Consider the following 95,212-nt stretch of genomic DNA (forward strand, 5'->3'; position numbering starts at 1 on the left):
CCGCCAGCGTTCGTCCTGAGCCAGGATCAAACTCTCCAATAAAGATCATCCGAAGGATGATCGCCCTGCATTCCATTCGGTCCATCTCGAATTGAGCGGATGAATCGATTGCAGCCTATCGAAAGAGCGATTAAGCTCATTTGAATCTGACGAGATTCATATCTCATTTTTGCTCCGCCATTTATTCTGTCAGAGACAGGAACCAAATGGCTTCGCGGGTCGGTTTTACGATGTAAAACCTACTCACTCGTTGTTCAGTTTTCAAAGATCAAACACTTGTTTTTTCTCATCACCGCATCTCAGCGGCGACTTTTATAATATATCATACCCTCGCGCGTTACGTCAACAACTTTTTTTAAAAATCATTTTTACAAAAACGTAAGTTGTTATATTCCATGATCCATAGTGCGCAAAAGCGAATTTTAATTTAACATGCATTTCACCGAAGAGTCAACCTTTTATTTTGCATCTTTCTTCAACCTGCAATCCCTTCTCAAATCAAAAGAGAGCAGTCCGAATCAACCGCTCTCTTTCTCATCATTTAATTAGCTGTATAACACAACTCTTTCCCGCATTCATTGGAGGAATTTCTCCGTACCGTGGTTTCTTTAACATAAGACCGGTAAACGAGCTTGCGCAGAACCAGAGGAAGCTCATATTGAACATGCTTCAACTCCGGATGATTGAGCAACTCATGGATGGACCATGGTTCGCTGCGGCTTCGGAGTATTTTGAACAACAGAGCGGAACAATCCGCCATCTTCGACATGACTGAGAATTCACAGGCCAACAAAACAAGCTCAACCCGCTGCTCTACCGTTTCCGTGCTTATGATCAGCTCTTCGTACAGCTTATAGACCGATTTGTCCATTAAGCGGACCTGACTCAGCACATTGGGGGATGGCATGGCGCCACGTTCAATTATCTCGATACTCGCCCAGTGTTGAAGAGCGTTAAGGACACTGTGATAAGCATCAAGCACAGAGCCTTCCTTAAGATACCTTTTGGCATCCACATAATCTTTAAGAAAAAGGGCAAACTCATGAAAAAGCTTCTGTTCACGCATTTGACCGTCAAACTCCCTAATTTCCTGACGCAGGAGCTGAATTTTATTGCCGGATTCCCAAATAATATCACCTTCCAGCAGGTAAAACACCAGATCGCACTGTTCTCCCGCGATCAGCCAGTGCCATAGACGTGATAACGCAACGTGGAGAATTTGACAACGCATTTCTCCAAGCTTAACGTGCTTAAGAGGCCTCTCAGGTGCTTCAGATTCACAAACAACTAATATAAATACTTCAAAATCATGAATGATGGACCCCATAAACTGATTTCCTGATTTATGATATACAATGGCACCAATGGTATCTTTCTCTAACAAATCAACGGACAGCAAATCTACACTAGTTAACTGCACGTCACCCTCCATACCAATGAAGCGGGCATACCGCTATATAAAAGTTTTATTATTATTTCTACATACTCACCCCAGTTCCTTCTTAACTTGTCAGACATAATTTCGAACCGGAACATGCAGTGCTGCGTATTTTTTTACTTTGTATTGAATGTTTTCAGTACGTCCCAGGCGTCATCACTGGCAAAACTTCGATTCCAAACCCCAATGCCCCCCAATTGAAGAGATTGAGCAAGCTCCACTCTGGACTTTAATGAGTTCTTATCTTCCAACCAGATCTTCTTGAGCACACCGTTCTCTTTGTATTCCACATAGTTCTGTTGCTCTTTCTCCAAAAATTCAGGCTTAAGCTTCTGTTCTTTTATAATTTCAGCAGCGCTTTCCATTCCGATGGCTTTGGAGCTGACTTTAGTCTCGCCGTCCTTCTTCTCCTCAGACCAAATCCGTGTATAAAGCGGAATACCAAGCACCAGTTTTTCAGGGGGAACGCCATCCTCATCAATGATCCGTCTAACCGAGTTCTCAGTCCATGGAAGGGAAGCAACCGATCCAGCTTCCGGGCTTGATGCCCAGTGCTCATCATACGCCATGACCATCATATAATCCGTGAGTTTCCCTAAAGAGGCACGGTCCAGGAATACTGACCACAGCTCGCTATCGGATTTTGGGGTTACATCTATCGACAAAATCAGATCATTTGCCCGTGCCAGCGGCTTTAGCTCTCTTATGAATTGAGTGACATTGGCTCCATCCTTGGTATACACATTTTCAAAATCGATATTGATGCCATCGAGATCATACTGCTTCGCTAAAGCGATGGTCTTTTTGATAATTCCCATACGCCGTTCATAAGTGGATAACGCACCGGACGTAAGATCCGGATCAAAGCCGTTGCTGAGCAGCCCCCATACCTCCTTTCCGCGATGATGTGCCCACAGCACATATCTCGGATCGGCTTTATCTTCTATATCTCCCTCTTCGCTTGCGATGCTGAACCAGGTCGGACTCACCACATTGACCCCCGGAAGCTGGCCGATGCCCGCCGGATCAGGATTTCGCGAATACACTGCTTCCCAAGCCAGATTTACAGCTTTACCCTTCCACTTCTTTTCCGAAACAGACAAGCTCTCTTCCTGAGCCTTCACCTTCCTTGTTCCATCAAGGGTGACATGATCCGACTGTACATATCCTGTGTAACCGTTATCCAATTGGGCGTAGTACCAGCCGTTCTCCTGACCCCACAACTGAACTGCTGCCCCTTGGGTCATATCCTCCACGATAGGAGCATAGTTGGAAGGCCTTGTCCGCAGAGCAACGCTAGAACTTCGTCCCCCCACTTTCACCTTGCCAAGGTCGACACTTTCCCCCGCCCTCATAAGCATGACTGCTCCGGTTGCGGTGTTCTCCTGTATTTCAGTGCCGTAAATCTTCTGGACCGAATCATATGGCACATAGATCTCATTATTGATTTCAGCGACTGCCCTGCTAGGCGTATATACCTCCCCGTTCAGCTCCCCCTTCTCCTTATCCTCCGACAGGTAAAGCACCTGCTGGCGGGTCGCCATAATGACCGATTCCGAGCTTTCTTCATAACGCGCTGAATCATCAATATATTCTTCTATGAACGAAAACGGCAGCATTAAGTCCTCTCCTGTGCCCTCCGCTGTGAAATCTGTTATTTTTCCTTCAACAAAAATGGGCTTGTGCGACCGCCGATCCGGTTTTTCGTGGAGCGGATTCCCCCACAATAACACCGCCGCTGTGCAGGCACCCGCTGCAATCAACAGTAAACCGACAATTCCTTTACGCCCCCGCCGTCGTCCATGTCTATCCTTCCGTTTCATTCTGGACAATTATAATCCCCCATCTGATCACAGTGTCGCATTTAAGCAGTGAAAACAAAAAAACGTGCGCAAATTCATTCAAACATGAATTTCCACACGTTTCATTTTAAGGGAAGCTGGTGTCTACCTGCAAGATTTGCACAGCCCATACAGTTCCAGCCTGTGCCCATGAACTTCAAAGCCCGTTTCCTCGGCCGCGAATTTCTCCACTTCCAGCAGGGAAGGATAGCTGAAATCCTCAATCTTGCCGCATTTCTCACAAACAATATGATAGTGGTCCGATATATTGGCATCATAACGGCTGGAGTTGTCTCCATACGTCAATTCATGCACCATGCCTGCTTCGAGGAAGACCTTCAGATTGTTATATACTGTTGCAACGCTCATGCTTGGAAATTGGGGCTCCAATGCGCGGTAGATTTCATCAGCCGTAGGGTGCCCCATGGATTCCATTAAATAATTCAATATCGCATGGCGCTGGGGCGTTATGCGTACACCTGTATTTTTCAATTGTTGCAACGCATGCTCGACACGTGTTGCCATCATGCCCACCGCCTTAATTGGTTCCTGATCCTAGTGCTAAAGACATTGTAAAGTGAACCCAAGATTTTTGTCAACGCAGCGTTCCTTCATCCTTCGGTGTCTCAAGCGAAGGAGTGAACTCCGGCTGTGCCATCTCTGAGGAGCGTACCGTAAGGTCGCTGTTGCCTTCCACGAGCAAACTGTACTGTCCATCGCCGACTTGTCCGGACACCTTTTTCCCATCTACCTCAAAGGGAGCATCGGCATAGATATCACCATAACTGCTTGAACCCTCCAGCCTGAAGCTTCCGAGAACAGGCAGACGAAGTGTGATATCCCCTACGGCGCTATACACATTCCAGTTGCCGCCAACTTTGTTGGACTGCACCACGATTCCACCGTTCAAAGAGCTGGCATCCACATTCCACGCGGCGCCGTTAATGCCGATATTGCCATTTTTGGTATCGGTCTTAATATCTCCTTCCGTTCTGGCAACCTGGATGTCGCCGACGAGCGTGTTCAGCGTGGTTGAGCCCGAAATATCTCCCGCAAACATATTGCCGCGGTTGGTACTCATTTCTATATTACCCGTAACCCCATGGACATTAACCGTCCCGTTTAACGTCGTTCCCCGTATATCCCCTATCATCTCGTTGACCGTAAGGTTGCCGTTGCCGCTCTGCAAGGATATGGAATGGATCGCATTTACTCCAGTTAGCGTAATGTCCCCATTGGATGTCCGAATATCCATATCGAAACGGCGATCCTCTGGCAGGACAATCTCTATATTCATTAGCGGCTGCCTTTTGCCGGATGATCCGTAACCTTGCGCCGCCGTCCAGATCCGAATCGTATTCCCGTTGGAGGCTTGCAGCGAGGAGGCTTTTGCAATCGCCTTGGCCTCCTCCGCGGTCACCTGGTCAACCCACATTGTCGCGTGAACTTCCACATCCTGAACCGCTGCTCTGCGTACAGTAATATCCCCGTTGACCCCTTCGACCTGCAAGTCCGACGTCTGCATTCCGACAGGCACAAGCACACTGCCTTTATCAATACGGTTGCCTTTCTCCTCACTGAAGTCCATAGACGCGGCAGTCAGATTAAGGCTGACCCTATTCCATAAATACATGTAATGCTCCTGCTGGGTTACTATAAAAACGGAAGCACACAGGAGCACCGACATCAGCAAACCTTTCAGATCGAGTCTGAAAAGCCGATTCCCTTTAAAAGCAGCCAATCTGCGTACAGTTCGCCAGCAAAAAAGAAGATATTCCAGCCCCAGGCTCACGAAGAGCAAAGGCCACCATGTCAGCAATTCCATCATATGGTCAGTGCTCTGTATCAGGTCTGCAAATAACAGAACCCCCACGGATAGAAGAAGGAGAGAGGCAGTGTACCGCCCAACTCTGATTTTACGCTGCATACTGCTATGTCCCTCCTTTCCGGGAGGATCTGCTTCTCCGAAGGGATACACCAAGCTCGCGAACAAACATAATCACACCAATGATAACCAGTAAAAAGGCCAACAGATAAAATCCGTAATCCGCCAAAAAATACTCCAGCCAGCGCGGCCTCATCCGGAAAAGAATCATCATGGCTCCGCCCGCCACCAGCAGCAAGGAAAACAAAATCCCCGTTTCCCACGTCTCGTAGCGGCTCCGCTCTTGTCCAGCCTGGCTATGAATCGTGATGCGTCGGGGCTTTCGTTTATGAAAAATAATATAATCTGCCGATTGCAGCGCATCATAGACGTTATAGAAATAAAGAACAGGAATGAACATGCCCAATAGAACAAGCAGCGGCACATTGATCCGCATGACTGCTGAGGATACGTACAGCATAGCTGAAAGATCCAGGAGCAGCAGCACAATAAAAGTCACGCCTCTCATAAACAGACCCATAAAAAGATGACCTGCGCCCGGAAGCAAGGCAGCCAGCACGACAGCAGCAAGCTTCCGCAAGCGCGGCCGCAGCTTCCCCGTCCGCCGTGTGTGATTCCGTGAAATCTCGGGATTCATAGCAACCCTCCTGGGCTTCTTACTTGTGATATTAGGAAGCCGTTTCTGCAAATTTTATACTTTCTGATACTTTAAAATAGTACCCTATTCTTTTCTGCGAGTAACTGGCAAAAATCTGGGACAAGCAAAAAAGACCCCGCTTCTGCGGGATCGAAAGGGATACAGCTCTTCTATTCTACGGTTACAGCGGAAATATCCTCCCATTGCCGCAGTGCGGCCGAAATGCGGAGAGGATCAAATCCCGGCCGGGCCAGTACTTCCAGTGAAACCTCCACATTCCGCCCCTCGGGATGAAATTCATGAAAGGGGACGTTGTCATGCTCTTTAATGGACACTTTTTTCACCTGGATCTGCTCCTGCTCGAGAAACGAGGATACCTGATCCAGCAGACCCGGCGATGACAAGCCGTACAGCGTGATGAGGTGAACCTTTTGTCCCTTCAAATAACGCTGCTCCAGCTTATTCAATGTCCATAAATTAATCAGCACCAATATCGTGGACATCACAGAGGCAAAATAAAAGCCCGCCCCGGTGCCCAGCCCTATGGCCGCCACCACCCAAATGGAAGCGGCGGTCGTCAAGCCTGTTATGCTCTTCCCCGTAAACAGGATCGTGCCTGCCCCAAGAAAACCCACGCCCGTAATCACAGCCGTGGCCAGACGGGCCGGATCAATCCGCACATTCGGTTCCTTCAAAAAATCAGCAAAGCCGTATATGGACAGCATCATGATCAAGGAAGATCCCAAACAGACCAAAATATGCGTCCGCAAGCCTGCCGCGTGATTGGACCGCTCCCGCTCGAAGCCGATCAGCCCTCCGAGCAGCATCGCAACCAGCAGCCGCAGCATAATATGCGTATTATCGATCAACCATGGATTCCCCAACTCCGGTTCCTCCTTCTACCTGTTGCGCAGTATTGTGACGGAATCGGATTTTCATAAAGCTTCCGTTCAGACATGTAAATTCATATTATTCAGATGGAACGTCTTTAATTCCACACCCGGGGCAATTTGCTGCACCGCTACAGGACGAAACCCGTATTTCTGATACAGGGAAACCGCAGGTGTGTTCAAGGTGCCCGTGGAGACAATGAACAGTGGAACATCCCGATGCTGCTCCAGTACATGCTCAATCAGCGACCCGGCAATTCCTTTCCGAAAATGCGCAGGATGAACCATCATCCTGGAGATGGTGAGCGAGCCGGGCTGCTCCGCCTCCGTTGCGATGGCGCCGATAATCTCTTCATCCTCGTTAACAGCTCCGTAAAATTGTTCGCCACAGACGCGCAGCGTGTCCATCGTGTCCAAGAGCGGCGGTATTTTATCGAATCCGATTTTCTCCGCTTCCAGACGATAAGCCACATGCTGAAGCCGCCACAGCTGCTCAAGCGTGTCATCGTCCTGCAGGGATAAAGCTCGAATCATGAATATCCCTCCTTGCCGGGGTTATGACAACAGTCTATATACAAAACGGGCTTGTCTCCATGACAAGCCCGTCCCTTTGATTGGATCAACGGTTTAGCACGTCCGCAAGCAGCTTATTGACAAGCCCGGGATTCGCTTTCCCTTTGCTTTCTTTCATGACCTGACCGACGAGGAAGCCGATTGCTTTTTGTTTGCCTGCCTTATAATCCTCCACGGATTGCGGGTTGTTGGCAACGACTTGCTCTACAATGGCCATAATGGCGCCCTCATCACTGATCTGAACCAGGCCTTTCTCCTCTACAATCTGCTGCGGAAGCTTGCCGGTCTCCAGCATTTCCTTGAAGACGGTTTTGGCAATTTTGCTGCTGATCGTCCCTTTTTCAAGCAGACCGATCATCTCGCCCAGCCCCTGTCCGGTCAGCTTTACATCAGACAGCTCCGCATTTATGCCGTTCAGATAGCCAAGCAGGTCCCCCATGATCCAGTTGGAGACTGCTTTGGCATCCTTTGTATATTGCAAGCTGTTCTCGAACAGATCCGCCAACGCCTTGGAGGAGGTGATGACGGCTGCATCGTATTCAGGCAGCCCGTATTCCGAAGTGTACCGGGTTTTGCGCTGATCCGGAAGCTCGGGAATGGAGGCACGAATGCGCTCCTTCCATTCCGAATCAATGTGCAGTGTCACAAGATCAGGATCCGGGAAGTAACGGTAATCATGCGATTCTTCCTTGCCACGCATGGCAATCGTCTTGCCCTGCGCCTCGTCCCAGCGACGGGTCTCCTGAACGACAGAACCGCCCTCTTCAAGGATCTGCTCCTGCCTGAACTGCTCATACTCCAGTCCGCGCTGAACGCCGCGGAAGGAATTCATGTTCTTGAGCTCCGCCCGTGTGCCCAGCTTCTCTTGTCCATATGGACGAAGGCTGATGTTGGCATCGCAGCGCAGGGAGCCTTCTTCCATTTTCACATCGGATACTTCACAGTACTGCATAATCGAACGCAGCTTCTCCAGATAGGCACGCGCCTCTTCCGGGGACGAAATATCCGGTTCAGACACAATTTCGACCAGCGGTGTGCCGACTCGGTTAAAGTCAACCAGCGATGCGAATCCACCGTCAACATGCGTCAGCTTGCCCGCATCCTCTTCCAGATGCAGACGGGTGATACCGATCCGCTTGGTTGTGCCGTTCACTTCAATATCGATCCAGCCATTCTCGCCAATCGGCTGATCATACTGGGATATCTGATAGGCTTTTGGTGAATCCGGATAGAAGTAGTTTTTACGGTCGAATTTACTCACGTCGCCAACTGTACAGTTCAAGGCCATAGCCGCTTTCATTGCGTATTCTACAGCCTGCCGGTTCAGCACCGGCAGCACTCCCGGATGGCCGAGACAGATGGGACAGGTATGCGAATTCGGCGGAGCTCCGAACTCCGTCGAGCATCCGCAGAAAATTTTCGATTGGGTATGAAGCTCCACATGGACCTCCAGTCCGATGACAGTTTCATACTTGGATGTTGTAGACATATCGGGATAACCTCCTTTTCTCCGGATTACAGCTGCGGCCGCTGCTTATGAAATTCCGTATTCTGCTCAAATGCATGCGCCACCCGCAGCACCTGCGCCTCGTCAAAAGGCTTGCCGATAATTTGCAGACCGACAGGCAGCCCTTCGGCAAAACCGCAAGGAATACTGATCGCAGGAACACCGGCAAGGCTCACCGGGATGGTCAAAATATCATTCAAATACATAGTTAATGGATCGTCTACCTGTGCACCCAGTTTAAAGGCCGTGGTCGGCGCGGTAGGTCCGATAATAACGTCATACTTCTCAAACACCTGGTCAAAATCACGTTTGATCAGCGTGCGCACCTTCTGTGCTTTCAAATAATACGCGTCATAATAACCGGAACTGAGCGCGTAGGTGCCAAGCATAATTCTCCGTTTCACTTCCGGCCCGAAGCCCTGCGTTCTGGATTGATGATACAGATCGAGCAGATTCTCGGGGTTGTCCGCTCGCACGCCATAACGAACCCCGTCGAAGCGGGCCAGATTGGAGGATGCCTCCGAGGAAGCAAGCAAATAGTAGGTTGCCACGGCATACTCCGTATGAGGCAGCGATACCTCTTCCCATACCGCTCCCATGCCCTCAAGCGTCTTCAACGCTTCAAGCACTCTTTCTTTCACCTGAGGATCCACGCCTTCGCCCAGATACTCCTTCGGCACGGCAATTCGCAGACCTTTCACATCACCCGTAAGGTTGGAGAGATAATCAGGCACTTCGACCTTGGCGGAGGTGGAGTCCATGGCGTCGTATCCTGCGATAGCCTGCAGCACATACGCCGAATCCTCGACATTTTTCGTAATCGGGCCGATCTGATCGAGGGAGGATGCAAAGGCGACTAGGCCAAACCGTGACACAAGCCCGTACGTAGGCTTAAGACCGACCACACCGCAATATGAGGCTGGCTGCCGGATGGAACCGCCTGTATCCGAGCCCAGCGTAAAATAAGCTTCGCCAGCGGCAACAGCAGCGGCGGAGCCTCCACTTGAACCGCCGGGAACCCGATCCAAATCCCATGGATTACGGGTTGGATAAAAGCTGGAGTTCTCGTTGGAGCCGCCCATGGCAAACTCGTCCATATTCATTTTACCCAGGGTTACGGCGTCCGCAGCATTAAGCTTCTTTACTACGGTGGCGTCATATACAGGATTAAAATTGCTCAAAAACTGGCTGGCACAGGTCGTACGCAGTCCTTCCGTCACAATATTGTCCTTAATGCCGACAGGAAGGCCAAACAGTAATCCGCGTTCCCCTCCTGAAGCGAGCCGGTCGTCCAGACGGCGGGCAGCAGCCCGTGCCCCTTCCTCATCAACGGTAAGGTAAGCCTTTACTTTCTCGTCGCGGGCTTCAATATTTTTCACAGCCTCGTCAACCAGATCCGTGACTGAAACGTCCTTGCTGTTCAGCCTGTTATGCAATTCCGGCAGCGTGTTATCAAACAAACTCAACTCAAACGTCCTCCTTTCGCCTTAGGGCTATTCCAGTATCGCAGGTACCTTAAACTGTCCGTCTTCCTCTTCGGGAGCGTTGCGCATCACCTGCTCCAGTGCCAGGCTCGGGCGTACCTCGTCTTCCCGCATGACATTGCTTACATGCAGCACATGAGTCGTCGGCTCCACATTGTCCGTATCAAGTTCATTCAGCTTTTCCGCATAATGCAGGATCGCATTTAATTGCTCGGTCATGAGCTCCTCTTCCGCAGAGGTCAGGTTCAATCGCGACAGCTTGGCCACGTGGCGTACGTTTTCCAAAGAAATGTTCATGCCGTGTTTGCCTCCTTTGTGTATGTAAAGCGCTAAATTCAGGAATTATGCTTACCCGCCGGGCAGCCCTGTCCGCTTAGTCATAAAATAGAGGGAGAAATCCTCCGTGCTTTAAAATAACGTTTTAATTATAGGTTAGAACGTTTTACAATTCAATGTCGCGGGGCAAAAGTGTTGATCCGGCATCAGCCTGTCCGTCCCGCAAAAATTAAAAGGGCTGCCGGGTCTGGCCCGGCAGCCACAGAACCGGCCTGAGCCGGCGGTTAAATCAAATCCATGCGCGTAAATTAACCTGCTTGATAAAATCCGATTGTGATAATGATTCCGCTGCGGTTTCTTCTTCCTTCTTGTCCATTCCACCGTTCATAACACTGCGGAACAATTGCTCATTGTGAGTAGCAAGGGCATAATCTATCAAAGCTTCGCGTTCGACCCTTTCAGCTTCTCGCTTCAGCATTTGTGTCTCGAGTTCCACGTCTCCGGCTGGAACAAAGAAATTCCGGTTGACCTTCGGCACACGGATAACATAATCAAAAGCGTTATCCGGGTTCCGGTCATAGGCGATAACATAACCGTGTTCCCCAACAGGAAGATTCTGCTCAAAGGCATCCGCGACGATCATTATTTTCTCCCCTAAACGATACATCGTCTACCTCCTGGCTGTCTTAGTTATCTGTTTAGTCTACTAAAAAACGATCAAAATGTCTATGAGCAAATTCAATTGATTCCAAGTGAATTTGTGACCCTTCCTTACGTTAACGTCTGAACCGGTGCCGCATCAGCCTGCGCTGCCAAGGCTGCCCGCTCAAGCCTCCACGCCGTTTAACATGCTTCCAGCCCGCCGGGGTTTCTGTATTACACTGCTCCGTTCTGCGCCCTGCAGAGACAATCTGCGGATACGGACATATTGCATTTCTTATTTCCTCCGCGATAGGCGAAACCTGCCGTTCCAATAGCTTCCCCTCCAGAAAATACAAAAAGAATGCTTTGCTACAAAACGTTACCCCGAAAAAAAGACAAAAAAAGAACGCAAACCGGGATTAATTCCTCAGTCTGCGTGCTTCGCGGATTGTTATGTAACTTCTAAACGTTATATTAGCAAACCGTGCAGCTCTTGTCCAGAAGGTTTTTGAAAAAAACGGCGGGTTTTGACGAATATTTTATCTTCCCTGTCAGCGGATATACGGATTGTTTACTTTTTCATAGCCAATCGTTGTTTTTGGTCCATGTCCCGGGTACACCGTCACTTCGTCATCCAGCTGATACAATCGGTGCACCGAATCAATAAGATCCCTTTCTCTGCCACCCGGCAGGTCAGTGCGCCCTACACCCATCCGGAACAGTACATCGCCGCCGAACAGGTCCTTGCCGCAGTGAAAGCTCACACTGCCCGGGGAGTGCCCGGGTGTATGGTATACCTTAAACTGATGGCCAATCAGCTCCAGAATCTGCCCCTCACCGAGATCATACTCGGCCGGTGCCGCTGTAACCGGCTGCGAGATTTGCGGCCACATGAGAGAACCGTTCAGCTTGGGCGAAGTCATCCACTCCTGCTCAAGCGGATGGAGATACACCGGACAGCCTGCGGCCCGGCGTACCTCATCGACTCCTGCCATATGATCGAAATGCGCATGCGTAAGCAAAATCGCTTCAATGGTCAAACCTTCAATTGCTCTGATCAGGGAGCCGGGATTCATCCCCGGATCGATAATAAGGCCGCGGCCCGTATCCTTGTCCTGCACAAGATAAGCGTTCGTCTGCAGGGGACCAAGATTGAATGAACGGATGGTTAATGCCATGGCTTACAACCCCGAGATGAGCTCGCGCAGCTCTTTCACAATGACACCGTGAATCTCGGTTCCTTCCCCGTATCTGGCACGAATCTCCGCGCGGGCAGCGTCCAGCTTATCCTGATAGTCCGGCGCTTCGCGGTCGGGATTTTCTTTTTTGAACTGAACCATAACCTCCTGAACATGCGCAGGGCGAGGTCCCCAATGGCCAAGCACATGCCCTCCGGTATCCGCAAAAATAACGATAGGGATGGAACGGCTGCCCATAGTCAGGAAATCGTTCATCAGCGCATCATGATTTTCCAGAATGAGCACCTCCGTCGGTATTCCTGCACTCTCCATGGCACGGAACACCACGGGCACACAGCGCACCACATCCCCGCACCAATCGGCAGCGAGAATCAGAACGCGCAGATCGTCGCGGTGGTTCAGACTTGCAAAATACTCGCGGTCGCTTTCATCCTTCCACGCAAACCGGTCATACCAGGAGCGGAATGCCTCCTTGTTCTTTTCCATGCTGTCCATGAATTGCTCGGGCGTGAGCCCTTTGCCGAAATATTGGGAAACATTGCTGCGAGCCATATTACACACTTCCTTTCTTGTTTTTGGAGATGATCCATTTGATAAGAAAATATGCAGCCAACAGAACTACCGCAGCCAACAGAATAGGGGTTACGTAAGGAGCAGCCTTTTCATCGATTTGTTCCCATTGGTTGCCGAGAAGCATTCCTAAATAAATAAACAATACGCTCCATGGAATAACAGCCAGCGTCGTTAAAATGATAAAACGCCATATATTCATGCGCGATATTCCCGCCGGAATGGAAATGGCATGTCTGACCACCGGAATGAAGCGGGCCGTGAAAATAACACCTGTGCCATATTTGTTAAACCAGGCTTCCGCATGATCGATATGTTTTTTGTTAATCAATATGTACTTCCCGTATTTCTCAAGCACAGGCCGGCCTCCATACCGTCCGATCCAATAAATAAACAGCTGCGCCAATACGCCGCCCACGGTTGCGAAAATTACGGCTGGTATAAATTTCACCTGCTCACTGTATACCAGAAACCCTCCGTAAGCCAGCACGATTTCACTGGGAATGACCTCCACCATTAAACCCAGCGCAATTCCTATGTATCCAAGATGTTGAATCCACTCGAACAATTGAGAAATGATATTTGAAATGATATCCATGGTTCCTCCGCTCCCTTTATGTTCTCGTCCACGGTTTATTCTATCACAGCGGCAGAACGGACTGCCACCAGCCCCGGACCTGCTTCCTGGAATATACGGCCGGGTAGCCGTCCCCGGCCTGCACGCATATCATACAATGTCCTGAAAGGAAGGAGGATGCCCATTGCCTGCCAACCATACACCAAAGCACGCGCAGGGACAATCCGCTCTGCCGACGGCACGCGGGATACGCCGGGCCTGCAGCAAGGAGCTGTATCGCACCTGCAAACGCCTCAAAACATACATTCCCCCTGATTTGGTGCGGAAGGGGGAGGAGCTGTACTGCCGCAAGGTCGCCGGGAATCTGATCTGGATCACGGAAAACGGCAGCAACCGGAAGCTGCTCTGTGATTGGTGGGACGAAGAGGTCGCACCCGAGCTTGCCGAGCTGTGGCAGGTGGAGAAGTCCGCATTATGCGCCGCCTTCCGCAGCTCCTTTGGCGGATAAGATCAGGGAAGACAAAGAGAGCGGAGCCATGTACCGGCCCCGCTCTTGCATTATTTGGATTGCGATGCTCCGGCTCCTTCCGGAAGCAAATCGGCGCACGCCCGCTCCAGATAAGGATCGGCATGCAGAAAATCACGGAACGCCGTATATTCGTTCCACAGCTTAGGGATATCTTCCTGCTGTCCTTTGACGGCCCGGATCAGGAGATTTTTGGGTGTATGCTCAAGATCAATAAACTCCAGCAGTTGTGTACGGTAACCGAGGATGTCCAGCAGCTTGGCCCGGATTCCGTCCGTAGCCAGGGCTGAGAAGCGTTCCTTTAATATTCCGTGCGACAGCATGGGCTCCATCACTTCATTGGAAATTTGATTGAAAAGCTCGTGCTGGCAGCATGGGACGGACAGAATAACTGAAGCTCCCCAGCGGACGGCCTTTTCCAGCGCCGCATCCGTTGCCGTGTCGCAGGCATGCAGTGTTACGACCATATCGACCTGGTTCAGCTCGTTATAGTCCGCAATATCCCCGACCAGAAATTTCAGATTGCGGTACTGCAGCTTGCCTGCCAGAAGATTGCAGGTTTCGATCACATCCGCTTTCAGATCGAGACCTACCACGTTCAGAGGCCTGCACTGCTGCACCGCCAAATAATGATACAGCGCAAACGTCAAGTACGATTTGCCGCAGCCGAAATCGACAATCGTCAGAGGGCGGCCTGTCGGCAAATTAGGCAGCACATCTTGAATCATTTCGAGGAAGCGGTTGATCTGCTTGAATTTATCGTATTTTCGGGCCAGCACCTTTCCTTCATCATTCATGATGCCCAGCTCGACCAGAAACGGGACAGGCTCCCCCTCCTCCAGCACATAGTGCTTTTTGCGGTTATGGGCCAGATTGACTGCAGACTTGGAGGGGGATTTGGTTAGAATCGAAACCTTGAATTTTTTGCTGATTAACACCTGGTAATCCGCCTCAGCCGTACACAGCAGGCCCTGACGGAACGTTTCTTCGAACAGGGCAGTCATGCGTTCGGTCGCTTCGGGCGGTGTCAAATTTTCGTGAGTTACCTTGTTGCTGTATACATAGGCGAACTGATAGAACAGCTTCTTCTTCAGTTCAACCGGTTTGATTTGCACCTTGGTGAAGGAGGCCTGCTCCTTCTTGCGAAGCTGGCTGAGCGTTGCCGTGATCAGCGAGCCCTCCTCCATCACCTGGTTAACAAGATTACGCAGAGATTCCAAAACAATAACCCGCTTTCTGCCTCATTAGGCCTATTCTAGCTGCAGCAGCTCTTCCTTTCCCTGCTCCGCTTCCGTGCGGGAAAGGCCGCCGCGTTCCAATTCATCATCCGGCCGCTGCAGAAGACGGTCATAGAAAGCCACCGCTTCATGAAGCAGCGGCTTCTGTTTGACGCCAAGATCAAACCATATTTCATCCGCCTGGGCGTACATGCCTTCACGCTCAAAATAAGCCGCAAGCAGCTGGTCCAGCTCCAGGGGTAAAAGATATTCCCTCACCTGCTCATGAACAGCCGCGATCCGTTCAGGCAGCCGCAGCGGCTCCATGGAGGCGCCATTCAAAGCGCTGTATACATACAAATGAAGAGCCTTCATCAGCAGCTGCAGCCCCTGATCCGGCTCTCCCATGTCCTGTCTGGTCCTTCCTGCTTCCTCTAGCAGCCGGGACGCCTGCTGCAGCTTGTCCACTTCCACTGCCCCGCCCATGCGGAACAAATCAATGATCTGTTCGGGGGGCAGCGACTCCAGCAGCGGGAGCGACAGCCTGAACCTTTTTTTCAGCAGCTCGTCCAGCCGGGCGAGCGCTTCTGTATGGCGGTTCTGCTGCCGCAAACCAAGGGCCGCGCCCACCGCTTCCGTCATTTCTTCCATCATGCGGAGTAAATAATCTCTTCTGAACACGACCAAATCCCGTCCTTTCACACCGGCAGCTTCATGCCCCATGCCGGAACTGCAAGCCCTCTTTTGTTGATTGTAGATCAATCCGCCGCAAAAGCCAAATAGCTCCCTGTCCCCCAGGGGAAAAAGAAAGCCGGAAAGAGTAGCTCTTCCCGGTTACGCCGTACATTCGTGTTCAGTTTTACCCGGCAAGTCCTTCCAGAAAACCCTTGATCACCTTAGCCAGTTCCTGCGGCGCCTCCATCATGCTCATATGCCCCGCCCCGCTGATGATGCTCTGCTGAATGTTCGACTTATCCGCGGTAAAGGTGCGCGCGGCAGGGACCACCTGATCATGCTCTCCGGCTACAAGCAACACCGGCAGAGGTGTGGCTGTCAGCACATCTCGCCGGTCGGGCCGTTCACGCATAGCCAGGGCCGCTCCGGCCGCTCCCTGCGGAGGAGTCGCATAACCGATCTCCTTGGCCTTGATCACCTTGTCCGCCATTGTCTCAAGATGCTGCGGGGCAAACAGCCCCGGCACCATGCCGTCAACAAAAGCCGTTATGCCTTCCGTTTCGATCGTGGATACGGCTTTGAGGCGCTTTTCTTTGCCCTCCTCCGTATCTTCATGCGCCGTGGAATGGATCAGCCCAAAGGCGTGAAACCGTTCCGGATGCCGCTGCACAGCGGACAGTGCAACATATCCGCCCATGGAGTGGCCAAACAGCGAAGCTTGGGGAATATCAAGCTCCATTAGAAGGTTAAGGACATCATCCGCCATTTCTTCCATGGAATAAGCCCCTTTAGGTGCATCCGACTGCCCATGCCCTCGTAAATCCGGCACGATGCAGCGGTAATGAGTGGACAGAAGCGGAATCACGTCGTCCCAATAAGCCGAGCTGCCGCAAAATCCGTGCAGCAGCACAATGACGCTGTCGCCTTTTCCCTCATCCGCGTAATATATGGTCGTTCCTTCACACACCTTTTTATTCATGACTATCGCCCTCTTTCCAGTTCATTTTCCTGGCAGTCAGCCTGTTGGGACAGCCCAAAACCGGCGGCTGCCGCATTCGCGACACAAGCGGCCATGTTCATCACCTGATGCAGAGATGTCGTTTGCAGGGTCCAGTAAGGCTTGGGCCCCATAATGTTAACCACGCCTGCAACGCTGTAATGACCAATTGGCGGAAGCTGAAGCCCCATGGATCGCGCTGGTGCAAGCGGAGCCTCCGCAACGAGAAACAGCCCGACCGAACCCGGCTGGCCCAGGCAGGCATCAATGGCTATTATCCGCTGCTTCTCCGGAATTTGGCGGATTTCGGCTTCCAGAGTTACCGCATCACATGGAGCAGCCAGTGTGCCGATCACGTGCGGAAAGCCCTTTTCCTTCAACAGCGTGCCGGTCAGCGGCCCGAGTGCATCCCCCGTAGACCTGTCTGTTCCGATGCAGACAAAGGTCACTTCAGCTGCAGCAAACCGCTCATGGATAACGCGAAAAAAAACCGCAAGCTCGCTGCCCGGCACCCGTTTCATAACGGACGGGCCCGTTCTTCCGCCATCCGTCATTTCCCTCAACACCTTTTATATCCACCTCATCCCGTTCCGGTATTTGTTTAGATTCTAACGCATACCCGGCGGTTGAGGCAAAATAATTGGTGGCCTCTCCGCAAAACATGATACAATACTTCCAACCACCCCTTGTGAAAGGATGAATGAATACCGATGGATTTATCGCAGAGATCCCAGGCCAATGTCGAATATATGATCGAAGCTATCAAGAATAAGCTGCGCATGGCAAGCGGCGCCGCTATGCAATCCTCCGCTTTCTCCGTGGAGCAGTATGAAGATCTTCATGACATTTATGAAATGGTGATGAACAAGCCCAATCTCAGTATTTCAGAGGTTGAAGCGGTTGTTTCCGAGCTTGGACGGTTGCGCAGCTCCTGAATCGTCAAACCTGAAGCTGCTAAATTAACCACAGATTAGGCCCTGGCCGATAATCTGTGGTTTTTTTGTGCAATCCTCCTTGTGTGTGACGTGCACCCGGCTGCGTCTTGCTTTTATCATTCAAGCCACCTCCTGATCCTCGCAGGGATTACTGTAGTTTGCGGCAGTTCTCTGGGTTTTACTATAATAAAAACGTCTATCAACGTATATTCACAGAATACAGACCGCGTTTAGCAGTAGTTTTGCTTACGATTACAGGAAAGTATTACGATTCTCTTACCCGGGCTTTTCAGCCTTTAATCAAAGATTGGATAACAGCGGACTTAATGACCGAAGTACAGGAGGCTGCCAGCAAAAATGAATTTTCAGTGCACCCATTTTTACCGCTATCTTCGCCGCATTGCCCTCGCAGCGCTCATCATCCCCTTTATCCTTTGGCTGCTTGTGCTCCTCGCCAGAATGATCGGAACAGAGCCGCTGCTCCGGCTGGATGTATGGCTGCAGTCCTTGATATTTCCCGTCCCCGGTGACGTCCTTCACCGTCTTCTCCCCGCAGCCCTTTTTATTACAACGCTCGGTTCGTTCCGGTTTACCCTGCTTGCAGCGCTTGCTTTTGCCTTATGGTTCTGGCTTGGAAGAAAAAATAGCATCACCGCGTTTTCCGTTCTGGTCAGCTTTACAGCCATGTGGGTCCTGAACACCCTGGTCAAGCTGATGCTTCATCGTGACCGACCAGGCCTGCAGCATTTGACCGAAGCAGGAGGCTACAGTTTTCCCAGCGGACATGCCATGGTTGCCATGGGTTTTTACGGGACGCTCTTTGCGGTCTGGGGCATGTACAACCGCGCTCACGACCGCTCCATCTCGTTTCCTCTCGTTGCAGGTGCTTTATTGATATTGCTGATCGGTCTGAGCCGTATCTATCTTGGCGTTCATTATCCGAGCGACGTGGCGGGAGGTTATATTGCAGGAGCCCTCTGGTTGTGGCTCACAATACCTTCCTTGTATGCATGGATTCGAAACAGCGGCCCTCCGGGAAAACGGTAGGCTTGGGCGCATCATGCCACCTCGGTTCCTGTTTCAGCCGTCAGCACTGCGTTTAATACGAAGGTAAGCAAAGCAAATGATATGAGCTCTCACAAGAAGGGAGGCGTTTACCATTTGGGGCATCATTATCAGTATCGTGATGGCCGTAATTATCGGATGGATCGGCAACGCCGTGGCAGGCAATGAAATGCCGGGCGGATGGATCGGTGCGATGGTCGCGGGGTTCATCGGAGCCTGGTTGGGTGCGCTGTTATTCGGTAATTGGGGTCCGGTGATCGGCGGCTTCGCAGTCGTCCCGGCCATTATCGGAACAGCTGTCTTCGTCTTCCTGCTCGGCATGCTGTCCAGATTGCTCAAACGGGCAAGTTAAACGGATTTACACTGCGGCCTGCAGACAAATCTTGAAAAGGAGTGATTGGGATGAATAAAGCGGAAACTCAGTATCCGGTACAAAGCGGTTCCACATTTGCCAAAGGAATGTTTATCGGCGGTCTTCTGGGAGCGGCTGCTGCGTTGCTGTTCGCACCGAAGCCCGGCCGTGAGCTGCGCAGCGATCTGTCCGACAAGATGACGTCGGTAACAGACAAAACCAAAGACTACGCTGCCGTGGTAGGCACCAAGACAAAGGACGTAGCTTCCGTGGTGGGTGCCAAGGCATCGGATTTGGCCAAAACCGTGACCGCAAAAACATCCGATGTAGCCAATACCGTCGCCGAGAGCAAAGACAATGTCGCATCAACGGCAAAACAGGCTTCCGAAGAAGTGATGGAAGAAGCCGCCAAAGCGGATAAAGACATAATGAAGACTGCGGCTAAGGCAGCACAGGAAGCAAACGACGAAATAAATACGGTTTCTCGTTCTTAAAACCCAGAAAGCGGGGATAGCATTCATGAGCAAAGTCAGCGGAGAACGTATGCCAGCCTATGAGGTGGACGAGCATCCCTTTGAACTGCGCCATGAGGTCAAAAAGCTCAACACCCGGCTCGATCAATTGGCCGATGCCCTGGAAAAATCCCAGTTCCGGGATCTAGTCGAGAACTACTCCAATCCCAAAAAGCGCATTATCAGTAACTTGACGGCAGGCATCGCGAGAGGGCTGGGCTTGTCCCTTGGCACCATTTTGATTATCGCTTTGTTGGGCTGGCTGCTGTCCTTTCTCGTGCAGCTCAATCTTCCCGGCATCGGCAGCTTCCTGGCCGAGCTGCTGAAGTATGTGGAAGCAGCCAGACACAGCTAAACGATATACAGTGGATCCTCATCAACTTCTTTGATGAGGGTCCCTTTTCTTTTTTTATTGGGGGTCAACAGCGATTGTAGGAATGCTTCGTTCTCGGAGCGTCTCACAACATCAAACGGAGCACCCAGGTTAACACATCTATATGTTCCTCTCTTTTTTGCCCGCCCGCAGCAGATCCCCTGTGAAGCCTTTTTTCCTCATCCATATGTACATGCCAACCATGCTGATCACCGTCGCTATCATCACCGCCGTGAAGCCCCAGGGTGTCTTGATCCAGGGCAGATTTTCAAAATTCATGCCCCATATTGCTCCCACCACCGTTGCAGGGGTAAAGACGGCCGTTACAATCGTCAATGTCTTCGTGATTTCATTGCCCCGGAAGCCCGAGATGGCGTTATCTATAGAGATGAGCGTGTCAATCTCCCGCTCATAGTGCTCGAATAAACGCTGCATGCGTTCAACACGGTAAAGCATCCGCTGAAAGAACGGATTATCGTCCAGTGCACTGAGATACGCTTCACGTGACGCCGAAATCAGCTCCTGAAACGGTACAAACATATTGCTCCAATAAAGCAGTTCAAAGCGGGAATCCAGTATTTTGTCCATCAGCGTTCTGGCGTTGTTCTTCTTCATGCTCTCTTCCAGGGGCCGCAGGTTAAGCTCAAAATGATCCATGCCATTCTGAAAATAATGCAGCAAAATTCGTACCAGGACAAATAGCCCGTCCGCTCCGCTCTCGCCCTCGTCCAGCATGCGAATTCTATCCTCCGAGCTCATGAACATTCTGGTCCTCTGATCCAGGTTGAGTGTCACCAGCCGTCTGTCATGGACAAAAAAGTGAAACATTCTGGCATTACGGTTGCTGGTGAGACTTTCTTTCACTGAATAATGCAGCGTTCCAAAGAGCAGCGGGTCCCGTCCGTCCAGATAGTGAACGGACAAGTAGTTGGACTCCACTTCTTTAATCACTTTCAGCCATGCCGCCGTCTCGGGCATCTCTTCTTCCAGCTCAGCCAGGATCGGGCTTGACCATCCATCGCTTTCAATGTCCCACCATTCCCATGCTCCTTGATTGAACTTATGTTTATGTTGTTCCAGAACACGCTTGCTCAAAAATTCCACTCCATCCTCTTTAATCATCTTTAAAAAGGACACCCACAATCCAATTACAGAGAATGGGTGTCCTTTTATGTGAACTTTACAGGGACATTGCAGTAAAAAAGGTTGCATTTCATAAGGATGAATTGGACATAATCTGCTTCAGCTTCTCGGTTGCCCTTTTTTGAATCCGCGAAACGCTCATCTGGGAAACCCCAAGCTTCTGGGCGATCGCCCGTTGGGATTGTCCCTCCTGAAAAGCCAGCAGCAGCACCTGCTGCTCCTGCTCCTTCAACTGGCTGAGTGCCTGCTGAAGATCCATGCGCTTCTCGACCGCATCAAAATCATTCGCATCCGAGCTGATCAATTCGCCGAGTGTTGCGGCACTTTCATCCTGTGATAACGGAGAATCAAGCGATACATAATGATAGCATTCACGTCCGGCCAGCACCTCAATCGTCTCTTCAACCGAGAGATCCAGATATTCGGCAATCTCCTTGACGTCCGGAGAACGCTCCAGCTTGACGGTCAGTTCGTCTATAGCGTGCTGTACGAGGGCCCCCTTCTCCTTGATCCGGCGCGGAACCTGGATATACCATGATTTATCGCGGAGAAAATTCTTCATATGCCCGATCATGCTCTTCATGGCGTAGGGCTCGAATGGAATTCCGAGATTGATATCGTACTGCTGCAGCAGACGCACCAGGGCCATTTGACCGGTTTGGTACAGATCCTCGTACAGGTCCGGCCGGTTCCGGGCAATTTTCCCCGCGGCCATTTTGACCATAGGCTCGTACTTTTTGATCAGCACGGTGGCAATCTCATTATCCTTGGTTTGTTGGTACTCCCAGATCAAACCAACGGCTTCATCCATGGACTCTGGGGGAGTTGCCTTTTCATTCATACTTTCTCCTCACTTTTTGTCATGCGTTTTACAAGGATGACTTCCGTACCCTGCCCTGCCTTGTTAATCACGTTGACGTCATCCATAAGCGCCTGCATAAGATAAAAGCCCAATCCGCCAACCTGGGCATCATCCAGCTCTTTATCATGAAGCGTTGCCCCGTCCGCGCCATTCATCCGCTCAAAGCTCTCCCCTTCATCTTTTACACGGATGCTTAGCTCGGTATCATTAAATTCGAAGGTTACCTCAACAATACCTCCTTCATGGCCATATGCGTACAATACGGAGTTATTGCAAGCTTCGGATACAGCCACTTTCATATCCTCGATTTCTTCATAGGAGAACCCCATTTTGGAGGCAATTCCATACAGATTCAATCGCACAATATCCACAAAATCAGCGGTCGCCGGCAAATGTAACACTACTTTCTGAACTTCACCATTCATCCTCTTTTCGATCCTTTCCTATTGGGAATTCTCCTGTGGAGCAAAGAACTTGGCGATACCCGTCATATCGAAGAGCTTTTGAATCCGAACCGGTACCTCTTCAACCATGAAGCGTGCTTTCATACCGTTCCTTGCCTTTAAAATCGACAGCAGAATGCCAATCCCCGTACTGTCAATATACTTCAGATCCTTCATATTAATAATCAAGTCCTGCCCGGATTCCTCTACCAGGGGTTCCATGACCAGACGAAAATCGGGTGCTACCGACAGATCCAGCTCACCGCTCAAATAAACGGTGCATGCTCCATTACGCAATTCGGTTTTGGCGTTAAACTTATCATTTTTATTTGTATTCATATAGGCCTCTCCCCCGAATAATAGTTTCTTTATTAATAACCCGTTATGTCAGCTGCTGAAACAAAAACAGCACGCTTTCCGGGTTCCATTTTCTGTCACTCAGCCTGATTAAGGCGCGATCCGGCTTCCTCCATCAGAAGCTGATCCTTGGCGTGACGCTGCAGCACCTGCTTGATGCTGTTAATTTTGACCGGCTTGCTGATATAATCATTCATTCCTGCTGCGAGGCACCTTGCATGAATTCCATCCATGACATTCGCCGTCATCGCGATGATTGCGGGCTGGTTGCTGTCCGGCAAGCTGCTGCGGATTAAAGCGGTACATTCAAGTCCGTCCATTACAGGCATCTGCAGATCCATAAAAATGTAATCATAATGCCGGCCGTCCCGGATCTTGTCCAAGGCCTGTTTCCCGTCGGAAACCGCTTCGGCCGCCAGCCCCAGCCGTTTCATCATGTTTACCATCAGCTTTTGATTAATAGGATGGTCATCTACGATCAATACGTCGCTGCGGCGCCGCATGCTTGTCTCCAGGGAATTCCATTCCTCCTGCAGCTCATCCTCGGGCATCAGTTCCTGAGGAAGACCCATTTGTACGGTAAACAAAAACGTCGCTCCCTGCCTGGAAGACGTATCCAGACGGATATCGCCGCCCATCATCTGAATGAGATTTCTGCAAATCGCCAGCCCTAATCCCGTTCCTCCATATTTGCGCGTCATGGAAGAATCCAGCTGCGAGAAAGGCTGAAACAATTTGTCCGCCTTATCCGGCGGAATGCCGATTCCCGTATCCTTTACCGTAAATTCCAGGGTAACTTTGCCCTTGCCCGACTCTTCGACAGACACCCGCAACTGAACGCCTCCCTGGTCGGTAAATTTAATAGCATTGGAGATCAGGTTGATCAGCACTTGGCGCAAACGCGCCATATCACCGAACACCACATTCGGAACACCAGATTCCACATGGAAGCCCAGCTCCAGATTCTTTTTTCCGGCATCCATGGAGAAGAGGCTGAACACCTCCTGGATACAGGAATTAAGCTCAAACGGATGCTCTTCAAGCTCCATTTTGCCGGATTCCAGCTTGGTAAAATCAAGAATATCATTGATGACAGCCACCAGCGCATCTGCGCTGCGGCGTATAATATCACCATATTCCCGCTGCTCATCCTTCAGCTCCGTTTCCATCAACAGGTCGATCATGCCGATGACTCCATTCATCGGGGTGCGGATTTCATGGCTCATCATGGCCAGAAACTCGGTTTTGGCTTTCGCGGCAACCTCCGCCACCTCCTTGGCAGCGATCAGCTCCTGGTTCATCTTTTCCAGCTCCAGCGTCTTTTGCTGCAGCAGCATGGACTGGGTTTTCAATCGTTTATTGGTTAGATACATTTGCACGAAGCCTTCAATTTTCGACTTCAGAATCTGTGGAATAAAAGGCTTCACCATATAGTCGATTCCGCCCGCAGAATATCCCGCAAACAAATGCTCCGCTTCCTTGCTGTTAGCAGAAATGAAGATGATCGGAATATCCTTTGTCTTCTCTCTGGCTTTGATCAGCTTGGCTGTTTCAATACCGTCCATCCCCGGCATTTGAACGTCAAGCACGATAACGGCAAAATCATCCTTCAGCAGACAGCGCAAGGCCTCTTCGCCGGAAGTTGCCTTGACGAGATTATACTGTTCACTCTCAAGAACCGCTTCCAGTGCAAGCAGGTTCTCCGGTCGGTCATCTACCAGCAAGATATGAATCGGTTCATGCAACCCCATAGGATCCTCCTAAGCATCTCTATTTAATCTTCCGGTATATTTTCTCTACCCGGTCAAGCGGCTCGTAACAGTCGCTGTAATCTGTGAAATGGATGGACTCCTTCGCCCCCAGCACCAGCACTCCAAAGCGGCTCAGGCTTTCGTGAAACAAACCGTGCACCTGATTCCGCAGCTCATCATTGAAGTAGATCATGACGTTGCGGCAGAAGATGACATTGAATTCATTGAAGGACCGGTCCGTAGCCAGGTTATGCTCCGCAAAAATCATATTTTTGCGCAGGAAAGGATGAAACATGACCGAGTTATATTTGGCTGTGTAATATTCCGAAAAGGACTGTACTCCGCCGGACGCCAAGTAGTTTTTAGTGTACAGCTTCATTTTATCGATTCCGTAAACCCCTTCTTTGGCCTGCTGCAGCGACCTGGCATTCATATCGGTAGCATAAATGCGCGCCTTGTCATAAAGCCCCTCTTCATACAGCATAATCGCCATCGAATACACCTCTTCGCCGGTCGAACAGCCCGCATGCCAGATTCTGATATACGGGTAAGTACGCAAAATCGGAATGATCTTCTGACGGAAGGCTCGGAAGAGCGGCGGGTCCCGGAACATCTCCGTGACGGGAATGGACAAGCTCTGCACAAGCCTGTCAAAGCAGGAGCGGTCGTGCAAAACCTTCTCCTGCAAACCCGATATGGACTTTACCCCTTCCGACTGGGCACAATGATGAATGCGGCGTTTCAGCGAGGGAAGGGCATAATTTCTGAAATCATAGCCGTACAACCGGTGTATTCCCTCAATCAGCAGCTCCAACTCAATCTGCTCCCGCTCATCCGCATTCACTCTGCATTCCTGTTCAGATTTTCCTTCCGCCAGATCTTTTGCTGTCATAAACTCGCTCCACTTCCTAAAGGTTTTGCATACTGCCGGTTCAATTCCGTTTCGTTATATATCTATTACCCCGAAAAGCCGGCTACGAATACAGCCACACTCTCATTAATGATAGGAGCTGATCTGTTTGAATCGGTTTTTTGACATAATCCGAAGCCCCTGCCTCGATGCACTTCGCCCGGTCATCCTTCATGGCCTTTGCCGTAAGCGCAATAATAGGCAGCTTCTCATATTCCGGCATGTTCCGGATATGCCTCATCGTCTCATAACCATCCATTTCAGGCATCATCATATCCATAAGAACCAGATCGTACTTCGTATCTCCTTGCAGCAGCTCCAGAGCTTCCTTGCCGTTCTCAGCAAAGGTAACATTCATGCGATAGCCCTCCAGCACACTCGATAAGGCGAATACGTTGCGGATATCATCATCGACAAGCAGGATGTTTTTCCCCTCGAACAATTCCTCTTTGTTGTACAGCTTTTGCAGAATACGGCGTTTGTCTTCCGGCAAATTGGCTTCCACACGATGCAGGAATAACGTTGTCTCATCCAGCAGCCGTTCCGGAGATTTGACATCTTTGATGATGATGGACTCAGCATATTTGCGCAGACGCATTTCCTCCTTGCTGTCCAGCTCCTTGCCCGTGTAAATAATGATCGGCAAATCGCTCAGACTCTCATCATCCCGGATACGGTCCAGCAGATCAAAACCGGTCATGTCCGTCAGCATCAGATCGAGCACCATGCAGTCATAGTGCTGGCTTTTCAGTTCATCCAGCGCTTCCTGACCGGTAGAAACGGCTGTAATAGCGACATCATCATGCTCGATAAGTTCAATGATGGATTGCCGCTGGGTGTCATTATCCTCCACGACCAGCAGCCGTTTAAGCTTGCTGTCCATGTAAGATGAGATTTGGGCAAAAGCTTTGTCCAGGCTTTCTTTGGTTGAAGGCTTCTTCAGATAAGCAATGGCCCCCATCATCAAGCCCTGCTTGACATCATCAATTACCGAAATGACATGCACCGGGATATGCCTTGTGGACGAGTTGCTTTTCAGCTCGCCCAGAATGGACCATCCATCCATCACAGGCAGCTGGATATCAAGAATAATGGCGTCAGGAAGATAGGTTTTTGCCATTTCAAGCCCCAAATCTCCCTGCAGGGCCGACAACGCTTTGTAACCGCGGTTTCTTGCCATCTCAATGAGAATATTCGCAAAATTCACGTCATCTTCGATGATCAGCAGTACTTTATCCTTGGGCCCAATCTGCTCCCGGTCATCTTCCAGATTGGGCGCCTCCGGTACAGACTGCTCCCTGTCAGACTTTATGCGCACATCGGAAGGGAAGCTTCCCTCCCTGATCCTCTCCATATCAGGATCAATCATCGGGGCCGCTTCGCGTCTCGCATACTCGCTTGCCGCAGGCCCGCTGCCGGCATCATCCGGCACCTCAGCTGCCGCCTTCGCAGGCAGATACAGCGTAAAGCAGCTTCCTTCCCCCTGCGCAGACTGTACCTCTATGCCTCCGCCCAGCAAGCGGGCCAGCTCGCGGCTGATGGACAATCCGAGGCCGGTGCCGCCGTATTTGCGGCTCGTCGTCCCGTCTACCTGCTGGAATGCCTCGAAGATCAGATCCGTTTTGTCCGGCGCAATGCCGATGCCGGTATCACGAACAGACAAAGCCAGATAGGGCTGGTTCTCATTCAGATAGGTTGGCAGCTCTTCCTTCTTCGCCTCGGCTATCGTAAATTCCACCGAACCGGACGCTGTGAACTTGAAAGCATTGGACAGCAGATTGCGTAAAATTTGCTTCACACGGTATCCGTCGCTGACGATGGCTTGCGGAAGTTCGCCTTCCATTTTGCTCACCAGCTCCAGCTCTTTTTTGGCCGCTATAGGCGCAAAATTTTGCTCAACAAATCTCTCAAGCCCCTCCAGGGCTACGGACTCATAATTGATGTCCATCTTTCCGGCGTCGACCTTGGACAGATCCAATATTTCGTCGATCATCTTAAGCAGATCGGCCCCAGACATATAGATGGTATGAGCGTACTCGACCTGCTTCGGACTCAAATTGCCGTCCCTGTTCTCGGACAGCAGCTGGGACAGAATAAGCAAGCTGTTCAGCGGTGTGCGCAGCTCATGCGACATGTTGGCCAGAAACTCCGATTTGTATTTACTGGTCACGGCCAGCTGCATCGCCTGCTGCTCCAGCTGCGCACGCGCCTTTTCGATCTCCAGGTTCTTCTCTTCCACTTCCTGAACCTGTTCCTCCAGAGCTCTTGTTTTGGCCATCAGCTCTGTATTGAAATGCTCCAGCTCTTCCTGCTGCCGCTGCAGCAGCTCTTCGGACCGCTTGAGCTCTTCGGTCTGATGCTCAAGGCTTTCATTGGAACGCTTCAGTTCCTCCTGCTGAGACTGCAGCTCTTCCGACTGACACTGCAGCTCCTCCGTGAGCGCCTGCGATTCACGCAGCAGCTGCTCCACGCGCAAACGACGCTGAACGTTGTTAAAAATAACTCCAAGATTCATCACCAGCTGCGAGAACAGCTTCTGCTCAAGCTCTCCGAACGGCTTGAATGCTGCCAGCTCGGCTACGCCCAGCAGCTCGTCCTCGAACACGATCGGATAGATCATAATGCCGGTCGGCTGCGCCGCCCCAAGCGAGGAATTGACGGATAAGTACCCCGGCGGCGCCTGGTCCAGAATCACCGGTTTCTGGTCCATGGCACTCTGGCCAATGAGCCCTTCACCGAGCCTGAACTCTTCCTTTCTTAATATCGCTTGACCCGCTCCGGCATAGGAGCCGAAAGCAAATAACGTATCACGCTGCTTCTCCTCATCCAGCAAATAAATAGAGCCGTAGCTGGCGCCAAGAATAGGCGTGAATTCGCTGATAAACATCTGGGCGATTTGCTCGCGTGAATTCACGCCTCGCAGCAGCTCCGTGACACGTGCCGTATTGTTGCTGAGCCAGGTCTGGTCCTTCTGCGACTGGATGATGGTCCCCTCCAGCTGCCGCTTCTCTTCCAGATCCTCGGACATTTCTTTGAACACCTGCGCAATTTGACCGATTTCGTCCTTGGAGGTTACCCGCATCCGCCTGATAGCTTTAAAGCGTCCTTTGCCGAAGCCGTTAATCATCAGCGCTACGGTGTTAAGACCGCGTGTAATGCTCGGAAGCACCCAGAGAATGATCAGCAGGGACAACAGCAGACCGGCAGCCATAATGATCGTTGACGTTTGGACCGCTTCGCGGAACAATCCTCTGGTATTCGCTATCTCGTTGTCCACCTCGGTATCCTGATAATTGGAAAGCGTATTAATTCCCTCCACCGCGGCTTCCTGAGCAGTCAGTCCTGTACTGTTCCTGTACGCATTGGCTTGATCATACTCTCCCTGGCCAAGGAGCTGTATAAGGCGGGCCTCATATTGTTTAAAGCTTTCCCAGGAGGTTTCCACATGGTCTACCAGCACCTGTTCAGAAGCGGATGAGGTGCTCCTTTTAATAGCTTCAAGAGTAATATTCCCTCTGGCCATCATCTGATCCAGCTGCTGCTTTCCCTCGGGCACGGAAGCACCGGGGTTGAGCAGCAGATTAACCATGATTTTAGCCATATCATTCACCTGGGCACGAAGCACGGCCGTCTGACGGACCTTCAGATAGCGGTCTTCATATACCTTGTCCAACTGACTGTTCATTTTGCCCAGCCGATCATAACCGATCAGGGTCAGCACGATTATGATCGCCATCAGCACCCCGAAGCCGATGAGCAGCTTATTTCTGATTTTCATGCCGAAGCCTCTCCTTCTTTCAGCGAAATCCACACCAGACATTTATCGTCATCGCGTTCCAGTGGCACTTCCACTTCAAAGAAAGCCTTCCGCATGACGTCCTCTTCCCATTCGCGGTAATCGCGCAGATGATAAATCAAATATTGCAGCTGCTGTTCATGATCCCCATCCACTGCTTCGAGCAGCCCGTCCGTATACAGCACAATCCGCTCGTTCCCCTCGTAGTGGATCGTTTCCGCCTGGACTTCGATCTTGTCGAACAGCCCCACCGGACAGCAGACGCTGTCCAGCGTGGTGACATTGCCATCCTTCCCGATCATCAGACCCGGAGGATGACCTGCATTGACATAGTCAATTCGCCGCATCCGGGTGTCGATCACCATATAAATGGCAGTAAAATAGTATTGAACAAGCTGCTTGCCGAGATCCAGCTGATTAAAGCGTCGGTTCAGCTCCTGTATCACCTTCTCAGGATCCACGTAAGTAGTGACAGTGTCCTTTAGGACCGATGCGATGAACATGCAGAACAGGGAGGAGGAAATGCCGTGCCCCATCATATCCAGCAGGATAACGGCATAGCGCCCGTCCCCCAGCGGATACCAGGAATATAAATCTCCGGCAAGCTCAAAAGACGGCTGATACAAAGCGTGAATATGCACAAGCGGATCCTGTATGGGCGGACTAAGTACAGCCTGCTGCACCATCGCGGCCAGCTTGAGCTCGTCCTGAATCCGCTGGTCCCTTTCCTTATGCCAGTCTTTCTCCTGCTTCAAACGCAGCGCCAGCCGGATTCTCGCCATCAGCTCCACTTTATTGATCGGCTTGGTTACATAGTCCATAGCCCCCGCATCCAGAGCTTCTGCCAGCTTTTTGGAATCGCCGACCGCCGTCACCATGATGATCGGGATATCCTTGAGATGCTCGTATTCCTGAACGATACTGCAGGCTTCAATGCCGTCCATTTCGGGCATCATCATATCAAGAAGTATTAAATCAATATCTGAAGGGCGGGGACGAATTTCAACCGAATGGTCCTCAAGCCCCAAAACCTTGAACATTTCCGCGGCAGACGTGGCGGAGACCACATCCCTGTAGTTTTCCTTTTTCAATATCTCCCGGACAATGATCACATTCGTCGGATTGTCGTCTACTATTAAAATTCTCATCCTTCTCTCCTTCTTCATCTGAGAATAATCTGCTTCATCAAACAATACGACAGGTGTCTTTTTCAGCCATAGATATTGGCAACCTACGTACTATACTATAACTTCTCTGCCGACAAACTTCTATGTCATGAATTTAGAAATGGATAATAATTTCAAATCAATGTACATTTAACAAGTTTTCATAAACACAGATAAGGAATGGGACAAGCGTGCCCCATTCCTTATCTGTGTTTACGGATGATACCGGGTCATGCCCGGCAGAGCAGCGGGTTTGAATCAGGATTTTTTCGCAATCACAAGCACCTTGCCCAGATCCAGCTCTTTTTCATAAAATGCCGCTTCGGCTTCGGTAAAGCCCATCGACACGATTTTGGCACGCAGCTCGTCGCCGCGTGAGCGGAACAGGTTGGCCAGAGAGTCAAACATGCCTTCTTCCTCCATGCCAATTTCTTTTGCATCAGCTGTCCCGGCAATCCGGTCCGTACGGTCCTGGCTGTGTGCCAATACAAACACGTCTTCATAACGGTAGCCTGTATTGCGCAGCTCCTTAACCGTTTCAACGGCCTGCACCCCGTTTTCCACCACTTTTGCATAAGCATGCGCATTCGTCGAATTCATCGTTCTCACTCTCCTTAACCATATTCATATTTCACTTTTCGGCGCCGACTCAGGTACGCTGTATCATTAACCTGCTGTGGCGGTTTTGAAACATTTACTGTGAGCTTTCGGCGAAAAGCTCTACGGCCAGCAGCTCTCCGCTCGTCGGATTAGTATAAACCTTAATGGCTTTATGTCCCCGGATGTAGACATCCCCGTCTTCTGCCGCAAACTGGACGCCCCCCAGCTCCTGGGCAAGCGTGCCCCGGTTCAGCGGCAGCCAGCGGTCATTGATTTTGACCTGCTTGGCTTCCGGGTCTACATGCACATAATCAACATACCCGTCCCGAATGCCTACCACGGCGTCAGTATAATGGTATTCGGTTGAGTGAAGCAGCCAGTCTTCCGTAACCTTCAGCGGCTTTCCTTTTTTGCGAAGAACATCTTCTTCCCTGTCATCAAGTGAGATGCCGTTTAAGGTCATAAAATCGGACATGGAGGAGGGCTGCCCCGGGTGCCTTGCCACCGCCTGCACTGCATTGTCCGCAGACGGCGGCGAAGCAGCAGCCGGAACCGCATCCGCTCCGGAAAAAGGAGAAAGCAAGGCTGAAAGTATCATCAGTTGGACCATCATCATTCTGCTCACCCTTTCAATGATTTTCATTGTTTCCGGTAGACGGATTCGGCGGCGGTTTATCTGCTTCGCATTCTGCTCCATGCCCCGGCCGCGATGTCCACATAGGCCAGCCAGTTTCTCGCTTTGCCGGATTTGCTGTATACCGCATCATAACTTTGGAACGTGCGGTCAGAGGGCTGGGACGGTTTCGCCGACACCGGTTGCTTCGCTGCGGCACGGGCTGTTTTCGCCTGCTGCAGCTTGGACATGAGCGTCGTGGACAGCTGCTTGCCTGCTGCCGTAATCTCCGCCAGGACATCCCCCAGATTTTTCACCGTCGTCACGACCGGATCGATTTGCTTCATCTTGTTCTCCACATCCACCGTGATGTCGTTCGCATGGCGCAGCATCTGTTTGACCTCATAGCTTAGTTCATTAATCGTCTTTTGCACCTCCAGCAGCGTATCTGTTACCTTCTCCAATGAGGCTGAGGCCGAGCGAAGAGTCCTGACCAGAAAAAATACAAGCACTGCAAACGCGACTGCGATAATAAAGATACTGATTTGTGTTAGCATAAACTAACCTCGCTTTCTGTCGCTGATGTCTGGGTATTGCTTTGTAATGCTTAGTTACCCCTTCCATTAGGGCACGAAACAAACGATATGCGAAACGATATGCGGGCCATAGCCCAGAAGTGCAAGTCCTCTGCACAAAAGATATACTGCGCAAAAAAGCCCCGACCACGGGAGGCCATTGGCCCGCCAAAGTCAGAGCTTTACTGTGATGATTTTATTTTAAAATGCGGTCAACCACACTGCCCCCAAACAGGAAATGATCCTGCCAGGTTTTGCTGAAATCGGTAACCTTAACACCTCCGGCAGTCGCCGAGAATGTATGCAAAAGCTGGTTGTTCCCCAGGTAAATCGCCACATGCGAAATAGTGGAATTCGGCAAACCGAGCCCTGCTTCGGCTTCCGCCCTTGAGCTTGCATAGTCGAAGAATACCAGGTCCCCGCGCTTCAGAAGGGAAATGTCGTATACAGGCTCGCTGTTCTGCTGAACCCAGCTGCCCTGCTGGCGGGAATCCGTTGGAAGCTGGTAGCCCAGCCCTTCCAGAAATATTTGCCGGATAAAGTCCGAGCAATCAAACGTATCTGTCGTGTTCCGGTCGGAACCGAATTCATACGGTGTGCCCAAATACTTCATCCCGGTAGCGATGACCTCGTCGATTGCCTCGGACACGTCCGTTCCCGTGTAAGCAGGCTCAATCTGCTGCACCGGCGGAGCGGAAAGAACAGGCTCACTCCAGGTGGAAGCAGCAAACGGAGATGATGCAGGAGATGTCGAAACCGGAGAGGACCCAAGGATGCCCCCCTTCTTCAGAAACTTTTCCGAAGAGCTGACATAACCGCTCAGGCCGCCGAAGGTCTGCACCTTATACCAGTAAGGGTCGGTTGTATCAAGAATGGAGACCACTTCACCTGTTCCAAGCACGCCCAGGACAGCGGACTGCGTGGATGGCAGTTCGCGCAGATTGACAGCGGTCTGAATCGTTCCCGTCTGGCCGGCTTGTCCGGAGATAGAGGTGGCCGTTGAATCCGCTGTCACTTTAACGGAAGCTGATGAACCGGCAGGCTTCTGCGGGACGGCCGCTGTAGCAGGGACGTTTAGTACCGGTGAAGACGCGCTCCCGCCGATCTTTATGTATTGAGAGGAGCTGCTTGTGTACCCCGTCAGACCGGCGGCTGTCTTTACTTTGTACCAATAATTGTCCGCCTGTCCGAGGATCGTGACCGTATCCCCCTGCTTCAGAAAAGCGGCAGTTTCACTGTCCATCGACGGTGCCGTTCGCAAGCGGACGGCGGTTTGAATTACGGCACTCTGTCCGGCAGCAGCAGCCGGTGCAGCCGAGGCAGAGCCAGAGAACGCTGCATCTGTTAAAATGCCTAATACCGAAGAAGCGAGCAACAGGGTTAAAGCGCTTTTTTTCATGCGTGACCTCCATGCTTTCTGCAGCATTATTTGCTAAATTCCAACATGATTTCTCTCAATTATAATAAAAACATTTATCGATGTACATTCATAGAAGACAGACCGCGTTTAGCGGAAGTTTTTCTTGCGGTTATAGAATTGTACAACTCCGCTGAAAACTTATAACTCTACTTTTGCAGCTTGAAATCGGCAACAGGCCTTGATGTAACTGGGCAAAACAGAGATCCACTGCTGGAGTTGACGCTGAATCAGCAGACAGCTTTTTTCTAGCTTTCTTGGAAGAGGGGATTCGCCCCGCTCAGAGTCTAGTATCCAGAGTGAGACGGGTGTCTTTGGGGTTTGGGGTCTGTTGCCTCTCCATACAGCTTTGCATGATATCCCCTTTGCTCAGACTCTCGGTCAGTTCACATCACCTAAACGCTCTGCCTTCTCTAAGATCGCCTCTTGATCTCGAATCGATCTGCTTCTCCATAAAGGCTCGATCAAAAAAATAATAGACCCATTCGATGGTCCTGAATAGCGTAACAACAGGCGTTTTTTTCGTGCCACACTTGATTCGTTATCTTCTTTAACGTGCCTAAAGTATATTTTCGGTTCCAGGCTTTCTGTTTTTCTTTACCTGATCCAATGGGATAATGGTGCAAAGCTCCAGGGCAGCAAGTTCACATGCCTTGCCACGGTCGACGGGCGGCTAGCCTGTCAAGCCTTAACTTTCGCAGCATGAAATCGGCAAACTTGCAAGGAGGGGATTCGAATTCCTCAGAACCCCGCAGCTACAAAGGTTTAATTGGGTTTGTGCTCTGCGAAAACCATAATAAAGCATGGAGAAGTTCGACAGAGTATGTATGTCCTTTTACCGTATGCCGTTTTATACGGCACAAATGCCTTTTCAAGCAGCCTGTTTCTCCCTCACGCTCAGCATAACCCCGGCAATGATCAATATGCCGCCGATCCAATCGTAAATATGCATGACCTCCCCGAGGAACACCGCCGAAAAGAACACACCAAATAGAGGAACCAGATTCATCAGTGTCATAGCGGTGCCGGAGCTAAGGCCACGCAGCCCGTAATTATAGAGCATAAATGCTGCCACCGAGCAGAATATCCCCAGATAAAGGAGCATCCAGAGCGATTCCGCACTCGGGGCCTGCCATCTGGACCTTTCGAGCAGGGCAAGCGGGATAAAAGCAATTGTCCCGGCGATGGTCTGGTAAAATGAAACGGTTACCATCGAATAACTGCTGACCACTTTGCGTGTTGTAAAGTTGTAGGCTGCGAATATAATGCCTGCGGCAATCAGAATCAGGTTGCCTGTCAGCTGCCCCGAACCGCCCCCCGGGCTGCCGCCTGAAATCTGGTACACTCCCGCTACAGCCATTACAATCCCCAGCCCCTTCAGCCAGGAAATTTTCACACGGTAAAATATAAATTCAAGCAGTGCGGTAATAGCCGGGTAAGAGGCGACGATCAGGGCGGCGCTTGAAGCCGTTGTCAGTTCAAGTCCGATATTTTCCAGCGCGAAATATAGCGTTGTTCCCAGTACTCCGCTCAATGCCATCCACCCCAGATCCTTCGGCGCGGGTAAGGCAAATTCTTTTCTGACCAGCATCACCACTCCCAAAATGACTGAAGCAATGAGAAAACGGGCAGCCCCCAGAGTAAGAGGAGGAAAGGAATGATAAGCGACCTTGGTCCCTACAAATGAGGTACTCCAAATCAATATGGCAGCAACAGCGGCGGTCAAGTAAAGGCTTCTGCTGCTTTGTGCTTGTTCCATACCCGGCTTTCGGGTATCAGTTGAAGTATCCATGCTCTACCTCCTGGCTATTATGACCATAATAATTAGTCGCTACTTATGTAGTCACTACATAAAAGGTATAGCATTGGCATGATAGGGTGTCAAGTGTAATAATGGAGTATAATCGGATAAACGAACGAAAACAGGCTTTTGCGCGAAGTGAGGATCAGGAGGTTCAAGGATGAAATCGGAAATCATCAAAATGCTGCAGAATTTGAATTTTACTGAATATGAAGCCAAAGCATATTTGGCGCTGCTTGATAAATCGCCTTTATCGGGGTATGCGATTTCTTTGAATTCAGGCGTGCCCCGCTCAAAAATTTATGAAGTGCTGAACGGCCTGGTGGAGCGCGGTGAGGTGATGGTCAGCCATGAAGATCCGTCATTGTATACCCCGCTGCCGCCGCAGGAGCTGATCCGGCTGAAAAAAAGCAAAATCGAATCCTCCTTCGAGGCTGCCGAAGCAGCGCTCACCCACTACTCCTACGTCTCCCTGAACCGGGAAAATATTTGGAATATCACCGGCTTTGAGGCCATCCTGAGCCGCACGAAGGAAGCGATTCATCGGGCGTCCGGGCGGATTTTGCTGGAGATCTGGACGGAGGAAGCGCTGCTGCTTGAACCGGAACTGCGTGAGGCAGCAGAGCGGGGTGTAGAGATTCTGATTGTCGTGTACGGAAAACTGGAATTCGATTTTGCGCAGGTGTACCCCCATGATTCGAGTGAAGAGATAACGGAGGAATATGGCGGCCGCTGGATTATCGCCAGCACGGACGACCGCGAAGTGGTAGCAGGCATCGTGTCCCTCGGTACCGACAGCCGCGCCGCCTGGACGATGCACCCCGGCCTCGTCATACCGATCACCGAGGTCATTATTCACGATCTGTACATCTATGAAATGCTGCAGGCGCACCGTGAAACGCTGGAACACACCTTCGGCCCCAATCTGATCGAACTGCGAAAAAAATATAATTTCGGGCCGTCCGGCTACAGCATGGCGGTAAGGCTGGGACTGAACTCTAAAAAATAAAGGCATTACCATCAGCCTCTCCCGTAAGGGAACGCTGATTGATAATGCCTCTATCGTGTTTTGCTTACATGATTACTCACTCATCCGCCGCAAAACGTATTCCTGCATCCTGCCGGGCCTGGCAGGCTATGTCGATCACCGATACCGAGTGGCGGAGATTCTGATAACACTCATCATAATTACCGGAACGGAACATTTCTGCAAAGGCCACAAACTCATTGACCATATGATTTTGTACTTTATTAAAATTGCTGGTCCTCTTGTCCTGCCCGATGCTCACAATAACCGAGTCGGCCAGATTAGGCGGACTGTCCAGCCGGATAAAGCCCCTTTCGCCCTGGATCGTAATAAAACTGTCGCTATCGGAATCCTTGGCGCCGCAGCATACAGCGGGACATTGGTCATAACGGAGAGTAACAACACCAGAGGTATCTATTCCGTTATGCCCTCTATTGGCAAGATAGCGCACCTCCTGCGGCATTCCCAATAACCCGGCAACAAAATGAAGGTTGTAAATATTAATATCATACAGCGCACCGCCCGAATAATAAGGATCGAACGCCGGAAGAACCGTTCCGGCCGCATAATCGGAGTATCTGCTGGACACCTTGGAGAAGTTGCATTGAATGAGCTTAATATCACCAATCAGATGCAGCTGCTCCTTGATAAATTGATAATTAGGGGAATAGAGCAGTGTTATGGCTTCGAAGAGAAACAGTTTTTTTTCCCGCGAAAGCTTCTCCAGCGATACTGCCTCTTGCAGTGTGGAAGTAAAAGGCTTTTCCACGATCACATGCTTGCCTGCCTCCAAAGCTTTTTTGGCATATTCATAATGAAGACTGTTAACGATCCCGATATAAATAAAATCAATTTCGGCATCCTTGAGCATGGCTCCGTAATCAGTGTAGATTTTTCCTATGCCGTAAGTTTTGGCGAGTTTTTCACCTTTTTCGATTGCATCTTTGCGGACGCAAATAGCTGTGCATTCTATGGCTTCAATTTCCTGCAGCGCATCCAGACAAAATCTCACGATCATTCCGTTCCCTGCAATTCCTATTTTCATGCCTTCAACTCCTCAGCCAGTACAATTGTACGATGTCGAGCTTTATTATAGTTCGTCACAGTCAATTGTGGATGCATCCGGCCAAGATTATAATTAAAGTACGGTGATTCTATATATATGCCGTTACAACAGCGTACCTTAGGTAACGAAAAGCCATTTCTGAAGTAAGGTTTGGCTTGGTCGGGAGGATACACACATGCTCCAAAAATTAATCAAAATGGATAATATGTCCGATTCTGAACGGGCCATTGCACAATACATTATCGACAATAAGGAAAAGGTTCTGCACATGACCATCCATCAGCTTGCCAGGGAGACCTATTCTTCCAATCCGACGATCATCCGTTTTTGCAGAAAGCTGGGAATGGACGGATTCCGGCAGTTTAAAATCGTACTCGCCTCCGAGTTGGAACGGCATTACGACGAGCTATACCCCGTAGACGTAAACATGCCTTTTCGAGAAAAAGAAAGCTCCATGGACATTGCCAGGAGGATCAGTGAGCTCAGTCAGCAGACACTGCTGGATTCCAGCTCCATGCTTACAGAAAAAAGCCTGAATGAGGCGGCATCCATCCTTGAAACATCCCGTATGATTTATCTCTTTGCCGTTGGCGATTCCATGATTCGCGCGGCAAGCTTTCAAAATAAAATGTTAAAAATCAACCGCCCGGTGCAATTGAGCAATTTCCTCAATGAGCAGGGTTACCATGCCTTCAATGCCGGCAAGGAAGACTGCGCTATCTTTATCACTTATCAAGGAGGTCATGCTGACTTTATAGAGTATGCTTCCATGATGAGGGACAAAGGGGTGAAGCAAATCGCCATTACCTCAGAGGCTGAAGGGATGCTGGCGAAATTATGCGATGTTGTGCTGCCGCTGCCTGTGAGTGAGACGGGTGTCTCCAAAATTGCTACGTTTTCCTCCCAGGTTGCGATTGATTATGTACTGAATGTTTTATATTCCTGTGTCTTTGAACGACAATATGACAATAACCTGAAATTCAAAAATGATGGCGATCAATATGTAAAAAGGATTTCCTCATCCCGCTCCTGAGGAAATCCTTTTTTTACTTCACGCCGCCTGGCTCTACATGGACGTGCACATGCATAATGTTGTGCGCCTTTTTCATCCGCTCTTCGATCTTGTCGCTGATTTGATGGCCTTCAATAATCGACAGATCCGGTTTCACTTCAATCACGACATCCACCAGCACATGATTGCCGTGGACACGCGCCTTTACATCCCGGATCGCTTCCACTCCCGGGGTTCTGGCAATGGTGCTGCGCAGGTCTGAGAGCTGGTTTTCATCAAAGCCGTCCGTCAGCGTGTGCGTGGAATCCCGGAAAATTTCCCAGGCAGTTCGGCAGATCAGCAAACCTACAAGAATGGCGGCTACCGTATCCAGCCACGGCAGACCGAACTGCGCACCGATAATCCCGACAGCTGCCCCGATACTCACCATGGCGTCGGACAGGTTGTCCTTCGCTGCGGCCATCAAGGCCTGGTTATTGATCGCACGGGCAAGCCTCCGGTTGTACAGGTATACGCCCAGCATGACGACGGCACTGATCACCGCAACCCCCGCACCCAGGATTTCGGGCTCCTTCTTGCCGCCCTCGAAGATGGACCGGACCGCCTCCACCAGCACCTGCAGCCCTACCGCAGCCATAATGAAGGACGCAATCAAGGCGGCTACCGTCTCTGCACGGAAATGCCCGTAAGCATGATCGGAATCCGGCGGCTTTTGGGAAATGCGCAGACCGATCAGCACGGCGATGGAAGCCACAATATCCGTAACATTGTTAAATCCGTCCGCAAGCAGGGCGCTGGAGAACAGGAGGTACCCGCATATAATTTTAAAAGCCGAGAGAATAAGATAAGCCGCTATGCTTACCCAGGCTCCTTTCTCCCCCCTGCGAATTTCCTCGTACACATCCGGCAATGTAGACACTCCTTACCCATAATATAATGGCCAAACCAATTTCCTAATGGTAACAGACAAAACTTCAGTGGGTCTAGAGAAACAGTGTTTCTTGTCTGCATGCCTGTAGTGACAGCGAAAAAGTATTGCTTATGTTCACTCGTGTAGTATATAAGAAACTATTTTTCTTTAGAGCAAAATATCTGATTTCACCTTACTTGCCTTTATTCATATTGCCCTTGTCCGGCCCGTTAAAAACATATAAAATGGGTTCAGTATGCGCCGCATGCAGTTCCATTTCAGGCCCCGACCTGGCGGCATCAGGAGGAATTTATGATGAGTGATAATCAGGACAAGGAGAATCGTCAGGAGCCCCGTAAAATTGACTTGGCGGAAGCGGTCCGGCAGAAGCTTGCCCAGAAGAAGCAGCAGGCAGGCGGCCAACAGAGCGGCGGGTATCATGGCGGGCAAACCAAGACTCTGAAAAGCCAGAATACGAAAAAACCGAATAACCAACGCCGTCGTACCGGGGGCTCATAAGCGTCCCGTTCAGAGCATGAAAAAGGGGAGTCCCAGGTCAACAGACCTTCGGGACTCCCTTTTTTTGTTCAATATGAAAGCTCTGTGGAAAGTTATTAAGATATCTCCACAGGGTACATACGCTCGCGAAGCTGTTTGATTTCCTCGCTCTCCAGGTACTCGTCATAGGTCATCACGCGGTCGATGACACCGTTCGGTGTAATTTCCACGATACGGTTCGCTATGGTTTGAATAAACTGATGGTCATGGGATGTGAACAGAATGGTGCCGTCAAAATCAATCAGGCCGTTATTGAGCGCTGTGATGGATTCGAGGTCCAAATGGTTCGTAGGCTCATCCAGCAGCAGCACGTTGGCACCGTTCAGCATCATTTTTGCCAGCATGCAGCGGACCTTCTCGCCCCCGGACAGCACGCTGGCTTTCTTCAAGGCTTCTTCACCGGAGAACAGCATGCGTCCCAGGAAGCCGCGCAGGAAGGTCTCGTCCTGATCCTTGGAGTATTGGCGCAGCCATTCGACCAGATTCAGTTCAACCCCATCAAAGTAACTGGAATTGTCTTTCGGGAAATACGCCTGGCTCGTTGTAACTCCCCACGTGAATTCCCCGGCATCCGCCTGCTTCTCGCTCATCAGAACTTCGAACAAAGTGGTCTTGGGCAGACCGTTCGGGCCCACAAACGCGATCTTGTCACCCTTGTTGACCACGATGCTGAATTCATCCAGCACCTTCTCCCCTTCCACCGTTTTGCTCAAGCGGTCCACCGTCAGCAGCTGCTTGCCGGCTTCGCGTTCAGGCTTGAAGTTAATGAAAGGATATTTCCGGTTGGAAGGCCTGATGTCCTCCAGCGTAATCTTCTCCAGCTGCTTTTTGCGGGATGTCGCCTGCTTGGATTTGGAGGCATTGGCCGAGAAGCGCTGGATAAACGCCTGCAGCTCTTTAATTTTCTCTTCTTTTTTCTTGTTCGCATCGCGTGTCAGCTGCAGCGCAAGCTGGCTGGACTCGTACCAGAAGTCGTAGTTGCCGACGTACATCTGGATTTTGCCGAAATCGATATCCGCGATATGCGTGCAGACCTTGTTCAGGAAGTGCCGGTCATGGGATACAACGATGACAGTGCCTTCATAGTCCATCAGGAAATTTTCCAGCCACTGGATCGACTCCAGGTCCAAATGGTTCGTAGGCTCGTCAAGCAGCAGATTGTTGGGGCGTCCGAACAATGCCTGTGCAAGCAGGACGCGCACCTTCTCATTGCCGCTCAGCTCAGCCATCTTCTTGTCATGCAACTCGCGCGGAATGCCAAGGCCAATCAGGAGAGCCGCAGCGTCAGGCTCCGCGTCCCAGCCGTTCAGCTCCGCGAATTCCCCTTCAAGCTCGCCGGCGCGCAGTCCGTCTTCCTCGGAGAAATCAGCCTTTGCATACAGCGCGTCCTTCTCTTTCATAATTTCATAAAGCCGGGTGTGGCCCATAATAACGGTCTCCAGCACCGGAAACTCATCGTATTCATAATGGTTCTGCTTCAGTACGGCCAAGCGTTCGCCCGGTGTCATATGGACCTCGCCGCTGTTAGGCTCGATTTCCCCGGACAAAATTTTCAGAAACGTTGATTTACCGGCTCCGTTTGCACCGATCAGGCCGTAACAGTTACCTGGTGTAAATTTGATATTTACATCTTCGAAAAGTGGGCGCTTGCCATATCTAAGCGTTACGCCGCTTGTACTGATCATATTTGCATTACCGTCCTTTATTCATTTTGGCATAAATCCGTGTCCTAGCTTTGTATTATAACATAGAACAAGGGCGGATTTGAACCTTCCGCCCTTGTTCTATCTGGTTTTCTATTTTCAGGTTAAAGAACCCGTTTTGATCTTCCGGTTTTCAATCCGCAGCATTTCCCCATGTCCCAGCACACGGATGCGTTCCTTGGCGATGCCTAGACGCCTCCGCTCCGCCTCCAGTCTGTCCAGCGCTTCCTTCGGTGTATCGTCCGCCAGCTTGAACGTCCCGTAATGCATGGGCACCATCAGCTCGGACCCGGTATCCAGGAACCCCTGCAGCGCTTCTTCGGGTGTGACATGCTGTGAGGTCATGAACCATTCCGGCTCATAAGCACCGATCGGCATCAGCGTTACGTCAATATCAAACCGTTCCCCGATATCCTTAAAGCCGCGGAAGTATCCGGTGTCTCCCACAAAATACAGCGTTGGCGGTACTGGCTCCTCAGTCCCGCTGTCTTTATCATTCTGCGGAATTCCTCCATGACCGGGAAGATGCTTCTCGGATTCCAGTACATACCCGCCCCAATGCGAGGTGTTGGTATCCGTGAGCGTTCGGCGGGTCCAATGCTGTGCCGGCACAAAGCTGATCCGGACCCCGCCGACCGTAATGTGTTCCCACCAATTCAGCTCCACACAGTTATGGAAGCCTTTCCTGATCATTTTCGATTTCAAACCGGACGGCACGATCAACTGCGTCTTCGCACTATACAATTTGCGCAGGGAGTTGATATGCATATGATCATAGTGAGAGTGGGACAAAAGAATGACGTCGAGCGGGGGAACATCCTGAATGGGAATCCCCGGCCGCGCAAGGCGGCGGCTCAAGGCCATGCGTTCGGCCCATACCGGGTCGGTAACCATATTCAGTCCTAGGTACTGGATCAGAAACGTGGAATGTCCGATCCATGTCACCGTGGTCTCCTCCCTGTTGCCATGCAGAAACTCTACGTCCGCCGTATGAAACGGGACCGCAAAGGAATAATCTTTTATTTTGCGACGACGCTCTTCACGCCATTGCCGGAATTGCTTGAGCGTTTTATCCGTACTTACATTATCAATGTTGTTGAAGCGGTATTTGGGCATTCCCCAATGGCCTCCTCTCCTTGATGGCGTCCGTCCGAGTGACTGTATATTTCATCGGCGGATGCATCCGGTTCATTCTTATAGAGGTTGTTCAAAAAGTCATCTTTTGATCACGAAGGAAATCAGGGAGCGGACTCGACATCGAATCTTGAATTCAGCCGGGCCTTCCGGGGCTCACGTACCCCAAGTACGCTCCGCTCCTCAGTCCCTAGCTTCATCCAACCTTCTTGGTGCTGAAAACCTGACTTTTTGAACACGCACTTATATAATGTTTAGTATAAATCAAACAAATTCAAAAGGAAAAAAAGCTTTAACAGGCCATCCCCTCAAGGAACAGCCTGCCTCCCGTAAATCGTTCCTTTAGTCCTTGGGATTCTTGTAGCGGGCCGCATACACAAACATAAACAACACGGCCGCCCCGACAATGAGCGGTGATTCAAGCATGATCGTAAAATGCTCAAATGCTGCCATAATCTCACCCTTTTCTGCCCGCATGGCCGCGCACGTATTTGGCATCAAACAGGAAAAGCCTCATTAATAACACAAGCGACGGAACCAGTACGAGCAGGCCTGCTACAAACGCACTGATTAAAGCGATGCCCATCGCATCATTGGTGAAACTGCTCTCAATGTTAATATACGGATACAGGATGTAAGGAAGGTGGGATCTGCCGTACCCGTACCAGGCAAAAGCAAATTGCAGAATGACCAGAACAAAACAGGTGCCGATCCTCCGTCTCTGCCATACCAGATACACCGCCCCTGCAAAGCAGAGGAAGGAAGCTGTGAACATCCAGGCATCATTCAGCATGTTCGCAAAGTGTACCGGATTCTGTTTGTTAATCTGAAAAAAAGCGAGCACACTGGCAGCGATGGTGGGAAAGCTCCAGAACAGCGCATATTTGCGCACCACTTCAAAAGCGATCTCGTCCCCGGCCCTGTGTGAATAATAGGAGAGGAACATGGCCGAGATATACAGCACACTCACCAGAGCCAGTAAAATAACAGCCCAGGTGTATGGGTTCCCCACAAACGCTGCCCAATCCAGTTCCACCCTTCCCCTGCTCTCTACGATAACCCCACCCTCGGATATCGCCAGAATGGTGGACAAGGCCGCGGGAATCAGCAATCCGGTTGCCCCATAAAGCCCCATATACACCAGATTGTTTTTCCCCTCCAAACCATACGTATTATATGCATAATATACCCCTCTGATTGCAAGCAGCACGAGCGCTATGCTGCCGGGCACAAGCAGCCCCGTCCCGTAATAATACGCAGAATCCGGAAAGAAGCCGACCAGACCGACCACGAAAAAAATAAGAAACACATTTGTCACTTCCCACACAGGTGACAGATAGCGCTGGATCATACTGTGGATTTTGTTGCGGTGGCCTGTCAGCACGCTGTAGAAGCTGAAAAAGCCCGCTCCGAAATCGATGGAAGCCACCAGCAGGTAGCCAAACAGAAATGTCCACAGCACCGTAATGCCAATCAGTTCATAGCTCATTTTGTCCCGCCCCCTCCATACCCAGCTGCCTCATTTCCTCTATCGCATCCTTGTTGCGGAACAGCTTGCTAAGCACCTTGACCGCCGAAAAGCAGAGCACAAGGTATAAAATCACAAACAGCACCAGCATCGCTCCGACATTCTGCGACGTGGTAGCCGCTTCGGACACCTTCATATAACCGCGCAGAATCCATGGCTGTCTGCCAACTTCCGCGAACATCCAGCCCAGCTCGATCGCTACCATGGCCATGGGGCCGACCAGCATCATCAACAACAGCAGCCATTTCGGATACGAACTGCGTCCGGGCAGCTTTTTACGAAACAGGAAAAGCAGCGGAATAAGCAGGATCAACACACCGGTCGTGATTTTGAGATCAAACAAATAATGAATGACCAGCGGCGGACGCTGATCCTCCGGGTAATCGTTAAGCCCTTTGACTACAGTGCTGGGAAGATTGCCGGCCAGAATGCTGAGCGCATATGGAATTTCAATGGCGTATTTAATTTGGCCGTTATGATCCATAAGACCTCCATAGACGAATGGAGCCCCGCTCCTCGTTTCAAAATGCCATTCTGCGGCCGCCAGCTTCTCAGGCTGGTATTTGGCGAGAAATTTACCGGACGCGTCCCCAATCAGCACCGTGCTGAGCGCAAATACAAAGGTGCTGACTGCCGTCAGCTTCAGCGCCTTTTTGAAGTAGTCGTGATTGCGGCCGCGCAGCAGGCTGAAGGCCGCTATTCCCGCAAGCGTCCCCGCACTAAGCGTATAGGAGGAGGCCACCACATGCGATACCTTGGTTGGCGTCGCAGGGTTGAACATCGCCTCAAGCGGCCGGATATCGGTCATAATACCGTTTACCAGCGCAAAGCCCTGGGGCTGGTTCATAAACGCATTCACTGTAGTAATAAACACAGCAGAGGCGGAAGAAGCAATGGCGACCGGAATCAGCAGCAGTAAATGCGTATATTTTCGCTTGAACCGTTCCCAGGTATACAGATAGATCCCGAGGAAAATGGCTTCCACAAAAAAGGCAAACGTCTCCATAAATAACGGCAGGGCTATAGCCTGTCCGGCCACCTGCATAAAGGTCGGCCATAGCAGGCTGAGCTGCAGACCGATGGCCGTGCCTGTAACGACGCCAACAGCGACCGAGATCACATAACCCCGCGCCCAGCGCCGGGCCAGCAGCGTATAGTGAGCATCACCGGTATGAACTCCCCTCCACTCGGCAAGCGCGATCAACAGCGGGATACCGACCCCGATGGATGCAAACACAATATGTACAAACAGCGTAATCCCTGTAAGTGTACGGCTGAGAAAAACGGGATCCATAACAGGCAAAACAAACACACTCCTCTTTGAAATATTGGCGTCTCTTGCCGGGGCCGTATAACCTGCAGCTGAAAGAGACCAGACAGTTAATGCATGAAGCGAATCATACCTTTGATCAGGGAATACAGCATGATGACGGCGATGGCAAAGCAGACGATAACCAGTCTGATTTCCTGCTTCCGAAACGTGGAAATCCCTCCTTTTTCCAGTCGGCAGATATATACATTTTGCATAATCAAAGCAGCTTTTATCCGAACTTTCCGTATACTTCAAAAATACGTCATACTTTTGAAGCACCGGACAAATGATGTACAATAGATTACAAGAAATTTTAAATTATTTTTGCTATAAGGAGGCTCGCTGGAATCCATGAAAATTACTTCGATCGAACCGACTCCAAGTCCAAACACAATGATGCTTCACCTGGACGAATCGCTGGAGCCGGGAATTCGCAAAACATATACACTGGAAACAGAACGTTCTGCTCCTCCTTTCATCCGCCGCATGCTGCGGATCGATGGAGTGAAGAGCGTATTCCATACCGCTGATTTTGTCGCGCTGGACCGCAAGGGCAACGCCGATTGGGCAGCCATTCTCGGAGAAGTGCGTGAGCAGTTCGGCTCAGACTCGGCGGACGCGAACTGGGATATTCCCGGGGAAGGTGAAGTCGAAGCCTTCGGGGAAGCACACGTATTCGTGCAATTTTTTCGCGGTGTTCCGATGCAGATTCGCGTCAAAGCAGGCGGACAGGAGGAGCGCATCTCCCTTTCCGACCGCTTCGTCAATGCGGTCACGGAGGTGGCCAGCGCTACCCTGATCAAGGAGCGGAAGCTTGTCGATTACGGCATCCGCTATGGCGAGCTGGCTGATATCGCGCGCGAGGTGGAGCAGGAGCTCGAAGCTGCATTTCCGCCGGAACGCCTGTCCAAGGTGGTGGAGCAGGCGATTGCCCATGGCAAGGACAGCGGCGAATTCATCGAGCAGCGACGCGCATACTCCGACGCGGAGATAGAGGAAGCGCTGGGCAGCGAGGATTGGCGCGTACGGTACGCGGCCATCGATGCCATGGAGCCGACCCCCGAGCGTCTGCCGCTGATCACACGGGCATTGCGTGACGAGAAGATGCAGATTCGGCGTCTGGGCGTAGTCTACCTCGGCGATGTCCGCACTCCCGAAGCCATGGAGCTGCTGTATGAGGCGCTGCGCGATTCTTCCGCATCCGTACGGCGGACGGCAGGCGACACCCTGTCCGACATCGGCGACCCTGCCGCAACCCCTCCGATGATTGCGGCGCTGAAGGATAACAGCAAGCTCGTGCGCTGGCGGGCAGCACGCTTCCTCTACGAAGTCGGAACCGAGGAAGCCCGCGATGCACTGGAGCAGGCGGTGGAGGACCCCGAGTTTGAAGTCAGCCTGCAAGCCAGAATGGCCCTGGAGCGGATCGAGTCCGGAGAGCAAGCCGCAGGTACGGTATGGCAGCAGATGGCAAAGCGGAATTCCTGAAGGTAAATTTTATCTTCATTAAATCTTCATTGATTCATCGGGGATAAAAGGATATACTGGTTTCTGTTCGAAAAAATAACATATTCATGTCACAAACCTCATCAACCAAACCATGATGAGGTAGAGGTCGCGGATGTGATCAGTAAGCCGGAGGAGACGACAGGAGCCGTCCATGATTCCGGCCGAAAGGCCCATCCGCCGAAGTGGCCGGGAACCGACTCCTTGCAAGTGTCCCGGCTGCTGGGGCTGCGCACCGAAAGGCGCAGAACTGTCACAGCTGCCTGTATATTAGGAGCTGTGTTGAGCTATCTTTAATCTTGGAAGGTAATGATGCGGAGTATCATAGATAAAGACCGCAGGCTGTTCCCTGCGGTCTTTTTGTGTTTTAACACCCTGTCCCCTTCCTGCTCTGGCCTGACATGATATGTTGCCATTTTAAGAAGGAGTGTTCATTCCATGCAGTACAACGAAACATCCCCGGGTTCCCTGAAGAAGGGGCTGAAAGCCAGACATATGACCATGATCGCTCTCGGCGGCTCCATAGGGACAGGCTTGTTCCTTGCGAGCGGGGGAGCCGTTGCGCAGGCCGGGCCGGGTGGTGCGCTGCTCGCTTATGCCGCCGTCGGCATTATGGTCTACTTTCTGATGACAAGCCTGGGTGAAATGGCGACTTATATGCCTGAATCCGGCTCCTTCAACACCTATGCCAGCCGCTTTATTGACCCTGCCTTCGGCTTCGCCATGGGCTGGAATTTCTGGTTCAACTGGGCGGTGACAATCGCCGCCGAGCTATCTGCGGCAACCGTGCTTATCAAGTACTGGTTCCCGGACAGCCATTCCGGCTGGTGGAGCCTGCTGTTCCTGGCCCTGATTTTCGCGCTGAACGCCCTTTCCGTCAAAGGCTACGGCGAATCGGAATACTGGTTTGCCATGATAAAAATCGTAACCGTTATCGTGTTCCTCATCGTCGGCGTGCTGATGATCTTCGGCATTCTTGGCGGGGAAGCCACAGGCTTTAGCAACTTTACTGCAGGAGACGCGCCGTTCCCGGGCGGATTCTTTGCGATCCTCGGCGTCTTTATGGCCGCCGGCTTCTCTTTCCAGGGAACAGAGCTGATCGGGGTGGCTGCCGGCGAAAGCGAGAATCCGCGTCAAAATGTTCCCCGCGCCGTACGGCAAATTTTCTGGCGGATTCTGTTCTTCTATATTTTGGCCATCATCGTCATTGGTGCCCTGATTCCGTATACCAATCCGGATCTGCTGCGGAGTGACATTAAGGATATCAGTGTCAGCCCGTTTACGCTCGTGTTCGAAAAAGCGGGGCTCGCCGTAGCCGCCTCCGTCATGAACGCAGTTATCCTGACCTCCGTGCTGTCTGCCGGCAATTCGGGCACGTATGCGGCGACCCGCGTACTGTTTGTGCTTGCCAAGGAGGGAAAAGCCCCCCGTTTTCTCGGCAGGCTGAACCGCCGCGGCATTCCCATGAACGCGCTGCTCATCACGGCCTCTCTCGGCCTGCTGGCCTTTCTCGGTTCTTTGTTCGGTGACGGCGTTGTCTACAACTGGCTGCTCAATGCCTCCGGCATGTGCGGCTTCATCACCTGGGTCGGGATCGCCGTCAGCCATTACCGTTTCCGCAGGGCTTTCACGGCACAAGGACGCAGTTTGAACGAGCTGCCCTTCAAAGCACGCTGGTTCCCGTTTGGTCCCCTGTTTGCCTTTGTGCTCTGCATCATCGTAATCATTGGACAGGGCTCGGGCGCTTTCAGCGGCGGACAGATCGACTGGGCCGGGCTGACCGCCGTCTATTTGGGGGTTCCCCTTTTCCTGCTTTTATGGCTTGGCTATAAGCTCATTCGCCGTACACGCGTCATTCCTCTGCAGGAGGTTGATCTGGATACGGGAACGAAAACAGGACAGTAGCTTTATATTAGAGAAGGCCGTTCCAGCAAAGAATAGCTCTGCTTGGAACGGCCTTTTCATATCTCAAATTAGTGGGAATTTACATGGACAGGGTCATTTTTATAAAAAAATCTTCTGCATAACAAGCCGATCACCACCGCGATGCCTGTCAATCCTGCCGCAAACAGGTACAGATTCACGATCCCGAACCTTTCGGCGATCCACCCCATAAGCAGCAGGGAGACACAGAACATCAGATTCATGAGCACCGCCTGGGCTGACAGCACTTTCGGCAAATCCGCATCACTCACGCTTTTTTGAATTAAAGTTCTTCTGCTGACAATGGAAAGCTCCGCAGGCGGTCCCATCAGCAGCACGATAAGCAGGGTCAGGACGGCCGATTCGTTCAGAGCATAGAACGCTGTCAATATACCATAACCGAACATGCCTGCCACCATCCATCCGAACAGCCGTTTCTCCAGCAGCCGGGTACAAGCCAGCACCAGCAGTCCCCCTCCGATGGCTCCAGCAAAATAGGCAGCATTAATGTATCCCCACCAGGCCTCGCCTTTCAGCAGTACTTCCTGGGCAAAGGCCAGGGTAAAGGCCCCGACCCAAACCGAGCCGCCAAGCATATCCACCATATCGATGAACATAAGCAGCTTCAGCCTGCCGCTGGCAGCGATCAGCCTCCAGCCCTCCTGCATCGTCTTCCACCGCTCCGACTTTCCGGAGTTGCCGGAATCGCTCTGTGGAGTATCCGCCATTTCAGGCTCTTCCACCGGACGCACACGGGTAAGGGGCTGCAGCCAGTATCTGTCGTCCGTTTCCAGCGGATCACGGATCAATGCTGTAAACACAAGCGCCACAGCATAGAGCCCTCCCGCAAGCAGCAGCGTTTTCTCCGCTCCCAATACGGCTACCAGCACACCGCTCAGACCCCAGCCTGCAAGCTGCACGGTCTGGTCGCTGACAGAAATCAGGCTGTTCGCCTTCATCAAGGCAGCGCCGGGAGCCAGCCGCGGGACGAGCGAGTTGCGTGCGGGCGTTGTCCAGCCGTCAAGGAAGGATAAAGCCATAACCAATATAAATACGATAGTCCAGCTCTCAGAGGTCCCTGTGATCCACAGATGAAATATAAGAATAGCAAACAGCAGCAGCTGTCCCAATTGGGAGACGAGCAAAATGAGCGGAAGCTGGAATCTGGCCAGCAGCAGCGGGGCGAAGAAACCGCTGATCATCTGTGTCCCCATGCGCAGCAGCGGAATCAGAATGGCGGTAATAATCGAGTCAGTACCATGAAAAATCAGGGAAATCAACGCCATAATATACAATACATCCGCTGCGTTCGACATCGTCTGCGTACCTATCAAATAAGTAAATGACCGTTTGTGCATATGTCCCCCTTACTCTGCAATTTTCGACACACTTTCCATAGGGCAGCAAAAAGCCGCAGTTCTACTGCGGCCTCATATGTTAACCCATGTTATCAATTACGTCCACGAAAGCTCTACCCTGAGCCCGCCTGCTCCCTTTAAATCACTCACTTTATAGGAAACGGACTTTACCCCCAGCTTGTACAGCACCTGCAGATCCTGCTTCAGCCTGTTCTCGTTCCCCTTGTAGACAAAAAGCAGAGAATTCGAACCGCTCTTCATCGCTTTGCTGGCTAAAGTCTTAATGTCATTGGCCGTGCTGAGCGTATTTCCATTCTGTGTCAAATCGTATTCGAGCGCTTGATACAGCTGCTTATACGCCTTGGAGGCTGCGCCGCCCTGCGCGATGAGGCTGTTCAGTGTGTCGCGGTAGGATGTGCTCGCGGCCGGATACTGCTTGGTCCAGGTGTGATCCTGCCGCATCTCCGCATCTGTCAGCATATAATATGCGGTGCTCACTTCATTCGGGCGGTCCGGCGTCGGGTCATCCCAAGTGGTATCCATATGATACCATTTCCCGTCCAGCTGTACAAGATTCCAGGCATGAAGCTGGCCACCTGCTCTTCCTTCTATAATCTGGTTGGCGATGCCGACTTGATTAAGCATTTTATACGCCAGCAGAGTGTAGCCCTGGCAGACTGTACTGCCTGTGCTCAGCCCGTCATAGGCGGTGTATTTCTGCAATGTCACATCATACTTAAGACGTTTTACGATCCAGTCATGTATAACCTTGGCCTTTTCATGATCCGTCATGCCAGGAGTTATGATTTGGACAAGTGCCGTCTTAATCGTATTGTCTACGTAAGCGGTTTGTTCCTTGGTCTCCCGATAGTTCAGTTTTACGGTTACATCTGCCGATGTGGCAGTCCCCTTGTAGCTGAATTCATAGCTCTTGATCGTATAGTTTATGTAAGGGTCAATTTTCATGGCTTGATCAATTGCGGTCTGAAGCTTGCTTTTGAGCTCCTGTACATTGCCTTTGTATGTGAAAGATATCGTTTCACTGCGGGTCTGCATGGCATCGACCATTTTTTGCTGCAGCTGATCCGCTGAAATGGCGGCTGTCGTATTGACTGCCCCTGCCGCAAATGCATAGTCCCAATTCATAACCGGTGGCACTATAACACTCAAGAGCGAACCTGCTACCAGCAGCTTGGACATTCCGGAGCCAATGGTTTTCTTCATGAGGGGCTCCTTCCTTTCTCAGTAAATTAGTAGCAAAGAATAGCGTTCCAAAAAAACATCCTGCGTTAGTCCTACGACCAGTCAATCGTCTTCAGGAAATTATAACTATAATACCATAAAACAAATGCAGAAAGCATAAAAATATCACATACTTTTGCGAGTTTTGTCGTTTTTTTTCTGTTGGGCCATCTGGAAAATCAGTGTTTTCTAAGGAGAGAGCACATGGAGGGACGTTGTAATAGAATAAGAAAAACGTCTATCTGTTCGGAGAAAATAAAGTATTAGACTGGAGTTGTTGATTTAACGGGGTTTTTGAATTGGAGATTACTCAGCTTTAAAAAAATAAGTTTTAGACTGATTCATTAAAAGAAGCAGCGGCAGAACAAGACTTGGTAATAAAGTCTTAGACTGCCGCTGTTATTTAACTAACGTTTCCCGTTAGCGAAATAACAGAAAGTTAACACAAATTTATTTTACACAGATTACTCGTCCTTTTGTCATTTGCACTAATTCTTCAGGTGTTAATTGAAACACTGCTCTTGGATGTCCGGCAGCAGCCCATATCTCTCTAAATTGTAACAAGTCTTCATCAATAAGAGTGATGATTGACTCTATATGTCCTAAAGGTGGTACGCCTCCAATAACAAATCCTGTGTGTTCACGTACAAAATCAGCGTCAGCTTTTCCTAAATTGTCATTCAGAAGGGTGTTAATTTGTTTTTCATTAATTCGATTTACTCCACTGGCTATAACCAATAAGGGTTTATCGTTATTTTTGAGTCGAAAGATAATTGACTTAGCTATATGTGCAACCTCGCAACCTATCGAATCGGCAGCTTCCTGTGCAGTTCGTGTACTGTCAGGTAGTTCTATAACTTTATTTGCATATCCCAACTCTATTAGTTTGTTTTGAACCTGTTGTGCACTATCTTTAAGTTGACTTGTCAACGTGTATCCCTCCTTAATGATTACATGCAATTAAGATTCCGCATAATACATAACAACCTGTATCGTCACATCTTCGTCCGATTTATTTATATAACGGTGTTCAACATTGCCTGCAAATCTTACAGCCTGTCCTTCTTGTAAGGCGTATATTTCATCCTTAATCTGTAGATTAAACACTCCAGAGATAACTGTGATGTACTCTTGAACCCCATCATTGTGTGGGAGTGAAACATAGTTACAAGTAGGACTAAGAATAATCGTAAACGTTTCAATACGTGTTTGGGGGTCAAACGGAAACAGTAAGTATACTCTACAATTTCCATTGTCTTCTGTTAAATCTGGAATTTCTTTTCGAGTTGCAATGGATACTACTGCCTCATCCTCTTTAAGTAGAGATGAAAACGAAATATTGAGTCCCGTAGCAATTTTCCACACGGTTGTCACTGTGGGCTGCGTTTCTCCTCGCTCAATTTGATGAAGCATACCTTTACTAACCTTTGTTAAATCAGCAAGCTTATCTAAGCTTAACTGCCTATGTTTTCTAATACGTTGCAGGTTGTTTCCTATCCTGATGTGTATAGCATTCAAGAAGTAATACCCCCCTTTCGTTCATTATACTATACGAATATATCATTATACAGTACATTTTACAAACGTTGTATTGGGCTAAACTGCCCGTTAGCTTAATGAAGCATTGTCAGTCTAATACTTTAATTTCTCAGTCTAGAACTCTATTTTCATTTGACACTATCGACGTACATTCACAGAAGACAGACCGCGTTTAGCAGTAGTTTTTCTTGCGATTTCAGGAGGCATTCCAAGAAGTTTATTCTTTCTGAAATCTAAAAAAGAGCGCCCTGGGTCCATGGACCTTTGGGGCACTCCCACTGGTTTGCTGTTCTACGCCAAACTTATCTGAATTCGGACAATTGGTTATTTAAACCGCGTGTTGCGCCGTATACCTCGCGGTATAGATCGAACAACCTCTCATACTGCCTTACAACCTCTTCATTCGGAGTATAACGCTTGGCTTGCCGGATAAACGCCTGCGCACAAGACTGAAGAGAATCAAACCATCCACATCCGTATGCTGCCAGCATCGCGGCACCCAGAGCAGGACCTTGCTCGCTTTCCAGCTTGATGACCGTGGCATCGAACACATCCGCCTGCATCTGCAGCCACAGCTCACTGCGCGCGCCGCCGCCGATGGAGATCACCTCGTTTACCACCTTGCCCGTGCTCCGCAAAATATCGATGGATTCTTTCAGCGAGAAGGTGATACCCTCCAGGACAGCACGCGTAAAGTGAGGCAGCTTGTGGCTTGCATCCATGCCGATAAAGCTGCCGCGGATTTGCGAATCCGGGTGTGGAGTGCGTTCACCAACAATATAAGGCGTAAAGAGCAGCCCCCCGCTTCCGAGCTTAATGCCTTCCGCCTGCTGCAACAGCTCCTCGAAAGGCTGGTCAGGAGCGAATGTCTCCTTAAACCAGGTCAGGCTGTAGCCTGCCGCCAGCGTTACCCCCATAATGTAATAGGCGTCTTTCTCGCCATGATTGAAAAAATGAGCTCTGCCTCCGATATCCAGGTCCTTGCGTTCCTCATATGAAAGGACAACCCCCGACGTCCCGATGCTGCACATCGTCTGGCCTTCGCTAAGAATGCCGGAGCCGATCGCTCCGCATGCATTATCTGCTCCGCCGGCATATACAGGCGTCCCTGCGGCGAGTCCCGTTTGTGAAGCGATTTCCGGCAGGAGGCCTCCCGTCTGATCAAAGGACTCCACCAGCGGAGGGCACAGCGACAGAGGCAGGTCAAACGCGGCCGCGATTTCTTTGCTCCAGCGCTTGCCCGCCACATCAAGCAACAGCGTTCCCGCCGCGTCGGAATACTCCGACGCCAGCTCGCCCGTCAGTCTGTAGCGCACATAATCCTTTGGCAGCATAAAATGTGCCGCACGTGCCAACAGCTCAGGCTCATGCTCCTGCACCCAAAGAAGCTTGGGCAGCGTGAAGCCTTCCAATGCCCGGTTGCGCGCGATGCCCAAAAGCTTGGGGCCAAGGACACTTTCAATCCGCCGGCACTGCTCAGTCGTGCGGGTATCGTTCCACAGAATGGCTCTGCGCAGCACCTGCCCCTTTGCATCCGTCAGCACAAGCCCGTGCATCTGACCTGAAAAGCTGATGCCATCCACGCTATCGGCCTTAATGCCGGCTTGCTCCACCAGCTTGCGCAGCGAGGTCGCGGTTCCTTCCACCCAATCCTCCGGGTCCTGCTCGCTGTATCCCGGCTTGGGCTGATGCAGCGGATAAGCCTCCGATGCTTCGAAAGCCACCTTTCCTTCACGGGTAACCAGCACCGTCTTTACCGCACTGGTCCCCAAATCCACGCCGATCACATAACGCTCCATATTCACATCCCCCTACCGGTTACTCGTATGAGACACAGCTACCGCTGACCTCCGCCAGCGGTAACTTTTTTAAATCAAACGAACTATTATTCGGCCAAAATGTATTGGTTAAGTGTCGCCTTCAGCCATTCCTGGCGTCCAGATTCGTTTTTGCGCGGTTTATCATTGTTCAGCGCATACTCCGCAAGGGAAGCAAGGGTAGCTTTTCCGGAAACGATATCCTGTCCGATGCCTTCCTTGAAGCTGCTGTACCGTTTCTCGATGAAATCCTCGAATACGCGGTCTTCGATCAGCTTCGCCGCTACCTTCAGCCCTTTGGCATATGTGTCCATACCGGCAATGTGCGCCAGGAACAGATCCTCCGGCTCAAAGGATGCGCGTCTGACCTTCGCGTCGAAGTTCACGCCGCCTTTGCCAAGGCCGCCATTTTGCAGCACTTCATACATCGTAAGGGTCGCATCGTAAATGTCGACCGGAAACTCGTCCGTATCCCAGCCGATCAGCATATCTCCCTGGTTCGCATCCAGTGATCCGAGCATGCCGTTCAGACGGGCTACACGCAGCTCATGATTGAACGTATGTCCTGCAAGCGTCGCATGATTTGCTTCAAGGTTCAGCTTGAAGTGCTTATCCAGTCCATATTTTTGCAGGAAAGCGATCGTGGTGGCCGCGTCGAAGTCATACTGGTGCTTCGTTGGCTCTTTTGGCTTCGGTTCGATCAGGAACTGGGCCTCAAAGCCGATTTCACGGGCATAATCGATGGCCATCTCGAACATGCGCGCCAGGTTATCCTGCTCCAGCTTCATATCCGTATTGAGCAGCGTTTCGTACCCTTCACGTCCGCCCCAGAACACATAGTTTTCACCGCCGAGGCGTTTACCGATCTCCAGCCCTTTTTTGATCTGGGCTGCAGCGTGTGCGTATACGTCGGCATTACAGGTCGTAGCCGCGCCGTGCATATAGCGGGGATTGGTAAACATGTTGGCCGTATTCCACAGCAGCTTCTTGCCCGTTGCTTTCATCTGTGCTTCAATCAGGTCCACAATCGTATCCAGGTTGGCATAGAATTCCTTCAGACTGGAGCCTTCCGGAGCAATGTCCACATCATGGAAAGCGAAATATTCAAGATTCAGCTTATCCATCAGTTCAAAAGCAGCTTCAACCCGCGCTTTCGCAAGGTCCAGTCCTTTAAGATGATCCCATGGACGGACGGCCGTTTCCACGCCAAACGGATCAGAGCCGCCCGCCGTCAATGTATGCCAGTAGGCCATGCTGAATTTAAAATGCTCTGCCATCGTTTTTCCAGCAACGACTTCATCCGGATTGTACCATTTGAACGCGTACGGATTCGTGGAGTTTTTGCCTTCATAACTAATTTTTGAAACGTTTTCAAAGTAAGCCATTTGATTACGCCTCCCAGTCTCATATTAGGTTCTTGCCGATTTTATTGATCTCGAAATCGTTTACACCGCTATACTAACACAGCTCGCAGAACTTTGTCTATTGCTTAAACTAAGTATTTTTTTTAAACTATAAGTGCGTGTTCAAAAAGTCAGGTTTTCAGCACCGAAGCCTATGCTTCCGAAGTGCGTTTTTTCAAAACGCTGGAGTTGAATGAAGCTAGGGACTGAGGAGCGGAGCGTACTTGGGGTACGTGAGCACCTGAAATGTTTCCGCAGGAAACATGCTTCGGAAGCATCTGCTTAGGCCCGGCTGAATTCAAGATTCGATGTCGAGTCCGCTTCCTGATTTACTTCGTGATCAAAAGATGACTTTTTGAACAACCTCTATAAATCATATATGGAGCAGAGCTCCCACAATAATCGACTGAGAACAGGAAGTGGATCCATGAACGTCACGGGTGATCAGGCACTCGTTAAAAAGCTGAACAGATCGATTGTGCTCGATACCATCCGGCTCCATGCACCACTGTCCCGCGCGCAGGTGTCGGCACACACCGGACTGAACAAAGCCACGGTTTCCAATCTGGTCTCCGAATTAATGACAGACCAGCTGGTCCGCGAAACGGGTCCCGGGGAATCCAGCGGGGGAAGAAAACCGCTGATGCTGCTGTTTAACCGCGGCGCCGGTTATGCCATCGGACTGGAGTTAAGCGTAAGTTATGTAAAAGGGGTTTTAACCGATCTGGAAGGTCATATCGTGGAGGAGCGGGATGCTGCGCTTGAGGTTACTGACGTCACGTCCGTGCTTGATACGATGCGCAGCATGATCCATCAGCTTATCCAGACTGCCCCCTCCTCCCCTCATGGTATCGTCGGGATTGGCGTCGGCGTGCCGGGCATGGTCGATGCCAAGGGCACCGTTCTGTTCGCCCCCAATCTTGGCTGGGACAACACCGAGCTGCGGCAGCCGCTTGAGCAGGAGTTCGGCCTCCCCGTTACAGTGGACAATGAAGCAAACGCCGGAGCACTTGGCGAGCTGCATTACGGTATGGCCGCCGATGATCGGCAGCAGCCGCGGCATCTCGTCTACATCAGCGTAGGTTCAGGGATCGGCTCCGGCATTATCATGGATGGTAAGCCCTACAAAGGCGCATGGGGGTATGCGGGCGAGACCGGACATATGTCCATCGCCTGGGACGGCCTTCAATGCTCCTGCGGCAGCCAGGGCTGCTGGGAGCTCTATGCTTCTGAAAGAGCCTATGACCACACGGCTTACAGCCTGCCTTCTCGCAGCACGGGGCAATTGCTTGAGCTTGCCAGCCAAGGAAACGAAGCAGCCCGGCGCTTGTATGAAGAAATCGGTATGTATCTCGGGATTGGCATAACCAATATTGTGAACAGTTTTAACCCGGAGCTCATAATCATCGGCGGCCATCTCTCCGAAGCCCGCCAATGGCTTGAGCCCTCACTACAGAGCAAGGTTGCGGAGCGCACGCTGCCATACCACAGGAGGGAGCTGAATGTCCGTTTCTCACAGCTGGGCAGCCGCTCCACCGTGCTGGGCTCCGCCTATTCCGCGATTTCCGCTTATCTGGGCCATGTCCGTGTGTCTGTGTAAAGTGTTCAGGACATAGGTAAACAGCCCCATGCTCTCCTGAGCGGGGCTGTTTACCACAGGCTGGACATAACTCCGCCTCCCTATTCCCGTCTATCTCTTTTTTAGATATCAGAAAGTATAAACTCCCTGGAATAGTCCCCCTGATATCGCAAGAAAAACTACTGCTAAACGCGGTCTGTCTTCTTTGAATGTACGTCGATAGACGTTTTTCTTATATCAGCCCCACACCATGGCCCCAATGTTCCACTCCTTCAGTCATCGAGGCACTAGCCTTGAACACCTGGACCGACAGCATGATGACTGTTCTCCCGAACTTCATTGCTTTCCACCTTTCCGCAAATATAGGCATACAGATACTGCAGCCGGACCGTAGCATAATTGCGGTATTGTTCAAATAAAGTCATGCATTTGATGATATGATCCTGCTGGTTGATTTGAACTGAAAGATGGAAGCTGTCCAAAATGTTTTGCAACCCTTCCTCAAACCGTTCTTTTCTGAAGTTGTATACGGCAAGATGCCGATAATACGAAGCAAGACGGACAAAATTAAACTCCTCTTTATACCGGTTCTCCCACTGGCTCGGTTCGGTGACGCTGTAATAGTTCAGATGATCTGCGAACAGCCCCAGCTGCTCATCGATATAATAACCGTACTTGTTGGCGGATTCCAGAAGCGTAATTACGCCCTCAAGAATCTCTTCCGGCTGCTCCAGCAGCAGCTCCACATAAGGAGCAACCGCACTTTTCTTGCCCATCTTGACGTCTACACACATCGTGTTTGCCTTGGCGAACATTCGGAACAGCTCAACATAGCGCCGTCCGGACTCATCCAAGTCGCGGAACCAGCCCAGTTCTGCATACTCGGCAATATATTGCTTGGATTCCTCATATCTTCCGGAATATTCATAAGCGCTGGCCTTGAGGAGACGGCTCTTGCCGTAATAAAACACCAGCGGACGCAGAAGCTCATATTGTTCAGCATCCCACTCGCGTCTGCTTGTCCGGCATAATCCCTCGGTCAGTTCGCGGAGCTCATCCGCATACAATATAACTTTATCCCACTGCTGTTTAAGCGTAAAGAATTCAGCCAGCATATGCAGCCCGTCAAGCGCAAGAGCCTCTGGAAGCCGCCAGCGGTACGAGTGAAAACGAAGTGCTGCCTCCAGATTGCTGCGCTCATCCTTCTCGTGAATTTGAAAAAGACGGAGATGGCTGACTGCGAGTCGTTCGGAATGACTGTACTTTTCGCTTTCAATGACACGCTCGTAGAGAAGCAGCGCCGCCTCATGCCAGCTCTTCTCATACATAATCTCGGCCGTATCGAAAATGTCAGGGATATGCGATAAATTATCGGCCAGACAGTCCAGTATTTTGTTGATACAAATGAGCTTCTTCAGTTGCGCACAACGAAGCAGAAATGGACGCAGACGCCTCCAGTGAGCAGCTGTCTCACGAAAGCATTCGTCCGCGTACATTTCATACAGAGCTCCCTCGGGCAGTCCCATGCCTGCCGTGATCAGGTCAAGCTGACCAGGCGAAATTTGCCTGGGAGGATTCCCGTTAATGATGCCGCTGAGCGTCCCCCTGTTAACGCCGGATGCATCCGCAAAGCTCTGAAGCGTCTGTCTCTCACGTCTGATATGCTCTTCCAGTTGTGAACGAATCGTGGTGTTAGGATCCAAGTTAACACCCCCTGTAGACTGGATAATTCCTTTTGGTAAAGCACAAATAATTTGCAAGCCATAATTGAATATACCAAGAGTATATGTCTAATTTTTACAGTGGTCAATCAATTTGCGTCAAATTAAACAAAAGAAGCCGCTACCTTATTTAAGGCATCGGCTTCTATAATATTTAGAATGCAGTTCCTTTATACAGGAACTTATTTGTTCAGAACTTTCGCAAATTGGGTTTTATTCATACCCGAAATACGTGCGTCGCCAATCAGTGTCAGAGGCACGGCACGAACACCCATATCCCATACTTCCTGCGCATAGGCTTCATTCGTTTCGATGTTGCGTTCCTCGAATTCAATCCCCTGCTCCGTCAGATAGCTCTTCACCTGCTTGCAATGCGGGCAGTTTGTAGATGTATACACGATCGCTTTTTCCATTGTAATCACCTCATTAAATTATAGAGGATGTTCAAAAAGTCATCTTTTGATCACGAAGGAAGTCAGGAAGCGGACTCGACATCGAATCTTGAATTCAGCCGGGCCTTCCGGGGCTCACGTACTCCAAGTACGCTCCGCTCCTCAGGCCCTGGCTTCATCCAACCTTCTTGGTGCTGAAAACCTGACTTTTTGAACACTCACTTATAAACTACGTTTACTTACTATTTTACAGTGTAACTGGGCTGTGTTCCAGGCTTTCGATGTATTTTTCCGCATCCATCGCGGCCATACAACCGCTGCCTGCCGCTGTAATCGCCTGTCTGTAGCGTGTATCCTGCACATCACCACAAGCAAAAATACCGGCAACATTCGTTTCGGAGGTACCCGGAGTTGTTACAATATAACCGTTCGCATCAGTTGTAATCTGACCGTTCAGGAAGCCGGTGTTCGGATGATGACCGATCGCTACAAATACGCCGCTGGCTTCGATCAATTCTTCTTCACCTGTTTTATTATTCCTTACTTTCAATCCGGTAACCCCTTGTTCGGAAGCAACCACTTCGAGTGGAGTGCGGTCCAAAGCCCACTCGATTTTTGCATTTCCGCGCGCACGGTCCTGCATGATTTTGGAGGCCCGCAGCTCTTCACGGCGGTGCACCAGCGTCACCTTTGAAGCAAAGCGTGTCAGGAAGTTCGCTTCCTCAAGAGCGGAATCTCCGCCCCCAACCACAATAATCTCCTTATTGCGGAAGAAGAAACCATCGCACGTAGCGCATGTGCTGACGCCCCGGCCCACATTATCCTGCTCTCCCGGAATTCCCAGGTATTTGGCTGTTGCGCCAGTCGAAATGATTAACGTTTCCGTAACAAGCTCGCCGATTCCTTCCACATCAAGCTTGAAGGGGCGGCTGCTTGTATCCACACTGTTAACCCAGCCTGTCCGGAACTCTGCACCAAAGCGTTCAGCCTGCTTGCGCATATTATCCATCAGTTCAGGTCCCATAATTCCTTCAGGAAAGCCTGGAAAGTTCTCAACTTCAGTTGTAGTTGTAAGCTGTCCTCCAGGTTGGGGACCTTCGATAATGAGCGGGTTCATATTGGCTCTCGCCAGATAGATGGCCGCTGTAAGCCCGGCAGGGCCGGTTCCGACAATAATTGATTTATACATTGTATCAACCTCCAGGATTCAATCATCGTTATTATTCAGGATACAGGTTGCTTTTTTTGCATTCATGCAAAATAATAGGGTCAGGCTTAAAATGATGGAGCATCGCAGTTAAAGCCTTTTGCCGGGAATAGCATCATCTGTCCGAACAAAAGCATACATTAGAAGATCCGAGTATCCGCCGCCCCGAGCTTGACCGCAAGAGCCTGAGTCCTGCAGAAGCAAATTTCTTAAGATTACAGAATTTATAGGTTCTCAGCGGAGCTGAGCAATTCTGGAATCGCAAGAAAAACTACTGCTAAACGCGGTCTGGCTTCTTTGAATGTACTTCGATAACGTTTTTCTTATACTCATTCTAAATTAATATTAATTATGCTGCACTGCCTGAAAAGAGTCAAATGAAGTTTTCATGAATGGTGAAAGATGCAAAAGTGGAGGAATTTGCGGCAATGAACGACGTCCTGATCGGCAGCTTTATATCTGCCTTGTCTACAGGAATCGGGGCTATACCGATTCTGTTTATGAGAAGAAATGTAACACACCGTCTGCGCGACGTCCTGCTCGCCTACGCAGCAGGCATTATGACCTCTGCCTCTATGTATAATCTGATTCCCGAGGCGCTGGCCCATTCCAATTTATTTGTATTGACCGCCGGGCTGCTGCTGGGGGCGCTCGTGCTGCTTGTCCTGGAGATGAACATCCCTCATATTGATTTGGAAAATCCCGATCAGGGTCCTTTGCTGCATATTGAGGCGAAAGCTTTTATGATTGTTGCAGCGATTACGCTGCACAATCTTCCCGAGGGTTTATCCGTCGGGGTCAGCTACGCCAGTGAGGATCAGAAACTGGGCAATCTGATCGCCTTTTCCATCGGCTTGCAGAACGCTCCGGAAGGCTTTATTGTCGCCCTTTTTCTCGTAAACCAGAATATAGGGAGGCTGAAAGCGCTTGGCATCGCAACACTGACAGGAGCAGTCGAGATTGTAACCAGCATGATCGGATATTATCTAAGCTCCTTTGTTTCCGGCCTGGTGCCTTACGGGCTGGCGTTTGCCGCGGGTGCGATGATGTTCATCGTCTACAAGGAATTAATCCCTGAAAGCCACGGAGACGGCAATCAGCGTACTTCAACCATATCCTTTTTGCTCGGGCTGCTTACGATGATCGGTCTGACAGAATGGCTATAATTGACACAAAAAAAGAGTGGCTCCGCCATCTGCCAGACAGATTGGCGGAGCTGCTCCTTTTGCGTTAAAGCTGCGCTTATTATTGATGTTGTTCACTCCCGCAACTTCAGGAGCGAAGCAGACGAAGCCCGTTCAAGATCACAAGCAGCGTGCTTCCTTCATGACCCACCACCCCAAACGGGAGCGCAATGTTCTCCAGGAAGTTGCCAGAGATCAGCAGCAGAATGACCGTAATGGCAAAAATCATATTCTGCTTGATAATACGCTGGGCTCGGCGGGCCAATGCAATGGTCGGGGCAATTTCCTCAATGCCGTCATTCATCAGAACAACATCAGCCACCTCCAGCGCTGCGCCGCTCCCGTTCATCCCCATCCCCAGGCCTACCGTTGCCGCCCCTAGAGCCGGCGCATCATTTACACCGTCTCCCACCATGACAACATGGCCGTAATGCTCCCGCAAGCTTTTGACATGATTAACCTTGTCTTCAGGGGTGAGTCCCGCATACACCTGGTCCACGCCGGCTTGGGCCGCAATCACCGCTGCCGTTTCATAGCGGTCGCCCGTCAGCATGACAACCCTGACCCCCATGCTGCGCAGACGCTGTACCGCTTCCGGGGCCTGCGGGCGCAGTTCATCACGCATAGCCATCAGTGCGGCGACCTGCCCTTCATGCAGGATGACAGATACCGTCTTGCCTTCTGCTTCGAATTGACTGCGCAGCTCCCTCCACTGCACGGTATTCTCTACGCGATCAAGAATGTCGGTCCGCCCGATTTGCCAGCGGGTGCCTTGAACTTCGCCTTCCATTCCCCAGCCTGTGAGCGACTGGACATTCACTGCTTCCGGCAGGGTAAGAAGTTGCTCAGACGCTTTCTTCACTACCGCTCTTGCGAGCGGGTGCATGGAGAACGCTTCGATGGCTGCAGCCGTTGACAGCACCTCATCCGCATCATATCCCTCGGCTGTCACCCAATCCGTGATAAGCGGCGCCCCGACGGTCAGCGTACCTGTTTTGTCAAATGCCACGACAGATGTCAAAGCCATATTTTCAACATGCGCCCCGCCTTTGAACAGGATTCCTTTACGCGCCCTGTTGGATATGGTGGACAATACCGCCGGCATGATGGAAGAAACCAAAGCACAGGGAGATGCTACTACCAGAAATACCATCGCTTTATAGAAAGCCTGCTGCCAGCTCCAGCCCAGCAGAAGCGGAGCACCGGCGATGAGCAAGAGGGTAACGCCAACAACGATCCGTGCATAGACAGATTCAAAGCGCTTGATAAAACGCTGCGAATCCGGAACCTCCGTCTGCGCTTCCTCCACCAGCCTTATAATTTTGGCGAAAAGCGTTTCCTCCGTATTTTTTGTAACTTCAACATACAATACGCCTTCACCGTTCAAAGTGCCTGCATACACTTCATCTCCCGCTGTTTTGTCCACTGGCACCGACTCGCCTGTAATGGACGCCTGATTGACAGCAGAAACCCCTCTGGTAACGAGCCCGTCGGCTGGAATCAGCTCTCCCGGCTTGACGAGCAGCAGATCGCCTGGAACGAGCTCCTCTATATTTACTGTTTCCATATCCTTGCCGGTAAGACGAAGAGCCGTCTCAGGCTTTAACGCCATCAGCTCCGAAATATCCTTGCTGCTGCGCTCGTTCGTATAGCTCTCCAGCGCGCCGCTGAGCGCAAAAATGAAGATAAGCATGGCCCCCTCGTTCCAGTAGCCGATGGCGGCAGCTCCGAGCGAAGCAGCGATCATCAGCAGATTTACATCCAGATCACGCTCTTTCACCAGTGTTTCTATACCTTCCCGCGCCTTGCTCCAGCCCCCCAGCGTATAGGACAAGATATACAGCACAATAGACAGCCAATACGACCAATGGGATATTCCCCAAGCCGACAGCATTAGAACGCCGCTTGCCACAGCAGTCTGTATTTCTTTATTTTTGAGCATGCTGCCCAGCTGAAACTTGCGTTTGCGGCCGGGGCCCTGATTGCCGGTTTTTGGAGCTATAGCTCTGGCGGGTTGTGGTAAAGCATTATTGATAGCCTGCATTTGTCATCACAGTCCTTTTCTAATTGAGAATGAGAGCCATTTTTACTGCCCTTAAAATGACACATGCTGCTTCGCCATAAAGGCAAAGCAGCATGTATAAATGAGAATGATAATCAATTTTGCAATTAATCAAATATTTTGTGTTAATGAAACTTTCTTGCTCCTATTATATGCCCTGCACCATGGAAATGTAAACAGGCCAAATTAAAATAGGCGTTTAGATGCAAAAAAGGACCTGCCCAAAGTCAGGGCAGATCCTTCTTTTCCGATGTCCAACTGCTGGAAAAATGTCCAGTTAAGCGGAGAACAGTCCTTCACCCAAAAATTTGCCGCCTTTCTTCACCACCGTGATTCTGCCGAAGTGCAAGCTGTGCGGCTTTAAGTTTAAAGAGCGCCGCCTCGGGTGGAGGACAAACGATTCCTGAAACGCCCGATTGAAAGGCTGACTCCATGTTCTCATCAACATGGCTGAGAACGGCCCATATCTCCATGGCGGGCCTGATCCTGCGTACGGTTTTTATCATGTTATTAAGCTCATCGTAATCCGGAAGCATCTGTGTGTAATCAATAAAGAGCAAATCGGTATCATAGGCAAGTTCAGCGGCGGCAATGGATACGGAGCGGTCGGCAGACAGCAGGACACCAATGCGGTAAGGCAGACTGCGGTAGTACGTCCATAACGTTTGCTCGGCTACAGCATCCACCCATTCGCGCAGCTTTCTGAATGCATCTCCTGCTCCGGGATTGGCAATCACAATCTCGGGCACCGGTTCCCACCCGTTCCTCATGGCCTTAAGCGCTGCACGCATGACCGCCTCCAGCTGCTGATCCAGAAAATAATCCTTATGTGGAGAGACACCTGACTCCTGTATCAGAGACACAGTGACCGGCCGCCCTTGCATATGCTCAAACCAGTGCTCATACTCGTGCTCTAATCTGCTGATGATCCGGTCGGACAATAAAGTGTGCTCCTCCGGATCATTGGCAGATCTGCAGGACTCCACCAGATCGGCTATTTTTTCCTCCTGTCGCAGTCCGCCATTGAAGAGACAAAGGCCGTCAGCCTTTTTCCCGTATGATACCGACCTGCTCCCCCAAGGGGCGTTTAGCCGCAGTCGCTGGTACCGGAAATCGTCACACCAATCCAACAGAGTGTTCACCGCTGAATTTTGAGATGTCTGAAATAGGGTTGTGCCCACATGCCGCCGGACTGCGTCCTCCAGAAAATACTGCAGCAAAGCATTCGGTTTGCTCATAATACCCCTTTGAACAAGCTCCACCAGCAAAGGAACAGATTCGCTGCTTATCACAGTCTCCTCCTTATCCAAATCGTATTCCATGGATACACCTTCCTTTCGCATCGGCCCACTAATGAAGCAAGTTTCGGTAAGCGCTTACCAAGATATAGAACTGCATTTCTCCTCTAGCGTATTAAGCTAACAATGGATTTATACTCCCATATCTGTCTAATCCACTCATCAAAAACCTGTTCCCCTCACCATGGACAGATGACCGGTATATGGATCTGAATTTGGGCATTAAAAAAGGACCTCATCCCACGCAATCGTGGGATTTGAGGTCCTTTGGTTTAGATCATCAATGTGCAACCATATTGTAAGTCATAATCCAGATCGATCCGCCTACAATGGTCAGCAGGATGACAACCCCGAGAATCAGGGTCATAACATTCCATTTTGGTCCATCTCCCTCACGAATGTGCATGAAGAAGAAGAGCTGTACGATAAATTGCAGAACGGCGGTCACCAGAATGATAACCATGGTTGCGGTCCGGCCCATCATGTGATTTAAAACAACAACCAGCGGAATGATGGTCAGAACGATGGACAGAATAAAACCGATAACGTAGGATTTCACGGAGCCGTGGCTTTCATGCCCGTGCGAATCCGCGCCAGTGTGGTGCTGTGCCATCTACATCACCCCCATCAGATAGACAACTGAAAGTACGAAAATCCAGACAGCGTCCAAAAAGTGCCAATACAAGCTGACTGCGGTGATTTTGCCTCTTGTCACATCGGTAATTCCCCGCTTTTTCAGCTGAATCATAAGGCCAACCATCCAGAAAATACCTACGGTAACGTGCAGTCCGTGCGTACCTACCAAGGTAAAGAACGCAGACAGATAAGCGCTGGTCATGAAGGTTGCACCTTCATGAACCATTTCTACAAACTCGTAAATTTCAAGCCCCAGAAAGCCGAGGCCGAGCAATACAGTGACAACCAGCCAGCCGAGAAGCTGTTTCAGGTTGCCTTTATTCATGGCAAGCACCGCAATACCACTTGTGAAACTGCTCGTCAGCAGGAGGAATGTTTCGAGAGTAACACCTGTCATGTTAAAGATTTCAGGCCCTGGTCCTCCCGCCGTATTGTTCCGCAGCACTGAGAAAGTAGCAAACAGCGTACTGAACAAAATGACGTCGGTAACCAGGAAAATCCAGAAGCCGAGCATTTTCAGTTCCTGAGGATCGTGATGCCCATGGTCATGGCCGTGGCCATGATGTGATGTTGCTTGTGCCATTATACCGACCCTCCTCTTATAGCCGCTTCAGTGCGTTTAACTTCATCCACAGGGATGTAGTAGTCCGCGTCGTACGAGTAGAAGGAACGGGCAATCAAACATGCCGCCACACCGAGCAGGCCTGGAATGATAAAGATCAACCAGCCGAATACGAAGCCGAAGCCCGCAACGAACCAGCATACCGACATAATGAACGGAATGGCCGAGTTCTTCGGCATATGAATCGGCTCGATTGGCTGCTCTTTCTTGTAAATTCCCTGTTTGCGGCGTTCTTTCTCTTCCCACCAGTCGTCACGGTCAGTAACCTGCGGAATGGTAGCGAAGTTGTATTCAGGCGCAGGAGACGGCATAGACCATTCCAGTGTCCGAGCATCCCAAGGATCGCCGGAAGCTTTCAGCTTACGGTAATGCTTGATGCCCAGGCCGATTTGTGCAACCTGGAAGAGGAAGCCGATACCCATCAGGAACGCGCCAATGGTGGATACGAAGTTGAGCGGAGCCCAGCCTGTATCCCAGCCATATGTGCTGATCCGGCGGGTCATGCCCATCAGACCAAGCGAATATTGCGGCAGGAAGCAGACATAGAAACCGATGTTCCAGAACCAGAACGCAATTTTGCCCGGTTTCTCAGGCAGCGTGAAGCCGAACATTTTGGGCCACCAGTAGTACAGACCTGCAAAATAACCGAACACAACACCGCCGATCAGAGCGGAGTGGAAGTGTGCGATCAGGAAGTAGCTGTTATGGAACTGGAAGTCTGCCGGTGCAACGGCAAGCATAACACCTGTCAGACCAGCGATCAGGAAGTTCGGTATGAACGCGATCGCCCACATCATCGGTGTCGGGAAGCTCAGCTTACCGCGGTACATCGTAAACAGCCAGTTAAATACTTTAACCCCTGTCGGAATGGCAATCGCCATCGTGCTTATCGCGAAGAAGGCATTGACATCCGCCCCAGAGCCCATCGTAAAGAAGTGGTGAGCCCAGGTAAAGAAGGACAGAACGCTGATAATCAGCATTGCGAACACCATGGATTTGTAGCCGAACAGCCTCTTTTTCGCGAATGTACTGATAACGTCCGAATAAATACCGAAGGCAGGAAGCACCACGATATAAACCTCAGGGTGACCCCACATCCAAATCAAGTTGATATACATCATCGGGTTGCCGCCCATATCAAGCGTGAAGAAATGCCCGCCGCCGAAGCGGTCCAGGAACAGCAGCGCAAGCGTAACCGTCAGAATCGGGAATGCAAAAATGATAATAATACAAGAAGCGAACACCGACCAAGTAAACATCGGCATTTTCATCCAGGTCATGCCTGGAGCACGCATCTTGATAATCGTTACGATAAAGTTGATACCTGTTGCAAGTGAACCGATACCCGAGATCTGAATACCCCAGATATAGAAGTTCTGTCCAACGCCCGGACTAAACTGCAGCTCCGACAACGGCGGATAGCTGAGCCAGCCTGCATCCGGCGAACCGCCGATAACGAAGGACAGGTTGAACAGCATCGCGCCCATAAAGAACAGCCAGAAGCTGAGGGCGTTCAGGAAAGGAAAAGCAACGTCGCGCGCCCCGATTTGCAGGGGAACCGCGATGTTGAAAAGACCGAACATCAGCGGCATCGCCATGAAGAGGATCATGATCGTGCCGTGCGTTGTAAATACCTGGTTATAATGTTCAGGGTGCAGAAAATTAACATCAGGAAGCGCGATTTGCGCACGCATCATAAGAGCGTCCACACCACCGCGGAACAGCATCAGAATCGATGCCAGAATATACATAATACCGACTTTCTTATGGTCAACTGTCGTCAACCAGTTTTTCCAGAGCCAGCCCCATTTTTTAAAGTAAGTCAGCACGAAAATAATCGCAATTGTGGCAAGTGCGATTGATACATCCGCCCCGTAAATCAATGGATCGCCGGTAACGAAAAAGAATTGTGCAAACTCAATCAATCTGTCTAGCATTGGGGGCCTCCTTTCCCGAGATCATTAATGTCCTGAATGAGATGGACTTGCTTGAGCTTCTTCAGTGCCGGAAGCAGGTTTGACCTCGGCCGCAGAAGCAGTCTCCGTTACAGCAGGCGCTTGCGCACCGTGACCGCCATGAGGATTTTCGGAACCTTCCACCACGTATTTCGTAACAATCCGTTGGAACAATCCTTCAGGGAAGGCGGAATAGGTTGTCTTCTGTCCCACGCCTGGCTGCGCGAGAGCGGTGTAACCTTCTTCCGTAAGCGGGTTGTTCTCCTGCTTCGCTTTTTGTACCCATTGGTTGTATTGGTCACGGGGTACGGCGTTCACGTCAAATCTCATTTGCGCGAAATGCTCACCGCTGAAGTTCGCTCCGGAACCGTAATAAGTTCCCGGATGATCTGCCTGCAGATGCAGCGTCATAGCCATGCCTGACATCGTATAAATCTGGCCGCCGAGCTGAGGAATCCAGAAGGAGTTCATCGGCGCATCCGACGTCAGTTCAAAACGGACCGGCACGTCCTCGGGAATGGTCAGGGTGTTCACAGTCGCAATGCCTTCATCCGGATACATGAACAGCCACTTCCAATCCAGGGAGCTAACCTGAATGGTGATCGGCTTCTCCGTGGAAGCCAGAGGCTTGGAAGGCTCCAGATCATACGTATATCGCGCAGTAATAATCGCAATCGCGATAATAACGACGATCGGAATCCCCCACCAGATAGTCTCCAGCTTGGCACTGTCATCCCAATGCGGCTTGTATTTGGCCTTGCTGTCCGGTCTGTCCCGGTAGCGCCAGACGATCACGAAAGTCATGATCATGACCGGGAGAATTACTACCAGGGCCAAAACGGTAGTAATAATAATCAGCTCTTTTTGCGCTTGACCAATTGGTCCCTGGGGATCGAAAACCCAGTAGCTTCCGCCCGAGAAAAAACACGTCCAAATGATCAAGGCTACCGTGAGCACGGTCAAAACCAATGCAATAATAGCTTTTGGTTTTTTGTTCATGATGTTCCCCTCTCCTTAAAATGTGCTCGAACTACGCACCCATAACATTCTGTCCTTATATAAGATAGCAGAAAATCACTCGTTTTTTTGTGTTGTTAACAAATTTGTCGATATTTCTTTTGATTTTGTGAATTAAATCTCACAAAAAAAAATTTCTCTTGCAAATCTGCTGCGAATCATGTTTGGCATTTTACCCCTGGAAAACGCTATCGAGTGCTCTGCCGAAGGATTGTAAGCTCTTTAATTTTAAAAAAGACCTCCGACGCGGCCGCTTCCGCTCACCGAAGATCTTCTCATAGCAGTTCTAATCCTGATTCATGGATGCAGCCGGCTTCTAGCGAAGGTCATTGCCATCCTCTTGGTCTTCCTTTTTACGCACAGCACCCATATATTTCCCTATAAAGTAAATAAATATACTTCCTACCACAAAACCGATACCGACCATCAGCCCCAAATTGCGGTCACTGAAGAAGCTCAAATTGACCACAATGGTGATCACACCTATGATTAACGCCACCCAGAAAAAGAAAGTCATGGTTGCTACGGAACGCTTCATGCGCTTGTCCTTTGTTTCTACTTTATCAATCGGCTGGGTCTTGTAAGCCATAACAATGCCCTCCTTCCAAAGCTCATTTCCATTCCGATACCTGTTAAGTATCCCGCAAAAACAAGAAAACCATGTAATGCTTATTAAACAGAATGCAGGCCCCGGTAAACAAAAAACCTATGGCTCGCCGTTTCCTTGTTCTGAGACGCTCCGAGAACGAAGCATTCCTCCAATCGCTGTTACCCCCGAATTTCTATTTTTATTTTTATTTTTACAGGATGAAATTTGGGGGTAAAGGCGAACGCTCCGCTTTTCCGGAATTGCTTCGTCCTCTCCGCTGCTTCGTGCTTATCCCTACTTAACAGCAAAAGGATACGGCAACCAAAAGGAATTTGTTGTTATCCATAAATTGCTAAAAGACTGAGAACAGGAGCCTGTTTACCCTGTCCTCAGCCTTTAGTACCAGAAAATAATAAAAAGAAGAAAGTTTCCTCCTCAGAAGGATAACTTGGGGAATTCCCCGGTTAAGACTGCCCATTCCATAACTGGACGCGGTCCTTGATCAGCTGTGTATACTCCTGCTCCATCTTAACCGCACCGGCTGCGTCCAGTTCCTGGAGCATTCCGTCATAAACGGCATCAAAGCTTTCCGGTGAGCTCAGGATGGCTTCCGGGATGCGTTTGCGGATGATATCCTGCGTCTTCTGGAACGTAACATGGTAATCGGACCCTGTCTCGACAGTGAGATTGTAGGCTGCCCCCCACGGCTTGACCGGAAACTCCTTCTTATCCGGGAACAGCTCTTTCCAGGTCTCAACTCCATAAGCCTTTAATGTTTCTTTCTCCGGCTTGGAATATGCTGCAATAATCTGCTCCGGAAAATTGGTGGTGTAGTAATTGCCTGTGGAGTCTTTAACTCCATCGCCAAAATGGCCGCTCATCAACGTGTACAGCCCGATACCCGTATTTTTTTGGAAGCTGGTGGCATTATTGCTCTTCTCGTTCTGCACGTCTTCAGGAATGATCCGTTTGCCATCCTTCACGATATAATGCTTACCCTCAATTCCCCAATTGAGCAGCACCTGCCCTTCTTCGGAAGCAAGAAAGTCAAGGAATTTAATGGCCCGCACCGGATCCTCACAGGAGGTGGTAATCCCCACTCCATAACCTGAGGTAAAGCCTGTATCCTGGAAGGTACGGTCTTTGTATTCTTCTGACATGGTCACCGGGAAATGAGCATAGGATGCATCCGCTTTACCGGCCGATTTCAAGGCATTTTCCGCGTCCTGATAACCCCACTCCTGATCGATCAGCCCAAGCACACGGCCACTTGCGATTTTGGCCTTGTATTGATCGTTTTTCTGGACAAAGCTATCCTTATCAAGCAGCCCTTCATTGTACATCTTGTTCAGCCAGCGGAAATACTCCTTTTCCTCAGGCCGTTTGTAATGCAGCTTGGCTTCATAGGTTTCGGGATCAATGTAATATTCCCCGTCATCCGGAGCTCCGGTTGCCTGAAACGCCGGATTAGTCACCGTAATCATGATTCTCCAGTCATCGGCATCAAGGGTAAGCGGGATGGTGGGTTGTCCGTCAATTGTCGGGTGTTTCTCTTTGTAGGTTCTCAGGACGTTCTCAAAATCTTCGAGTGTCCTGACCTCCGGATATCCAAGCTCTTTCAGTACTCTGTGCTGAATTTCGAATCCCCCTGTTGCATCAAAATAGGTCTGATCAATCCCGGCATACGAAGGAATAACGTAAATAGAGGGGTCTTCAAGACTGTATTTCAGACGGTTCATGTAGGGTCCGTACAGCTTCTTCAAATTCGGAGCATGCTCATTGATCAGGTCCGTTAAATCAATCATGGCACCGGCATCCACCAATTTTGCCACCTCCGCTTTGGCAGACACCAAGTCCGGATAGTCACCGCTGGCGGCCATAAGGGAAATACGGTCCTGACCGTTGTCACTGATTGCAAATTCCGCTTCAAGGGTAACACCTGTCCGTTTAATGATCTCCTGTCCGACTTCATCCTTCATGCTGTTCCACTGCGGGCTTGAGTCGGCTCCAAAAAAAGTGAACGTAATCGGCTCGGTTCCGCTGTCGGACGCTGCCGGTTCTTTCCCTCCCCCGCAGCCTGCGAGCAGAGAAAACGACAGAAGTGGAATGAGTGCGAATTTGGTTAGTTTTTGTGGCCTCATGTAAATTCCTCCCGATGAATAGGGTTCAGGACTTGACAGCACCAAGCGTCATGCCTCCGACAAAATATTTTTGCAGAAAGGGGTAGACCAGCAAAATAGGCACGGTTACGACAATGGTGATGGCCATCTTGATGGATTCCGGCGAAATTTGCGCCATTTGCTGAGCCATGTCGTTTACGTTTCTGACTGTGCCGCTGCCGCCCTGCTGAGTGCTCTGGAGCACCTTCATGAGCTCGTATTGGAGTGTCGTAAGATGCTTTTTCGAGCCATTGTACAAATATGTATCAAACCAGGCATTCCACTGCCCTACGGCCAGAAAGAGGGCGATCGTTGCCAATACAGGCTTGCAGAGCGGAAGAATGATGCGCCAATAGATGGTAAAGTCATTGGCGCCGTCCAGCTTCGCGGACTCCTGCAGCGCATAGGGCAGGCCGTCAATATACGAACGCACGACAAACACATTAAATGCGCTCACAATCCCGGGCAGAATGTATACCCAGAAGGTGCCGATCAGGTGAAGGTCCCGCATCAGAATGTACACGGGAATCAAACCGCCGGAGAAATACATGGTCAGAGCCAGGAATACGGAAACGAATCTTCTGCCCTGAAAATCAACTCTGCTCAGGGTGTAGGCCAGCATCGAGGCGCTGAGCAGCCCCAGCAGAGTGCCCGCAATCGTGCGCAGAATGGAAATTTGCAGCCCCTGAATAAGACCTTCATACTGAAAAATGGTCTTGTAATTCTCCAGCGTAAACTGGCGGGGCCAAATATAGATGCCTCCCCGGACAGTATCCATCGAGTTATTAAATGAAATGGCCAGCACATTAAGGAAGGGATACAGCGTTATGACAAGCACCATAATCATGAACAGGATATTGAAGAGATCAAACAGCTTCTCCGATCGTGTCGCGTTAAAGGCTTTGTTGGTCATCCAGGCTCCTCCTTTACATAATGCTTTCTTTTGTAAACTTCTTGAACAGGCCGTTAGCCGTGAACAGCAGAATAATGCTGACGACCGAATTGAAAATGCCGATGGCCGTTCCGTAGGAGAACCTGCCCATATTCAGACCGTAATTCAGGGCATACAGATCCAGTACCTCCGAATAATCCGTAACCAGACTGTTGCCCAGCAAAAATTGTTTTTCAAAACCGATGCTGATCAGATGACCTATGGACATAATGAACAGCACCGCAATGGTAGAGCGGATACCCGGTAATGTAATATGCCAGATTTGCCGAATCCGGCTCGCCCCATCCACCCGGGCCGCTTCATACTGCTCCTGATCGATGCCCGTAATGGCCGCCAAATAAATGATCGTATTCCAGCCCGTTTCCTTCCACAGATCGGAAGCGGTTACAATATACCAGAACCAGCTCCCTTTAGCCATGAACTGAATGGGCTCATCGATCAGGTGAAGTCCCATGAGCACGTCATTGACAATCCCGCCGTCAATCGACAGCATTTTGGTAACGATGCCGGCAACAACTACCCAGGATACAAAATGGGGAAGGTAAGAGACGGTCTGCACAAACCTTTTGAACATCATCCCCTTCAGCTCATTCAGCAGAACCGCGAACAGGATGGGCACGGCAAAGCCGAAAATAATGCCAAGCCCGCTCATCGCCAGCGTGTTCCGCAGCACCAGGTAAAAGCGTTCGTCCTGAAAAAGCTCCATAAAGTGCTTGAAGCCAACCCATTTCTGCTCGCTGAAGGAACGGGCCGGCTTGTAATCCTGAAACGCCATCGTCCAGCCCCATAACGGAAAGTAGCTGAAAACAAACACCCAAATGACAAAAGGCACCGACATCAGGTACAGATACTTCTGCTTCACAGCGGTTTTCCAAAAAGATACCTTGTACCGTTTCTCCCCCTTTTTATTCTTGGAGGTATTGCGGGAAGCCCTCTTGTTATGCGGCGCGGGATTGGTTAACGTGTCCATAACAGTCCCCCTTTTTCGTATTACCAAAATGATATCGCTTACATATACAATTGGGTACCAGCTGAATTAGAGGGAAAATCCGGTCATTTTTAGATATTTTCTTTTTTACCTGCTCGAAAAAAAGAACCCGGACACAGGTCCGGGCTCACTTCATCCATCTCACTCCATTCCCTCCTTCTCCCGGTTGGAGCTCCGGTATGCGGAAGGAGGGCAGCCTACATATTTTTTGAATTTCGCATGAAAATAATCTGCATTGGCATAGCCCACATGCTTTGCCACCCATTGCACCTTCCTTCCCTCGGCCAGCAGCCGCTTGGCATTCCCGATTCGCACCTTATCCAGATAAAGGTTAAACGGTTCACCGGTATAATTCCTGAACAGCTTGCCCAGATAAGAGCTGTTATAATTGAAGGTTTCCGCAAGCAGCTCCAGCTTCAGATTTTCCCCGTAATGGGCATCAATGAAATCCACAATCTGCTTCATCACCGTCTCTTTGCTGCCTGCGGACAGGCTTATTATCAGCTGCTCCAGCCGCAGCCTTACCCGCTCTGTCAGCTCGGGCAGTGAGCACTGGCCATAGATTTCCGCAATCAGGTCGGCCGTTTCGAAGGACGAACTGCTGCCTTCCCGTTCTGCCGTAAATTTATTCAGGGCAAGCGTCAGAATTCGGGCAAAACCCTCTTTGACAGACAGCTCGCTGCTCCCGTGGGACAAGCACGCCTTCTCCATATCCTGCAATATCTGGGCAACTGTCTCCTTGTTAGCCACCTCCAGCGCATAATAAAGCCGGTCCGCAAAACCCCTGGAAAGTATCCTGTATTCTGACTCATGAAAAGAGCTGCCAGAGCTCTCAAGCTCTTCCTGTCCCAGAGCCAGCCAGTCGGAATGAAGCAGAACCCTGTCTCCACGAAATAGAAAACGCCGTTCCAAAAGGCGGCTCGCAGCATCGCAGGATGCTTTGAGCTGCCCCAGAGAGGCTGCTTCCCAGCCTGCTGCAGCATATACGGCTGCGGCACAGGAAGATAACGTTCCCCGAATTTCCTGCAGCAGCCTTGACGCCTGGTCCATGCTCTTCAAGGACTGCCGCAGCAATATGCATGTATGGCCACCCGCCGCAAACACGAAACCGTAACCCCGCTCATGACAGAGAGTAGTCAACTGTTCCTTCGCTTCCGCCATTTTGCCCATCCGGTCCGCATCGGCAAAATGGATTTCCAGCATAATCACCTGGTAGACAGGCCATTGAAGCTCCGCAGGGACGGACTCGGGCACCGCCTCCCCGTCCTTATAGTCCTTCAGCAGCAAGGCTTCCAGGTAGTCGCTGTACCTGCGGTCTCCGCTGGCCCTATGCCCTCCATCGGCAGCCTTCCTGCTCTCCAGCATACGGTATATACGCTGCAGTTCCTCCGCCATTTCATCTTCGTCGACCGGCTTAAGCAAATAACCGTCCGCCCCGATGCTGATCGCCTGCCGCGCATACTCGAAATCGGCGTACCCGCTTAATATGAGAAAATGATGCGGCGTTCCCGCCGCTTCCTCCTGTATTTTCCGAATGACATCCAGTCCGTTCATACCGGGAAGCCTGATATCCATAATGATCAGATCAGGCTGTGCCTGCTCAAGCTTCGCCAAGGCTTCCCTGCCGCTGCCCGCCGTATCGGCCACCCTGAAACCGAGAGCATCCCAATCCATGATCGTGGTCAGTCCTTCCCGAATCGCCGGTTCATCATCAACGATCATTACATTATACATATGTCTCCTCCTCCACAGGCAAAGTAAAGCAGACTCGTGTTCCTTCTCCCTCCCTGCTGCTCATCCGGATTCCATACTGCCTCCCATACATCAGGGTCAGGCGCTGATGCACATTCCGCATCCCGATACGTCCGGCTTCGGGCTCTTCCTCTCCTGTGAAGGAAGCCTCGACCTGCTCCAGCCTGGACGTCTCCATGCCGCTGCCGTTATCCATCACCTCGGTATGCAGGCAGCCGCCGTTCATTCGCACGCTCACCTTCACGGTAACGGGTTCCTCCTTATTTTCAAGACCGTGCACGACCGCGTTTTCCACCAGGGGCTGAATGACCAGCGGTGGAATATGCGCCTGCAAAGCCGCTTCATCCGCGACCACTTCATAGTGCAGGCGCTCCCCATAACGAAATTTTTGAATTCCAAGATAAGAGCGAACCATCTCCAGCTCCTCCCGCAAGGTCGTATACCCGCTGCCAATTTCAATATTTTTGCGCATCAGCTTGCCCAGCAGCCTCACAACTCTTGCGATGTCCGTTTCTCCCCTCATATGGGCCTTCATCCGGATCGACTCCAGCGCGTTAAACAGAAAATGGGGATTGATCTGGCTGGCCATCATTTTCAGCTTAATGTCCTTCTGCGCCAGCTCAAGCCTGTTGTTCTTCTCGCTCGTATCAGCCACCTGCTGCATCAGCTGATGGATGCTCTCCACCATCCGGTTGAACTGGCGCGATAGATCACCGATCTCGTCGCCGCCATCCACCCTGGTGACGACCTTCAAATCTCCGCGCGCCACCGCATTCAAGTCTTCACGCAGCCGCTGCAGACGTCTTGTAATCAGGAGAGATATCATCGACACCAATACCAGCGCCGCAACCAGCACCATCAGAATGCAGACAAAACCGATCAGACTGATCCGGTTGGCGCTGCTGACAATGCTGTCTGTAGAGAATACGGATATGATCCTCAGACCGCTTTTGCTCGACTGTGGCAGCAGTTCATCCACTATAATGTTGGCGGATTCCCCGTTGATTTCAGCTTTGTAGGTCCCTTTGCTTTTATTATGAAAATCAAAGCCCAGCTTCAGCTCTTTAAGTGTCCTTCCGACCATAGCCGGATCCTTGGCGGCAACCACATATCCCTGCTCGTCGGCAATCATCGTATTGAAGGGCTCTTTGCTGAGCATGCCATTCAATTCATTTTGGTCTATACCTATGACAAGCACACCGCTCGTCCGATGCTCGGGGAACGGAACTTGCCTGACCAGACTGAGCCTGTTGAGCAGATTGTCTTCCTCATCACGGATGTAATACCAGTGAATCTCCGTCCCTGTGAGTGCCTCCCTGAACCAATAGGTATTTTTCGTTTCGGCATCTACGGGGATGAACTCCAGATTGTTGACCAGTGTAGAATTAAACGAATAAAAGCGAATGCTGTCGATTTCTCGGTACTGCTCCCTGTATTCCTTGAAATCATCGAATTCATGATAGGCTCTGGTCAAATCCAGCATGCCTTCATATTGTGTGTTTACGACAGCGTTCAGCTTGCTGTCAAACATGAGCAGGTTGGATATGTCCGTGGGCACGCGAAGTAAATTGCCTGTCTGTGTTTTAATTTTTTCCACATTGTTGACAGTCTGTGCAATGGCACTTTGCAGCGCCTGCTCCCGCAGATAAACAATCATCGCGCCCCCGACAAGCAGCACAGGGATCATCACGATAACCACGTAGGAAAACAGCAGCTTGTTCCTCATCCGGATATTGTTGATAATGCGCGGTGCTCCTCCCACAAATGCCGCCTCCTGTTTCGATAAGCGCTTTCATATTTCGTATAGCTAAAAAACCTCCTGAAGCGACCAAATCTAAAAAACAGGAATGTTTGTATCATCTCAATTCCTTTTGTAGTTTGTCATCCGGGAGGTTACGTACTGCATATCAATTTTTCACTTTTAGTGCGTGTTCAAAAAGTCAGACAGGCTCTATAAATACATTCTGGGGAAGAGCATATGGATTATCCTTGGCGATGCGGTCATAGAACATAATACCGTCCAGATGATCCAGCTCATGCTGAACGACAATGGCCGTATATCCTCTGAACGTATAAATTAGCTCTTTTCCCTCTGCATCCACTGCCTTGACCTTAATCTTGGCGTAGCGTGGGACATATCCAGGCACATATCTGTCGACCGAGAGGCAGCCTTCCCCGGCTTCAAGATAGATCATGGCGGCTGAATGGCTGATGATCTTGGGATTGTACAGCTCGCATGCAACGGTTTCTTCCCCTGATTGAATATAAACCGCGCACATCCGCTTGTTCAGGCCAATCTGATTGGCCGACAAGCCTACCCCCGCCCGCAGTCCGTATTCAGCGGCAGTCTCATCATGCTGGCTGTTCTTGAGATAGTCCAGCATCAGCTCCATCCAGTGGCGGTCCTCACTGCTTGGGGGCAGCGATACAGGCTCTGTACGCTTCCGCAGGATGGGATCTCCTTCCCGCACAATATCACTCATTAAAAGCATTTCGGGAACCGGCAGTTTACTCATTTCTTTTTGCCTCAACTTCCTTGCTAGAATTGTGCAGCATTCAATACAACGACACGCCGTCTCTTATATGTATTGAAGTGACTGTTGTATATTGATGTTACTGTGAAAAGTTTCCTGTGGCATCTTGTGTAAAATTATATCGACGACCCGGCAAGCTTGTCAAAGCATCTGTTCCAAGGACTCCCGTATCCTTGTGAAAACGTCCGGTTGCTCAACAAAGGCAGCTCCACTTGGAACTGCCCGTAGGAAACACATTATTGATATCTATGGCTTAAGACGGCTGCTCCAGTTTGCTATCGGAGGCGCCATGCAGGCTTGCTTTGGAGATTCCTGAAGTCCAGGTCTCATAATATTGGGAGTTTTTCCCGTAGGAATTATCAATCACCACATTTGGCATGTCCAGCAGGCAGGATAAGATATGGCCGTGCAGTCTGGAGGTACGGACCTCCTTATAGGAACTGAATAGGCTGATCGCCTTGTTCATCAAATAATCGGTATATTTATACCACAAGGTCCGGGTGGGAAGCGGGCCGCCAAGCTTCTTGTCCAGACGGTAAAATTTCTGAAAATAGACGATGCCCCGGACTTCCAGCGGGGTAAACATCGTGTCCCAATCCAGCCGGTTGCTGTCGTCCGCTTCCTTGTCAAACTGCTGCTGTCCGGCAACCGTCTCAATATCTGTGCGCAGAAAATAAAGCACATCATTCACTGGCATGGCTGACGGCTGCAGCGGCCACAGCTGGTGTGCCATATCCGGGCACATGCGGATCCGGCATTTATGAAATTTCGCCGTTGCGAAATCGTAGGAGCGCGTATCCCGCACGAAGATGTGCAGATCCGGATGGTTGTTGAACAGCGCGGCGGCCATGTCGGCCTTGCGCTCGCTTTCAAAATGAATGGTCTGCGGCATGACAACAATCCGGTGATTTGGAAAATCACGCACGACCTTTTCCCGCAGATTTTGGTGGTTGGCGTACAGGTCGCCGAAATTTCCGCCGCCATGGCAGACGATAATCCAGTTGTCCGGAATACTGAGTTTGTCAGGAAAATCCATCGCGCTGTAGCGGGCACGGACCTTGATATTATAGTCATGGAAAAATTTCTCCGTCCCCTTCATGATCAGCACATCTCCGCCGTTGTTGTACACGGGATAATCCAGATAAATAATTTCCGAGTCCTGAGGCACCACCTCAAGAATTGCTTTCAGCTTTTCTTTCAGCTCATCCATTGGATGCAAGCTCGCCATCGTTAAGTTCTCCCTTCTTTCGCTTCTTTTGTATGACCTGTATCAGGAACGTGATATCTTCCCTGTCGAACACGATCCGCCGCAGCGGAACGTTGAAGAACACCGGAAAAGAGAATACGGAAAAGGCAAGACGGACGCAGGCTCCGGCAAGCAGCGCCAGCGCTATTCCTTCCAGTCCGAGCAATGGTGTAAATATGAAGAACATGGCGACCGTGATCGCATAGGCTGCGATCTGGCGGACTAGCACAAGTCCCGGACGGCCAAGAGCATTAAACGCAGATGCCAGAATCCAGGAGCCACCGCCAATGATGCATTCCAGCGAGAGCAGATAAAAGGTCATATCCGCCTCCAGAAAAGCGGGCCCGTACAGCAGCCCCAGCATATACCGGCCGATGAACAGGCTCGGAACGATGACAATGAGCATAATGGCCATGGATATGCGAAAGGCTCTGCCCACGGTCTCGATAATTTTCGCTTGGGACAACCCCGTAACACGCGGAAAGGTTACGTTCGTCACCGCGTTCTGCACGACATTGAACACTCTCGATAAAGCATATACAACAGAGTACAGCCCGAAGTCCCGCGGGGACAGCAGGGCAACAATCACAATTTTATCCGTTTGCGTGGACAGTGTCCCCATCAGCTCCATGCCGTAAACCCGTGCTCCATAGCTGTAATAGGGACGCATGACTGTTTTATGAATGAACAAACGGAAGCTGCGAGAATGCACTGAATGGCGCAGCTTGAAAAATGTCCACAGCAGCGCAGCCAGACTGGCCGCAAAGTTGATGGCTCCCGCAATATGGACATTGAGGAAACCGAGCAGCCAGACCACCATCAGACCGGCGAAATTAATGAACGGGTACAGGAAAAGCAGCCCGTTATAGACGTCGAATTTTTCAAGGCTCTGGGACAGCGCCGTCGTGAGCGCCGTCAGCACCGCCAATGGAATGGCGGCCAGACAGTACAATCTGGACAGCTGGATGATGTCAGGAGAGTATCCGTTCAACCAAACCGGCATGAACAGCCAGGCGATTCCCCCGGCCAGCAGACAAGCAGGCAGCTGTATCCATAGGGATAATCCGAGCAGTTCCTCGATGCTGCCCGTCTTCTTTTTGACATTGTAAATGAGGGAGGTCGGCAGGCCGAAGCTTAACACGCTGCCGATCAGCGCAGGCCAGAACAGCACTGCTGCCAGCTCTCCCTTGCCCTCAACTCCGAGCATCCGTGCGGTCAATATCGAAGTAAGCGTCGTGACGATCAGCACGAAGAAATTGTTAAAGCTGGTACGCATAATCGTTTTGGCCAGGCTGTCGCCTGTAAATACTTTTTTGGCTGCCGTCCAAGCGCTCATCTTACTCACATCCCTGCTCTGCTTCTATACTTGCTTCCTGCGACAAGGCAGCTGTTACCCGGCAGCCTCGTTGGAAAACATCGCTTTTAAAGCTTTTTTATATCCTTTTATTGCGGAATTGTTCTTCTTCGGTCTTTCCCTGAGCATGAAATACAGCGTAGTCCAGCAAAGCGCTGCATATTTGATCGGGCCCGATTGTTCATCCCTGAGCAGATGAATATGGTTCATCACACGCATGTAGGCCACCTGCTCCATATTATCGCGGGATGACGGAGATTCGTGGTGCAGCAGCTTTAACAGAGGGTTGATATATAAAGGGCCGCTCTTCAACGCGATACGGGAGAGGAGCAGGTCTTCACCGACACTGTAGCTTTGCAGCCAGGGAACCGGCTGCAGCCCGCGGATCGCTTCCTTGCGGAAGGACATGTTGCAGCCGTGAAAAAATTCCGTTTTGAACGTCCTGCGTGCCTTATGCCAGTTATACATAGAGCCTGACTGGCCGCTGAGGGACAGTTTTCCTTTAAAGGGCGACTGCTGAAAGGACAGCAAACAGCGGATGGTGCCGAAAAAGCTGTTGTTCATGCCTTGCGCGACTCCGCCCACTCCTGCGGCCTGGGGATATTCCTCATAGGTATTCATTAAATTCTGAATATAATCGGCAGGCAGCTCCACATCGTCGTCCAGAAACAGGATGATGCCGCCTCTGGCAATCTCCGCCGTCTTGACCCTTGACAGCCAGAGGCCTGGCTGCTCCTTACGGTGGTAGCGCAATTCCATTCCTGCCGGCTCCAGCATCTGCTTCTGCTGATTCAGAAACTCCTCTGTCAGCGCTCCGTCATCCACAATCAGCACCTCGACCTGCAAACCTGCCGCCAGTTTGGACTGTGCGAGGGAGGAAATACAGCGCTTCAGATCCTCCTCCCGGTTGCGTGTGCAAATGGCAATGGACAAGGCAATCATCAGGCTCCCTCCTTCGGTTATGTGAGGCCTTTCCTGCCGATGGGCAGGGAAGCCGTATATTCATCATATTTTTGCTTGCGCGGATTCAGGACAAACAGACAGCCCTGCGCATATCCGGCAACCGCATTGAAGTTTCTTTTCAAGGCCTGCTTGACCATTAAATAGGAAAGCGTCCAGAGCAGCGCGGCGTAATTCCAGAGTCCCGCCTGCTTCAGCAGCAGGAAATAATAATGGTTAACGGCCGTAGCTTTGGCTACCTTGCCCGCCTTATCCCGCGAGCTCGGGGATTCATGATGTATGATCTTGAGATTCGGATCGATGACCAGTTTGCCGTAGCGGCCGGCAAGAAGGCACATGTAAAGGTCATCTGCAACCGCATAGCTGGTCATCCATGGATAAGGCTTCATATCCCGCAGCGCATAACGGCGGAAAGACATGTTGCAGCCGTGGAAAAATTCAGTGGGGAATATCGACTTAGCCTCCCCCCACTGCAGCAGCGAGCCTGCCAGACTGCTGGGGGAGAGCCTGCCCGGTGAGGAGGACATTTGACATGTCAAAACGCCCAGCAGCTTGCCTGCCCGGCTTGTACTCAGTCCCTTGGCGACCCCGCCGACACCTACAATACTTTCATCCTGCTCGTATATATCAAGCAGGCGTCTGATGTACAGCCGGTCATCTAATTCCGCGTCATCATCGAAATAAAGCACAATATCGTTTTTCACCATGGACAGCGCCAGATACCGGGAAAGCCATACACCCGGCTGCTCCTTCTTATGGTATTTCAATTCCCCGTTGGGCAGTCCAGTGAGTATTTCCCGGTACTCCTCCAGCTTGTGTGCCGGGATATCCCCATCATCAACAATCAGCAGTTCAATTGCCGAATTCTTGATGTCCTGCTGCGCGGCAATGGAGCGAATGCAGCGCGTCAAATCTTCAATCCGGTTCCTTGTGCATATGATGATTGAAACATCGGACATGCCACGGTCTCCTCCCATCCTATCCGTTTCTCTTTCTGTCCAGAATTATTTTCCAATTGCTGGATTGTATATTCTTATTTTATATTCGACAACATTTGAGTGTACATACCACTTTTGTATACTTTTTCGTACATATGTAAACTTATAGATAGGGAACGGCAAAAAAAAGAGAAATGGCTGTAAAACCATTCCTCTTCAATGTTGGCCAAAGTCCAGAAACAGCGTCGCATTAACATATCTGCGGGCCATGGACAGGAAATATGAGTTTTGGATCGATACGGCTGCCACCAGCAGCGCATTCCTGAGCGCTTCCCGTTGGTTCGGGCTCAGATGAACAAGATCATCCGTGTACCTGCCTGCCGCGCGCAGCAGCATATCCTCTGTAAGTCCATCCTTTAAAGTGGAAGCAGAACCCGTACCGGTGATGTCAAACATCCCGTCGCCATTGGCGTCGAGCTCCTCGAACAGGGACGAGTATGCGGCGTACAGATGCTTGGGCTGCATCAGGTCGTCGTTGTCGTCACCCGGCTGTCCGAACAGCATATGAAACAGCTTGCGGATGGATTCAAAATCAAGGCTTGATTTAAGATCCTCTATAATAAGCAGAATGGCCGCCTGGTTGATGGAATATTTTTTCCCTACCTGCGGTGATCCAAGAAATTCCTTAAAGTCCCGCTTCACCCAGTTCTGCATGGATGCCAATGAGACATGACTGTATTCAATCAGCTGTCCGAGCGAGGCGATCTCCTGCAGGGAAAAGGCTGCAATTTGCCTTCCTTTTATAATTTTCTCTAACACAGGAGTCACTTCGGTGCTTAAAAAAGCAGGCAGCGTACTGCCGGCACGAAGCCGATCCTGGTGGTTTTTTCTCCAAGCCTCCTGAAGTACGGCCAAAGGCTGCAGGTCCTGACGGTTATCAAGCGCAAGCAGCAAATGGGCCATGTCGCTGCGGGTCATTGTAAAGGACTCCATTTGCCTTCCTCCTCATGCTTCGGTTATGCATTTCAAGTTCATGCGAACCCATCATACGCCTAAGCATGCAGGTTGTAAAGAGCAGGCAAGATAAGAGCGAGCAAGCTGACGATCGGAGGCTATTCTGCTTCAATTTCGAACAAATTTGGGGTACAGGGGGTTGACAGCTTTCTTTTTAACAGTTGTGCTTTTTCTTTTGAGGTCTTAAAATAAGTTCATATGAACTTAAATTTATCAGAAAAGGGATGAGTGAAAATTATATGGACATAGGTGTCAGTCTATTGTTATTTGCGTTGTTAATTGTGCTGAGTGGTTTCTTCGTAGCTACTGAATTCGCCATCATCAAAATTCGTTCCAGCCGAGTGGATCAACTGGTGGCGGAAAACCGCAAAAATGCGAAAGCACTGCGGACGGTAGTCAACAATCTGGACGGATATTTGTCCGCCTGCCAGCTTGGCATTACAATAACAGCGCTTGGACTTGGCTGGCTCGGTGAACCGACCGTGGTCAAAATTTTGGAGCCAGTGTTCCAAAAGGTAGGTATCACGGGTGATTTCGGACATATTATCGCTTTCATTATCTCTTTTATCATTGTGACATACCTGCACGTCGTTATTGGAGAATTGGCTCCCAAAACATTGGCGATCCGCAAAGCGGAAGCAGTCAGTCTGTTAACATCTCCTCCGATTATCTGGTTTAACCGCATCATGTACCCGTTTATCTGGCTGCTGAACGGCTCTGCCAACAGGCTTGTCCGTTTATTCGGATTGAAGCCGGCGTCGGAGCATGAAGAAGCGCATTCCCAGGAAGAGATTCAAATCATCCTTTCGGAAAGCATGGAAAGCGGAAAAATTAACAATACAGAGTACGGCTACGTAAACCGTATCTTTGCCTTTGACGAAACCGTGGCCAAAGAAATTATGGTGCCGCGTACCGATATGGTTTGTCTGTACACCAATCGAAGCTTGCAAGAGAACATGCAGATCATTCACGAGGAGCAGTACACCCGCTTCCCGGTAGCAACCGAAAGCAAAGACCAAATTATCGGCATGATCAATACGAAACAGCTGTTTCTGGAGCATGACCGGAACACGAATCTGGATTTCAAATCTCTGATTCACCCGATTCTTACGGTGCCTGAGGTAATCCCGGTCAATGACTTGCTGAAACGGATGCAAAAGGAGCAGGTTCATATCGCACTGCTGGTGGACGAGTACGGCGGCACATCCGGTATTATTACGATTGAAGATATTCTGGAAGAAATCGTCGGCGAAATCCGCGACGAATTCGATAAAGATGAACGCAAGGAAATCGAGAAGCTGTCAGAGAACAGCTATCTGATGGATGGCAAAGTGATCCTGTCCGAGTTCAGCGACCTGACCGGTCTGGATTTGGAAGAGGAAGACGTCGATACCGTCGGTGGCTGGGTGTACAGCCGTATTCCCGAGCCGAAGACGGGCAAAGAGCATACCGAAGGCCATGTAAAGGTCATTATCCGCGAAATGGGCAAAAACCGCGTCAGACGCGTGGAGGTTATCATTGAGGAGCCGTCGCTCCTTAATGGAGAAGAAGAAACGGACTAAGTTTGAAATTCACCGAAAAACATTGTACACTTTACTTCGTTCTGCACCAATGAGTAAAATAAATGACAGGGCATACGGCTTGGCCGCGTGCCCTGCATGCGTGTGTGGGGAGGAGAGTATAGTACATGGACTTTTTGTCGGCAATTATTATGGGCATCATTGAGGGATTAACTGAATTTCTACCTGTCTCATCGACCGGGCACATGATTTTGACCGCCGACCTGCTGAATCTTAACACAGACAGTGAATCCGTCAAGACATTTGAAGTCGTCGTACAGCTGGGTGCCGTGCTTGCGGTCGTCGTATTGTATTTCGGAAAGTTTCTGAGTTTGTTCGATTTTCGGAGGCAGACGCTTCAATCCCTGAAGCCGCGTCTTAACCTGCTTCATATCATTATCGCGATGATTCCTGCTTCCCTTCTGGGCGTACTGCTGCGTGACTTTATCAAGGAATATTTATTTGGTCCGCAAACGGTTGTATACAGCCTGGTTGCGGGAGGCCTGCTGATGATTGCCGCTGAAAAATTTCATCCGAGAGCAACGGCGGAAACGGTGGATGAAATTACATACAAACAGGCCTTTATCATTGGTGTATTCCAAATTCTCGCCCTGTGGCCCGGCTTCTCCCGTTCAGGTTCGACCATTTCCGGCGGTCTGTTCGCAAGAGTAAGCAGCACGGCAGCGGCCGAATTCACCTTCCTGGTGTCGGTTCCGATTATGCTGGGAGCCACCGTTGTGGATATGTATAAAAGTGTAGGCCACCTTTCTTCCAGCGATTTCACCTTGTTTGCGGTTGGTTTTATTACCGCCTTTATCGTAGGCATGCTGGCCATCAAGACCTTCCTCGGTTTGCTGAAACGGTTAAGCCTCACCTCGTTTGCCATTTACCGCTTCGTGCTGGCTGCCGTATTTTTCTTTGTTGTTCTGTAATTAAAAAAGGATGTACCCCGGTGTTTGATTACGGGTACATCCTTTTCTCTTTGGAAAAAATTATATTAGAGCATCATTTGCTTGACCATTTGCGCCCCATCCAGAAAACAAACAGGCCCAAGGCTGCAAAAGACATCAAGGGATAGATCCATTCCATAATCTGCACATCCTTTGTTTTTTCAGGCTGTGAAAAGCTCCATCGTCCGAATTACAATCTTTATACCTTCGATTCCAGCGTCTCCAGATATTCAGAGATTTGTGCCGGGGTTTTGGCAAATTTGCTGTGAAGATGAGCAATCTTCTCTCCGCCGCGGAATATCAGCAGACTCGGAATGCCGCGAACCTGATTTTCTTCAGCTATTGGCTGAAACTGCTCGGCATCCATGGCATAAAACTCTTTATCGGGATGCTTCTCGATGATCCCGCCAATAAATTTGTCCAGCGTCTTGCAATCCGGACACCAGGTTGCATCGAACTTGATTACCGTTATTCCATCCCCCTGTATCAGCTCCTGATACTGCTGCTGTGATTCAATGCGCTCCATGTCCATTCCTCCTGTTGTATACTTGTTTATTACATTTTAATCAATCCAGCTTAAATTGCAACCGTGGCAGTTACCTGTGCTGTGTATAGCGGTTTGCTCTGGTAATGCTTCTCAGCTCGCTGATTTCCTGCTCCGTTAACGACGTGACAGCAGCAGCGCCGACATTATGCTGAAGCTGCTCCGGAGAGCTCGCTCCGGCAATGGCTGTCGCCACAGCCGGGTGCGCAAGGCTGTAGCGGATGGCCACCTGCTCCATGCTTCGCTCATCGTTTGCGAACGCTGCAAGGCGTTCACGCACTTTCAGCAGCTCCGATTGCTCATAATCGAGGTAGCCTTTGGCAGCCTTGATCACCCCTCTCTCAGCCAGTACACCGCTCGCTACAGGGCCGCGTGCGATCAGGCTGATCCCCTCCTTCTCCAGCAAGGGGAGAACCTCTTCTTCCGCCCGCCGGTCCAGCAGGCTGTATTGGTTCATAACACTTACGATGCCCGAGCGTTTCACATATTCGCGGATCACATTCGGCCGGATGGATGAAATACCGTACCAGCGGATAACCCCCTCGCGCTTTAACTGTTCAAATGCCTCAATCGTCTCGTCTATCGGATCGTCCAACGTACCGCCATGCAGCTGGTACAGATCGATATAATCCGTGCCGAGCCGTCTCAGGCTTTCTTTCACAGCTTCCAGGATATAAGCCTTCGACGGGTCCCAGACCCAGCCTTCCTGACCAGGAAGGCGGCGGTTACCCACCTTGGTTGCAAGTATCACATCCTGGCGACGCCCCTGCACGGCCTTGCCAACAATTTCTTCATTACGTCCACTGTCATACAAATCGGCTGTATCCAGAAAATTAATGCCCTTCTCAAGCGCTTCGTGAATCAGATAGATTCCCTTTTGTTCCTCCGTACCTATCGTCATGCAGCCGAAGCCAATTTCGCTCACCATGAGATCGGAAAGGCCGAGCCGGTCCTTCTTCATGCTATCTCTCCTCCCCTATTGATTAGCTGCCGCCATATTCCCCCTGAATTTATGTACAAGTTCATCGTATCTTATCCTTGCTGCCCGTTCAAGCGCGACTGTCTTCTATTCGCAAGCACCGTCACGCTCCCTGCATTGCTTACACGAGCTTAGTCATGCAATTCTACAAAAGCTCTGTTGATGCCGCCCAGTGAATTTCATAGCTGAAATAAACAGCAGAGAACGAATGAGTTGACAATTACCATGAAATAATATATCTTTAAATCAAGATAATTAATAGATCAAGCTCCGCTGCTCCAAAATAAAGAAATCACCGAGGAGGACTTAATATGAAATTGCTTGGATTGCATCATGTATCGGCTTTCACAGCCTCTGCCGCCAGAAACTTCGATTTTTATACGGAAGTACTCGGCATGCGCCTGATCAAAAAAACCGTGAACCAGGATGATGTCCGCGTGTACCACCTGTTCTATGGGGATGAGATCGGAACCGCCGGCACCGAGCTGACGTTCTTCGAAATTCCCCATGCCGGACAGAACCGCAGAGGCAATAACAGCATCTCTTCCCTGTCGCTGCGTGTTCCGAGCGATAAAGCCTTGACCTACTGGAAGAACCGGTTTGAGGAAATGGACGTTACCCATGAAGAAATTACGGAGCAGGCCGGGCATCGGATCCTTCCATTTGAGGATTTTGAAGGGCAGCGCTTTTATCTGATTTCCGATGAGCATAATCAGGGAGTCCGGGGCGGCAAGCCTTGGGACAAAAGCCCTGTTCCGGCTGAATACGGAATTATCGGACTGGGCCCGGTCAAGCTGACCGTGCCAACAGCCGAGCATACCGAGTTGATCCTTGAAAAGGTGATGGGCTTCCGTAAAGCTGGTTCCTATCCTTCCCCTGTCGCTGGACAGCCTGATATTGTCATTTATGAAACGGCTGAAGGCGGCAATGGAGCCCAGGTGCATCTTGAGGAACGAAACGACCTTCCGGCAGAGCGGCTTGGACGCGGCGGCGTACATCACGTGGCCTTCCGCGTAACTGATGAAGAGGAGCTGCGCCAATGGGTGGAGCGCATCCGCAGCCTGCAAATCGGCAATTCAGGCTTCGTGGACCGCTTCTACTTCCGCTCTCTCTATTTCCGGGAGCCTAACGGCATTCTGTTCGAGCTGGCTACCGACGGTCCCGGCTTTGCAACGGACGAAGATCCGGAGCATCTCGGCGAAGCTCTTGCCCTTCCACCGTTTCTGGAGGAACGCCGGGAAGATATAGAGGCCAATTTAAAGCCGCTGAATACTAAGAAATAAAGAAAAATCGGATTATGAAGACCGGGACTTCCGTCTGTACAGGGAGTCCCGGTTTTTTAGTCTTTTTCCACCTTTTGTTAGGCAGTTGCCTTCGGTAAAATGAAAGCTATGGTCATACATACCAACTAAAGACAAGGAGAGAGACCCATGCTGATGAAGGAACCCAAACGGCTCGCGATCATGCTGCTCTGTGTTATCCTGCTTGGACTTGGTACAGGAGCCTCCGCACCGGCAAAGACCCAGCCATTTGCCAATGGAGCAGACATAGGCTGGCTTTCCGAAATGGAGAAGGCCGGGAAATCATTTTATAACGACGATGGCACAAAACAGGACTTGCTTACCATCTTAAAAGCTCATGGCATCAATTCCATCCGGCTGCGTGTCTGGGTCCATCCACAAAACGGCTTCTCCGGCAAAGAGGATGTGGTCAAGCTGGCCGTGCGTGCACAGAAAATGGGCTTTCGTGTCATGATCAACTTTCATTACAGCGACTCCTGGGCTGACTGGAAAAAGCAGCCTTTGCCCGCCGCTTGGAAAAATTACAGCTATGATCAGATTAAACGAGCCGTCTATTACCACACCTACAGTGTCATGCATGCATTAAAAGCAAATGGCGTACAGCCCGAATGGGTTCAGGTCGGCAATGAAATCAATGACGGATTGCTGTGGAATCATGGCCGCGCCTCGACCAATATGAAGCAATTTGCAGGGATTGTGAAAGCAGGCGCTTCCGCGGTGAAGACCGTCAGTCCCGAAAGCAAGGTCGTCCTGCATCTGAGCAACGGGTATGACAACAAGCTGTACCGCAGCATTTTCGATGGGCTGCGTGCTTACGGCGTCAAATGGGACGTGATCGGAATGTCCCTGTATCCGACCATTGACAATTGGCAGAAGCTGAATCAACAAACGCTGGATAACATGAACGATATGGTCAGCCGTTATGGCAAGGAAGTGATGATCAGCGAGGTCGGTATGGATGCCTCCAAGCCGGCAGAAACAAAAGCCTTCCTCACGGATCTGATCCGGAAAACCGGGTCTGTCCCCGGCAACAAAGGGCTCGGCGTATTTTATTGGGAACCGGGAGCCTATGGAGGCTGGCATGATTACAAGCTGGGCGCCTTCGACAGCAAAGGCAAGATCACTGAAGCGCTCGACGCTTTCCTTGAGAAATAGCAGCTGAGTTCAAGCATCCTGATGGATCCCTCATAAGCCTGATAAATAATGGTTAAACCACATTTTCCCAATCCATACTACCAGGGGACAAAACAGTTCTTAATGAGGAAAGGACAATACGAAGCCTTCAGCCCGCTTCCCATGCTGGAAGAGGAATCATCCTGCCGGAAAAGCCCGGTCGTACAGGGAATCGTGACAACGACAAAAGCCCGCTGCCGATCAGCGGGCCTTTGTTTGTTTTTACTGTTCATTGTACATTATGGAAAGTTTTGGTCAGTTCCCCGACCAACTTAGAGCTCCCGGTCGTCCACACCGTCCAGCCAGGCCTCAATATCGCCGATGACGGAAGTGACACACCCCTCTTCAAACGGAGATTTCAGTCCCGCCAGCTTAACCAGACCTGTGAAGGACTGGCTTCCCCCTGCCCGGCATAAACGCAGGTAGTCGTTCCAGGCAGACTGCCAGTCCGCATTCATGCGCTTCCAGAACTGGAAGGCGCAAATTTGGGCCAGCGTATAGTCAATATAATAAAACGGTGCCTGAAAAATATGCGCCTGCTTGTGCCAGAAGCCTCCGGCTTCCAGATAATCGTTGCCATCGTAATTTTTATGCGGCAAATATTTGCGCTCAATGGATCGCCACGCCTGCTTCCGCTCCGCAGGAGTCCAGTCCGGATTTTCGTAGACAGCATGCTGAAATTCATCCACAGCGACTCCATATGGAATAAACAGCAGTGCTGATGAGAGATGATCGAAATGGTATTTTTCCGTATCCTCCTCAAAGAACAGCTTCATCCACGGCCATGTGAAAAATTCCATGCTCATGGAATGAATCTCCGCAGCCTCGTAGGTGGACCAGAAATATTCAGGGATGTCAAAATGCCTGCTCTCATACACCTGGAAGGCGTGCCCGGCTTCATGCGTCAGTACGTCAATGTCCCCGGAAGTGCCGTTAAAATTCGAAAAGATGAAAGGGGCACCGTAATCCGTAAGAAATGTGCAGTAGCCCCCGCTCTGCTTGCCTTTTTTGCTGACCAGATCCATCAGGCCGTTGCCCGTCATAAACGTAAAAAATTCGTTCACCTCGGGAGACAGCTCTTTGTACATGCGTGCCCCGTTTTCAATGATCCAATCCGGTCCGCCTTTGGGAGTCGGGTTGCCTGTCGGAAAAGCAAAGCTTTCGTCATAATAACGCAGCTTCTCCACACCGATCCGCTGCCGCTGCCGCTCCTTCAAACGGGAAGCAGCGGGAACAATATGCTCAGCCACCTGATTGCGGAAATTGGCAACCATCGCCGCATCATAATCCGTCCGGTTCATGCGCGCATAACCGAGCTCCACAAAGTTGGCATATCCCAGCTTGCGGGCCATCCGGGTGCGGACCTTTACCAGCTCGTCGTAAATGCGGTCGAACTCGTCTTCGTTAGCTGCCATAAAACCGCTCTGTGCTTCAGCGGCTCTGCGCCGGACATCGCGGTCCGTCGATTGCAGGAATGGGGTTAATTGAGGGAGTGTACGCTCTTCCCCTTCAAAAGGGATTTTGGCGGATGCAATCAAGGCCATATATTCCGTGCCAAGCTTGTTCTCCTGCTGCATATCTTCGATAATCGAAGGATCAAACGCTTTAAGGGAAACCTCGGCCAAACGGAACAGTTGGCTGCCCCATTCCTTCTCCAGATCCCCCCGCAAAGGCGAATCCGCCAGCGCCCGGTAATAGTCGGTTATGTATTCCTGGATCAGGGGTTTGATTTCATCCACGTATTCTTTCTCTTTTTTATAAAACTCATCTGTAGTATCGATAGAATGTCTGATTTCAACCAATTGACAGTTGGTATCCACATGGCTGCGCAATTTATTGAGCTCCTGGATAACCGCCTTTCCCTGCTCTGGCTGGATTGCACTACGGAACTGTCCCAGCAGATTTTTAAACCGCTGTTCAAATTCGGACATATCCGGTCTTTCATATTTCATCTCACTGAACTTCATAGACACGGCCTCCCTTTTCCCAATATGTTGTTTATTATACATCCCGATTGCTATAATATACCAGCGTTTTAAGTATGCTATGTGCTCCTAAGACGCTCCGAGTAACGAACCATTCCTACAATCGCTGTTGCCCCCAGATTTCCAATGATTATAATTTTTAGCGGTAGAAATTCGGGGACAAAGGCGAACGCTCCGCTTTTCCGGAATTGCTTCGTCCTCTCCGCCGCTGCGTGCGTATTCCGACTACAAAACAAAGAAAAGGTGGCTCCCCTCTTTAGCCCAAGCCCGATGGAACTCCCTGCGACACCAGCTTATACAAAAAAGGCCAAGAAAAAGGGGTAAGTCCCCCGTTCTTGACCTTTTGTACACATTATAGACCAGATGCATGGGCACGGGTCATGATTTCGTCCATCATTGGCACCGTATCCAGTCCGTCGCGGTTGCCCAGCAGGATCACTGTCAAGCCAGTGCCGGTATCCCGCATCATGCCTGTCTTGTAGCCGGTTCCGCTGCCATTGTGGTAAATGGTCACACCGGAGCCGGATTCATCCTGCCGAACCAGCACGCCGTATCCATAGTTCTTCTCGGAATACGGGGTCAGCATCTGTGTCAGAGACTCGCTGCTGAGCAGCTTGTCCAATCCGTTCTTGCTGTTCCAGGTCAGCATATCGTCAAGCGTGGAGTACAGTGTGCCTGTTCCCTCCACGGATACATAATAAGGAGCTTCAGCCATCACGCTATTTTTATAGGTGTGGCCTTTAATCGTCGGCGTGTCAGGAGCAGCCTGGCCTGTATGCTTCAGACCGAGCGGGCCCAGCACATTTTTCTCCAGATAATCCCCGTAGCTCATGCCACTTGCCTGTTCAATAACATAAGCGAGAACTACGTAGCCGCAGTTGCTGTATTGAAAACGTGTGCCTGGCTCCCATTGAATGGTCAGCTGTTTGATTTGGTTCACGGCATCCTGCAGCGTCATTCCCTCTGTACGGGCGAAGTTCGCTCTGAGCCCGCCGGTATGCGACAGCAGCATATGCAGGGTAATTTCGTCCCCGCGTGGAAAATCGGGAATATATTTGGATACAGGATCCTGCAGACTCAGCAGCCCTGCCTCCGACAGCTTCAGCACGGAGGCCGCCGTGAACGACTTGGACAGCGAAGCGATCCGTGTCGTCATGTCAGGGCGGTTAAACTTGCCGTCGCCTGCCGGGCCGTATCCTTTGCGCAGCAGCACCTGCCCGTTTTTCGCCACCAGTGCCAGACCGGAGAACGATTCATTGCGCAGGTAGGTATCCACCGACTTCATGCTGCTGCTTAACATGGTTTCAGTGTCGCTTTGGATTTCAAGCAGCGTGCCTTCGGTTGTTTTGGAAGGCTTGACTGCAGCGCGCAGCGGCTCGATTACCCCTCGCAGCGGAACGGTCAATACGCCCTTTACATAACGCAGCGGAGAGGATTGCTGCCAGGCATAACCGTTCACATCAACCGCCGTTGAACCAAGCTTGTACGTAATCACATCACCGTTCAGCGAGACAACAGCACTGTTGGCGCTCGCATTCCAGCGCACGGTAGCTCCGAGCGCACCAGCCGCTTCCCGGAGCGGAACGTATGTAGTTCCATAAGCAATATAAGGCTTCGTATTCCAATTGACCTCGATTCCATTCACCGTCACGGCAATGGCTTCAGACTGTGCCAGCGCATTATGGCTGCTGCCGGCAAACAAGGCTGTACACAATAGCAGCAGCACAAAGCAGCGCATAAAAGAAAATGCTCTCTCATTCAACCCTTTCATCAAATGCGCATGGAGACACGCGGCTTTAGCCATGTGAGGAATTGCGCTCGGCATAAGGGCTACCCTCGGTAGCTCGCAAGCCGAAATCTCCATGCTTCCCCCTTCCGTCATGAAAATTTAACCATGGATCACTTGATCCATGCTATACTGA

The 95,212-nt window shown here is 50.6% G+C and carries 88 protein-coding genes and 1 riboswitch; of the genes, 17 read left to right on the plus strand and 71 right to left on the minus strand.

Annotated features, from left to right (window positions below; all coding sequences use genetic code 11):
- Nucleotides 1-541: 541 nt before the first annotated feature.
- From ACE5KN_RS27340 to uptA, 15 genes are all read right to left on the minus strand, one after another.
- Nucleotides 542-1,420, minus strand: coding sequence for a nucleotidyltransferase-like protein (locus ACE5KN_RS27340; protein ID WP_375533201.1), 879 nt, complete (start codon nt 1,418-1,420; stop codon nt 542-544).
- A gap of 134 nt (nt 1,421-1,554) precedes the next feature.
- Nucleotides 1,555-3,261 carry a glycosyl hydrolase family 18 protein gene (locus tag ACE5KN_RS27345; protein WP_375528260.1) on the minus strand — a complete coding sequence of 569 codons (1,707 nt, stop codon included), beginning with the start codon at nt 3,259-3,261 and terminating at the stop codon, nt 1,555-1,557.
- Nucleotides 3,262-3,384: 123 nt separating this feature from the next.
- The gene (perR, locus tag ACE5KN_RS27350; protein WP_375528254.1) at nt 3,385-3,804 is read right to left on the minus strand and encodes a peroxide-responsive transcriptional repressor PerR; all 420 of its coding nucleotides are present in this window, start codon (nt 3,802-3,804) and stop codon (nt 3,385-3,387) included.
- 70 nt (nt 3,805-3,874) lie between these two features.
- The gene (locus tag ACE5KN_RS27355; protein ID WP_375528253.1) at nt 3,875-5,206 is read right to left on the minus strand and encodes a DUF4097 family beta strand repeat-containing protein; all 1,332 of its coding nucleotides are present in this window, start codon (nt 5,204-5,206) and stop codon (nt 3,875-3,877) included.
- Between the two features lie 4 nt (nt 5,207-5,210).
- The gene (locus ACE5KN_RS27360) at nt 5,211-5,801 is read right to left on the minus strand and encodes a hypothetical protein (RefSeq protein WP_375528252.1); all 591 of its coding nucleotides are present in this window, start codon (nt 5,799-5,801) and stop codon (nt 5,211-5,213) included.
- A gap of 170 nt (nt 5,802-5,971) precedes the next feature.
- Nucleotides 5,972-6,685: an MgtC/SapB family protein gene (locus ACE5KN_RS27365; RefSeq protein ID WP_375528251.1), complete on the minus strand. Its 714-nt coding sequence runs from the start codon at nt 6,683-6,685 to the stop codon at nt 5,972-5,974.
- 66 nt (nt 6,686-6,751) lie between these two features.
- Nucleotides 6,752-7,225 carry a GNAT family N-acetyltransferase gene (locus ACE5KN_RS27370; RefSeq protein WP_375528250.1) on the minus strand — a complete coding sequence of 158 codons (474 nt, stop codon included), beginning with the start codon at nt 7,223-7,225 and terminating at the stop codon, nt 6,752-6,754.
- An 85-nt stretch (nt 7,226-7,310) separates the two neighbouring features.
- A complete protein-coding gene (gatB, locus tag ACE5KN_RS27375) occupies nt 7,311-8,753 on the minus strand; it encodes an Asp-tRNA(Asn)/Glu-tRNA(Gln) amidotransferase subunit GatB (RefSeq protein ID WP_375528249.1) in 1,443 nt (480 codons plus the stop codon).
- Nucleotides 8,754-8,779: 26 nt separating this feature from the next.
- The gene (gatA, locus tag ACE5KN_RS27380; protein WP_375528248.1) at nt 8,780-10,237 is read right to left on the minus strand and encodes an Asp-tRNA(Asn)/Glu-tRNA(Gln) amidotransferase subunit GatA; all 1,458 of its coding nucleotides are present in this window, start codon (nt 10,235-10,237) and stop codon (nt 8,780-8,782) included.
- 27 nt (nt 10,238-10,264) lie between these two features.
- Nucleotides 10,265-10,552, minus strand: a complete 288-nt coding sequence (gene gatC, locus ACE5KN_RS27385; protein ID WP_375528247.1) for an Asp-tRNA(Asn)/Glu-tRNA(Gln) amidotransferase subunit GatC — start codon at nt 10,550-10,552, stop codon at nt 10,265-10,267.
- 268 nt (nt 10,553-10,820) lie between these two features.
- A complete protein-coding gene (locus ACE5KN_RS27390) occupies nt 10,821-11,198 on the minus strand; it encodes an ATPase (protein ID WP_375528246.1) in 378 nt (125 codons plus the stop codon).
- Nucleotides 11,199-11,307: 109 nt separating this feature from the next.
- Nucleotides 11,308-11,505: a hypothetical protein gene (locus ACE5KN_RS27395; protein ID WP_375528245.1), complete on the minus strand. Its 198-nt coding sequence runs from the start codon at nt 11,503-11,505 to the stop codon at nt 11,308-11,310.
- A 219-nt stretch (nt 11,506-11,724) separates the two neighbouring features.
- A complete protein-coding gene (locus ACE5KN_RS27400) occupies nt 11,725-12,351 on the minus strand; it encodes an MBL fold metallo-hydrolase (protein WP_375528244.1) in 627 nt (208 codons plus the stop codon).
- Between the two features lie 3 nt (nt 12,352-12,354).
- Nucleotides 12,355-12,924 carry a thioredoxin family protein gene (locus ACE5KN_RS27405; protein WP_375528243.1) on the minus strand — a complete coding sequence of 190 codons (570 nt, stop codon included), beginning with the start codon at nt 12,922-12,924 and terminating at the stop codon, nt 12,355-12,357.
- 1 nt (nt 12,925) lies between these two features.
- Complete coding sequence (gene uptA, locus ACE5KN_RS27410) at nt 12,926-13,540, minus strand: undecaprenyl phosphate transporter UptA (protein WP_375528242.1); 615 nt, start codon at nt 13,538-13,540, stop codon at nt 12,926-12,928.
- Nucleotides 13,541-13,703: 163 nt separating this feature from the next.
- Between uptA and ACE5KN_RS27415 the strand changes: the two genes are divergently transcribed.
- The gene (locus ACE5KN_RS27415) at nt 13,704-14,027 is read left to right on the plus strand and encodes a dehydrogenase (RefSeq protein WP_375528241.1); all 324 of its coding nucleotides are present in this window, start codon (nt 13,704-13,706) and stop codon (nt 14,025-14,027) included.
- A gap of 50 nt (nt 14,028-14,077) precedes the next feature.
- Here ACE5KN_RS27415 and ACE5KN_RS27420 read toward each other — a convergent pair whose 3' ends face one another.
- The 4 genes from ACE5KN_RS27420 to yyaC form a co-directional block, all read right to left on the minus strand.
- A complete protein-coding gene (locus ACE5KN_RS27420) occupies nt 14,078-15,232 on the minus strand; it encodes a class I SAM-dependent methyltransferase (protein WP_375528259.1) in 1,155 nt (384 codons plus the stop codon).
- Nucleotides 15,233-15,295: 63 nt separating this feature from the next.
- Nucleotides 15,296-15,985, minus strand: a complete 690-nt coding sequence (locus ACE5KN_RS27425) for a DUF6483 family protein (protein ID WP_375533202.1) — start codon at nt 15,983-15,985, stop codon at nt 15,296-15,298.
- 136 nt (nt 15,986-16,121) lie between these two features.
- On the minus strand, nt 16,122-16,916 hold the full coding sequence (locus ACE5KN_RS27430; RefSeq protein ID WP_375528239.1) for an alpha/beta fold hydrolase: 795 nt from the start codon (nt 16,914-16,916) through the stop codon (nt 16,122-16,124).
- A 2-nt stretch (nt 16,917-16,918) separates the two neighbouring features.
- Entirely contained in the window at nt 16,919-17,488 is a 570-nt protein-coding gene (gene yyaC / locus ACE5KN_RS27435; protein ID WP_375528258.1) for a spore protease YyaC, read from the minus strand.
- 156 nt (nt 17,489-17,644) lie between these two features.
- On the opposite strand from yyaC, the gene ACE5KN_RS27440 reads away from it, so the two are divergent.
- From ACE5KN_RS27440 to ACE5KN_RS27460, 5 genes are all read left to right on the plus strand, one after another.
- On the plus strand, nt 17,645-17,869 hold the full coding sequence (locus ACE5KN_RS27440; RefSeq protein WP_355322092.1) for a DUF1128 domain-containing protein: 225 nt from the start codon (nt 17,645-17,647) through the stop codon (nt 17,867-17,869).
- 357 nt (nt 17,870-18,226) lie between these two features.
- The gene (locus ACE5KN_RS27445; protein ID WP_375528238.1) at nt 18,227-18,916 is read left to right on the plus strand and encodes a phosphatase PAP2 family protein; all 690 of its coding nucleotides are present in this window, start codon (nt 18,227-18,229) and stop codon (nt 18,914-18,916) included.
- A 112-nt stretch (nt 18,917-19,028) separates the two neighbouring features.
- Nucleotides 19,029-19,286 carry a GlsB/YeaQ/YmgE family stress response membrane protein gene (locus ACE5KN_RS27450; RefSeq protein ID WP_375528257.1) on the plus strand — a complete coding sequence of 86 codons (258 nt, stop codon included), beginning with the start codon at nt 19,029-19,031 and terminating at the stop codon, nt 19,284-19,286.
- A gap of 50 nt (nt 19,287-19,336) precedes the next feature.
- A complete protein-coding gene (locus ACE5KN_RS27455; protein WP_375528237.1) occupies nt 19,337-19,780 on the plus strand; it encodes a YtxH domain-containing protein in 444 nt (147 codons plus the stop codon).
- Between the two features lie 25 nt (nt 19,781-19,805).
- Nucleotides 19,806-20,153, plus strand: a complete 348-nt coding sequence (locus tag ACE5KN_RS27460; protein ID WP_375528236.1) for a DUF5665 domain-containing protein — start codon at nt 19,806-19,808, stop codon at nt 20,151-20,153.
- 138 nt (nt 20,154-20,291) lie between these two features.
- Here ACE5KN_RS27460 and ACE5KN_RS27465 read toward each other — a convergent pair whose 3' ends face one another.
- The 13 genes from ACE5KN_RS27465 to ACE5KN_RS27525 form a co-directional block, all read right to left on the minus strand.
- Nucleotides 20,292-21,266 carry a magnesium transporter CorA family protein gene (locus tag ACE5KN_RS27465; RefSeq protein WP_375528235.1) on the minus strand — a complete coding sequence of 325 codons (975 nt, stop codon included), beginning with the start codon at nt 21,264-21,266 and terminating at the stop codon, nt 20,292-20,294.
- Nucleotides 21,267-21,384: 118 nt separating this feature from the next.
- Nucleotides 21,385-22,155 (minus strand): sigma-70 family RNA polymerase sigma factor, encoded by a 771-nt coding sequence (locus ACE5KN_RS27470; RefSeq protein WP_375528234.1) that lies wholly within the window; start codon nt 22,153-22,155, stop codon nt 21,385-21,387.
- Complete coding sequence (gene rsbW, locus ACE5KN_RS27475; protein WP_375528233.1) at nt 22,152-22,601, minus strand: anti-sigma B factor RsbW; 450 nt, start codon at nt 22,599-22,601, stop codon at nt 22,152-22,154. The genes ACE5KN_RS27470 and rsbW overlap by 4 nt, the downstream gene beginning before the upstream one ends.
- An 18-nt stretch (nt 22,602-22,619) precedes the next feature.
- Nucleotides 22,620-22,958, minus strand: a complete 339-nt coding sequence (locus ACE5KN_RS27480) for an STAS domain-containing protein (protein ID WP_375528232.1) — start codon at nt 22,956-22,958, stop codon at nt 22,620-22,622.
- Between the two features lie 95 nt (nt 22,959-23,053).
- Nucleotides 23,054-24,727, minus strand: coding sequence for a hybrid sensor histidine kinase/response regulator (locus tag ACE5KN_RS27485; RefSeq protein WP_375528231.1), 1,674 nt, complete (start codon nt 24,725-24,727; stop codon nt 23,054-23,056).
- Nucleotides 24,728-24,746: 19 nt separating this feature from the next.
- Nucleotides 24,747-25,619 (minus strand): CheR family methyltransferase, encoded by an 873-nt coding sequence (locus tag ACE5KN_RS27490; protein ID WP_375528230.1) that lies wholly within the window; start codon nt 25,617-25,619, stop codon nt 24,747-24,749.
- Between the two features lie 82 nt (nt 25,620-25,701).
- A complete protein-coding gene (locus ACE5KN_RS27495; RefSeq protein ID WP_375528229.1) occupies nt 25,702-29,415 on the minus strand; it encodes a response regulator in 3,714 nt (1,237 codons plus the stop codon).
- A complete protein-coding gene (locus ACE5KN_RS27500; protein ID WP_375528228.1) occupies nt 29,412-30,581 on the minus strand; it encodes a PP2C family protein-serine/threonine phosphatase in 1,170 nt (389 codons plus the stop codon). The genes ACE5KN_RS27495 and ACE5KN_RS27500 overlap by 4 nt, the downstream gene beginning before the upstream one ends.
- Nucleotides 30,582-30,857: 276 nt before the next feature.
- Nucleotides 30,858-31,199 (minus strand): YflT domain-containing protein, encoded by a 342-nt coding sequence (locus tag ACE5KN_RS27505; RefSeq protein ID WP_375528227.1) that lies wholly within the window; start codon nt 31,197-31,199, stop codon nt 30,858-30,860.
- 94 nt (nt 31,200-31,293) lie between these two features.
- Complete coding sequence (locus ACE5KN_RS27510) at nt 31,294-31,842, minus strand: hypothetical protein (protein WP_375528226.1); 549 nt, start codon at nt 31,840-31,842, stop codon at nt 31,294-31,296.
- Nucleotides 31,843-31,871: 29 nt separating this feature from the next.
- Nucleotides 31,872-32,369 (minus strand): DUF948 domain-containing protein, encoded by a 498-nt coding sequence (locus ACE5KN_RS27515; protein WP_375528225.1) that lies wholly within the window; start codon nt 32,367-32,369, stop codon nt 31,872-31,874.
- A 214-nt stretch (nt 32,370-32,583) separates the two neighbouring features.
- The gene (locus tag ACE5KN_RS27520) at nt 32,584-33,786 is read right to left on the minus strand and encodes a C40 family peptidase (RefSeq protein WP_375528224.1); all 1,203 of its coding nucleotides are present in this window, start codon (nt 33,784-33,786) and stop codon (nt 32,584-32,586) included.
- 889 nt (nt 33,787-34,675) lie between these two features.
- Nucleotides 34,676-35,596 (minus strand): DMT family transporter, encoded by a 921-nt coding sequence (locus ACE5KN_RS27525; protein ID WP_375528223.1) that lies wholly within the window; start codon nt 35,594-35,596, stop codon nt 34,676-34,678.
- A 169-nt stretch (nt 35,597-35,765) separates the two neighbouring features.
- On the opposite strand from ACE5KN_RS27525, the gene ACE5KN_RS27530 reads away from it, so the two are divergent.
- A complete protein-coding gene (locus ACE5KN_RS27530) occupies nt 35,766-36,614 on the plus strand; it encodes a TrmB family transcriptional regulator (protein WP_375528222.1) in 849 nt (282 codons plus the stop codon).
- Nucleotides 36,615-36,690: 76 nt separating this feature from the next.
- Here ACE5KN_RS27530 and ACE5KN_RS27535 read toward each other — a convergent pair whose 3' ends face one another.
- Complete coding sequence (locus ACE5KN_RS27535) at nt 36,691-37,677, minus strand: Gfo/Idh/MocA family protein (protein ID WP_375528221.1); 987 nt, start codon at nt 37,675-37,677, stop codon at nt 36,691-36,693.
- A 196-nt stretch (nt 37,678-37,873) separates the two neighbouring features.
- Between ACE5KN_RS27535 and ACE5KN_RS27540 the strand changes: the two genes are divergently transcribed.
- Nucleotides 37,874-38,731, plus strand: coding sequence for a MurR/RpiR family transcriptional regulator (locus ACE5KN_RS27540; RefSeq protein ID WP_375528220.1), 858 nt, complete (start codon nt 37,874-37,876; stop codon nt 38,729-38,731).
- Nucleotides 38,732-38,744: 13 nt separating this feature from the next.
- Here the strand turns inward: ACE5KN_RS27540 and ACE5KN_RS27545 are convergent, their stop codons facing one another.
- On the minus strand, nt 38,745-39,620 hold the full coding sequence (locus tag ACE5KN_RS27545) for a cation diffusion facilitator family transporter (protein ID WP_375528219.1): 876 nt from the start codon (nt 39,618-39,620) through the stop codon (nt 38,745-38,747).
- 315 nt (nt 39,621-39,935) lie between these two features.
- On the opposite strand from ACE5KN_RS27545, the gene ACE5KN_RS27550 reads away from it, so the two are divergent.
- On the plus strand, nt 39,936-40,139 hold the full coding sequence (locus ACE5KN_RS27550) for a hypothetical protein (RefSeq protein ID WP_375528218.1): 204 nt from the start codon (nt 39,936-39,938) through the stop codon (nt 40,137-40,139).
- A gap of 95 nt (nt 40,140-40,234) precedes the next feature.
- Here the strand turns inward: ACE5KN_RS27550 and ACE5KN_RS27555 are convergent, their stop codons facing one another.
- From ACE5KN_RS27555 to ACE5KN_RS27575, 6 genes are all read right to left on the minus strand, one after another.
- Nucleotides 40,235-41,863 (minus strand): ABC-F family ATP-binding cassette domain-containing protein, encoded by a 1,629-nt coding sequence (locus ACE5KN_RS27555; RefSeq protein ID WP_375528217.1) that lies wholly within the window; start codon nt 41,861-41,863, stop codon nt 40,235-40,237.
- A gap of 117 nt (nt 41,864-41,980) precedes the next feature.
- A complete protein-coding gene (locus ACE5KN_RS27560; RefSeq protein WP_375528216.1) occupies nt 41,981-42,997 on the minus strand; it encodes an MBL fold metallo-hydrolase in 1,017 nt (338 codons plus the stop codon).
- Nucleotides 42,998-43,357: 360 nt separating this feature from the next.
- Complete coding sequence (locus tag ACE5KN_RS31145) at nt 43,358-43,468, minus strand: cytochrome bd oxidase small subunit CydS (RefSeq protein ID WP_445993931.1); 111 nt, start codon at nt 43,466-43,468, stop codon at nt 43,358-43,360.
- A gap of 4 nt (nt 43,469-43,472) precedes the next feature.
- Nucleotides 43,473-44,504, minus strand: a complete 1,032-nt coding sequence (locus tag ACE5KN_RS27565) for a cytochrome d ubiquinol oxidase subunit II (protein ID WP_375528215.1) — start codon at nt 44,502-44,504, stop codon at nt 43,473-43,475.
- Complete coding sequence (locus ACE5KN_RS27570; protein WP_375528256.1) at nt 44,494-45,837, minus strand: cytochrome ubiquinol oxidase subunit I; 1,344 nt, start codon at nt 45,835-45,837, stop codon at nt 44,494-44,496. Before ACE5KN_RS27570 ends, ACE5KN_RS27565 begins: the two co-directional genes overlap by 11 nt.
- Nucleotides 45,838-45,923: 86 nt before the next feature.
- Nucleotides 45,924-46,070 (minus strand): hypothetical protein, encoded by a 147-nt coding sequence (locus tag ACE5KN_RS27575; RefSeq protein ID WP_375528214.1) that lies wholly within the window; start codon nt 46,068-46,070, stop codon nt 45,924-45,926.
- A 136-nt stretch (nt 46,071-46,206) separates the two neighbouring features.
- Here ACE5KN_RS27575 and ACE5KN_RS27580 point away from each other — a divergent pair, with 136 nt between their 5' ends.
- Both ACE5KN_RS27580 and ACE5KN_RS27585 read left to right on the plus strand, forming a co-directional pair.
- Nucleotides 46,207-47,340, plus strand: coding sequence for a virulence factor (locus ACE5KN_RS27580; RefSeq protein ID WP_375528213.1), 1,134 nt, complete (start codon nt 46,207-46,209; stop codon nt 47,338-47,340).
- 113 nt (nt 47,341-47,453) lie between these two features.
- A riboswitch (Lysine riboswitch) is annotated at nt 47,454-47,656 on the plus strand.
- 140 nt (nt 47,657-47,796) lie between these two features.
- Complete coding sequence (locus tag ACE5KN_RS27585; protein ID WP_375528212.1) at nt 47,797-49,263, plus strand: amino acid permease; 1,467 nt, start codon at nt 47,797-47,799, stop codon at nt 49,261-49,263.
- A 68-nt stretch (nt 49,264-49,331) separates the two neighbouring features.
- On the opposite strand, the gene ACE5KN_RS27590 is transcribed toward ACE5KN_RS27585, so the two are convergent.
- The 6 genes from ACE5KN_RS27590 to xylA form a co-directional block, all read right to left on the minus strand.
- Nucleotides 49,332-50,639, minus strand: a complete 1,308-nt coding sequence (locus tag ACE5KN_RS27590; protein ID WP_375528211.1) for an MFS transporter — start codon at nt 50,637-50,639, stop codon at nt 49,332-49,334.
- A 96-nt stretch (nt 50,640-50,735) separates the two neighbouring features.
- Nucleotides 50,736-51,863, minus strand: a complete 1,128-nt coding sequence (locus tag ACE5KN_RS27595; protein ID WP_375528210.1) for a transglutaminase domain-containing protein — start codon at nt 51,861-51,863, stop codon at nt 50,736-50,738.
- Nucleotides 51,864-52,331: 468 nt separating this feature from the next.
- Complete coding sequence (locus ACE5KN_RS27600) at nt 52,332-52,811, minus strand: YbaK/EbsC family protein (RefSeq protein WP_375528209.1); 480 nt, start codon at nt 52,809-52,811, stop codon at nt 52,332-52,334.
- Nucleotides 52,812-52,841: 30 nt separating this feature from the next.
- The gene (locus ACE5KN_RS27605) at nt 52,842-53,399 is read right to left on the minus strand and encodes a helix-turn-helix domain-containing protein (RefSeq protein WP_375528208.1); all 558 of its coding nucleotides are present in this window, start codon (nt 53,397-53,399) and stop codon (nt 52,842-52,844) included.
- A gap of 323 nt (nt 53,400-53,722) precedes the next feature.
- The gene (gene xylB, locus ACE5KN_RS27610; protein ID WP_375528207.1) at nt 53,723-55,219 is read right to left on the minus strand and encodes a xylulokinase; all 1,497 of its coding nucleotides are present in this window, start codon (nt 55,217-55,219) and stop codon (nt 53,723-53,725) included.
- Nucleotides 55,220-55,305: 86 nt separating this feature from the next.
- Complete coding sequence (xylA, locus tag ACE5KN_RS27615; RefSeq protein WP_375528206.1) at nt 55,306-56,622, minus strand: xylose isomerase; 1,317 nt, start codon at nt 56,620-56,622, stop codon at nt 55,306-55,308.
- A 445-nt stretch (nt 56,623-57,067) separates the two neighbouring features.
- On the opposite strand from xylA, the gene ACE5KN_RS27620 reads away from it, so the two are divergent.
- On the plus strand, nt 57,068-58,240 hold the full coding sequence (locus ACE5KN_RS27620) for an ROK family protein (protein ID WP_375528690.1): 1,173 nt from the start codon (nt 57,068-57,070) through the stop codon (nt 58,238-58,240).
- A gap of 266 nt (nt 58,241-58,506) precedes the next feature.
- Here the strand turns inward: ACE5KN_RS27620 and ACE5KN_RS27625 are convergent, their stop codons facing one another.
- From ACE5KN_RS27625 to trxB, 3 genes are all read right to left on the minus strand, one after another.
- Nucleotides 58,507-59,922, minus strand: a complete 1,416-nt coding sequence (locus ACE5KN_RS27625; RefSeq protein ID WP_375528689.1) for a DNA-binding protein — start codon at nt 59,920-59,922, stop codon at nt 58,507-58,509.
- 200 nt (nt 59,923-60,122) lie between these two features.
- Nucleotides 60,123-60,353 carry a glutaredoxin family protein gene (locus ACE5KN_RS27630; protein WP_355321993.1) on the minus strand — a complete coding sequence of 77 codons (231 nt, stop codon included), beginning with the start codon at nt 60,351-60,353 and terminating at the stop codon, nt 60,123-60,125.
- A 226-nt stretch (nt 60,354-60,579) separates the two neighbouring features.
- Nucleotides 60,580-61,521, minus strand: a complete 942-nt coding sequence (trxB, locus tag ACE5KN_RS27635; RefSeq protein WP_375528688.1) for a thioredoxin-disulfide reductase — start codon at nt 61,519-61,521, stop codon at nt 60,580-60,582.
- Between the two features lie 446 nt (nt 61,522-61,967).
- Between trxB and ACE5KN_RS27640 the strand changes: the two genes are divergently transcribed.
- A complete protein-coding gene (locus tag ACE5KN_RS27640; RefSeq protein WP_375528693.1) occupies nt 61,968-62,705 on the plus strand; it encodes a ZIP family metal transporter in 738 nt (245 codons plus the stop codon).
- Between the two features lie 106 nt (nt 62,706-62,811).
- On the opposite strand, the gene ACE5KN_RS27645 is transcribed toward ACE5KN_RS27640, so the two are convergent.
- The 18 genes from ACE5KN_RS27645 to ACE5KN_RS27730 form a co-directional block, all read right to left on the minus strand.
- Nucleotides 62,812-64,665 (minus strand): heavy metal translocating P-type ATPase, encoded by a 1,854-nt coding sequence (locus ACE5KN_RS27645; protein WP_375533203.1) that lies wholly within the window; start codon nt 64,663-64,665, stop codon nt 62,812-62,814.
- A 416-nt stretch (nt 64,666-65,081) separates the two neighbouring features.
- A complete protein-coding gene (locus ACE5KN_RS27650; protein ID WP_375528686.1) occupies nt 65,082-66,107 on the minus strand; it encodes a hypothetical protein in 1,026 nt (341 codons plus the stop codon).
- A gap of 256 nt (nt 66,108-66,363) precedes the next feature.
- Nucleotides 66,364-66,696: a cytochrome o ubiquinol oxidase subunit IV gene (gene cyoD / locus ACE5KN_RS27655; RefSeq protein ID WP_375528685.1), complete on the minus strand. Its 333-nt coding sequence runs from the start codon at nt 66,694-66,696 to the stop codon at nt 66,364-66,366.
- Nucleotides 66,697-67,302 carry a cytochrome o ubiquinol oxidase subunit III gene (cyoC, locus tag ACE5KN_RS27660; RefSeq protein ID WP_375528684.1) on the minus strand — a complete coding sequence of 202 codons (606 nt, stop codon included), beginning with the start codon at nt 67,300-67,302 and terminating at the stop codon, nt 66,697-66,699.
- Nucleotides 67,302-69,278: a cbb3-type cytochrome c oxidase subunit I gene (locus ACE5KN_RS27665; RefSeq protein WP_375528683.1), complete on the minus strand. Its 1,977-nt coding sequence runs from the start codon at nt 69,276-69,278 to the stop codon at nt 67,302-67,304. Before ACE5KN_RS27665 ends, cyoC begins: the two co-directional genes overlap by 1 nt.
- A gap of 24 nt (nt 69,279-69,302) precedes the next feature.
- Nucleotides 69,303-70,295, minus strand: a complete 993-nt coding sequence (cyoA, locus tag ACE5KN_RS27670) for a ubiquinol oxidase subunit II (protein ID WP_375528682.1) — start codon at nt 70,293-70,295, stop codon at nt 69,303-69,305.
- A gap of 334 nt (nt 70,296-70,629) precedes the next feature.
- A complete protein-coding gene (locus tag ACE5KN_RS27675; RefSeq protein WP_375528681.1) occupies nt 70,630-70,902 on the minus strand; it encodes a hypothetical protein in 273 nt (90 codons plus the stop codon).
- 464 nt (nt 70,903-71,366) lie between these two features.
- Complete coding sequence (locus ACE5KN_RS27680) at nt 71,367-73,043, minus strand: ABC transporter substrate-binding protein (RefSeq protein ID WP_375528680.1); 1,677 nt, start codon at nt 73,041-73,043, stop codon at nt 71,367-71,369.
- Nucleotides 73,044-73,068: 25 nt separating this feature from the next.
- A complete protein-coding gene (locus tag ACE5KN_RS27685; protein WP_375528679.1) occupies nt 73,069-73,974 on the minus strand; it encodes a carbohydrate ABC transporter permease in 906 nt (301 codons plus the stop codon).
- 13 nt (nt 73,975-73,987) lie between these two features.
- Nucleotides 73,988-74,983, minus strand: coding sequence for an ABC transporter permease (locus ACE5KN_RS27690; protein WP_375528678.1), 996 nt, complete (start codon nt 74,981-74,983; stop codon nt 73,988-73,990).
- Between the two features lie 159 nt (nt 74,984-75,142).
- Nucleotides 75,143-76,735: a response regulator transcription factor gene (locus tag ACE5KN_RS27695; RefSeq protein WP_375528677.1), complete on the minus strand. Its 1,593-nt coding sequence runs from the start codon at nt 76,733-76,735 to the stop codon at nt 75,143-75,145.
- Nucleotides 76,728-78,479: a sensor histidine kinase gene (locus ACE5KN_RS27700; protein ID WP_375528692.1), complete on the minus strand. Its 1,752-nt coding sequence runs from the start codon at nt 78,477-78,479 to the stop codon at nt 76,728-76,730. The genes ACE5KN_RS27695 and ACE5KN_RS27700 overlap by 8 nt, the downstream gene beginning before the upstream one ends.
- Nucleotides 78,480-78,693: 214 nt before the next feature.
- Nucleotides 78,694-79,269, minus strand: coding sequence for a peptide deformylase (gene def, locus ACE5KN_RS27705; protein WP_375528676.1), 576 nt, complete (start codon nt 79,267-79,269; stop codon nt 78,694-78,696).
- 271 nt (nt 79,270-79,540) lie between these two features.
- Complete coding sequence (locus ACE5KN_RS27710; protein ID WP_375528675.1) at nt 79,541-80,515, minus strand: polysaccharide pyruvyl transferase family protein; 975 nt, start codon at nt 80,513-80,515, stop codon at nt 79,541-79,543.
- Nucleotides 80,490-81,869: a lipopolysaccharide biosynthesis protein gene (locus tag ACE5KN_RS27715; RefSeq protein WP_375528674.1), complete on the minus strand. Its 1,380-nt coding sequence runs from the start codon at nt 81,867-81,869 to the stop codon at nt 80,490-80,492. The genes ACE5KN_RS27710 and ACE5KN_RS27715 overlap by 26 nt, the downstream gene beginning before the upstream one ends.
- Nucleotides 81,870-81,923: 54 nt before the next feature.
- A complete protein-coding gene (locus tag ACE5KN_RS27720) occupies nt 81,924-82,829 on the minus strand; it encodes a glycosyltransferase family 2 protein (protein WP_375528673.1) in 906 nt (301 codons plus the stop codon).
- 17 nt (nt 82,830-82,846) lie between these two features.
- The gene (locus ACE5KN_RS27725) at nt 82,847-83,806 is read right to left on the minus strand and encodes a glycosyltransferase family 2 protein (RefSeq protein WP_375528672.1); all 960 of its coding nucleotides are present in this window, start codon (nt 83,804-83,806) and stop codon (nt 82,847-82,849) included.
- 195 nt (nt 83,807-84,001) lie between these two features.
- A complete protein-coding gene (locus tag ACE5KN_RS27730; protein ID WP_375528671.1) occupies nt 84,002-84,778 on the minus strand; it encodes a DUF1836 domain-containing protein in 777 nt (258 codons plus the stop codon).
- A gap of 260 nt (nt 84,779-85,038) precedes the next feature.
- Here ACE5KN_RS27730 and ACE5KN_RS27735 point away from each other — a divergent pair, with 260 nt between their 5' ends.
- Together ACE5KN_RS27735 and bacA are read left to right on the plus strand one after the other, a co-directional pair.
- Nucleotides 85,039-86,361 (plus strand): hemolysin family protein, encoded by a 1,323-nt coding sequence (locus ACE5KN_RS27735; RefSeq protein ID WP_375528691.1) that lies wholly within the window; start codon nt 85,039-85,041, stop codon nt 86,359-86,361.
- 125 nt (nt 86,362-86,486) lie between these two features.
- Nucleotides 86,487-87,290, plus strand: coding sequence for an undecaprenyl-diphosphate phosphatase (bacA, locus tag ACE5KN_RS27740; protein WP_375528670.1), 804 nt, complete (start codon nt 86,487-86,489; stop codon nt 87,288-87,290).
- 217 nt (nt 87,291-87,507) lie between these two features.
- On the opposite strand, the gene ACE5KN_RS27745 is transcribed toward bacA, so the two are convergent.
- On the minus strand, nt 87,508-87,834 hold the full coding sequence (locus ACE5KN_RS27745; RefSeq protein WP_375528669.1) for a thioredoxin family protein: 327 nt from the start codon (nt 87,832-87,834) through the stop codon (nt 87,508-87,510).
- 70 nt (nt 87,835-87,904) lie between these two features.
- Nucleotides 87,905-88,813 carry an aldo/keto reductase gene (locus ACE5KN_RS27750; protein WP_375528668.1) on the minus strand — a complete coding sequence of 303 codons (909 nt, stop codon included), beginning with the start codon at nt 88,811-88,813 and terminating at the stop codon, nt 87,905-87,907.
- Between the two features lie 329 nt (nt 88,814-89,142).
- Between ACE5KN_RS27750 and ACE5KN_RS27755 the strand changes: the two genes are divergently transcribed.
- Nucleotides 89,143-90,114 (plus strand): ring-cleaving dioxygenase, encoded by a 972-nt coding sequence (locus ACE5KN_RS27755; RefSeq protein WP_375528667.1) that lies wholly within the window; start codon nt 89,143-89,145, stop codon nt 90,112-90,114.
- A gap of 147 nt (nt 90,115-90,261) precedes the next feature.
- Entirely contained in the window at nt 90,262-91,287 is a 1,026-nt protein-coding gene (locus ACE5KN_RS27760) for a glycoside hydrolase family 53 protein (RefSeq protein ID WP_375528666.1), read from the plus strand.
- A gap of 290 nt (nt 91,288-91,577) precedes the next feature.
- Here ACE5KN_RS27760 and ACE5KN_RS27765 read toward each other — a convergent pair whose 3' ends face one another.
- The gene (locus ACE5KN_RS27765; RefSeq protein ID WP_375528665.1) at nt 91,578-93,272 is read right to left on the minus strand and encodes a M3 family oligoendopeptidase; all 1,695 of its coding nucleotides are present in this window, start codon (nt 93,270-93,272) and stop codon (nt 91,578-91,580) included.
- Between the two features lie 370 nt (nt 93,273-93,642).
- Nucleotides 93,643-95,061 carry a serine hydrolase domain-containing protein gene (locus tag ACE5KN_RS27770; protein ID WP_375528664.1) on the minus strand — a complete coding sequence of 473 codons (1,419 nt, stop codon included), beginning with the start codon at nt 95,059-95,061 and terminating at the stop codon, nt 93,643-93,645.
- Nucleotides 95,062-95,212: the final 151 nt, after the last annotated feature.

The organism is Paenibacillus terreus (genome assembly GCF_042138595.1).
Classification (GTDB): domain Bacteria; phylum Bacillota; class Bacilli; order Paenibacillales; family Paenibacillaceae; genus Paenibacillus; species Paenibacillus terreus.

What these genes read in the sequence shown, in the direction of transcription:
- ACE5KN_RS27345 (WP_375528260.1), bottom strand. Translation starts at nt 3,261, where the DNA reads ATGAAACGGAAGGATAGACATGGACGACGGCGGGGGCGTAAAGGAATT.
- perR (WP_375528254.1), bottom strand. Translation starts at nt 3,804, where the DNA reads ATGGCAACACGTGTCGAGCATGCGTTGCAACAATTGAAAAATACAGGT.
- ACE5KN_RS27355 (WP_375528253.1), bottom strand. Translation starts at nt 5,206, where the DNA reads ATGCAGCGTAAAATCAGAGTTGGGCGGTACACTGCCTCTCTCCTTCTT.
- ACE5KN_RS27360 (WP_375528252.1), bottom strand. Translation starts at nt 5,801, where the DNA reads ATGAATCCCGAGATTTCACGGAATCACACACGGCGGACGGGGAAGCTG.
- ACE5KN_RS27370 (WP_375528250.1), bottom strand. Translation starts at nt 7,225, where the DNA reads ATGATTCGAGCTTTATCCCTGCAGGACGATGACACGCTTGAGCAGCTG.
- gatB (WP_375528249.1), bottom strand. Translation starts at nt 8,753, where the DNA reads ATGTCTACAACATCCAAGTATGAAACTGTCATCGGACTGGAGGTCCAT.
- gatC (WP_375528247.1), bottom strand. Translation starts at nt 10,552, where the DNA reads ATGAACATTTCTTTGGAAAACGTACGCCACGTGGCCAAGCTGTCGCGA.
- ACE5KN_RS27390 (WP_375528246.1), bottom strand. Translation starts at nt 11,198, where the DNA reads ATGTATCGTTTAGGGGAGAAAATAATGATCGTCGCGGATGCCTTTGAG.
- ACE5KN_RS27400 (WP_375528244.1), bottom strand. Translation starts at nt 12,351, where the DNA reads ATGGCATTAACCATCCGTTCATTCAATCTTGGTCCCCTGCAGACGAAC.
- ACE5KN_RS27405 (WP_375528243.1), bottom strand. Translation starts at nt 12,924, where the DNA reads ATGGCTCGCAGCAATGTTTCCCAATATTTCGGCAAAGGGCTCACGCCC.
- uptA (WP_375528242.1), bottom strand. Translation starts at nt 13,540, where the DNA reads ATGGATATCATTTCAAATATCATTTCTCAATTGTTCGAGTGGATTCAA.
- ACE5KN_RS27420 (WP_375528259.1), bottom strand. Translation starts at nt 15,232, where the DNA reads ATGGAGGAGGGCTCGCTGATCACGGCAACGCTCAGCCAGCTTCGCAAG.
- ACE5KN_RS27425 (WP_375533202.1), bottom strand. Translation starts at nt 15,985, where the DNA reads ATGGGGCATGAAGCTGCCGGTGTGAAAGGACGGGATTTGGTCGTGTTC.
- ACE5KN_RS27430 (WP_375528239.1), bottom strand. Translation starts at nt 16,916, where the DNA reads ATGAATAAAAAGGTGTGTGAAGGAACGACCATATATTACGCGGATGAG.
- yyaC (WP_375528258.1), bottom strand. Translation starts at nt 17,488, where the DNA reads ATGACGGATGGCGGAAGAACGGGCCCGTCCGTTATGAAACGGGTGCCG.
- ACE5KN_RS27440 (WP_355322092.1), top strand. Translation starts at nt 17,645, where the DNA reads ATGGATTTATCGCAGAGATCCCAGGCCAATGTCGAATATATGATCGAA.
- ACE5KN_RS27445 (WP_375528238.1), top strand. Translation starts at nt 18,227, where the DNA reads ATGAATTTTCAGTGCACCCATTTTTACCGCTATCTTCGCCGCATTGCC.
- ACE5KN_RS27455 (WP_375528237.1), top strand. Translation starts at nt 19,337, where the DNA reads ATGAATAAAGCGGAAACTCAGTATCCGGTACAAAGCGGTTCCACATTT.
- ACE5KN_RS27460 (WP_375528236.1), top strand. Translation starts at nt 19,806, where the DNA reads ATGAGCAAAGTCAGCGGAGAACGTATGCCAGCCTATGAGGTGGACGAG.
- ACE5KN_RS27470 (WP_375528234.1), bottom strand. Translation starts at nt 22,155, where the DNA reads ATGAATGAAAAGGCAACTCCCCCAGAGTCCATGGATGAAGCCGTTGGT.
- rsbW (WP_375528233.1), bottom strand. Translation starts at nt 22,601, where the DNA reads ATGAATGGTGAAGTTCAGAAAGTAGTGTTACATTTGCCGGCGACCGCT.
- ACE5KN_RS27480 (WP_375528232.1), bottom strand. Translation starts at nt 22,958, where the DNA reads ATGAATACAAATAAAAATGATAAGTTTAACGCCAAAACCGAATTGCGT.
- ACE5KN_RS27485 (WP_375528231.1), bottom strand. Translation starts at nt 24,727, where the DNA reads ATGGGGTTGCATGAACCGATTCATATCTTGCTGGTAGATGACCGACCG.
- ACE5KN_RS27490 (WP_375528230.1), bottom strand. Translation starts at nt 25,619, where the DNA reads ATGACAGCAAAAGATCTGGCGGAAGGAAAATCTGAACAGGAATGCAGA.
- ACE5KN_RS27495 (WP_375528229.1), bottom strand. Translation starts at nt 29,415, where the DNA reads ATGAAAATCAGAAATAAGCTGCTCATCGGCTTCGGGGTGCTGATGGCG.
- ACE5KN_RS27500 (WP_375528228.1), bottom strand. Translation starts at nt 30,581, where the DNA reads ATGAGAATTTTAATAGTAGACGACAATCCGACGAATGTGATCATTGTC.
- ACE5KN_RS27505 (WP_375528227.1), bottom strand. Translation starts at nt 31,199, where the DNA reads ATGAATTCGACGAATGCGCATGCTTATGCAAAAGTGGTGGAAAACGGG.
- ACE5KN_RS27510 (WP_375528226.1), bottom strand. Translation starts at nt 31,842, where the DNA reads ATGAAAATCATTGAAAGGGTGAGCAGAATGATGATGGTCCAACTGATG.
- ACE5KN_RS27515 (WP_375528225.1), bottom strand. Translation starts at nt 32,369, where the DNA reads ATGCTAACACAAATCAGTATCTTTATTATCGCAGTCGCGTTTGCAGTG.
- ACE5KN_RS27520 (WP_375528224.1), bottom strand. Translation starts at nt 33,786, where the DNA reads ATGAAAAAAAGCGCTTTAACCCTGTTGCTCGCTTCTTCGGTATTAGGC.
- ACE5KN_RS27525 (WP_375528223.1), bottom strand. Translation starts at nt 35,596, where the DNA reads ATGGATACTTCAACTGATACCCGAAAGCCGGGTATGGAACAAGCACAA.
- ACE5KN_RS27530 (WP_375528222.1), top strand. Translation starts at nt 35,766, where the DNA reads ATGAAATCGGAAATCATCAAAATGCTGCAGAATTTGAATTTTACTGAA.
- ACE5KN_RS27535 (WP_375528221.1), bottom strand. Translation starts at nt 37,677, where the DNA reads ATGAAAATAGGAATTGCAGGGAACGGAATGATCGTGAGATTTTGTCTG.
- ACE5KN_RS27540 (WP_375528220.1), top strand. Translation starts at nt 37,874, where the DNA reads ATGCTCCAAAAATTAATCAAAATGGATAATATGTCCGATTCTGAACGG.
- ACE5KN_RS27550 (WP_375528218.1), top strand. Translation starts at nt 39,936, where the DNA reads ATGAGTGATAATCAGGACAAGGAGAATCGTCAGGAGCCCCGTAAAATT.
- ACE5KN_RS27555 (WP_375528217.1), bottom strand. Translation starts at nt 41,863, where the DNA reads ATGATCAGTACAAGCGGCGTAACGCTTAGATATGGCAAGCGCCCACTT.
- ACE5KN_RS27560 (WP_375528216.1), bottom strand. Translation starts at nt 42,997, where the DNA reads ATGCCCAAATACCGCTTCAACAACATTGATAATGTAAGTACGGATAAA.
- ACE5KN_RS31145 (WP_445993931.1), bottom strand. Translation starts at nt 43,468, where the DNA reads ATGGCAGCATTTGAGCATTTTACGATCATGCTTGAATCACCGCTCATT.
- ACE5KN_RS27565 (WP_375528215.1), bottom strand. Translation starts at nt 44,504, where the DNA reads ATGAGCTATGAACTGATTGGCATTACGGTGCTGTGGACATTTCTGTTT.
- ACE5KN_RS27570 (WP_375528256.1), bottom strand. Translation starts at nt 45,837, where the DNA reads ATGGATCCCGTTTTTCTCAGCCGTACACTTACAGGGATTACGCTGTTT.
- ACE5KN_RS27575 (WP_375528214.1), bottom strand. Translation starts at nt 46,070, where the DNA reads ATGCAAAATGTATATATCTGCCGACTGGAAAAAGGAGGGATTTCCACG.
- ACE5KN_RS27580 (WP_375528213.1), top strand. Translation starts at nt 46,207, where the DNA reads ATGAAAATTACTTCGATCGAACCGACTCCAAGTCCAAACACAATGATG.
- ACE5KN_RS27585 (WP_375528212.1), top strand. Translation starts at nt 47,797, where the DNA reads ATGCAGTACAACGAAACATCCCCGGGTTCCCTGAAGAAGGGGCTGAAA.
- ACE5KN_RS27590 (WP_375528211.1), bottom strand. Translation starts at nt 50,639, where the DNA reads ATGCACAAACGGTCATTTACTTATTTGATAGGTACGCAGACGATGTCG.
- ACE5KN_RS27595 (WP_375528210.1), bottom strand. Translation starts at nt 51,863, where the DNA reads ATGAAGAAAACCATTGGCTCCGGAATGTCCAAGCTGCTGGTAGCAGGT.
- xylB (WP_375528207.1), bottom strand. Translation starts at nt 55,219, where the DNA reads ATGGAGCGTTATGTGATCGGCGTGGATTTGGGGACCAGTGCGGTAAAG.
- xylA (WP_375528206.1), bottom strand. Translation starts at nt 56,622, where the DNA reads ATGGCTTACTTTGAAAACGTTTCAAAAATTAGTTATGAAGGCAAAAAC.
- ACE5KN_RS27620 (WP_375528690.1), top strand. Translation starts at nt 57,068, where the DNA reads ATGAACGTCACGGGTGATCAGGCACTCGTTAAAAAGCTGAACAGATCG.
- ACE5KN_RS27630 (WP_355321993.1), bottom strand. Translation starts at nt 60,353, where the DNA reads ATGGAAAAAGCGATCGTGTATACATCTACAAACTGCCCGCATTGCAAG.
- trxB (WP_375528688.1), bottom strand. Translation starts at nt 61,521, where the DNA reads ATGTATAAATCAATTATTGTCGGAACCGGCCCTGCCGGGCTTACAGCG.
- ACE5KN_RS27640 (WP_375528693.1), top strand. Translation starts at nt 61,968, where the DNA reads ATGAACGACGTCCTGATCGGCAGCTTTATATCTGCCTTGTCTACAGGA.
- ACE5KN_RS27645 (WP_375533203.1), bottom strand. Translation starts at nt 64,665, where the DNA reads ATGCTCAAAAATAAAGAAATACAGACTGCTGTGGCAAGCGGCGTTCTA.
- ACE5KN_RS27650 (WP_375528686.1), bottom strand. Translation starts at nt 66,107, where the DNA reads ATGGAATACGATTTGGATAAGGAGGAGACTGTGATAAGCAGCGAATCT.
- cyoD (WP_375528685.1), bottom strand. Translation starts at nt 66,696, where the DNA reads ATGGCACAGCACCACACTGGCGCGGATTCGCACGGGCATGAAAGCCAC.
- cyoC (WP_375528684.1), bottom strand. Translation starts at nt 67,302, where the DNA reads ATGGCACAAGCAACATCACATCATGGCCACGGCCATGACCATGGGCAT.
- ACE5KN_RS27665 (WP_375528683.1), bottom strand. Translation starts at nt 69,278, where the DNA reads ATGCTAGACAGATTGATTGAGTTTGCACAATTCTTTTTCGTTACCGGC.
- cyoA (WP_375528682.1), bottom strand. Translation starts at nt 70,295, where the DNA reads ATGAACAAAAAACCAAAAGCTATTATTGCATTGGTTTTGACCGTGCTC.
- ACE5KN_RS27675 (WP_375528681.1), bottom strand. Translation starts at nt 70,902, where the DNA reads ATGGCTTACAAGACCCAGCCGATTGATAAAGTAGAAACAAAGGACAAG.
- ACE5KN_RS27680 (WP_375528680.1), bottom strand. Translation starts at nt 73,043, where the DNA reads ATGAGGCCACAAAAACTAACCAAATTCGCACTCATTCCACTTCTGTCG.
- ACE5KN_RS27685 (WP_375528679.1), bottom strand. Translation starts at nt 73,974, where the DNA reads ATGACCAACAAAGCCTTTAACGCGACACGATCGGAGAAGCTGTTTGAT.
- ACE5KN_RS27690 (WP_375528678.1), bottom strand. Translation starts at nt 74,983, where the DNA reads ATGGACACGTTAACCAATCCCGCGCCGCATAACAAGAGGGCTTCCCGC.
- ACE5KN_RS27695 (WP_375528677.1), bottom strand. Translation starts at nt 76,735, where the DNA reads ATGTATAATGTAATGATCGTTGATGATGAACCGGCGATTCGGGAAGGA.
- ACE5KN_RS27700 (WP_375528692.1), bottom strand. Translation starts at nt 78,479, where the DNA reads ATGAGGAACAAGCTGCTGTTTTCCTACGTGGTTATCGTGATGATCCCT.
- def (WP_375528676.1), bottom strand. Translation starts at nt 79,269, where the DNA reads ATGAGTAAACTGCCGGTTCCCGAAATGCTTTTAATGAGTGATATTGTG.
- ACE5KN_RS27710 (WP_375528675.1), bottom strand. Translation starts at nt 80,515, where the DNA reads ATGGCGAGCTTGCATCCAATGGATGAGCTGAAAGAAAAGCTGAAAGCA.
- ACE5KN_RS27715 (WP_375528674.1), bottom strand. Translation starts at nt 81,869, where the DNA reads ATGAGCGCTTGGACGGCAGCCAAAAAAGTATTTACAGGCGACAGCCTG.
- ACE5KN_RS27720 (WP_375528673.1), bottom strand. Translation starts at nt 82,829, where the DNA reads ATGATTGCCTTGTCCATTGCCATTTGCACACGCAACCGGGAGGAGGAT.
- ACE5KN_RS27725 (WP_375528672.1), bottom strand. Translation starts at nt 83,806, where the DNA reads ATGTCCGATGTTTCAATCATCATATGCACAAGGAACCGGATTGAAGAT.
- ACE5KN_RS27730 (WP_375528671.1), bottom strand. Translation starts at nt 84,778, where the DNA reads ATGGAGTCCTTTACAATGACCCGCAGCGACATGGCCCATTTGCTGCTT.
- ACE5KN_RS27735 (WP_375528691.1), top strand. Translation starts at nt 85,039, where the DNA reads ATGGACATAGGTGTCAGTCTATTGTTATTTGCGTTGTTAATTGTGCTG.
- bacA (WP_375528670.1), top strand. Translation starts at nt 86,487, where the DNA reads ATGGACTTTTTGTCGGCAATTATTATGGGCATCATTGAGGGATTAACT.
- ACE5KN_RS27745 (WP_375528669.1), bottom strand. Translation starts at nt 87,834, where the DNA reads ATGGAGCGCATTGAATCACAGCAGCAGTATCAGGAGCTGATACAGGGG.
- ACE5KN_RS27750 (WP_375528668.1), bottom strand. Translation starts at nt 88,813, where the DNA reads ATGAAGAAGGACCGGCTCGGCCTTTCCGATCTCATGGTGAGCGAAATT.
- ACE5KN_RS27755 (WP_375528667.1), top strand. Translation starts at nt 89,143, where the DNA reads ATGAAATTGCTTGGATTGCATCATGTATCGGCTTTCACAGCCTCTGCC.
- ACE5KN_RS27760 (WP_375528666.1), top strand. Translation starts at nt 90,262, where the DNA reads ATGCTGATGAAGGAACCCAAACGGCTCGCGATCATGCTGCTCTGTGTT.
- ACE5KN_RS27765 (WP_375528665.1), bottom strand. Translation starts at nt 93,272, where the DNA reads ATGAAGTTCAGTGAGATGAAATATGAAAGACCGGATATGTCCGAATTT.
- ACE5KN_RS27770 (WP_375528664.1), bottom strand. Translation starts at nt 95,061, where the DNA reads ATGAAAGGGTTGAATGAGAGAGCATTTTCTTTTATGCGCTGCTTTGTG.